Genomic DNA, 110937 nt, shown 5'->3' on the forward strand with positions numbered 1-110937 from the left:
AGTGGGTTTTGCCTGAAGTCGCCGGGAGCCACAGGCAGGCGCCTAGGGTAAGGCTCATGACTGGGGCTAAGTCGTAACAAGGTAACTGTACCGGAAGGTGCGGTTGGATCACCTCCTTTCTAAGGAGCACTTAGCTCGGCTGATCTTTCTTTGTTCAAGCTAGCGCCCTTCGGGGCGCTTTTTTTGTTCACCTAAGCACGGTAATCCATAATTTGATAGAGGATATGTCATATGTGCCTTTGTACACGACAAACACCTCGGTTCCGTGTACACTGTTGGTAGGTACCCATTGCTGGGTCATTGGGAAGTAGTTACAGTATGCGTTATTCAGTTGGTTCGCGCCGCCGTAGACCCAAGCGCGGCATGGCCGGGGGCAATGGGCCTCAGGCACTGCCGCAATCCCGCCGCCGTGTGACTTCGGCGGGGGGAGTAGTATTGCGCGAGAGGGCCGGAGGGAAGGGCCTCGAGGTTCTTCTAATCGCCATCAAGGACGGGCGGGTCTGGAGCCTGCCCAAAGGCCAGGTGGAGCCGGGGGAGCGCTTTTTTCAGACAGCCATCCGCGAAGTACGCGAAGAGACCGGCATCGAGGCCAAGGTGCTGGCGCCCCTGGGCAGCATCCGCTACCACTTCACGGTCAAGGACGACGGCATCCAGACCACTGTCACCAAGGAAGTCCACCACTTCTTGATGGGCTATGTGGGGGGGACACCCCGGCCCCAGAAAGAAGAGGTGGACGGGGTGGATTGGTTTCTGGTGCCCGAGGCCCTCAAGCGGCTCTCGCACCAGAACGAGCGTGACGCGGTGATCAGGGCATTGATGCACTGGGAAGCCAAAGCTATCGCTGGCACCCATGGCTAGGCGCGGCTTTCTGTGTCGAAGGTTCGATGTTGACGTCTAAAGCCAGCTCTTGTCGGCTCTTTTTCTTGAACACATCGGCAAAAGGGGCGGTGATGAGCAGTATCAGCACCAGCGGGCCAATGCCCACCACGCCGCCCAGAATCCATTCCATTGGAGTTACGCTCGAGAGCATCCACTCATCTCCATATCTCCACAAAGCAGAGCATACCCCCAATGGGTATTTGAAGATCGGCGTCTGGATTTAGCTCCAGGCCGGTCTTCGGGCCAGACGGAAGGTGGTCAGATCGAAGGGGGTTTGCCCGTGCAGGGCCAGCTCGGCCAGGGCCTCCCCCACTGCCGCCGAATGCTTGAAGCCATGCCCGGAGCAGGGCGAGGCCACCAGGATGCGCTCGGAGTCGGGGTGGTGGTCGAGAATGAAGTCGCCATCGGCGGTGGAGGTGTACAGACAGGTAGCGCTCTTGAGGCAGCCGGGGCCCAGCCCCTTCAGGCGGCCCTGCACGTAGCGCAGCATGGCCTGGGTTTCGGCTTGGGTTACCTGGCGCTGCACCTGGTCGGGGTGGGTGGGGGTGTGGGCCTGTTCGGTGGCCACCTTCACGCCCTGCGAAACCTGGGGGAAGCCGTAAAAGTGTTCTCCCTCGGCGCTGCCGAACATCCAGATAAAGATGGGAAAGCGCTCCGGCAGGTAGGCTTGGGGGTCGTGGGCCTCGAGCCAGAACAGCACCTGCCGGTAGACCCGCAGCACCCGCGCCAGGGGCTCCCCCAGCAGTTCGGCGGCCCAGGCCCCCGCACTGACCACCACCTGGGCGGCCTGGTAGCGGGCCTGGTCGGTTTCAATCTCTACCCCGTCTTTCAGGGGAACGATTCGCCGGACGGTTTCGCCGGTGTGTACGGCAGCACCCAGGCGCTGGGCCTGCTCGAGCTGCACCTGCACACAGCGCTCGGGGTAAACGAGCCCCGCCCCCGGCTCGTAGTAGCCGGTCTCGTCGCCCTTCAGGCTAAACTGTGGGAAGCGGGCTTCAATCTGGGCGGGGTTCAGCACCTCATGGGGAATGCCAAACTGCCGGGCGGCCTCCAGGGTGCGCTGCAAAAACTGCGGCTTGCCGTGGTGCAGGGCCTGGCCCACCGCACCACTCAGAATCAGGCCCCCGCAGGCCAAAAAAAGCGAGGCGCCGGTCTGGGCCTCGAGCTCCCGCCATATCTGGTGCGAACGCAGCACCAGCGGCACGTAAGCGGCCCCCTCGCCGATGGCCTGCCGGGTAATGCGGGTCTCGCCGTGGCTGGAGCCGTAGGTGTGCGGGGGCACGTGCCGGTCTATCCCAATTACCCTGGCCCCGCGCCGGGCCAGCTGGTACAGGCTAGCGCTGCCCATGGCACCCAGGCCCACCACGGCTACGTCGGCAGTTTTCATAAGCCACAGCATACTGCCACCCTCTGGCTGGGAGGGCTTGAACAAAGGATGGTAGGGTTCGGGTGCTCAAGGAAGAAAATTTGCCCCCTTCGCTCTTTCAGGGTTCCAGAATCACCTTGCCGGTATTCTTCCGACTCATCACGAATTCAAAAGCCAGAGCGGCCTCTTCCAGCTTGAACCGCTCGCCCACCACCGGCTTGACCTTACCGGAAGCCAGCAAAGGCATCAGGAAGGCGGTGGCCGCTTGCATCAGGGCGGGGTCGCTCAGGAAGGGGGTGAGCCAGACGCCAATCACGCTCTGGTTGCCCTTCATCAGACCCACCGGGTACATCTGGGCCATCTCGCGCGAGGCCGAACCAATCACCAGCAAGCGGCCCCGGTAAGCCAGCATCTTGAGGCTGTGGGCAAAGCCCGCACCCCCCACCACCTCCATCAGGATGTCCACTCCGTGGCCCTCGGTGGCGTTTTTGACGGCATCCACCAGGTTGTCCTGGGTGTTGAGCAGGGTCACGTCGGCCCCCAGACTACGGCACAGGGCCAGTTTTTCCTCGCTGCTGGCCAGGGCCACCACCCGCAGGCCCAGGGCCTTAGCAATCTGGATTGAGGCCGTGCCCAGCGCTCCGGCTGCCGCCTGAATCAAGACCCATTCCCCCGGCTGGGCTCTCGCCTGGGTTTGCAGGGCAAAGTAGGCGGTGAAGTAGGAAACCGGAAAAGCCGCTGCCTCGGCAGCGCTCATGCCTGGTGGAACCGGCAGTACTGAGCGGGCATGGACTACTGCATACTCGGCAAAAGCCCCGCTCCCCCCCAATGCCGCCACCCGTTGCCCCACCTGCAACCCCACTGCCCCCTCGCCGAGGGCTTCGATGACGCCTGCAAACTCCATACCCGGAACCGTGGGATAGCGGGTACGCACCAGGTACTCGCCCGCCACGTACAGGATGTCGGCAAAGTTGAGCCCTGCCGCCTCGACCCGGATGAGCACCTGTCCGGGGCCGGGGTTGGGTTTGGGCAGGTCGGTGAGTTGCAACACTTCGGGGCCGCCGGCGCGGTGTACCTGGATGGCTTTCATGTAGCACAGCATAAGGCCGATAGCAGATTGCGGATAGCCGATAGCCAGTACTCAGTACGAGACCTGTAATGCGCCAGAATGTAGCTCTACCGAAGAATGTTCCTGGCAGCCCGGAGTATCCTTGGCCCTGATATGGCGAAAACCGCAATTGTCATTGGTTCGGGGATTGGGGGCCTGGCGATGGGCCTGCGTTTGCAAAGCCTGGGCTTCGATACCACCATCGTGGAAAAACTGGACGGCCCCGGTGGGCGGGCCTATGTGCGCAAAGTGGACGGCTTCACCTTTGACATGGGGCCTACTGTCATCACGGTGCCACACTTTATCGAGGAGCTGTTCAGCCTCGAGCGGGGACAGTCCAACCTGCATCTACCCGACTTTCCCGCCGAGGTACTGGGGGATGACAAGCGCATCAAGGCGGGCCTTTCGGGCGGCCCCAACACCAGCAAGTACGTCCAGATTGTGCCCATCCTGCCCTTCTACCGTATTTATTTTGACGACGGTACCTTCTTCGACTACGACGGCGACCCCGAGAACACCCGCCACCAGGTAGCGGCCCTGGGCGAGCCGGGCGATCTGGAGGGCTACGAGCGCTTCCACGCCGATGCCAGAGCCATTTTTGAGCGGGGGTTCCTGGAACTCGGCTACACCCACTTTGGCGACCTGGGCACCATGCTGCGGGTGGTGCCCGACCTGCTGCGCCTGGACGCCGTGCGTACCCTGTTCAGCTTTGCCAGCAAGTATTTCAAGTCGCCCAAGCTGCGCCAGGTGTTCAGCTTCGAGACCCTGCTGGTGGGGGGCAACCCCCTGAGCGTGCCCGCCATCTACGCCATGATTCACTTTGTGGAGAAAACCTGGGGCATCCACTTTGCCCTGGGCGGCACCGGCGCCCTGGTGAACGCCTTCGTGCGGAGGTTCGAGGAGCTGGGCGGCACCATGCGCTATAACGCCGAGGTTCGGAAAATCAACGTGGTGCGCGAGGGCAGCAAAAAAATTGCCAGGGGCATCACCCTGGCGGACGGCACCGTGCTGCACGCCGACATCGTGGTCTCCAACGCCGACTACGCCAACACCTACCTGAAGCTCATTGAGCCGCAGTACCGCTTCTGGCAGTCGGATCTGGTGGTGAAGAACCGCCCGCAGAGCATGTCGCTGGTGGTGATTTACTTTGGCTTCCGGGCCGACGGCACCGAGGGCCAGAAGCTACGCCACCACAACATCATCCTGGGGCCGCGCTACGAGGAACTGCTACGGGACATCTTTGGACGCAAGGTGCTGGCCAGGGACTTCAGCCAGTACCTGCACATCCCCACCCTGACCGACCCCAGCCTGGCCCCGCCCGGCCACCACGCGGCCTACACCCTGATTCCCGTCCCCCACAACGGCAGCAAGCTGGACTGGGACTTGCTGGGCGAGCCGTTTGTGAACAAGGTACTCCGGTTCCTGGACGAGCGCGGCTACCTGCCGGGCCTGATGGAGCGTCTGGTACACAAGAGCTTCATCACCCCGGACTACTTCGAGCACACCCTGAACAGCTACCTGGGCAACGCCTTCGGGCCGGAGCCCATCCTGGCTCAGTCGGCCTTCTTCCGGCCCCACAACAGGAGCGAGGACATCGCTAACCTTTACCTGGTAGGGGCCGGGGTACAGCCCGGCGCAGGCACCCCCAGCGTGATGATGTCGGCCAAGATGACCGCGCGGCTCATCGCGCAGGACTTTGGGATTGTGGACAGGGCTGTGGATAATAAACCCTCAAAAGAGCCTGTAGGTGTTTAGTATTGGGTAGAAATGGATTTTTCAGATCTCTTGGAGTCTGCAAAAAGTGCCGCCGAAAAACTCGGGAAGTCTTGGGATATACGTCTCAATGTAATCTTGAGATATTGCTGGGATAGTCCCCAAAAAGGAGCGTTCCCTCAAATAGGGAGGCTAGTCATAGACGATACGGAGGGTCTAAGCGCTTACCGGAAGATTGGCAAAGATAAACAAAAAGTAGATGTTACAGATTACCTGATGCAATACCTTATTCGTTATTTTAATGCTAGAGAGAGCCAGTTAGCCTTGAAGGAGGTGCAAACCATTGCAGATCCCGCTGTGGACGTCATCCTGGAAGCATTCACTCAGCTAGAGGACTTACCTGCAGTTTCGGAAAACCATCGCATTTCCATGGCCGCTGAGAACCTACTAGGTGAGTTGCTGGAGCGCTACATAGCCAATCGCCTCGAGCCACATGGGTGGGTCTGGTGCGCGGGCAATGTTGTGCGGTCGGTTGATTTCCTTAGCCAAGACCTCAGTATTGCATTACAGATTAAGAACCGTGACAACAGTGAAAATAGCTCGTCCTCAGCTATTCGTGATGGAACGAACATCCAAAAGTGGTTTAGGATTTATTCAAGAACAGGTAGAACAAACTGGGAGAACTTCCCTCTTGAATGGGAGAACTTCCCTCTTAAATCGGGCCTCAGCGAGGACGATTTTCATAGGTATATCAAAGATTACGCGAAGGGCCTAAAATAAATGCATGCATCGCTTTTCACATATTTCTCTGTTCTCAGGAGCGATGGGTTTAGACTTGGGTTTGGAGCAAGCTGGTTTTGAAACGCTGGCCTTTGTCGAGCTCGATCCCATAGCACGCCAAACCATTCATATCAATCTAAGCCGCCTGGGCCGTAACGCAACTGTTTTTGAGGACGTGACACAAGTAACAGCTCAGGATTTGCTGGACGCAACCAATTTACGAGTTGGTGAGGTCACTTTAGTCTCGGGTGGGCCTCCTTGCCAACCTTTTAGCACAGCAGGCCGCAGAGCAGCTATACAAGACCCCAGAGGCAGTTTGTTCAGGGATTTCATCCGGCTTATTGAAGGTATCCGCCCCCGCTTTTTCGTGATGGAAAATGTGAGAGGTATACTTTCTGCTGCCATTCGCCATCGTCCTATTGCTGAACGCGGTAAAGAAGCGCGTCCACTTGAACCCGATGAATTACCCGGCTCAGCTTTTCAGGTAATCCTCGATGAGTTTACTCGCCTTGGCTATTCCTATGTCTATGGTCTCCTAAATGCTGCAAATTATGGGGTGCCGCAGATACGTGAGCGGGTAATTATTATTGGTAGTCGCGACCACGAACCAGTTGCTCTACCCCAACCAACTCACAGCCGGAGCGGAATAGGGCTTCCAAAGTGGCGAACCCTAAGAGAAGCACTCGCAAACCTAAGTGACCCCGAACCCCAATTCCCGCCATACCCCGATTCACGTTTGCGATTCCTCCAACTGATTCCCGAAGGTGGTAACTGGCGAAATTTGCCACGTGAACTGCTTCCTGAAGCCATGGGTGGAGCACTTAATTCCGGTGGAGGAAAAGTTGGCTTCTACCGTAGGCTAGCCTGGGATAAGCCGTCCCCAACAATTACTACCAGCCCCGCTCAAAAAGCCACCGATATGTGCCATCCTAGTGAATTACGACCTATTAGTGTCCGGGAAGCTGCACGTATTCAGGGGTTTCCTGACGACTGGATTTTTTATGGTTCGATGGCTGACCAGTACCGCCAGATAGGAAACGCGGTTCCTCCCCGTTTAGGAAAAGCCATTGGGGATTCTATAGTTGCCACCATCATGGGTGAGAAGAAAGCCACTGCTATTCAAACTAGGCTCTTTGAACTTGCAAGTTGAGCCCACGTCACACTCACCTTTACGCTTTTCCTTAAGAAAACCTAAGCACCCAGATGAATTATTGTGAGGTAAAAACGTGACTGGCACGTATTTCAGCTCGTATCCCATCTTAGACTTCTAACCCTGTAGGCCCAAAGAATGGGTTTTGCAGAAAGGGGTGCAAACCATGCGAAACCTGGGTTCAGCGAAATGGCTCTTGAGTGCGCTGGCAGGGGCGCTGCTACTCGCGGCTTGTGGTAGCCCCAGCAACTCCACGCCTTCCACACCGCCCGTCAGCGAAAGCATGTCGGTGGAGGAGGCCCGCGCCGCGAGCAACGACCTCGAGCTTCAGGGTCGGGCTCCTGAGCAGCAGGTGGTCTTCGACTTTAGCGGCAAGGTGGAGGAAGGCCCCAGCAAGGACACGGTGCTGGCGGGCAAGCTGACCCTCGAGCTCAAGCCGGTGGGGGGCGGCCACTTCGTGTTTATGGGCGCCCTGACCGGCACCAACCTGAATGTACCGGCCAAAGGGGTGCTGACCCGTGGAGGGCGCATCTACATCTTCTTCGAGGTGGACAAGGCCAACAACCTGCTGATCATCGGCACCGGCAAGCGCGAGGCGGGCGGGGTGTTCAAAGGCCCGTTTGTGGGGCCCGCCCCAGGGGATCGGAGCAGTTGGACGGCCACGCCCGTGTCGGGGCCGACCCCCATGCCCACCCCCACGCCACAAAAGCTCGCCTACAACTTCAGCGGGCTGGTGGAGGATGGCCCGGCTCAAGGGACGAAGCTCGAGGGCAGGCTCAACCTGGAAGTCCGGCTCAAGGAAGGCTACGGACGGCTGGAAGGCAAGCTGCTGCTGGCCAATGGCAGCGAAATTCCGGTAAAGGGCGCCCTGGCAGGCGACAAGAAGGTGTTTGTCATTTTTGACCTGGGCAAGGGCGGGCGCATTGTGGGCGAGGGCGACATTCAGACCGACAAGCGCATCCAGGGGCCTTTTATTCTGGTACAGCAGGAGAATGGACGCGCCAGCCTGAGCAAGGGCTCCTGGACGGCCACGCCGATTCCTTAGAGTGCTCCGCATACCAACTTTACTTGAGCGCCTTGGATAGCCAAGAAGGTGGGAGGTAGGAAGTAGAGTGTAGATTTTGAAAACTCACCGCCCACCTCCCACCCCCATCTCGCGCCTTGTCCTGAACCGAACCGTAGCCGCCTGGATGGGCTACCGGGGGGCGACGACCTCGAGCCTTACCGGCGAGACCACCAGGGTACAGGCCTTGATCAGCACCTTGTTGACCGCGCCCCCTCCACCAAAGTCCAGGCTCCGCTCGTTGCAGGCGCTGGCCCCAGCGTAGCCCTCGAGCGAACCCGCCACCCAGCCGCCCCCCGAGCCGGCCAGCGAGCCGTCGGGGGGAATCCGACGGGAAACGCTGCCGGGGTTGGCGATCAGGTGGGAGTAGGCGCTTAGAGCGGGGTTGGTGCGGCTGGGATAGAGCTTCAGCGAGCCGTACTGCGGGGCGCGGTCTATAGCGTAGGCCGGGGCCATCTCGAACGACCATTCCACCGCCCCGATGCGGAGGGGGTTGGGCAGGCTCAGGCGGTAGGGCGCGGGGTATTCTAGCGTCCAGCGGGGCTGGCTGTAGAGGTCATCGGCCGAAACGTACTGGGGAAACAGTTGAGGGTCAAAAAAGGCATACCAGTTGATCCAGGTCTCAAAGAGGGGTTCTGTGAGCATCTGCTTCAGAGCGTAGGAAGGGCCAAAGCGGTTGGAAAGCTCCTGGAGCGGCATCCCGTTGAAGGCAATGCGGCGGATGGGGTCAAGGCCGTTGCGCTCGCGGTCGTACCAGGCCGTAGCGAGGACGAAGTTGGGCCTGCGCCAGTCCGCGCTCTGGCCGGGGTTCACCACCCAGACCCGGGTGGACTGGAGCACCGCAATATAGGCCTGTCCCTCAATCACTGTGGGGTGGCTGCTGACCAGAAAATTGAGAATTCGATCCTGGTCGGTAAAAGGGGTGGTCTGTGCCAGGGCCAGGCTCACAAACAACAGGCTGCTTACCAGGGACTTTTGCATGGGCTAAGTACCTCCCGTCTACGTTTTGGATAATGACATGATCGAAAATCATTCGGTTATTGCGCCCCGAGCATGATTTTCTAGCGCAGCCTGGATTCATCTCTAGACCTTATACAGGCGCAACTTAACTGTACAGGATGGAGCGTCACTCCTGCGTCACCCCTAAAAAATAGCCCGCCCTCAGCCTGGCCACTCGCCCACGTTTTCGCGCTCGACGGCGTAGCCGGCATGCTCGAGGCCCGCTACCACCTCGTTTCCGTGCTGGGGGTCGCGCACCTCGAGCACCAGCTCCACCCCCACCTTGCCCAGGGGGGCCAGCCACAAGGCCCGGCGGTGAAAGATGTCAATGATGTTGGCCCCTGCCGCCGCCACGTGATCCACCACCCGCGCCAGCGCCCCCGGACGATCCACGATGGCCAGCTTGAGCAGCAGGTAGCGCCCCTGCCGCACCATGACCTGCTCAATCACGCGGGAGAGCAGGTTGCCGTCAATGTTGCCCCCGCAGAGCACGGTGGCCACGATCTGCCCGGCCTGGATAGGCACCTTACCGGCCAGGATGGCCCCCATCCCGGCGGCCCCGGCCCCCTCCACCACCAGCTTGAGGTTCTGGGCGCAGTGGGCAATTCCCCGGGCGATTTCGTCGTCGGTGACTTCGACCACCTGGTCCACGTACTGCCGGATCAGGGGCAGGGTCAGGTCGCCGGGGCGCTTGACCGCGATGCCATCGGCGATGGTCTGGGCCACCGGCACGCTGACCGGCGCCCCGGCCCGCAGCGAGAGGTTGACCGGCGCACAGCCCACCGCCTGCACGCCCACAATCCGGGCCTCTGGGCGCAGGCTCTTGACCGCTACGGCAATGCCCCCTATCAGGCCCCCGCCGCCAATGGGCACCACCAGCACATCCAGGCCGGGCAGGGCCTCGAGGAGCTCGAGGCCGATGCTGCCCTGCCCGGCGATGATTTTTTCATCGTTGAAGGCGTGGACGTAGGTGTAGCCGTGCTGTTGCTGGAGTTCGTGGGCGTGGGCCACTGCGTCGTCGAAACTGGCCCCGTGCAAGACCACCTCCGCCCCCAGGCGGCGGGTGGCCACAATCTTGGTAAGGGGCGCATGCTGGGGCATCACAATCACCGAGCGGATGCCCTGGAGCGAGGCCGCCAGCGCCACCCCCTGGGCGTGGTTGCCCGCTGAAGGGGCAATTACCCCTCTGGCTTTTTCTTCCGGGGTGAGCGAGGCTATTTTGTGATAGGCTCCGCGAATCTTGAAGGAACCGCTGCGCTGCAAACACTCGGCCTTGACAAAGATTTTGGCTCCGAGATCCTCGGAGGTGAGGGGGTCGGGCAGGGTGGGCGTCGGCGCAATGACCCCGCGAATCACCTCGCGGGCGGCCTGGATGTCCTCAAGTCGAATCGCCATGTGATGATTTTATTGCCTACAACAGCCGGGCTACCTCGCCAAAGGGAAACGAGGCCGAATCAAGCCCCCCGGGTGCTACCACCCACAGCGTGGGGAGCTGGGGGGCCTCGGCGGGGAAGTCGCCGTAGCCATCGGTCAGGTACACACACACCCCCTCGTGCGCCCCACGCGCCACCTCCTCAAAAAACGGCACAAAACTGGTGCCGCCACCCCCCTGGGGCGGGGGAATTTCGCTGTCGGCCTTTAGTTCGTGCGGGCCGTAGAGGGCGGCATCGGCGTAGTAGAGCCGGGCCTTGAGGTGCGGGTAGGCCCGCAGGATACCCTGCACCTCGCCCAAAAAGCGGCGAACCAGGGCATCGTCTACGGAGCCCGAGGTGTCCACGGCAATGTAGACCGTCAGGCTCTCGCCCTCGAGGGTCTCGATGTACAGGCCGCGCCCCAGGTGGCGGCGGTCGTAGCCCACAAAGTCGGTGGGGGTGCGCACCAGAAAGCGCCACAGCAGGGCTTTCCAGTCGAGCTCCGAGGGTTCCAGGAGGCCAAAAGCCCGCTCCAACCCCGCCGGCAGGCTGCCCTTGCCCAGGCCGCGAACCACCGCCTGGGCTTGCTGGACGGCTTTTTTCCAGTGCCTTTCGATGGCGGCCTTCTCGGCCTCGCCCAGCGCACCCCCTTCCACCCGCTTCCGGGCAGGCTTGCCCCTGCCCGGCAGTGGGCCCTTATCGGCTTCACCCTCCCGAGGCTCCGCTTCCAGCGCATCCTCGGGAGGGGCCTCGAGCAAATCAAGCTCCACCGACGCCTGGGGCTCCTGGGGCAGCAGGGCGTAGACCTCCTCCACCGCCAGGCGCTCGAGCTCGAAGTTGCGGACATGCCCCTCGGGCAGACTGAAGCCTTGCCCGACCAGGATACCGTTCACCACGACGTCGGCAGCGATGTTCCAGCGCTGGGGGTCGCGGTGCGAACGGCGGGTTACGTGCAGCAGGGCCGCATGCAAGACCTCGTGCAGCAGCACCCCGTCGAAATGGTCGTCGGAGAGGGCCGCCATGAACTGGGGGTTGTAGAAGACATCGCGCCCATCGGTGGCCGCCGTGGGAATGGCCAGGCTGGGCCGGTAGTGGGCAAACAGGGCCAGGGTGGCAAAAAAGGGTGAACGTCGTCGAAGGCGGAACAGGCTGGCGCTGATGCGGCGATCCAGCACCGGCACGGGGCTTTCCGGGCCGGGTTCTGGTTTTGGGGCCGTTTCGGACATTTCAAACCTCACACAAGCCATCTGGGTTACAAACCCCCGGCTCTCGACCCTAGGCTCTTTACAGCCCTGTTCCGCACCAGACGGTTGCCGTCCTGGGCCAGACGCTCCAGCACTTCCACCGGGGTATTGGGGTTCTGGGCCACCGCGTAGCGCACCAGCCACTCGGGGGCGGCCCAGTGGCGCACCTTGGCCAGCTCGAGCGGGGGGATTCCGGGCCAGGCCAGGGCCACCGCCCGGTTTAGGGCAAAGCGCGACCTCGAGGCCTGCAACCCCAGCCGCACCCGGTGCGCCGCCAGGGTTGTGGCCGGCAGGCTGGGGTTGCGGAGGGCGGCCAGCCGCACCTCTTCGTCGGGATCCTGTAGCAGCCCCTGCAGGGCCTCGGGAGGCGCGTGGGGGTGCTGGGCTACCGCCAGGCGCACGTCGCGGTCGGCGTCCTGGGCCATTTGGGTCAGCATCTCGGCTGGCAGTGCGGGGTTTCGAGCCAGGGCCTGCCGCACCGACCAGTCCTCGTCCTTTTGCAGCGCCTGGAGCACCTCGAGGGGGGTGGCCGGATGCTGCGCTGCCAGCGCCCGGCCCCAGGCCTGCTGTGCAGCCAGAAAGCGGAGGAAGGCCGTATCCAGTTGGGGGTCTAACGTTTCGGCCTGCCGGTACTGCTCGAGCCAGTCCGGAGGGGTGCGAGGGTTATTCCGGGCCGCCTGCCGAACCTCTTCATCGGGGTCGGCCATGAGCGCCCGCAGCGACGACAGGGGTGCCTGGGGGTGCCGGGCCACCAGCAGCCGGATGTCCTGCGGGTCCTCGGGGCGCACCTGCTCCAGCACCCTAGCCCCCGCCTGCGGGTGGGCATACGCCGCCCGCCGCACGTCCACATCGGAATCGGTTGCAAGCCGCACCAGCACTTCGGCAGGGAGGGCCGGGCGCTGGGCCACGGCCTGCCGCACCCGCCAGTCCTCGTCCTGCGCAAGGGCCAGGAGCGTTGAAGGCGGCGCTTCGGGGTGGGCGGCCACCAGCCTGCGGGCCCGCTCCGGGCCCCGCGCCAGCGTTTCCAGCCATTCCGGGGGCACCGGCTCCTGGCGGCGCACCCGTCGGTACAGCTCGCCCGGGCGGATGTCCAGGTTGGCCGGGAAAACCCATCCCGAAAAAAAGGCTTCCAGGGCTTCTTCGGGCGCGTTTGGATGGTCGGCTACGGCCTGCTGCACGTCGGTATCGGGGTCCTGGCCCAGCCGGCGGAGCGCCTCGGTCGGTGTGGAGGGGTTCTGGGCTACCGCCTGCCGCACCGGCCAGTGGTCGTCCTGGGCCAGGACTTGCAGCACTTCCCCTGGGGTGCGGGGGTTCTCGGCAACCCGCATCCGCACATCGGGCTGTTTGTCCTGGGCCAGCCGCTCCAGGCCGGGCAGGGGGGTCTGGGGGTGCGAAGCCACGGCCTGGCGCACTTCAGGGTCGGGGTCATGCGCCATCGCGGCCAGCACCCCGGGCGGGGTTTTGGGGTTCTGAGCGATGGCCAGGCGGGTGGCCGGGTCGGGGTGGGCGCGGTAGTCCTCCAGCATCTTGGTCGGCACGTGGGGGTGGGCCATCACCAGCCGACGGCAGTACGGGCCCTGGCGGGCCAGCAGATCCAGGTGCTCGGCATAAAGGCTGGGGCTTCGTTGCTCCAGAAGATCGAAGATATCCCAGAACCACGGGCTGTGGGGATTGTGGGTTGCAGCCTGGCGCACCTCCTCGTACTCGTCGGCCATGAGCTGCCCCAGGATCCGAGAGGTGGCGCGGGGGTTGGCGGCCACGGCCTCGCGCACCGCCCGGTCGCCATCGCGGGCGAGCGGCTCCAGCCAGGGTTTGGGGATACGGGGGTTGCTGGCTGCCGCGACCCGCACCTGCCAGTCGTCGTCGGCGATCAGGCGCTCCAGAAGGGGGCGCGGGGTCTGCGGATGCTTCGCCACCAGCGCCCGCACATAGGCCGAACCCTGCGCCAGGGCCTCGAAAGAAACCTCAACCGGCAGCCCCTGCTCCAGTTGCTCGATGAGCTGCAGCTGCTCGGCGGGGGCCTTCGGGTGAGCCCGGGCCGCCTGGCGCACCTCCTCTTCATCGTCGAAGAGGAGCTTTTGCAGCACAGTGGGGGGCAGGTCGGCTTGCTCGAGCAGGGCCAGGCGCAGCGCCGTATCGGACTCCTGGGCTATGCGCGAGGCCAGCCAGGGCGGGGCCATCCCCAACAGCACCAGCTGGCGTAGCTCGAAGTAGTCCATGTCGGCCTCGCACCACTCCAGGGCTGCCTCGAGGGGCTCGCTCTCGAAGCCCACATGCAGCCGGGCGGCTTCGGCCACGGCGGGCAGGGGGTGGTCGGCCAGGGCCTCCAGGAACTCGCCAGGCACCCTGGGGTTTTGCAGTACGCTCAAAAGCGACTGTGTATCGCCCTCCTTCAGCGCCCAGCGCAGCAGGTGGAGGGAAGCCTCGGGGCAGGCCAGCAAGCGCGAACGGGCATACCCCGGCATCTCCGCCAGCCAGTTGGCGTTTAGCAGCCAGAAGAGCTCCAGCACCGGGTTAGAAAGCACCGCCTCCGGAAAGTGCACCGCCAGCCGCCAGAGCACCTCCTCGGGGGTGTTGGGGTTGGCCGCCACCGCCCGGCGAACCTCGGCCTCGGGGCGCGAGGCCAGCGCCTTGAGCCGCTCGGGGGGGGTCTGGGGGTTCTGGGCTTCTTCGAGCAACACCTTCATTTTATTCTGCCGATGATCTGTAGCCTGCAGTCAATGGTCAGGGTAGCGGGGCCGAAGCGCCTCAGCCCAGCACCAGCTCCCGGTGCTCCGCCAGATAGGCCTGCAAGCGGGGTTCTTCTCGCACCAACATGGTAAAAACCCCCAGCCCTTGCTGTTTGAGCCGCGGATACAGGTCGGAGACCAGCAGCTGTACCCACTCGGAGGGGGCTACCTCCACCATCCAGCGGAAGGCGTTCAGGGCCTGACGGGCGTTCTCGGCGCGGAAGGCCAGCCCCAGGGTCAGGGCATAGCGGGCCGAGGTTTCCTCGGGGAACGGGGGGCCCTCCCGGCCCTCTAAAATTTCGTTAAGCGCCGGCAGCGCCTCGTAGACCTGCACGTAGGCGGCCAGCTCGGCAGCAGCCGCCTCGCCTACTACCGGCGCAATGTCCAGCCCGGCTTTTAGAAGGTGCGAGGCCATCTCCCAGCTCCGCGGGCTGGGCCAGGCCGGGCTCTTGGCGTCCATCTGGTGCAGCAGGGCCGGGCGGAAGGACAGAAAAGCCAGGATGCGCTCATGAATCCCGGCCTGCAGGCCATAAGCCTTGAAGCTGGCCAGATCCGGGGTGACCTCGAGGTGAATAAAGCGGTTGGCCAGCGGGGCCGGCATATCGAACACCGCCGCACGGTCTTCCTTGCGGTTGCCCGCCGCCCAGACAAACCAGCCCTCCGGCAGCTCGTATGAGCCCACCTTGCGATCCAGGATGAGTTGCTGGGCCATGCCCTGCATGGTGGGGGGGGCCATGTTCAGCTCGTCCAGGAACAGAATCCCCTCACCATCGCGGGGCAAAAACTCCGGCGGATACCACTTGGAGACCCCGTCCACCGGCACCGGCAGGCCGCGCAGGTCGGTAGGGGCCAGTTGCGAGAGCCGCACGTCAATAAAACCGAGGCCATACTTGCGGGCGGTCTGGGCCACGATGGAGGACTTCCCCACCCCCGGCGGGCCCCACAGCATGGTGGCGATTTTCAAGCGATGCTCAATCAGTCCGGATAGATACGTGGCGAGTTCGGTTGGGCTCACGCGAACAGTGTCGGTGATGCGCACGCGAATTTTGTAGGCAAATGAACATTCGTTCGTTGTTAAATTTGTGCTAAAGAGTTTTTGTACAGATACCGATAGCTGGAGGCAAAACGCTACCCGCCGAGCATCGCAGACCGGGTAGGCGCAAGTCCTCTACCCCTCCAAAGCTTGGCCCGCAACTTTCGGCATGCGACATTTACTCGAGGCCACCTGCCAAACCCGAAAACCGCGCTGCCCCTCTCGTGACAAACGATAAAAGCCTAGCCCCACCTCGAGAACGGGTGCTCCACCAGATTGGCATTGAGGTAGCGGGGGTCGTGGGTCACTTCCTCCCCTACCCAGTCGGGCAGCTCGAGGGGTTGGTCGGGTGACTCGAGCTCCACCTCGGCCACCACCAAGCCCTGGTTCTCGCCGGCAAACTCGTCCACCTCCCAGACCTGCCCCCGGTACCAGGTGCGGTAGCGGGTTTTCTCGATGAGGGGCCGGAGGCAAAGCTGCTCGAGCAGCTCCTGGGCATCGGCCAGCGGGAGAGGGTACTCGTACTCGAGGCGGGTCATCCCCTGGGTCTGGCCCTTGATGGTGAGATATGCCTTATCGCCCGCAATGCGTACCCGCACGGTGCGGGCCTCTTCGCGGCACAGGTAGCCCTGGCGGTACGTCACCCCCACCGCTCCCTGTTTCCAGCTCAAAGAACGGGTCAGGAACTTGCGTTCGGTCTCGGTGCCCATACCCGATTGTAGCTACTGCACCTTGAGGGTGTGCTGCAATGAGTTGTAGCCCGTGGTAGCCTCCCAGACATTCGGATTGGCCAGCCGGATGGCGTACTCGGGGCGGCCCGCGAGGTTGGGGGCTGGGTCGGGCAGGTGCAGCAACACCTCGTAGTCGCCGGGGGGCATATCGCCCGGCAGGGTAGCCTCGAGCATCAGGGCCTGGGTCTTCTCCGGCTCCCATTGGCGTGGGTCGGTGTTGAGGGGGAAGCCAAATATCTGTCCGGTGGTCTTATTGCGCAAGACGACTCGAACCGGGCGGGGCCGGATGGGGTTGGCAAAACCGTCGTTGGCGATTTCCAGGCCCATCTGGAAGCGCCCCCCTCTGCTCAGTTGCTCGGGAACGACCGCCCTCACCAGCCGGAAGCGATAGCCCAGGCGGCGGGCGATCTCGTCGTAGCATCCCTCGCTTTTCCAGCGATCCAGCACCGGCTTGTACCAGGTGCCGCTCAGCACCTGCCAGTTAAAGCGGCGCAGCTCGGCCAAAGCCACCGCACAGCTCTGGCGCTGCAGGCCGAAGTTAACCTGACAGGTCTCCCCCGCGACCGGCACAAAACGGGTGATCTTTTCCAGGTAGGCTTTTTGCCGATCCCACTGATTCCAGCTATACGTACCGGCGTCGTTCTCCCCTGCCAGGAAGCAGTCGTTGTGGTGGCCCAGGCGGGCTTGGTCGCTGCCGCTGAAGGCCTGGCTGGAGGAAAGGGGCTGGGGGTAGAGCCGCTCGATGTCCTCCAGGTAGCGCAGCTGCAAAGGGATGCTCTTGGGTAGAGCGGCCAGCAAGGCCCGTACCAGGCGGTCTTCGCTCTCAGGTTTGTCCAGGTTGTTGCTCGAGCTGTGCCACTCCCCCCATAGCCCGATAAACCCGGCCTGTACGGCCAGAATAATGTCTTGGTACTCAGCCCAGAGGGGCCTGAGCTGCTCGATGTGCTGGAGCATGCGCTCTAGAGGGGCGTCTTCGGAGCCGGTCTTACCGGGAAAGGCGTAGTAGTGCCGCAGGATCAGCTTGATGCCGGCCTGGCGGGCGTTCTCGAGGCGGCTCTTGAGGTGATCCAGATAGCTCTGCGGGATGGCGCTGTTGCGGTAATCGTACAGGCTCACGTACACGAACACCACGCTGGCGGGGAAGTTAAACCAGCCCCCCGAGCGCACCGTGCGGTAGTCGTTGTACTCCTGGAGCTGAAAAGCGATGTGAAAACCCCGTTCGGGGTTGAGGAAGTTTTCGTTGCTGGCTGTGTAGGTGAGGGTTTTTCCGGCTAGGGGGGGCAGCACCGGCCCACTGCCTCCGCCGGGGGGTGGGCTAACCTCGTCCAGCTGGCCGCAGCCCAGGAGCAATAGCCCCACCGTCAGCAGCAACCCCCAAGACCACAAACGAGCCCGGCACATCACCGGGATAGTCTAACGGGTCACAGCCCCCCTGTAGTGGTGAGGAAATCTTAAGGGCCACTTAAGATTTGCCGAGGCCCGCTCCCCCACCGTCGCCATAGCCGGTGCTCGGCTACGTAACACCCCCCATAACCCCCGTTTCTTTCTTCGGGACGGGCTTCCTTCCGGCCGCCCTACCCTGTGGGTGAGGGCTTTTACCTAGATGTAATGCCGGAGGTAACCCACCTTTCATGTAGCAAGCGGGATTTTGGCCTATACAGGAGGGGAGATGACCGGGCGATGGGTGGTTTTCCTCATACTGGGGGTGCTTCTGGTCGGCTGCAGCGAGCCTGAGGCGCAGGCTTCCGGCTCGGAGCTGGCCCTGACCCCCTCTGCCCTGGCCACCCTGGACGAGGCCCATACCGGCCTGGCCGCCTACTACTGCCGCCGGGTGGTCTGCGCCGGCGACGACGGCCAGAACCATACCGTACAGGGGTTCGTTGCCTTTGACCTGGGCCGTCTGCGAGAGCTTGGGAGCTTTCAAGCAAGCCTGCGCCTGTACCAAGGGGAGGCCTCTCGCGCCTATGCCCGGCTGGGGCGGCTTTTCATCGAACGCATACGGGTGGAGGGCCCGCAGGATCCCACCGCCCTCAAAGCGCCTGCTCTTTTTACCCTGAGCAACGCGGCTTCCGGCGAGGGGTACCTCGAGCTCGACGTCACCGCGGCCCTGCAGGAAGCCCTGGCTGAGGGGGAGGCTTCGCTCCAGTTCCGGCTTCGCTTCGAAAAACCCACCGACCGGAACCACCAGAGCGACCTGGCGCTCTTCGGTGCGACCGAGGGCCACTCCCCCCTTCTGATCATCCGCCCGGGCCCTTGACTTAGGGCACCCGCACCGTCTGGTTCAGCCGGTTATAGCCGGTGTGGGCCTCCCACACCCCGGGGTTGGCCAGGCGGATGGCGTACTCCGGACGCGCTGCCAGGCTCGGATGCCCGTCAGGCAGGTGCAGCAGCACCTCGTAGCTGCCCGCGGGTATTCCGGCGGGCAAGGGCTGGTCTACTTGAAGGGTCTGTTGGCTGCCAGCATACCAGCGACGGGGCTCGGCGTTGACGGGTATAGCGTACACCTGGCCGCTCTGCGGGTTGCGCAGCACGATGCGCACCGGGCGGGGGTTGTACGGCGCCGCCCAGCCCTCGTTACGCAGGGTGAGGCTCAGGCGCAGACGGCCCCCAGCGGCCACCTCTGGCACCACCGACTGCACCAGCGCAAGCCGGTAGCCCAGTTTGCGGGCGATGGTGTCGTAGATGCCCCACTGCCGCCAGCGTTCCACATTGCCAAAGTCGTTGGCGATGAAGCTCCAGTGGAAGCGGGCCAGTTCGGCCAGCTGGCCTTCTGGGGTACGGCGGTTATAGGGGTCGGAGCCGGCCTCGGGCACATCGCCGCACATCTCGCCGCCTACCGGCATGTACTTGCTGATCTCGGCCAGGTAGTTGCGGTCGGCGGTTCGCTGGGGGTCGTTCCAGGCGTAGGTACCGGCATCGCTTTGGTTCACCATGAAGCAGTCGTTGTGATGGCCCAGGCGGGAAGCGATCTGCTGGGCATCGAAGGCCTGGGCCTCGCTAAAGCCCTGGGGGGCGAACAGGCGGAGCGCTTCCACATACCGGAGCTGAATTTTGCGCTCCTGGGGCACCACGCGGGCCAGCGCCTGAAAGATCTCGCGCTTGTCCTGATCCGAAAGACCGCTGTGGGAATGCCACTCACCCCAAGCACCCACAAAGCCCGCCTGCATGACTGAGATCACGTCGGTGTTTTCCTTCAAGAGGGGGCCGAGCTGCTCGATGTGCTGGAGAATGCGGCTTTTGGGTACTGTGGCGGTACCCCCCCAGGCATACCAGAAACGCACCGAGGCTTTGACGCCGGCCTGGCGCATCTGTGCAAAACGTTGGCGTAGCTGGGCCAGGTAGTCCTCGGCTATGGGTCCGTTCTGAAAGGGCTCGAGGCTGATATAGGCGTGGATCATGCTGTAACCCCGCCCGCGCATTCCAGACAGATCGAGCCCGGTCATGCTCCGCGAACCGATACCGTAGCCAAACTGCACCCCGATCCTGAAGCCCCGCTCGGGGTTGAGAAAGACCTCATCGCTGCTCGCATAGGTCACGGTCTTACCACTTAGGGGCGAGGGGTTAGGATTGGAGTTCCCCGAGGAATCGCCCTGGGTCTGGGTTCCACAGGCGGTAAGCCAAACTATCAGTAACAAGCTAAACCATATGTAGGCGCGCGTTGCTATTTTCACGCCGAAAGCCTACGGGGTAACTTTTGGCGTGACGTTAGTCAAATATTAAGTCACGTTAAGACCCCTGGGCACGACTACGTTTAGATTCAGCCCATAATAATGGGATTTTCCTCGAATGCGTTGCATGAAAACACGTAACGCCACCGCCAGTCCGGCCTTTGGGCCGGACGCCCCGCGCTCCTAGTTGCTCAGCGCCGCACCAAGGCCCCCTCGAGGGTCTTCTCGTAGACCTCCAGGTAGCGGGGCAGCACCACCTCGGGCCGGAAGCGCTCGATGGCCCGGGTACGGGCAGCCTCGCCCATGTTGCGGCGACGGGTACGATTGGAAAGGATCTCCAGGCTGGCCTCGAGCATCCCCTGCACGTCGCCCATCGGGCGCAAAAAGCCGGTTCGGCCCTCTTCGATGAGTTCGGGCAGCCCCCCCACCCGGCTCGCCACCACCGGCACCCCGCTGGCCATGGCTTCCAGGGCCACCAGCCCGAAGGACTCCTGCTCGGAGGGTAGCAGGAACAAATCGGCCACGCTCATGAACTTCTCGATGCTGGGGGTGGACTCCAGAAACTGCACCCGCCCGGCAATCTCGAGGTCGTGGGCCAGCTCGATGGCTTCCTGGCGCAAGGGCCCCTCCCCAATCATGAGCATCCGTGCAGGCATCCGCTCCACAATGCCCGCAAATATCCGCAAGGCATCCAGCGGGCGCTTGACCGCGCGGAAGTTGGAAACGTGCATTACAATGGCCTCTTCCGGCTGGGCAAAGCGGGCCCGGTACGAGGGGTCGCGGTTGGGCTTGAAGCGCTCGGGGTCAACCCAGTTGTAGATCACCTCAATCTCGCGCTCCACCCCCAGCTTTTGGCGGGCATCCTGGGCCAGCGAGTTAGAGACCGCCGTCACCGCGTCCGAGGTGCGCACGGCGTGCTGGGTGGTCTTGGCGAAGGCTGGTTCCCGCCCGACCAGGGTCACGTCGGTGCCGTGCAGGGTGGTCACGACCTTGATATCCAGCCCCATGTCGCGGGCCAAGATGGCGCTGGTAGCATGGGGAATAGCGTAGTGGGCATGCACCAGTTCAATCTTGAAGCGCTCGATGAGCTCGGCGATGGAATTGGCCGCCGTAAGCGGGGTCAGGGGCTCCTGAAACAGGGGATAATCGGCGCTCAAAATTTGGTGAAAATGCAGCGAACCCGCCCGCAGGGGTCTCTTGAGCAGCCCCAGCCAACGGGCCACGCTCTGTTTGGAGGCCTGGAATATCCGGCCCAGCCCACCTACCGGATCCTGTCCCATCGAGATGGGGCTTGCACCCAGCAGATTACTGCTCAGGCCCAGCTGGCTCAGCCTCTCTTCGGTCAGACGAAAGGGCCGCTCGGTGGCCACCACATGCACCCGGTGCCCCAGCCCCGCCAGGGCCAGCGCCAGCTCGGTAGCCACCACCCCCGAACCCCCTGCACTGGCATGGCAAAGAATCGCTATGTTCATGCAACCTCCCTTCGAGCGGTCTTTGAGATCAGAGCGACAATAGACGATGCCTGTTAGCCCCGAAGCCTTGTTTTCATACTGCGCGTGTCAGGTCAGCACAGCTTCAGGTTTTCCGATCGGCTCCGGAGGCGTGTTCAGGCTAATGCATAAAGGTGAGAAATGGGCTAAGGCCCGGTTCAAGAAAACTCAAAGACCGGCCTTCATGAAAACAGGTCGCTACCCATCATCGGCGTGTGCCCGAGAAATGGACGGATAATCCTTTTGGTTGACTGAAAATTCGATGTTTGGATCGAAGTTGATTCGTTCAAATTGTCAAATTATACCGTTGGTATTGCACAATTTGCCGCACTTGAGGTTAGAATTGTCGTAGTGGTCAAATATATCGGCTCCAAACGTGCGCTTTTACCCTGGATTACCGGGGTGGTGGAGCAGATTGATGCCATTAGCCCCCTCAAGCACGCTGTGGATCTGTTCTCGGGCAGCGCCCGCGTGGGCCATGCGCTCAAGAAGATGGGGCTTTTCGTCACCGCCAACGACCTCCACACCTATGCCCTGGTGCTGGCCCAGACGCTGGTGCAGGCCAACCGAACCCAGTACCCTCCCGAGCGCATAGAGCCCATCCTGAAGCGGCTGCAGCGGCTCAAGGGCAAGAGCGGCTGGTTTACCCGCACCTACTGCCAGGAGTCGCGCTTTATCCAGCCCCATAACGGCGCCCGCATCGAGGCCATCCGCGAGCGTATTGAACGGGAAGCTGCCGGCGATGAAATCCTGCGGGCCATTTTGCTCTACAGCCTGATGATTGCCGCCGACAAGGTAGACTCCACCACCGGCATCCAGATGGCCTATTTGAAGCGCTGGGCGCCGCGCTCCTTCAACGAGTTGCGGCTCGAGTACCCGCCCCTGCTCCCCGGCGAGGGGCAGGCCCTGCAGGCCGACGCCCTGGAAATTGCCCCCCAACTACAGGCCGACCTCTTCTACCTGGATCCCCCCTACAACCAGCACTCCTACCTGGGCAACTACCACCTGTGGGAAACCCTGGTGCGCTGGGACAACCCCCCGACCTACGGCATCGCCCGCAAGCGTACCGAAGTACAGGAACGCAAAAGCCCCTTCAACTCCAAGCGCGAAGCCGCAGGCGCCATGGCCAAACTGCTCTCTGGCCTGCGGGCCAAACACCTGGTGCTCTCCTTCAACAACGAAGGCTTCTTCCGCACCCAGGCCATTGAGGCCCTGCTAAAGGAGTGGGGCTACGTGGTGCGCCTGAGCCAGCCCCACCGCCGCTACGTGGGGGCCCGCATCGGCATTTATAACCCCCAGGGCCAGAAGGTGGGGCAGGTCTCTCATACCGAAAACGAGGAGTACCTGTTTGTGGCCACCCACAGTAAAAAGGTCTACCACGCTCTGCGCCCCTGGGCTTCGGGCAGGTTGGCGGGCTAGGGTTTGGGATACAGGGCCAGCCCACTCACCACCGGACGAGCCCCCAGCAGGCCTCCGTTGGGGTTCTTGAGCTGTCCCCTGACCCATAGCTGGGCCGAGCCGCCGCCATCCATGCGAATGGCCCCCCAGAAGCCCAGTGCCTGCAAAGTGCGGGCCAGTGCCTCGGGGCGCATGGGCTCGGTCACGATGAAGTAAAGCGCACCCTCCTGCGTCCAGGCCACCGCCGACTGTGCGGCCAGCGCCTCCACCGGGGCGCGGTCGCGGAAGGGTTCGGCGTTGGGGCTAAAGACGTTGGCCCCGCTCTGGATGAGCAGGGGGCCCGCTTCCAGGGCATGGCTCACGGGGGGCTCGAGGCCCACCAACAGCCGCAGGGTTTCGCCGGTGCGGGCCAGGGGCTCTTCGGCGGGAAAGCTGAGCGCCCAGAAGCCCTCGGGCAGTTCGTAGGGTGCGGGATGGGTGGCGATAATCTGCTCGCCCTGCACCAGGTGAACGTGCTCGCCCGCCCGCCCCACCGGCCCCGGCAGGGTGTGCACGGTATAGCGGGCCCGGGCCAGGTTCAGCCCCACCCGCAACGTGCGCCCATCGGCCAACTGCACCGAGGCATTGAAGCGGGGCAGGCCTGCGAACACCGTATCGTCTTGCCAGAACAGGGCGCTGCGCCCAAAGGGAAAACTGAGGGGCACCCCGCCGCGCACCCACAGGCCGATGGGGGTGCCGGTGCGGCCATCAAAATAGCCCCCGTTCAAGAGGGCCAGCGCCCCAGGGGCCATCTCCGGCAGCACCCGGCGCTCGCCGGGGCGGCCTACGGGCTCCATGCGCCAGCGGCCCGGCTGGGCCTCGAGCCAGTACATCCGCACCGGCTCGGGCGTCCAGGCCCACAGCTCGCGGTAGCGGAAGCCTGGCTCTACGGCCTCCTCGCGCTCGGGCTCGAGGTAGTACACGTCCAGCACATAGCGGCGGGGGTTATCGAGCAAAAAGCTGCGGTAGCGGTAAAGGCGGCCCGGCGGGGCCTGGAGCGCCAGCAGGGTGCTCTGCGCCTCGTAGCGGGCTGCCACCGCTACTCCCGCAGGCCGTAGCCCCTCGAGGCCCGGCACAAAGTAGGGCAGGCTCAGCTCCAGCCGCCCCGGATAGGGGGCCAGGTCGGTGGGCGCGGGCTGCACCCCGTCGCCCTCGGGCAGATCCAGCACCAGGCGCAGCCGGCTGGTCTCGGCGGAAAAGCGCACCCGAGCCTCCGGGGCAGTTACCAGGCCCACCGCGCGGAGAACAGCCGCAGGCAAGAGCGTCCCCTGCGGCGGGGGCAGGGTTGCGTCCAGGGGTGGGGCCCAGCCAATTCCTTCCACGTAGGTGAACTCGAGGCCATTCTTGCGGAAGGTAATGGCCCCATTCTCCTGCACCACCTCGAGGCCCAGCCGGTGGGCGGGGAGAGGCTGGGCCTGGGCCGAAGCGAATCCAAGACACATCAATAGGAGCAGCCCACGCAGCATCGCCCTATTGCACGAAATAATGGATGAGTTTTCAAGCCGCCGGGCTAATGCACCACCGTGCCCCGCCCCGCTAAAGCCGCCTGGATGGGCGCCTCGATGCGGGCATCGCCAAAGACCACCCGGCCCACCCCTCCCTGCACCGCTTCCACCGCACCCAGCACCTTTTTCTTCATGCGCCCCTGGGCCACGCTCATGTACTGCGGGTCGTTCACCCGGGCCGCCGGAATTTCGCGGATCAGGCTCGACTCATTCGGGAAGTTGGCCAGCAGGCCCGGAATGTTGGACAAAAGCAGCAAGGCTTCGGCTTTGAAGGCCGTCGCCAGCATGGCCGCCGCGGTGTCGCCGTCGGTGTTGATGGCCTCGCCCTGGTAGGAGACCGCCGGCGGCGTGAGCACCGGCATATACCCGGCCTCCAGGAGCAGGGTCAGCAAAGCGGTGTTCACCTTTTCCACCGAACCCGTGTAGTCGCCCCGGTGAATCTTGATTTTGCCGTTCTCGAGGTACTTGACCGCATCCTTGCGCTTGCCCTCGAAGATGCGCCCATCCAGCCCGCTCAGGCCCACCGCGTTCACGCCCTCCCGCTGCAACAGCTCTACCATGCGCTTGTTCACCAGGCCGCAGTAAACCATCTCGAAGATTTCCAGGGTCTTGCGGTCGGTGAGGCGGCTGGTCATGCCACCCGGGTGGGTGAGGAACTGCGGCGGGTGGCCGAGGGCCTCGGCCAGTTTATTGGTCTCGCTGCTACCGCCGTGGACAAGAATCAGCTTCTGGCCTGCTTTCCAGAGCTGAGCTGCGTCCTTGGCTACGGCCTCGTAGTTGATGCCTTCCGAACCCCCTACTTTTACCACAATCATCGGCCAACCTCTAGCCAGCCATCATACAGATTTTTTGTACACATCGGGAAAATGCCGCTCCATGAAGCGCTCGGGGGCCGCCAGGGGACGGAAGCCAAAGCGGGCATACAGGCTGTGGGTGTCGCGGGTAGCCAGCATCCAGCGTCGCAAGCCCTGGAGTTCGGGGTGGGCCAGGATCACTTCCATCAGCCACTTACCCAGCCCAGCTCCCCGGTGGGCTTCCAGAATGTACACATCGGCCAGATAGGCAAAGGTGGCCCGGTCGGTAACCAGCCGCGCCCAGCCTACCTGTTCCTCGCCCCGGTAGATTCCAAAAGCCAGCGAGTTCTGGAAGGCTCTGGCTACCACTTCCAAGGAAATCCCCGGCGACCAGTACGCCTCGTGGGAAAGATGGTGATGCATTAGGGCCAGATCAAGCCTGGCAAAAGCGGTGCTGATGGTGTACTCGCCTTTTTGCCACTCCACCTTTCTACTCTAGCGGATAGAGTTCCGGGCGCAAGAAAGGGGGCAGGGCCAGCTCTATAGTGTGCCGCCAGAACTCCACCCGCTCGATGCGGGAAAGGGTCAGGATGCCAACTGCCCCGCTGCCCTTTTTGGTATCCTTCTGGCCCATCAGGTCGTCCATCACCAGGCCCAGTTCCTCACCCTTTCGCACCCGTTCCGCCACGATGGGGGGCAAGAGCACCGAGCCGCCTCGCGAGACACCCCTTCGACCATCGGCCCGTAAGATAACCGCCACGTTAAATAGCCACACACCCTCGAGGTTCAGCTCCACACCGGCCTCGAGACCTACCCCCAGTGCTGCCCCAGGAAAGGCCAGGGCCGCTTGTGCTCGGTTTTGTGCGCCCATCAAGGTTTCGTCATAGCCAACAGGCTGGGCCGACACCCCGCTCTCGACCTCAACCCCCCGCACCGCTACCCCCGGAAAGACTTCGGCAAAGACCAGGCGGGCCGGCTCTAGCTTGGCGGGGTTGGTACTTCCAACGATGATCATACCCTCAGCAGGCATTAGGGGTGAAGACCGGGGAACTCGAGGCCCAGGGTCTCCGGCCAGCCCATCCGCACGTTCAGGCTCTGGATGGCGTGCCCCGCCGTGCCCTTGACCAGGTTGTCAATGGCCGAGATAACCACCAGCCGCCCGGTGTCCTCTTCCAGCTCGAAGCCTACATCGCAGTAGTTGGTGCCCTCCACCACGTTGGGGTCGGGGTAGCGGTGGATGCCCTTCTTGAGCTTCACCAGGCGAATGAAGGGCTCCGCACCGTAGACCTTGCGGTAGGCGCTCCACACGTCCTTCTCGGTGAGGCCCGCACGCAAAAAGGTCTGGGCGGTCATCAGGATGCCGCGCACCCGGTCGGTGGCCACGGCGGTGAGGTGGACTTCGGGCTGGCCCGGCAGGTTCTCGCGAATTTCCGCGGTGTGGCGGTGCCCGGTGGGCTTGTAGGCCCGGATGCTGCCCGAGCGCTCGGGGTGGTGCGAGGCCAGGCTGGGTTCGGCCCCCGCCGCACTGGTGGAAATCATCACGGTGGCAAAAATGGGCCCCGCCGCCAGCAGACCCTCCTTAACGAGCGGGTAGAGGCCCAGAATGGTGGCGGTGGCGTTGCAGCCGCAGCAGGCGATATGGTTGGCGGTTTGGAGCGCCTCGCGGTAGAGTTCGGGGTTGCCGTAGACCCACTGGTTCAGCAGGTCGGGGCGGGGGTGGTCTTCGCCGTAGTATTTTTTGTACAGATCCGGGTTTTTCAGGCGGAAGTCCGCTGAGAGGTCGAGGATGATGGGGGCCAGGCCCTGGTACTTCTCGAGCTCCTTGGCGGCCACGCCGTGGGGCATGGAAAGCACCAGGATATCGCAGGGCTCGAGTTGGGCGGGATCCGTAAACTTCAGGTTGGTGCGGCCCCGCAGATTGGGGTGTACCAGGTTCACGGGGTCGCCAAGGTAGCGGCGGCTGGTTACTTGCTTTACCTCGAGGTTAGGGTGCCCCAGGGCCAGCCGCAGAAACTCCCCGCCCGCGTAGCCCGAGCCCCCCACAATCGAAACGGTCTTCTTCTCGCTCATACAATCAACGCACTAGAATACCCGATAAGCACCCCTATGAAAACCGGCGGATTCTCCCACGTGATCGGCTTTGACGACTTTCCCTTCGAGCGGCATCACCGGGGCGACGTGCGGGTGGTGGGGGTGGTGTACAACGGGCTGCGGCTGGAAGGGGTGTTGAGCGGCCAGATTCGGCGCGACGGGCGCAACAGCACCCGCATTCTGACCAGGCTCATCCAGCACTCCAAGTTCTACCCCAGCCTGCAACTGGTGCTGCTGCAAGGCATTGCCCTGGGCGGGTTCAACGTGGTGGACATCCGAGCACTTTCGCAAAACCTGGGCCTGCCGGTGCTGGTGGTCTCGAGGCGCAAACCCAATCTTGCAGCCATTGAAGCCGCCCTCCGCAAGGTGCGCGGTGGCAAGCAGAAATGGGCGCTGATTCAGAAAGCCGGGGCCATCGAGCATGTGGCTGGCGTCTACGTGCAACGTGCCGGGCTGACCCTGGGGCAGGCCGAGCAGGTCATCCTGCGCCTGGCGGTACACTCCCACATTCCCGAGCCCCTGCGGGCGGCTCATCTGATTGCAGGTGGCATCGCCACCGGGCAGAGCCGGGCGCGGCCCTGAGCTACCGGCACTTCTACTGAAGCCGCAGGCTCCAAGCGTATTCCAGAATCTTGCGGGGAATATCCACGCCAGTCGTGCTGACCGAGTTCTTGAACTCCATGGTGTGGTTGACCTCGTTGACCAACAAACCCCTGGGCGACTCGAACAGGTCAATGGCCACCACCCCACCCCCCACGGCTTTGGCCGCACGCACGGCCAGGTCGGCCAGCTCGGGCGTGACGGGGCAGTTCGAGGCCTTGCCGCCACGGGCGGTGTTGGTAATCCAGTGGGCCGAGGTGCGGTAGATGGCCCCGATGCAGGTGTCGCCCACTACAAAGGCCCGGATGTCGCGGCCCCCTTTCTCTACCAGCTCCTGCACGTAGTAGAGCTGGTGCTGGTAGCCCCCCAGCACTTCCTTGTGCTCCAGCACCGTTTCGGCAGCGTCGCGGTCGCGGATGAGCGAGAGCAGGCGGCCCCAGCTGCCCACCACCGGCTTCATCACCACCGGGTAGCCCATCTCTTCGATGAGCTTCAGGGCCTCCTCGGCCTCGGTGGCCAGGGCGGTTTTGGGCTGGGGCACCTCATGGGCCTCGAGGGCGCAACTCGTGGCCCACTTGTCGCCGCAGACCTCGATGACCTCCGGCGCGTTCACCACCGGAATCCCCAGGCTCTTGAGGTAGCGCGAGACCGCCAGCCCCTTGCTCTGCGAGACCAGGCGCTCCACCGCGCAGGTAACGCCCTCGAGCTCCGGGGGCCGCGCCCCCAGCTTCATGGGCAGTTGCTTGGCGTAGATTTTCTTGAAAGGAATGCCCAGCCCCTCGGCGGCCTTGAAGAGCATCTCCTCGTCGGGGCGGATGCGGTCGTAGAGAATCGCTAGCATAGTGGTCTCAGGTCGCAAGACGCTGGTCACAGGTCAACCGCATGGCAGTTTGAAACCTGTGCCCCACAGGGCAGCGCTACTCGCCCCAGTCCTCGGCCTCTTCGGGGGCGGCTTGTAGCTTGAGGGGATCCAGACCCACTACCTCGAGTTCGGCCCCGCAGGTATCGCAGACCACCAGCTCCCCCAGCTCGGGGTTCTCCAGTTCAATCGGGCTTCCACACTCCACACATTCGGCTGTCATGGTTTCTCCTTAGGTTGGTTGATTGCTACGCCTAAAGCACCTGGCTTTCGGCTATCAGCCTAGTATCGTTCGGCGTCTTCTTCGTCCTCGTCCAGCTCCGACCAGTCGGGCGCGAAGCGATGCCCACACTCCGGGCAGACCGCCTCTTCCTCATCTTCCCCCACCTCAAAGGTCAGGCCGCACTCGGGGCAGTCCACAAAAAGCCCCTCTTCGCCGTCTTCGATGACCACCACTTCCAGGGGGTCGGTGGAGAGCACCTGCAAAAAGGCCCCGCAGGACTCGCACTCAAAGTAGTCGTCGGGGGTCAGCTCCTCCAGGTCTTCGGCAGGGAGGTAGTTGGGCTCGCTGCATACCGGGCAGATCACTTCCAGGTCTTCCATAAAACCCTCAACCCCCCCAGTCTACCCTTCGGCGCTTTCGCCGGGAAACCGCCCGTACTTGCGGTAGTACTCCAGAATGCTCCCTTCCTTCAGGGCTTCCAGCAAAAAAGTGGGCGGCGGCCTCAGGCGGAAGGTCTCGGTTCCGCGCCTCAGCAGGCCCTGCTCAAAATCGAGCTCTACCAGGTCGCCATCCTGAAGGGCGTCCACCACCTCCGGGGCCTCGAAGGGCATGATGCCCAGGTTGACCAGGTTGCGGTAAAAGATGCGGGCATAGCTCTTGGCCACAATGGCCTTCAGACCCAGTTTGCGCAAGGCTTCCGGGGCGTACTCGCGGGAAGAGCCCAGGCCGGTATTTTTGCCGCAAACCAGGATGTCGCCGGGTCGGTAGTTCGGTGCAAAATCGGGGCGAAAGTGCGCAAAGGCATAGGTGTGAAACCTGTCCTCCCCCACCATGAAGGGCGCGTACTTTCCGGGGAGGATGTCGTCGGTGTTGATGGAGTCGCCAAACTTCCAGACCCTGGGCATTATTTCCACTTCCTTTCGTTCCAGTAATCGGGGTGGTCTACCGCAAACACATCGGGCGGCAGGTAGCCAAGCTGACGGGCCAGGGCGTATAGCTGTCCCCGGTGGTGTACCTCGTCCTGATAGGCGTGCTGCAAGAGCAGCCAGCCGCGCATCCCTTCGTGCCAGGGGTTATCGGTAGCGAAGTCGGTCAGGCGAGATTCCACCGCTTCCTGGGCCCAGGTTCGCGTTTGCTGCTGAACCCTTTCCAACCAGTGATGGAGTGTTTCGGTCTTGTAAACGGTAAGGTGCTTGTGCAAGTCCCAGTCGGCGTCGGGGCTCTCTTCCAGGGTTCCTTTGGGCTCCCACTGGCCCAGAAAGAGCCCCCGGCAGGCATAGAACTGGTGCGCTCCGATGTGGTGGAACATCTCGCCTACCGTCCTCGAGCCCGGCCACAGGGTGCGCCGCAAATCCGCTTCCGAGAAGCAGCCGAGCAGCTTCAGTGTGACCATCCGCACCCCGTCCCAGTGGTCGAGGAAGCGCCCCAGGGTGGTGTAAGCAGTTGCTACGCCGGTCATCCTGCCCCCCGAGCCTAACCCCCCAGCAGTTCCTCCGGGGTAGTGATGTACCCCGCGATGGCCGTGGCCGCCGCCACCCGGGGCGAAGCCAGATAGATTTCGGCATCCGCCGCACCCATGCGCCCTTTGAAGTTGCGGTTGGAGGTGCTCACGCACACCTCGCCGGGAGCCAGCACCCCCTGGTGCCGCCCCATGCAGGGCCCGCAGCCGGGGGTGCCCAGGGTTGCGCCCGCTTGCAGCAGGGTCAGCAGGGTGCCGTCGGCGGTGGCCGCCTCGAGCACCTCCGACGAGGCCGGGATCACCAGCATCCGCACCCCCGGCGCCACCTTGCGGCCCTTAAGGATGGCGGCGACCTCGTGCAGGTCATCGAGCCGCCCGTTGGTGCAGGTGCCCACAAACACCTGGTCTACCTTCTTGCCCTTTACTTGCGTCACCTCTTCCACGTTGTCCACGTAGAAGGGCACCGAGACCCGGGGGGTGAGGCTCGCGAGGTCAATTTCGACTTCCTTAGCGTAGACCGCTCCCTTATCGGGGTAGAGCCAGTCGGGCACCTCGTAGAGTTCTAAAATCTCGCCACTGGGCACCACCAGCCCGCACTTGGCCCCGGCCTCCACGGTCAGGTTGGCCAGGGTCAGGCGCTGGCTGCGGGTTAGGGATTCGGCCCCGTCCACCAGGTGCATCTCGATGCTCATGTAGGTAGCCCCGTCGGCGGTGAGGACGCGGATCATCTCGAGGGCCGCGTCCTTGGCCGTGGTGCCGGGGGCCAGCGAACCCCGGAAGGTCACCTTGACCGTCTCGGGCACCCGCAGCCAGGTGCGCCCCGAAGCCGCCGCCAGGGCGATGTCGGTGGCCCCCATCCCGCTCCCAAAGCAGGCAATCCCGCCGTAGGTGGTGGAGTGCGAGTCCGAGCCCAGCACAATGCCCCCCGGCAGGGCCAGCCGCTCTTCAATCAAAACCTGGTGGCAGATACCCCGCCCCACATCAAACACCCGGCAGCCGTGGCGGTTGCCCCATTCGCGGATTTCCTTCTGGGCCCTGGCCACCTCCACATTGGCCGCCGGGGCCACGTGGTCTATTACAATCGAGACCTTCTCGGGGAAGCGCGGGGTGGCCTGGAGCTGCTCCAGCCGCTTGAAGAAGCTCCCGGCGATGGAGTCCACCACCATCACCTGGTCCACCTCCACCACCACCAGTTCGCCCGCCCGTACCTCGCGGCCCGTCCGTTTGGAAAGGATTTTTTCAGCTAAAGTCAGGCCCATCGCAACCCTCTATAATGATTGTATGAAACTGCGCTACCGCGTCGAAGTCTTCGAAGACCCCGAAGAACCTGGGGTCTGGCTGGCCCGGGTGCCATCGGTCGCGGGTGTCTTTTCGGACGGAGATAGCCGCGAAGAAGCGCTGGCGAATGTGCAGGAGGCTCTGGAAGGGATGCTCGAGGCCATGCGCCAGTGGGGCGAGCCCATTCCACCCAGCGACTTTGAGGACTTTGTAGAGCTCGAGATTCCCGAACCCCATGCCGCCTAAACCCGATGAGGTGGTTCGTAAACTCAAACGCCTGGGGTTCGAAGAGGCTGAAGCCAAGGGCAGCCACCGGTTTTTTCGACATCCAGACGGCAGAAGAACGGTGGTCGCCTTTCACCGAAAAGAGCTCAAAAAAGGCACCTGGAAAGCCATTCTGAAGCAAATCGGCTTGACTGAGGAAGAGTTCAACCAGCTTTAGCATAGCTTAGTCCAGGTTCTCCAACCGGGCGGTGGGCACTTCCTCGGGCAGGGTATGGCGGGAAAGGCCGTGGGCCTCGGCAACCTCGAGCAACAGTTCTTCGGGCTTCTTGCTGCGGCCAATCTCGGCAGTGCGGGCTTTGAACTCCTGGGCAATCAGCCTGGCCTGTTCCTTGCTGATTACAAAGTTCTCCACTTCCTTCAAGTAGTAGTAGATCAGATGCCAGCCTGAAAGCGGGCCCAAGAGAAGCTGGTTTTTGTCCACCCCAAAGTCGTGCAGGTTGTGGGCCTCGTAGACCTTTTTCTCGTTCAGCACAGCCTTCTGGTGTACTCCAGCGGTATGGGTGCGGTTGGTCAGGGAAACGGGCTCGGTGTAGGGCACCAGGGTGCCCAGGATGGAGGCCATCAGCACGTTCAGGGGGTAGCACTGGCTCAGGTTGTACTGCGCGGCAATTTCGGGGTAGCGCTTGGACAGGTTGAACAGCACCCCCGTGACCGAAGGAATCCCGGAGCGCTCGGCTAAACCCCAGATGGAGGCATCCACGTAGCGCACCCCAGCCCGCACGGCGGCATTCACATTCGCTAAGGCCAGGCCCCGGTCGTTGTGGAAGTGGCACTCCAGCCGGGCGTTGGGATAGCGCTGGCGCAACTGAGCCACCACCGCCGTCACATCCTCGGGCTCGGCGATGCCCACCGTGTCGGGCATGCCCAGGGTGTTCACGTAGGGGTACACCGCATCGTAAAGGTAAAAAACGTCCTCGAGCGGGGTGCGAAAAGCATCCTCGGCGCTAAAGCGAATGTACAGGTCGGGGTGGGCCTTTCGGGTGGCCCGGATCACCTCCCGGGCCAGTGCCACCGATTCTTCCAGGCTTTTCTGCGCGTTGTGCTGCTGGGCCAGGGGCGAAACACCCAGGTACAGGTTCAGCCCGTTGCAACCGGCCTCCAGCGCTTTTTCGATGTCCAGCGGATTGGTGCGGCAGTGACCCAGGAAGTATAGCGGCTTTTGGGTGAGGGTTTGGGCGTAGGCGATGAGCTCGCGCACGTCCTCCGCCTCGGCCTCCCCCACCACCGGCGAGAAGAACTCGAAGTGCGTCACGCCCAGCTCAATCAGGCCGGCCAGCAGTTGCTTTTTCTCCTCGAGGGTAAAGCGGTACTTCTCGGTGTCGAACAAAAGGGGTGACTGCTGACCATCGCGGAAGGTGGTGTCCACGATTTCGATACGGGAGTGGGTAGGCTCTGGCATAACGTCCTTCACAAAAAAAATCGCCCGCAAGCGGGTGCGGGCCGGGGTACGCAGCTGCGCGGACTAGTTCAGACTAGCCCCCCGGCGCTGGATTTTTTTGCACTTAAGATCATCCTGGCAGAAGTGTACGGGTGGTATACCGTGCTTGTCAAGGTTGGCCTGGTTTGCTGGTTTGCCGTCCAGTAGCAGGTATCCCTGTCCCGATTAAGTCGGGGTGGCTACTACGCGAGCCTCCCCCGCCTGTTGCAGGGTACAGGTACAGCCACCCACAGGATTCCGGGCAAACCTCCAGTACCTTGTCTGCCCGGTTGAACCCCCCGCATTCGGGAATGCCTCTTTGGGCGCACAAATCGAAAAGCGGCGTCTGGTCGCCGACCCGTGGGTAGGAACCGCGATAGAGTAAGGGCATGACCCAACCCGAAATTGACCTGTTGCAGCATCAGGATTCCTGGCGGTTATGGCGCATCATGGCCGAAATTGTGGAAGGTTTTGAAGTGTTGGGGGAGCTGGGGGTACCGCTCGTAACGGTGTTTGGTTCGGCTCGCCTCGGTTCGGAAAGCCCCTACTACGCCCAGGCGCTGTTGCTTGGGCAACGGCTGGCCGAGGCAGGTTTTGGCGTGGTGACGGGCGGTGGGCCGGGGCTGATGGAGGCCGCCAACCGGGGGGCTTACAATGCGGGGGGCATCTCGGTGGGGCTCAACATCCAGTTACCCCACGAACAAAGGGCCAATCCCTTCCAGACCCATAGCTTGAGCTTTCGCTATTTTTTTGCCCGCAAACTGATGTTGGTGCGCTACGCCCAGGCTTTTGTGGTGATGCCGGGAGGCTTCGGCAGCCTGGATGAGCTGACCGAGGTACTGGTGCTGGTGCAGACCGGAAAGGTACATCCGTTCCCCATTTTTGCACTGGATAAGGCCTACTGGAGGGGATTGCTGGACTGGATGAAAGGCACCATGATTCCCGCCGGGGTTGTGGATGCCAGGGATCTGGAGCTCATCACCCTGGTAGACACGCCTGAGGAAGTGCTCGAAGTGCTGACCGGCACCAACAGGAATGACCCATAACGTTATATGTGCACGGTGCGGTGCGAATCGCCCGTAGCCGTAAACGCCGACCAGAAGTAGGGGTTGGGATGCTCCCGGCGCAAGGCCAGTTGGGCCTCGCGCATGGCCGTAGCCACCGACATCCCCGCCCGCAGGTTGGTGTAGAAGGTGGTCATGAACTTGGCGGTAGCGTCGTCGCGTACCGGCCACAAGCTGGCAATCAGACAGGGCGCACCTGCATAAAGGAAGCCCCTTGCCAGGCCCATCAGTTCGTCGCCGCTGGTTTGCTTGGCCAGACCCGTCTCGCAGGCCGAGAGCACCACCAACTCGGCCCCCAGGCGCAGGTTATAGAGGTCGCGGGCCGCCAGCCAGCCGTCTGCCATGCGCAGCCCGGAAAACATGGGGTTGTCAGGGCGGAAAGCCCCGTGGGTGGCAATGTGCAAGACCTCGGCCTGGGGCGCAGCCGCAAAGAAGTTTTGCAGCGTGGCCTGCTCTCCCACAAACTTGTGGGGGGCCCGGGCAATCTGGCTAATCTGCTCTACTTCCAGGGTGGCCTGGGGAATGTTCTCGAGGGGCACCCCAAAGGCTACCAGGGAGCCGGGGTCGTGTCGAACACGTTTACGGCACAGGGCATACACCGCCGCACTGGGCGAAAGGGAAAGCTCTGCACGGTCGAGCAGATATTGTTCGCCATCATACAAGGCTGCAAAGGGCACCGCGTGGAGCACCCCGTGCGGGACGATAATGAGGGGCTGGCCGGAGAGTTTGAGCGAGAGGGGCTCGATGAGCAACCGGTAGAGGGCCTGGAGCTGATCGTCTACCGAACGCTTGAGGGCTTCCTCACCATAAATCTTCAGCATTATGCCGCCTTGGGCGACCCGGCTGAGAAAGAACTCGAGCTGTTCGACGTGCTGCTGGACTTGCTCGAGGGAGCCCAGCTCGCGTACCGCCTCGACGCGTTCCCCCTCCACCACAAAGGCCATCAAGCCCTTGCGGGTGTGGAAGTACTCGAGCAGGATGGTGCCTGGCTCGAGGGTTTGCTGCAGCTCGTGCAGGCGGAGCTCCTGCACCTGTTCGGTCATGACGGTTTCGGGCTGGAGGCGCTCGAGCTCGCGGATAAGCTGGGTGACCCGCTCCTCCAGAGCCACCATTTTTTCCCAGTTGCTGCCACGGGTTCCCGCTGCTGATTCGGCTTCTACCGCCAGAAAGTGCTGGTTGAGCTCCTGGCGCGCCTCAGCAAGTTCCTGCCGCAAGCGCTCGACCTCGGGGTCGGCTGACCTGCGGGGGCTTTCGCCGCCACGGGCCAGCAGATCTACCAGGGCCCGCGACTTGGCGCGTTCGGCATATTCAAAGGCTTCACGGGGGCGCTGGGTATCCAGCAACAAGTCTACCAGGTCGCCGTAGACCTCGAGCTTATCGCCCAGGTACGCCGACTTGAACTCGTCCACGCTGAGGCTGGCCCGCACCGCCTCGAGGCGCTCAATGGCGCGTTTGAAGTGCAGTTCGGCGGCCTGGGTGCGATTCTCCAGCAGGGCCACCTGACCCCGCAGGCGTTCAATGCGGATGGTGAGATCGGGAATGCCCAGCCCTACGGCCAGGGAGGCGGCTTCTTCCAGGTAGCGCTTGGCTTCCGGGCGGTTGCCCAGATCCAACAAGGCTTCGGCCATCACGCTCAGACCCAGGGCCTTGGCCGAGGGCACCTCGCTCAGGGCCTCAATGGCCCGACCCGCTACCAGCACGGCCTGCTCGAGGGCGGCTATCTGGCCCTGGCGCCCCGACTCCAAAAATAAGGAAGCCACCGAGACCTCCACCAGCGCCGCCTGGATGGCGTTTTGCAGAGACAACCAGCCCTCCCGTGCGCGTTCCAGGGTCTGGCGGGCCTCCTCGAGTTTGCCCTGCTTGGCCAGGGCGCTGCCCAGGGTGGTCAGGGCCTCGGCCTGCTCCATCTGCATACCCCGCGCCGCAAAAACCTCCACCAGTTCCTGGGAGAGCTTGTGGGCTTCCGACAGCAGGTTGAGATCGAGGTGGATGCGGGCCTCCTCGAGCTGGGCAAAGGCCGCGTTGGGGTTGCCATCGAGCTTGCCATACATGGCCCGCACCCGGCTCAACAGGTCGAGGGCCTGGTTCAGCCGGCCTTCCTTGCGATACAGCAGGGCCAGGTTCACGCTGTTGCCGATAAAGTCTTCGGTCAGGTTGTGGGCGCGAAAAATGTCCAGGGCGGTCTGGTAGTGCGTTACTGCCTCGCGGTAGCGATCCTGGGCCTCGTAAATCAGGGCCAGGTTGCCGTGGGCCTTGCCCTGGCCTACCACATCCCCTACCCTCGAGAGTTGCTCGAGGGCATACTTGACGGCGCCCTCGGCCTCGAGCATCCGGCCTGCCCGGTAGTGAATAATGCCGATGTTGACGCTCACCAGGGCGGCATCACGAAACAACCCCAGTTCCATGAAGACCTCGCGGGCTTCTTCCGCCAGGGCCAGAGCCCCCTTCATATCTCCCATCATGGCCAGGGCCTGGATCTGCCGCATACCCGCACGGGTCGCGTCTTCCTGGTATCCCAGGTTTTGCAGCCCCTTGCGGGCCTCTTCAAAGACGGGTATGGCTTCGGCAAAATTGCCGCGTACCGTCAGACCTACGGCATAGGCCCACAGGGCCAGCGGGCGGGCCTTGGCGTCCTGAACATGGGCTGCAGCCTCTACAGCCCGTTCCCCTGCCAGCAGGGCCCTGGCCGTATCCACGTCTTTTTGATGGTCTACTTCTGCCTTGAGAATCTCGATTAATTCAATCGTTGGCACGATTTGCTGTAAACGCGCCAGCCTCTTGGCCGGATCAGGCTCGTCCATCAAATACTGGGCCAGGTCGGTAATATTCATAGCCGCAACGACTCAATCCTATCGGAAATTGGTAAATAAACACAGTTTTGGGTTTTAAGCGCAGGTTCAAGCGGCTGAATCCTCGCTCAGGCTACCCCGAAGAGAGTGCAAGGCTTCTACCACGGTTGGGTCGAATCGTTGATGGGCTTGTCTGGCAATGGCTTCCAATGCTTCCTCAATGCTGAATGCGGGCCGTCCTTCCACAGGCTGTATGGCGGCTATAAACTGCCGGGCCACCTGCAGCACCCGGGCAGCCCGGGGAATGGGCTCACCCATCAAGTCCAGCGGTTGATCCCTCCCGTCCCAGTGGCTTTGAAAAAACATCAGCACCCGTGCGGCTTCGCGCAGCAATACGTCGGGTAACTGCACATCCGGGGAGCTTTCTATTTCGCCCAGGGCCAGTTGCAGCAGATAACAACTCGCTTGCAAAACCTGTTGTTCGCCCGGCTCCAGTTTCAACACCTGGGCCAGCCGGTTGGCAAGGCGGAACAGAGGCGTGTTGAGTTGAATGGGCTGCTCGAGCCCCTGGGTAAACAGTGGGGTACGGCCCTTGCGCAGGGCTTTGTCCCTGTACATCTGGTCATCGGCAATGCGCCACAGGCTCTGGATATCCGCTACATCGGTAGGATAAACCGCATAGCCCAGACTGACCTTCAGGAAAGTACTATCGGAGACGCGGATTTCCTCCAACAGCGCACGGTAGCGCTCTGCCGTGCGGAGCGGATTGAGGGTACTGGAACCCTCGATGATCAGGGCAAATTCATCACCCCCCAGGCGGTAGGCCCGATCCCCGGCCCTGGCCCTGGAGCGTAGCACCCCGCCCAGCCGCACCAGTACGTGATCGGCATGTACGTGACCGTAGGTATCGTTGATGGCCTTGAATCCATCCAGGTCGAGCAGCACCAGCACCACCACACGGCCATTGGCCCGCTGGGTGAGCTTTTCCAGGTCGCGCTCAAAGGCCCGGCGGTTGCCCAGCCCGGTCAGGGGGTCGGTGTAGGCGGCCCAGGCCAGCTCCCGCCGCAAAGTCCACTCCACCCGCACCACCCCAATGGCTGCCGCCATATCGCTCAGGAGTTCCTGGGTCTGGGCATCGGGAAGCCAGTGTTGCTGGGTACTGAAGAGCAGCAAGGCACTGGCTTCGCTGCTCTGCCGCAGAATGGGCAGGATAAACAAACTACGGAGCCCGGCCTCCACCAGCTCGAGGCGATGAGCGGGATACAGGTCGTAGCGGGGAATACCCACCTGCTGTCCGCTGCGCAAGCGCTCACCCAACTGGCGGGTAATGGCTGCTTCCACGGGCAGCCCCGAACCCCAGCCGGCCTGGGCAATGGTGCGAATAGCGTGCCCTTCGAAGGTAATCAGGCGAGCCCCTTCGGCCCCCGAGAGGCGGGTGGCTTCCTCGAGGGCATCCTGTAACCCCAGCTCGAGCGGCTGCTCGTGCGAGACCCGTAGCAAGGCGTTAATCGCCGATAACCACAGCGACTGTCGCTCCGCCGCTTCGCGCAAATACACCTCGCGCAGGATGGGCGCCACCCCTGCCATGTACTGGCTTACCCAGTCTGCTTCCGCCTGGCCCAGGAATCGGGCCGGCGCATGCAGGTGCAGTACGGCCCACACCTGCCGATTAGCCAGGAGCGGCAGGGTGAGGTTATGAGCAGGCTCCTGGGTTGAGGCTTCCAGCTTGCCGGAGAGTGTGTTAAGCACCCGGCGCAGGAAATGCTCCTCGCCATCGAGGTGCGCCCTCCCGGCCAGCCAGCCTTCCGGCGAACCCAGATAGGCCATCCTGAGCGAGGACTCCAGTACCGCTTCGACCCCCTCGAGGGCGGCTTGAGGCACCCCCCGAAAAGCCTGCAAGCTAAAGCGGTTTTGTCCATCCCGCACCCACAAAAAAGCCTGTTCAACCCCTGGCAGTTCGCGCAGCAGTTCCTCCAATCCCAGCTCGAATGCCTGGGTAGCACCCCCCGCCAGCAAGCGGTCAATCAGTTGGGTAGAGACTGCTTGCAGTACCGACCGGCTCGGTTTGGATTCCGAGGGTACTCGAGCTAAACGTAGGCGACGGGGAAGGCGATCTTGAGACATGTCAGGACTCTCTACAATACGTCTTGCTATCTGCCAACAAAATCCGGCATCAGTACACGTCCACCGAGCGCACCACAAACTGCTGCTCACCCAGGTTCATCTCGAGGTGATATACCCCCGTGGTAGGCACCGGCAGGCGAAACATGCCCGAGGCACCAAGCTCCACTTCCTGCAATAAACCCCCATCAGAGGCCATTAAGCGGGCCAGGCCGCTACTCAGCGTAGGAGTTACCAGCTTGCCAATCAAGATCGGTTCGGTTCCCTCGAGCTTGAGGCTCAGGTCAAGGTAGTGGTTGTCCACCCTGTACAGCCTGCTCCACGATCCGCCCAGGCCATGGTTGCGCACAGCGCTCAGAGCATTGCGCGAATCCATGACCAGGATGGCTTCGCGGCGGGTAGGTGTTTTATCGGTAATCACGGTATTTTCTCCTTGTATGACTGCGCCAAGTACCTAGACTCCACGATAGGAAAACTTTCTAGCCCTGGGGGTGTAAATGACCGTTACGTGGGGCAAAATTGCTTAATCCAACCCCCCTATTCGTTACGTTTTTTATGCAGTGACAGGCCACCGACAAGCCAACTATTCCGTGCCTGTCACATCTTTATATTTAACGCCTTTTACAGTGCGCATTTTTTGAAACTGAATTCCGGGCCTGGCAGTCATGTGTTGCTGGCTAACCTCGAGCCACCCCTGCTCCTGGACTGCCAACAGACTAGCGACCAACCCCCCAGGTCAGGTGCAAATTTGGCCGTTACGTCCTTCACACCTCTACAGAATTAACGAATTTTCTCTTTGCTTCTGGACAAAAAGGTGGTTAATTCAAGAGCGGCCCCTCGAGGGGCCGCTCTTCCAAGCATTAGCTTATACCTCCAACCAAACCTGCCCCTCTTCGAGCTTGACCCTGTAGGCCTTCACCGGGCGTGGGGCAGGCAGGGTGGCCTTGCCGGTGCGCAGGTTAAACCGGGCCCCGTGGCGGGTGCACTGGATGGTATCGCCCTCTACCGGGCCATCGGAGAGGGGGTTTTTGTCGTGGGTGCAGATGTCCGCAATGGCAAAAACTTCCTCGCCGGTATGGAGCAACAGCACCGGGGTTTTTTCGCCCTCAACCCTGACCACCAGACGGCCATTCTGGAACTGCTCGAGCTTTGCGACTGGAATCCACATAAGCAAGCCGAAGGCCGAAGGCCAAAAGTATTGGGCTTATGCTTTCGGCCTTCAGCGCTGAGCTATACCCTTACTTTTTCCTCAATAATGCGCTCGATATGCTGGCGCAGCGGCTCGATGGGGATGCGGGTCAGCACGTCAGTCATATGGCCCTTTACCAGAATTTGCTGGGCCATGTGGCGCGGCAATCCGCGGCTCATCAGGTAGAACAGCTCCTCCGGGGCTACCGGCGCGGTGGAAGAGCCGTGGGAGCACTTAACGTCGTTGGCCCCGATCTCGAGCTGCGGCACGCTGTCGCTACGGGCATCTTCGGACAGGAGCAGGTTGCGGTTGGTCTGGTAGGCATCGGTTTTCTGGGCGCCCCGCTCGACCTTGATGAGCCCCGCGTACACCGTGCGGCTCTGATCCTTGGCCGCGCCCTTGTAAAGCACGTCGGAGTAGGCATGGTCGGCCACGTGGTGTTGCAGGGTATAGTGGTCTACATGCTCGTGCCCGGTGGTGAAGTACAGGCCTAGCATCTCGGAGGAAGAGCCCGGCCCCAGCATCTCCGACTGCACCTCGGCCCGGCTGATGGTCGCCCCCATGTTCACCACCAGGTCGTTGAGGGCAGCATCACGCTGGAGGTGCGCCCGCTGGCGGTGGAAGTGGTAGAAACCCTGGCCCAGCAGCTGGATGTGCGCGTGGCGCACCTTGGCTCCGTTGCCCACGATGATTTCGGTGGAGGAGGTGTTCACCGAGGCGGCCACCTTAGAGGGCGAAATGTACTCCTCGATGTAGACCGCCTGGCTGTTCACGTCACCCACAATCAGGGTACGCGAGCCCGAGAGCTTGCCGCCTTCCAGGTACTTAAACACCCCGATAGGCTTGCTGAACTCTACGTTTTTGGGGATGTAAAGGAACACCCCGTGGGTGAAGAGGGCCGCGTTCAGGGCGGGAATCTTGGAGTTCTCGGGGCGGTTTTGCTGGGTGCCCACCAGGTCAGACCAGTTGACCGCTTTGAAGAGGTTCTCCTCGACCAGCCTGGGGTGCTGGGCAAGGGCCTCGTGCAGGCTACAGAAGATGACGCCCTGCTGACGGTACTCCTCGGGCAGCAGGGCGTGTACCAGATCCGCCCCCACGAACACGGCGTAGCCCGATAGCTGGGCCTGGGCCAGACGCTCCTGTACCGCCTGGGGAATGGCCGAGGGCTTTCCGGTGGGGAGCTCGAGGGAGAGTTCCTCGAAGGGCACCTCGGTGATGTCGGTGTACTTCCACTCCTCGGTGCGGGTGGTGGGGTAGGGCAGCCTGGCAAAGGTCTCCCAGGCCAATAGGCGCTTGGCCCGGAGCCAGTCGGGCTCGTTCAGCAAGCTGGAAACCTGCAATACCAGGTCGCGGGAGAGGGTTGAGGTCAGCTCCATGTTAGCCCACCGACCCTTCCATCTCGAGCTCAATCAGTCGGTTTAGCTCGACGGCGTACTCGAGGGGCAGCTCCTTGGCTACCGGCTCGATAAAGCCTCGCACAATCAGCGCTGCGGCTTCGTCCTCGGGCAGCCCCCGGCTTTGCAGGTAGAAGATCTGCTCGTCGTTGAGGCGGCTCACGGTGGCCTCGTGGCCCACGGTGGCGGTGTCGTCCTCGATCTCCATGTAGGGGTAGGTGTCGGTGCGGGACTCCTCGTTGATCAGGAGCGCATCGCACTCCACGTTCACCTTGACGTGCTTGGCCCCTTCGTACACCTTAATCAGCCCCCGGTAGCTGCTGCGGCCCGAGCCCTTGGAGATGCTCTTGGACACGATGCTGCCGCCCGTGTTGGAGGCCGCAAAAATCAGCTTGCCGCCGGCGTCCTGGTGCTGGCCGGTGTTAGCAAAGGCAATTGAGAGGATGTCCGAGCGGGCCCCCTCCTCGACCAGGTAGCTGCTGGGGTACTTCATGGTCACCTTGGAGCCCAGGTTGCCATCCAGCCACATGTGGTAGGCATCTTTCTTGACCAGGGCTCGCTGGGTCACCAGGTTGTACATGTTGTGCGACCAGTTCTGGATGGTGGTGTAGCGGCTGCGGGCGCCCTGGTTCACCACAATCTCGATCACCCCGGAGTGGAAGGAGTCGGTGGTGTAGGTGGGGGCGGTGCAGCCCTCGATGTAGTGCATATCGGCGCCCTCGTCCACCACGATGATGGTGCGCTCGAACTGGCCCAGCTCGGCGGTATTGACCCGGAAGTAAGCCTGCAAGGGCAGGTCTACCTTAACCCCCTTGGGCACATACACAAAGCTCCCGCCCGACCAGACCGCCGAGTTGAGCGCGGCGTACTTGTTGTCCTCGGGGGGAATCACGGTAGCAAAGTACTCGCGGAAGAGGTCTTCGTGGTGCTTGAGCCCTTCCTCGATGGAGACGAAGATCACCCCCAGGCGGGCCAGCTCTTCCTTGACCTGATGGTAGACCATCTCCGAGTCGTACTGCGCGCCCACCCCGGCCAGCACCTTGCGCTCGGCCTCTGGGATACCCAGCTTCTCATAGGTGCGGCGAATCTCCTCAGGCACCTCGTCCCAGCTTCTGGCATCGCGCTTTTCGGTGGGCTTAGCGTAGAAGTAGATCTCGTCCATGTTGAGCCCGGAGAGATCAGCCCCCCAGGTCGGCACTGGCTTGGACTGGTAGATTTCCAGGGCCTTCAGGCGGAACTGTAGCATCCAGGCCGGCTCGTCCTTGTGGTAGCTGATAGCCTCCACCACGCGCCGCGAGAGACCCTTCTCAGCCTTCCAGACCGGCTTTACTTCGTCCACAAAGCCGTACTTGTATTCATTGCCGATGTTCTCGACGACAACGTTATCTGACATTTGCGCTCCCTTCAGTCGCGCCGATAGCCTATAGCTGATAGCTGATGGCCAATGGCTATGCGCTATCGGCTATTAGCTTGTTACTGCCAATTCCTTCACCCACTCGTAACCCTGCTCCTCGAGCTTCAGCGCCAGCTCGGGGCCGCCCGAGGTCACGATGCGGCCATCAATCATCACGTGAACCGCATCCGGCACAATGTAGTTGAGCAGACGCTGGTAGTGGGTGATCAACAGGGCGCCAAAGTTGGGGCCCCGCATGGCGTTCACGCCTCTGGCCACCACCTTCAAGGCGTCAATGTCCAGGCCGGAATCGGTCTCGTCCATGATGGCGTAGGTGGGTTCCAGCACCATCATGTGCATGATCTCGTTGCGCTTCTTCTCGCCCCCGGAGAAGCCATCGTTGAGGTAGCGGGTCAGAATGCTCTCGTCCCACTCGAGGGTCTGCAAGGCCTTTTGCAGTTTGCCGTAGAACTCCATCATGTCCACTTCGCCGCCCTTTTTGGCCTGCAGGGCCAAGCGCAGGAAGTTGGCGTTGGACACCCCCGGCACCTCTACGGGGTACTGGAAAGCCAGGAACAGCCCCTTGCGGGCCCGTTCGTCGGCTTCCATCTCGAGGATGCTCTCCCCATCCATCAGGATGTCGCCCCTGGTGATCTCGTAGCTGGGGTCACCGGCGATAATCTTCCCCAGGGTGCTCTTGCCCGCCCCGTTGGGCCCCATGACAGCATGGATCTGGCCTTTGGGCACGATCAGGTTGACTCCGTTCAGAATGGTCTCGCCATCCACGATTTTGGCGTGCAGGTTGCGGATTTCCAGTTGATTGACCATGCTTTTCCCCTTTTGGTGTGGTGATCCCAACTCTTACTGCGAATCACTCGCAATAAGAGTATAGGTTCTGCTGAGTAGAATGTATAGTAGTTCAGTCGGGATTCTTCAGACCCGGCTCACAATCCAAACAAAAATCAGGCAAAGCGCCGCTGTAAACCCGCCGACTGCACGATGTTGGCGGCAATTTCTTCGATGGAGGCGCTGGTGGTATCGAAGTAACGAACCCCCAGCCGCCTGAACAGCTGCTCGGCCCGGCGCACCTCGTACTCGCACTGTTCCAGCGAAGCGTAGCGACTGCCCGGCTTCCGCTGGGTGCGAATCTGGTGCAGCCGAGCAGGATGAATGGTCAGGCCAAAGATTTTGTCTTTGTGGGCCTTGATGGGTTCGGGCAGGGTCTCCCGCTCGAAGTCGTCCTCGGCCAGGGGGTAGTTGGAGGCTCGCAGGCCGTACTGCATACCAAGGAAGAGGCAGGTCGGGGTCTTGCCGGCCCGACTGACCCCCACCAGGATCACGTCGGCCATCTGGTAGTAGCGCTCGCCCAGGCCATCGTCGGTGGCTAGGGCGAAGTCCACTGCATCAATGCGGGTGAAGTAGGTGTTGTCGCTAATGCTGTGAAGTCGCCCGACCCGGCCTGTAGGGGGCTGCCCCAGTTCACGCTCCAGCTCCCCCAGGTAGCTGCGAAACAGGTCAAAGTGCAGGGCTGGAGCCGTTTTGAGTTGGTCATTTAACGCCGGATTGGCCAGGGTCGAAAACACGATGGGCCGCAGCCGATCGCGCTCGTAAATCGCGTTTATTTCGTACACAAGGCTATAAACCTCTTCTTCGGTGTTGGTGAAGGGCCGCGTTACGTACCGAAACTGCACGGCCTCAAACTGGGCCAGAAGACTCCGTGCAACCGACTCTGCGGTCAGGCCCGTATGGTCTGAGACAATAAAAACCGTTCGCTCCATAGCGTCCTCTGTCATAACAGTGTAGTTTATGTGTGTAGCTCCAATTACACAGGGCTTCAGGCTATAGCTACACCAAACCTGACCTCTCCTCTTTACTGCTCCCCCAAACTACCATCAACTGCAACGAGGTGCGGCTATGAGCTATATTCGCTGGTTCGAGACGCTGGGCATGAAAGACCTGGAAGTTGTAGGGGGCAAGAACGCCTCCATCGGCGAGATGATCAGCAACCTCTCCCAGGCTGGGGTGCGGGTTCCGGGGGGGTTTGCCACCACGGCAGCGGCCTTCCGCGAGTTCTTGCAGCATAACCACCTGGTCGAACGCATCAACACCGCCCTAGGCCAGCTAGACACCAACGATGTGGACGAGCTGGCCCGCGTAGGGGCTGAAATTCGAAGCTGGGTCGAGGGCGCCGAGCTACCCAAGGCGCTAGAGGTAGCCATTGTAGATGCCTACATTCGCCTCGAGTCCGCCTCTAAGGGCGGGCTTTCTGTTGCGGTGCGCTCGAGCGCCACCGCCGAAGACCTGCCCGAGGCCAGCTTTGCGGGGCAACAAGAAACCTTCCTGAACGTTAAGGGCATCGAAAGTGTGCTTTTGCACATCAAAAAGGTCTTTGCCTCGCTCTACAACGACCGGGCCATTGCCTACCGCGTCCACCACGGGTTTGCCCACGAGGAGGTGGCCCTCTCGGCAGGGGTTCAGCGCATGGTGCGGAGCGACCTGGGGGCCAGTGGGGTGGCCTTCACCCTGGATACCGAATCGGGCTTCCGCGATGCGATCTTCATCACCTCGAGCTATGGGCTGGGCGAGCTGCTGGTGCAGGGCGCGGTAAACCCGGACGAGTTTTACGTTTACAAAAAAGGGCTGGCCGAGGGGCGCAACACCATTCTGCAGCGCACCCTGGGCAGCAAACTCCAGAAAATGATCTACGCCGGCGAGGGTCAGGGCGTTCAGGCCATCGAGACCACGGCTGCCGAACGCGCTAGCTTTTCCATTACCGATGCGGATGTGCTCGAGCTGGCCAAACAAGCCCTACTGATTGAACAGCACTACGGCAGACCCATGGACATCGAGTGGGCTAAAGACGGACTGGATGGGCAAATTTACATTTTGCAGGCCCGCCCCGAGACCGTGCAGAGCCGGGTGAACCGGGTTATTGAACGTTTTGAGATGAAGGAACGGGGTACGGTTCTGGTCACAGGCCGGGCGGTTGGTCAGCGGATTGGGGCCGGCCCGGTGCGGGTCATTCAGCACCCCCGCGAGATGAACCGGGTGCAGGAGGGCGATGTGCTGGTCGCCGACATGACCGACCCCGACTGGGAGCCGGTGATGAAAAAGGCCGCAGCCATCGTGACCAACCGGGGCGGGCGCACCTGCCACGCGGCCATTGTGGCCCGGGAGCTGGGCATTCCGGCGGTGGTGGGAGCCGCCGGGGCTACCGAGGTACTCCAGGATGGGCAGACCGTCACGGTCTCCTGCGCCGAGGGGGACGTGGGCCGGGTTTACACGGGCAGCCCGCGCTTTGAAGTGCAGCGCATCGAGCTCGACAAGATGCCCCCCATCCCCACCAAAATCATGATGAACGTGGCCTCGCCCGAGCGGGCTTTCAGCTTTGCCAACCTGCCCAACGCGGGGGTGGGGCTGGCCCGGCTCGAGTTCATCATCAACAACACCATCGGCATCCACCCCAAAGCGCTTTTGGAGTTCGACCGGCTTCCGGAGAACCTGAAAACGGAGATTGCCCGCCGAACCGCAGGTTACGAAAGCCCGGTGGCCTTCTACCGCGAAAAGCTCGCCGAGGGAATCAGCATGATTGCGGCGGCCTTTGCGCCTAACCCGGTGATCGTGCGGCTCTCGGACTTCAAGTCCAACGAGTACGCCCACCTGCTGGGCGGCACCCGCTACGAGCCCAAAGAGGAAAACCCCATGATCGGCTTCCGGGGAGCTTCGCGCTACCGCTCGCCCGAGTTCGCCGAGGCCTTTGCCCTGGAGTGCCAGGCCATCCGCGAGGTGCGTGAGGCCAAGGGCCTCCAGAACGTGTGGGTCATGGTGCCTTTCGTGCGCACCGTCAAGGAGGCCCAGGCCGTGCTGGAAATCCTCGAGAATAACGGCCTCGAGCGGGGCAAGGACGGGCTCAAAATTGTCATGATGTGTGAAGTGCCGTCGAACGCCATTCTGGCCGAGCAGTTCCTGGAGCTCTTCGACGGCTTCTCGATTGGCTCCAACGACCTCACCCAGCTTACCCTGGCCCTGGACCGCGACTCGGGGCTGGTGGCCGACCTCTTCAACGAGCAGGACGAGGCCGTCAAGTTTCTGCTCTCGCGAGCCATCCAGACTGCCAAGCGCATGGACAAGTACATCGGCATCTGCGGGCAGGGCCCCTCCGACCACCCGGAGCTGGCCCTCTGGCTGGTGCAACAGGGTATCGAGAGCATCTCACTCAACCCCGACAGCGTGCTCGAGACCTGGCTTTTCCTGGCCGAAGAGACCCAGACCCTGGCCGGGGGCTAGCCCGCTCGGGCTACGCCGGAAGGCCCTTCCGGCAGGGCCCTGTAGCAGGCGTGGCCGTGGCGCTCGAGTTCGGCCATGAACTCCGGGGGAGCCCCGGTGTCGGTGATGAGCAGGCCTACCTCCGACAGGGCTGCAAAGCTTGCCAGGGTGGCCCGGCCCAGCTTGCTGCTGTCTACCAGGGCGATGGCGGTATCGGCAGCTTTGAGCATGGCCTGTTTGGTCTGGGCCTCGTAGGGGTTGGGGGTGGTGTAGCCCTTGCCGATGGAGACCCCGGTAGCGCACATGAAGGCCTTGTCCGCGTGGTAGGCCTCGAGGATCCGAACTGCCGCCGGGCCTATGAGGGCCATGCTGTGGTGACGCAACTGCCCGCCGGTGAGCAGAATTTCCCACTGGGTGTCGGCCAGCTCGCTGGCGATGGGAATAGAGTTGGTGATGATGTAAAGCGAGCGAAAGTGTCGCTTCAGCAGCCGAGCCAGCAGCAGGGTGGTGCTGCCGGAATCCAAAATCAGGGTGTCGGCCTCCTCGATGTACGCCAGAGCCGCCTGCACGATGGCCTGCTTCTCGGCCTGCTGGAGGTTGACCTTCTCGCGGAAGGAGGGGTTAAACAGGCTTTTATGGGTGTATGTAGCCCCACCGTGGGTGCGGTGCAGCAGGCCGCGGGCCTCGAGCTCGGTCAAGTCTTTGCGGATGGTCACGTGGCTCACCCCAAACCGCTCGACCAGGTCGTCTACCAGCACCGAGCCTTTTTGCTCCAGCAGGGTGATGATCTGACTGCGGCGCTGCTCAGCCTTCATCGGCTACTTAGCTTACCAAAAGGTATTGCCAAGGGCTGGCCCGCCCAGTCCTGGCGCATCCAGGCCCAGGCAGGGTCATCTACCGGGGGGGTAGCGCGGGCCTCGAAGCAGGCTTCTCCGGCCATGTAGTTAAGGTAGTAGACGTTGGAGCCGGGGGCCGCCGCTACAGGGTGGTAGCCTCTGGGGGCCAGGATCAAGTCACCGTCCTGGGCCAGTAAAAGCTCGTCCAGGCCGTCCTCGGGGCTGTAGTTGCGGTGGATAGCGAAGCCGTTAGAGGGCTTGATTTTGTAGTAGTAGGTCTCTTCGATGTAGAGCGAGCCCATGCGCCCGTCGTGCCGGTGGGGCGGCCAGCCCGACCAGAACCCCGAAGGCGTGTAGACCTCATACAGAATCAGTCGCTCGGCGGGCAGGTGGGATCCCAGGATGTGGTTCACCTGGCGCAGGGCGTTGGCCCCGCCACGCATTTCTACCTTCATTTCCTCAGGGCGAAACAGGCGCATTGGGTAGCGTCCCTCCGCAGGGGCTCCTCCCAGGGCCAGTTCGGCCTGGCTCTGGGCGGTCAGTCGGTAAGCCGTACCGGGCGGCAGGTAAAGCACGCTGGGCAGCTCGCTGAACACATCTTTGCGGCCCATCTCGAATACCTGCCCCCCAGCCTCCACCTGTATCCGGCCCGAGAGCGGTACCAGGGCCACCTCCTGTCCTTCGGTGTGGCCAGCTTCCTGTTCGCCCACCCCCAGGGCCAACGCCCGAAAAAAGAGATATTTCCAGTCCGGGTGCGGCCCCACTTCCACCAAAACCTGCCCAGATTGGGGTTTATAGTGGTTCATACCACCTCCTGAAGCAGTACAATGCGGTTTTCTTTGAGGCTTCGGGAGGCCGCCAGCGCAATGCGGAGCGACTCGAGGGCATCCTTGGGCCCTGGGCTAGGAGAGCGCCCTTCAGCAAGGGCCTGGAAAAAAGCGGTGAGCTCGAGGCGGTAGGCTTCTTTGAAGCGATCCATAAAGAAGTGGTAGTGGTCGGCCTGCACACCCGCCTGGTAGCGCCACAGGGGGGTTTTGGGAGTGGCGTCCATCACCAGCTTACCCTCAGCACCAAACACCTCCGTACGCACGTCGTAGCCGTAGACCGCCCGTCTGGAGTTCTGGATGACCCCCAAAGCCCCGTTGGTAAAGCGCAGGGAGAGGTTGGTGGTGTCCACGTCGCCAATTTCGCCAATCCGGGGGTCTACCCGCACGGCCCCCCAGGCATGCACGGCTTCTACTTCGCCCACCAGGTAGCGGGCGCAATCAATGTCGTGAATGGACTGGTCTACGAAGATGCCACCGGAGGTTTTGAGGTAGTCCAGTGGAGCCGGGGCCGGGTCGCGCATGACCGAGATAAACTGCTCCACCGGCCCAATCTCGCCCGCCTCAATGCGGCGCCTGGCCTCCAGGTAGGGGGGGTCGTAGCGACGCTGGAAGCCAATCTGGAAGGGCACGCCCCTTTCCTCTACCAGTTGCATAACCCGTCGGGTCTCGGCCAGGTCTTTGGCCACCGGCTTCTCGCAGAAGATGGCCTTGCCCACCAGGGCCGCCGCTTCGATGCAGCGGGCGTGAGTGTCGGTCGGAGTGACGATCACCACCGCCTCCACGCCCGGGTGCTGGATGGCTTCCAGAGGTTCCGCGTAGACTTTCTCGGCCCTCAGCAGCGCGCGAGCCACCTCCGCTGCTTCCAGATTGGGATCAGCTACCGCCAGCACCCGGGCCTCGGGCAGGGCCATCAGGGTACGGGCGTGTTCCATGCCCATCCGACCAGCGCCCAGCAGGGCCACACCAAACGATTTGTTCACACTTCCTCCTTGGCTCGAGGTTCCTTCTCTTGGGCAGCGCATCCTAGAACCCCCCCCTGTCCTCAATAAACCGCATCACCTCGTCGAGGTAGGGTGTGAAGTCAGCGCAACCGATACGGGTCACCACAATGGCCCCGCAAGCGTTGCCTATGCGCGCGCATCTGTACCAGTCCCAGGCCTGCAGATACCCGTAGATGAACCCGGCAGCAAAGGCGTCGCCGGCTCCCAGGATGCTCACCGCCTCCACCGGAAAGCCGGGAACCGGAATGACTTCTCCCGAGGGCAGGTGAACCTCCGAACCCTTAGCCCCCCGTTTCACTACGAGCGCCCTAACACCTCGCTCGAGCAAGGCCCGGATGCTGGCCTGCAAATCGCCCCGGATTTCTGGCGCAGTAATCTGCGAGTGGCGGATGGTGAGATCTTCCTGGCGGCGCAGCATGGCCGCGTTGACCTCCTCCTCGGTGCCGATGGCAATGTCCACCAGGGGCAGCAAAGCCCGCACCATCAGGCCGTAGGCTCGGGGGTCGTGCCAGGCATCAGCGCGAAAGTCTAGGTCCAGAAAAACCGTCAGGCCCAGGGCTCTAGCCTGTTCGGCAGCGTAAAAAGTGGCACTGCGGCTCGGCTCCTTGGCTAGCGCTGCGCCCGAGAGCTGCACCGCACGAGCCTCGGAGAGCGGCAGAGCCACCACATCGTCAATGGTGAGCTGTATGTCGGCGGCATTCTCGCGGTAGAAGGTGATGGGGAAGCGGCCTGGGGGCTCGATGCCCAGCAGCACCGCCGGGGTACGGGTGCCTTGCTTGATCGGGATAAAGCGGGTCTCCACCCCTTCTCGCCGCAGCCGCTCCACCACAAACTCCCCCACCTTATCGGGGCCCACAGCTGTCAGCAAGGCCGTACGCAGGCCTAACCGGCGCGCTCCCACCGCAATGTTCAGCGGGCTACCGCCGATGTATGCGCCAAAACGCTGGATGTCGGGGAAGGCCATTCCCAGGTCGAGGGAATACAGGTCAATGGAGCAGCGGCCCATGGTGATAAGGTCAAAATCTGATTTCACGCCCACACCTCTAAAAACTGGTGACCGCCTGCAGATATTCCCGGTTGCGCCTGGCGCTCTCCTTGGGTTCGCCCATGCCGGGCAGCACGTCCTGCTCCACCGTAATCCAGCCATCGTAGCCTAGCGACGTCAGCTTTCTGGTCACCGCGCCAAAGTCGATCTGGCCCTTGCCCAGCTCGCAGAACACGCCCTTGCCGACGGCCTCCTTGTAGTTCCAGCCCTTCTCGCGGGCCTCGGCGGCGATACCGGGGTGGCAGTCCTTGTAGTGGACGTACCAGATTCGTTCACGGAAGCGCTCGAGGCCCTCCAGCACTTCAGAGGGCTCGTTGGCGCCTGTCCCGTAGAGGTAGTGGCCCGTGTCGAACACCAGCCCAATGATTGTGCCGTCGGTGTGCTCGAGGAAGGCTTCGATCTCCCAGGGGGCCTCGACGTACCCCGCGCAGTGGTGGTGGAACACCGTGCGCAGGCCGGTCTCGTCGTGGACGGCCCTGGCGATGCGCTCCGCCCCCGAGGCGAAGACCTTCCACTGCTGGGCGCTGGGGCTCATCTCGGGCCGGACGCGCCCGGCGTTCTCGAAGCGCACCCTGTCGCGGCTGTGCTCGTCGGCCAGCACCACGAAGGGCTGCCAGCCGTCGCCCACGTCTGCCACGCTCTTCAACAGGCGGGCCGTGCGCAGCACCCGCTGCTCGCCTGCGGCATGAAGGGCGGGCTCGAGCAGGTAGACCCCCTCGTAGGCCCCCAGCATGGTCAGGCCGCGCGAGGTGAGCTCGAACCGCAACCGCTCGGGGTCGGTGGGCATGTAGCCCCAGTCGCCCAGCTCGGTCCCGTCATAGCCGGTGGCCTTGAGTTCGTCGAGCATCTGGCTATAGCCGATGCCCTGCCCCCACCCCTCGATGGTGCCCCAACTGCACGGTGCGTTGCCAAAACGGATTGCCATCATTCAGTGTTCCTTTCGCATGAGTGCCGGCGCCTTCACCAAGGGCTCAGGTCATAAGCGTTTGGTATCTAGCTTCTCCTCAGAAATAGCGCCGCTGCTTCTTCAGGTAGGCTTCGTACTCCTCGCGGGCCTTCCTGACCTCCGGCTGGCCCGATACCTCGGCCACCGGCACGTCCCACCAGCTCTCAAAGGCCGGAACGCGGTCGTCTATGCTCACCGGAACCACAATCACCCTCACGCCCCTGGCTTTGCGGGCCTGTTTGAGGGCTTCTTCCAGCTCGCGGTAGTTTTTGGGGCTCCACACGCTGGCCCCCATAGCCCTGGCGTGGGCGGCGAAGTCCACCTCGAGCGGTGCCCCGTCGGTGCGGCCCGTCCTATCGTCGCGCCGTCGCAGCTCGTTGTTGAACGAAGGCGAGCCCAGCGACATCTGCAGGCCACGAATCGAACCGAAGGCCTTGTTGTCGATCAGCATCACCGTGAAGCCCAACCCCTCAGCCACTGCCGTGACGATCTCCGAGTTCATCATCAAGTAGGTGCCGTCCCCCACGAAGACCACCACCTCGCGCCCCGGCTCGGCCATCGCCACCCCCAGCCCGGCGGGAATCTCGTAGCCCATGCAGGAGAAGCCGTACTCGAGGTGATAGGCCTTGGGGTCTTCGCAGCGCCAGAGCTTGAGCAAATCGCCCGGCAGGCTCCCCGCCGCGCAGATCACGGTGACCTTGCCGCCGAAGGTTTCGTTGGTCAGGCCGATGACCTCAGCCTGAGCCATCTCCTTTTTCTCGGGCTTGGGCGTGCGGTAGCCCTGGACCAACTCGTCCCACTCCTTCTTGAGCCGGGCAACCTCTTCGCGGTAGGAGGGCGCAGTGCCCACGAAGCCCTTCAGGGCCTGGTCGAGCGCTTCCAGGGCCCGCCGGGCATCGGCCACCAGCGACAGGCCATTCAGCTTGGCCGCGTCGAAGGGGAGCACGTTCACCCCGACAAACTTCACCTGCGGGTTCTGAAAGGCGGTCTTGGAGGCGGTGACGAAGTCGCCCAGCCGGGTGCCGATGGCGAGGACCAGATCGGCCTCTTTGGCCAACCGGTTGGCGGCGGTTCCCCCGTTCGAACCCACCGCGCCCACGCACATGGGGTGATCCCAGGGCAAGGCCCCCTTGCCCCCCTGCGACTCGGCCACCGGAATGCCATAGGTCTGGGCGAAAGCGGCGAGCTGGGCGTGGGCTTCGGAGTAGAGCGTGCCGCCCCCGGTCACGATCAGCGGGCGCTTGGCCTCCTTGATGAGCTCGGCCACCTGCCCCACCACTTCCGGCTCGGGCGCGGGGCGGCGGATGCGCCACACCCTGGGGGCGAAGAAGCCCTCGGGCCAGTCGTAAGCTTCGGTCTGCACGTCCTCCGGCAGACAGATGGTGACCGCTCCGGTCTCGGCGGGGTCGGTGAGCACGCGCATGGCCTCGGGCAGCGTGCTGAGGAGCTGAGAGGGCCGGGTGATACGGGTGAAGAAACGGCTCACCGGGCGGAAGGCGTCGTTGACGCTCACGTCGTGCTCGAGGGGGTGCTCGAGCTGTTGCAGGACGGGGTCTGGCAGGCGGTTGGCGAAGTAGTCCGAGGGCAAGAGCAGCACCGGCAGGCGGTTGATGGTCGCGCCCGCCGCGGCGGTGATCATGTTGAGTGAGCCGGGGCCCACCGAAGCCGTGCAGGCGAAGGTGCTCATGCGGCTCGTGTGCTTGGCGTAGGCCGCTGCCGTATGCACCATGGCCTGCTCGTTCTGCGGGCGGTAGGTGGGCAGACCCACCTCGTCGCCGTACTCTTCCAGGGCTTGCCCCAGGCCGGATACGTTGCCGTGGCCGAATATGGCCCACACCCCCGCGATCAGGCGCATCCGCCTGCCATCGCGCTCGGAGTGCTGGGCGGCCAGGAACTTTACGAGGGCCTGGGCCACGGTCAGTCGTTGGGTGCTCAAATGTGAACCTCCTTTGGCCTCATGTCTCAGGTCGCGGCTCTAAAAAAGTCGAGGGCTGTTAGCCATCAGCCTTCCTCACAACTCCCCCCCAAACTCTTTCACCCCTACCACCTGCCCTGTCTCGAGGGCGTGCTGGGCCGCCTTGGCCAGCCGCAGCGAGTACCAGGCGTCACGCACGCCAGGCTCCAGGGGCTTACCCGCGTGCAGGTTGCGGGCGAAGGCCACCATTTCAGCCGCGTAGGCTTCGGGGAAGCGTTGCTCGAAGTTGCGGGGGCGGTCGAAGTTCCCTCCGCGCTCGTCATAGAACGTCAGGTCGGGGCGGCGGTCGCGCTCGATGTGGATGCGGCCCTTTTCCCCCAGCACCTCGCAGCGGATGTCATAACCGTAGGCAGTGCGCAAGGCCACCTCCAGCGTCCCCACCGCGCCGCTTTCGAAACGTAAGGTGGCCACGGCGGTGTCGAACAGGCCGTATTGCTTCAGCTCTGGCTCGGCCAGCGCGCCCCCGACGGCGTAGACCTCGGCCACCTCGCCCACCAGGAAGCGGGCACTGTCCAGGTCGTGAATGCCCATGTCCACCAGCAGGCCACCGCTGGTCTTGAGGAAGTCGAGCTTGGGAAGGTAGGGGTCGCGCCCCACCAGCCGGATGCCCTCGAGCCTCCCCAATTCCCCCCGCTCGATCATCTCCTTGGCCCGCACATAGGCCGGGTCGTAGCGGCGCTGGAAGCCCACCTGACAGGGCACGCCGGTTCGCTCCACCGCCGCCACCACCCGCCGACCGGCTTCCAGGCTCTCGGCGATGGGCTTTTCTACGAAGATGGCCTTGCCCGCCCTCGCGGCTGCCTCCACCACCTCGGCATGGGTGGGGGTGGGAGTGGTGATGATAACTGCGTCTACGTCGGGCTGGAAGGCGTCCTCGAGGTGCGTGGAAGCCTTGGCCCCCAGCTCCACCGCTACCCGCTCGGCGTTCTGGGCTAGGGTATCCACCACCCGCACCACCCGGCACTCGGCCAGCCCCGAGAGCACCCGGGCGTGGGCCAGGCCCATCCGGCCCGCGCCGATCATGGCCATGTTGAGGGTCTTCATGAAGTTCTCCAGGTCATCACAGGGTCTGGGTTCGTACAGCTTTCAGCCCTCAATTCGGCTTATGCAGTTCCTCCGCCGCCTTGTGCTCGATCTGGGCGGCAGTGGTGGGGTCTTTCTTGGCAATGAGGTCGAGTTCCACCGCCAGCGCCTCGAGTTCCTCCCCCCCGGCCATCATCTGCAAGAGTTGCTCACGGGTGGTTTCCTCCTTCTTGAAGGTGCCGTAGCTCCTGCCCCGGTTCAGCACCGTAAAGGTGTCGCCCACCGCCCAGGCGTGATGGACGTTGTGGGTGATGAAGATCACCCCCAAACCGCGCAACTTGGCCTGCACGATGTATTTGAGCACCACCGCCGACTCCTTGACCCCAAGGGCTGAGGTAGGCTCGTCAAGGATGAGCACCTTGGCCCCGAAGTAGACCGCCCTGGCGATGGCCACCGACTGCCGCTCACCCCCCGACAGGGTGCCCACCGGCTGGTCGGGGTCGCGAATGTCAATACCGATTTTTTTCATCTCCTCGCGGGCCACCTGAGCAGCAAAGGCGGCGTCGTAGAGGGTGAAGGGGCCTACCTTTTTTTTGGGCTCGCGCCCGAGGAAAAAGTTGCGGCTGATGCTCATCAGCGGCAGCATGGCCAGGTCCTGGTAGACCGTGGCGATGCCTTTGTCCAGGGCGTCTCGAGGCGAGTTGAAGACCACGGGCTGCCCCTCCATGTAGATCTGGCCTTCCGAGGGTTGGTGCACCCCCGAAAGGGCCTTGATCAGGGTGCTCTTGCCCGCGCCGTTGTCGCCCAGCAGGCAGTGGACTTCGCCCGCGTACACCCGCATGTCGATGTCCTTGAGCGAGATCACCGGCCCGAAGTACTTGCTCACCTTGCGCAGCTCGATCAGTGGCGTCATGGCCTCACCTCCGCACCTGCATGGAGAGCTTGCGCAGGTAGTTGTTCAGGATCACCGCGCCCAGGATCATGCCCCCCACCATCACCTTGAACCAGTCCAGGTCGATGTTGGTGTACACGATGCCCTGCTGCACGATGGCCAGGATGAGGGCCCCTATCCCAGCTCCGATTACCGAGCCATATCCGCCCGTAAGCAGGCAACCCCCAATTACCGAGGCGGCAATCGCCTCTAGCTCTTTACCCTGCCCCTGGAGCACGTTGGCCGAGCCCAGGCCCATCACCTGGATGGTCGCCAGCAGGGTGGCCATGGCTGCGGTAAGCATGAAGAGGGTAATCTTGACTCGGCTCACCGGCACCCCCACGTTGCGGGCCGCGTTGGCGTCGCCCCCAGCACCAAAAATCCAGTTACCAAAGGGGGTGTGCAGCAACACGTAGCTCAGCACCACCGTAACCCCCAGCCACCACCAGACCGCAGCAGGCAAACCCAGAAGCTCACCGGTGAAGAGCCGGGCAATGGGGTCGGCTGCGATTTTATCGTTGAGTCCGGAGACGATGGTCAGCTTGGTGATGAGCTTGGTAAAGCCGATGTTGGCCCCCGCCAGGATGAACATCATGGCCAGAGTGACGATGAAGCTGGGCAGACCCGTGCGCAGCACCAAGTAACCGTTGAGGTAGCCGATCCCAAGAGCAAAAAACAGGGTAATCAGGATGGCCAGCCCCAAAGACAGATTGCCGTAGCTGGGGTTGGCCAGAATGGCCATGCTGATGGCCGCCACACCAATCATCGAACTGACCGAAAGGTCGAACTCCCCGGCAATCATCAGGAGGGCTACTGCCGAGGCCAGAATGCCAAGCTGTGCAGCGACCTCGAGGTAGTTACGCGTACCCGCCCAGGTCAGGAAGCCGCTATTTCCTGCCACAATCGCAAAAAACCCGAACACCACAATAAGACCGGCGATGGAACCAAGCTCCGGGCGAAGCAAGAGCCGCCGCCACAGACCCACGGGCTGCAATCGCTCGTCCTGCACTTTGATCGCCATACCTCCTCCTAAAATTGGTGACTCCCGGTGCAAGTCCTCCGGGAGTCCCAAGGGTATGCTCAAGGTCGTCTGGAAATCGCTGGAAGATGCGTTAGCGAATGCCCTTCTTGGAGAGATCCACCACCTGCGCAGCGTTCTCCGGGGTGACGAAGCCCGGCCCGGTCATGACCACTTTGTTGGCTGGCAGAAGCCCATATTTGACGTAGTTGTTGAGGATAATGATAGGCAGATAGCCCTGTAACCATTGCTGTTGGTCAATGGCGAAAGCCATTCTCTTTTGCGAAAGTGCAGTCAGTACCGCGGGGGAGAGGTCGAAGGTGCCGAATGTGATCCCCCGGCGGCCTTCCAATGCCTGCAGCACCGGCTCGGCGGCGGTCGGGCCCAGGGTTAGTACTCCATCAATGCTGGGGTCTTTTTGCAATGCAGCGGCCACTGCATTGCGGATGCCTGTGGGGTCGCCGATCTTGACCGGGATCACGTTGGCCTTGATGCCGAGCCCATCGAAGAAGCCCTTGCAGCGCAGGTCGAGGGCCACATTACCCACTTCCTGGTTGATGCAGATGGCATTCTTTACCCCGGCGGCCTTCATGCGCTGGCCCGCGCCTAGTCCGGCCTCATACTCGGTCTGGCCCACATGCACCAGCACCCCCAGGCTCTCAGCCACATCCGAGCCGGAGTTCATGGAAACCACTGGAATACCCGCCCGCACGGCGGCCCGAATGGAGCGCTCGAGGGCCTTCCCATCGGGAATCGAGACCACGATGGCGTTGGGCCTCGAGGCTACCGCCGCATCAATGAGCTGAGACATCCGCACCATGTCGAAGGTCTCGGGGGCACGGTATTCCACTCGAGCGCCAGTTTCCCTAGCCGCCGCGTCCACCCCGTTCTTCACCACCGACCAGAAGGGGTCGGACGCCTGCCCATGGGAAACCACCACGATTCGCACCTGTTGGGCCAGAGCCAGGCCCATACCCATTAACAACAGAAACGCCAGCCAGAGCTTCTTCATGTCTAGCACCTCCTCTGCCGTTTTGGTCCATCTGCAAGCCCCTGGCCTCAAATGGCGCTCTTCGGCAGCGACCTTGGTTCTTAGGTCGCGGGTATTCTATGACCTATTACTTTCGTTTGTCAAGTATTTGCATTCTTAACGAAAGATATACGAAATAAATAGTCTTTCGATTTACAAGAAAGGCCTGTAGGGTGGTTTGCAGTTTGATGCGATGGATAGAGGATGGTAAACCGCGTCCCAAAAGACCTTCCCACACGTTTTACCCCAAGGTTATTTCCCGAAATCGCCCTAAATGGGCTGGTTCGCCGTTGCTCTAACCCCCATCCAACCTGGCACAGCAGGCTTTGGAGCGAAGGGTGCTGGGGGACGCTCGAGGCAACTCGAAAAATTGCCCATTCTTTGAGTGATTACAAGCAGGCCGGAAGCCCACAAGACAGTCCCGATCACAGATGAAGCACAAACGATATTCTCTAACACCTTCGCAACAAGCGCCCAAACGTCAAACCTTTCGTCAGGCTCAACTAGGCGCCTTTGGCCGTTGGCCTCGGATAGGCATCAGAGTATGGGCCTTTCTACCACGGAGTAGCCAGCACACCTCACTCGGACTTTGTCTCACGTCCCATCAAACGTGACAACTCTTGCATTGGGTCGGCCCCCTCGAAAACCACCCGATACACAGCCTCAGTGATGGGCAGGTCGGCCCCGGTTTCCTGATCCCAGGCATGGAGGGCCTTAACCGTGTAGATGCCTTCGACCACCGATTTTTGCGCTTCCAGGTGGGCCATGGTCTCGCCTTTGACGATGCGTTCCCCTGCGCTGCGGTTGCGCGAGAGGGGGCTGCTGGCAGTCGCGATCAGGTCGCCCAAGCCCGACAAACCCATGAAAGTGGCCTCGCTGGCTCCTTGGGCCACTCCGAACTTGATGATTTCGCGCAAGCCGCGGGTGATGAGGGCGGCCTTGGCATTATCGCCCAGCTTCAAGCCATCCACCATGCCCGCAGCCAGGGCTATTACGTTTTTGAGGGCTCCCCCCAGTTCTACCCCCACCACATCCGAGGAGGTGTAGACCCGAAAGCTGGCTCCAGAGAATACCTGCTGCACCTCTAAGGCCAGCTCAGGGTCGCGGGAAGCCACCACGGCTGCAGCGGGCAGGAAGCGGGCGATTTCATCGGCCAGATTGGGCCCCGAGAGCACTGCAATCTGGCCCACCCCGGTAATTTCTTCAATAACCTGGCTCATGCGCAGGAGGTGATGGTCGGCAAACTGCAGGCCTTTGGTAACCGAAACATAAGCAGGAGCCTCGGGCAGCAAAGCCAGTGTTTCCCGAAAAGCCTTGGAGGGAACCGCCACCACCGCGAAGCGGGCTTTTTGCAGGGCTTCTTCGGCGTCGGCGGTGGGATGGAGGCTTTCGGGGAAGAGCACTCCCGGCAGGTATTCACGGTTTTGCCGCTCCTCTTGCATGGCCTGGGCGTGCTGGGCCCGCCTTGCCCACAGATAAACCGGAATGCCTTTGGAGGAAGCCAGCAGGGCCAGCGCCGTACCCCACGCCCCCGCGCCGATTACCGCGATGGGCTCGAGGGAACCTTCCCCGGTTTTGGACGACTCGAGCTTTGGAAGGATTACCGAGCTGGGCATAACGCAGACCCTACCACTCTAACGCAGACCTGCTTACTACCGTAGGAGTTATTCGCCTGCCAACTTCGGGCAATCCAAAACAGTCCTCAAGGGCGCATCAAGACCAGAATCGAGAAGGCTTCGTACCAGGCGCCAACCAGCAGGAAAAATGCCCCCAAATAGACCATCCGGCCCAGCGCCCGCAGGCCGGCCCGGTAGCCTTCGGCCCGAAGGGTTTTGAGCATCAAGACCATGCCACCAAAGGTTGCCAGGATGTAGGCCTGCAACTCCACCACAATGGTAGGGAGGTGCAGCAGGTAGTTGGCCAGGGGCAGGGCCACCGGGCTCAGGGCGAACCCCAGTATGAAGTACCGAAAGGCGTTGAACAGCAAAGCCGGAATACCCAGGAAAAGCCCCGGCACGGCCGTGGTCAGGACGAGGCCGTTGGTGAAGTTCCAGTAGAAAATCACAATGGCCAGACCCAGCACCCCCCCGCCCAGAGCGCCGCCGATGCCAATCTGCTCGAGGGCTCCCCCCACCACCTCCTGCATGAGCTTGACAAGCTGGGGGTTGGCATACGCCAGCAGGCCACCCAGGGCAAAGAGTCCGTAGAGGGCGATGTTCAAACCCACATACAATCCCCGATACTGCCGCACCAGATCCCAGCCCTCACGCCACCAGCGGGCCAGCACATTCTCCCCCCGCAGGGCCACCAGCCAGCCCAGCGAAAGCGCCACGAAAAGCGCCCAGGCGAACGGGCTTTTGACCCAGGCTGGCAGCAGGCCACCCTCGGGCGCGAAGCCAATGCGGGTCACCTCGCCCCCCCGGATGGTCACCCGTACCTCGCCGCCCCGGCCCGAGACGGTAGCCGGGAACTGCACGATGACCCCCCGGGGGGTTTGTTCCTCTTGCGGCTCATCCAGATTAATCAGGAGTCCCCTGGGAGGCGGGGCAAAGGCAAGGCTGCGCTCGAGCAGTCGCACCGCCTCTTCGGTAGGTTTGCCTATCGCCTGCGCGGGGTCTACCGTGTATTTTCCGGCTTGCCAGTCCTGAACCGCCTGCCGGGCGATCTCAACGTTGCTCTGGGCAAGGGCAGCAGGAAGGCACAGGACTACCAACCAGAGCAAAAGGGCCCAGCTCGCTCGTAGCTTGTGGCTATCAGACCTCAACATGCCCTTAGCCTACCGCCTCGAGGCTAAACTTCCTGTAAGGGTACACCCCGTTGGCACAGAGGGCAGGACTCGGGGGCGTAGGTCGGAAAGTCGAGTTGGGTGAGGGCGCGGAAGGGCACCCCGAACTCGCTGCGGCCTGCGCTCCGATCCACAATAGCGCCCACCGCCACACACCGGGCTCCCCTGGCCTCGGCGGCCTGGATGGCCTTCTGCACCGAACCTCCGGTGGTGACCACATCCTCCACGGCCAAAAAGCGCTCGCCGGGGTGGATGGTAAGCCCTTCGCGTACCCACATGCCCCCCTGGCCATCTTTCTCGGCAAAGAGGGCCCGCACCCCCAGGGCCTTGGCCGTCACGAAGGCGAGTACCACGCCCCCCATGGCCGGGCCAATCACAAACTGGATCTCCAGATCGTCGAACAGCTCCCCCAGGGCTTGCCCCACGGCTTCCGCGTAAAGCGGGTGTTGCAACAGGGTGGTGGATTGCAGAAACTTGGGCGAGTGACGGCCTGAACGCAGTAAAAAATGCCCTTCCAGCAGGGCGCCGGTCTTTTTGTAGAGCTCGAGGATATCCACAGCCTCTATGCTACTGGGTACGCCTATACGGCAAGCCATTTATTTTTTGCGCTCAGGCCCCTATGCTGCAAACCAATGAGCGTAGCCGAGCGAATCAAGGGAGGCCTGGTCGGGCTGCTCGTGGGTGACGCGCTGGGGGTGCCCTACGAGTTCCACGCCGCCGAGAAGATTCCACCCCTCGAGCAGATTGAAATGGAGCCCCCACCTGGCTTTGCGCGAACGCACGCCAGGGTGCCCGCAGGCACCTGGTCCGACGACGGGGCACAAGCCCTGGCGCTCCTGGCCTCTTTGCTCGAGCAGGGCCGTCTGGATCTGGCGGATTTTGCCCAGAAGCTCCTGGCCTGGTGGGCGCAGGGCTACATGGCGGTGGACTCGAGGGTGTTCGATGTGGGCATCCAGACCAGCCAAGCACTCCGGGCGCTGGCGCAGGGGGTGCCCCCCACCGAGGCCGGCCCCAGCGAAGAGCGGGCCAACGGCAATGGTTCTTTGATGCGGGTACTCCCCCTGGCCCTGTGGCACCGGGGTTCCGACGAGGCGCTGGTGCAGGATGCCATGCTGCAGTCCAGCCTGACCCACGGCCACCCCCGCTCGCGGGTCTGCTGTGCCCTCTACTGCCTGTGGGCCCGGTACGAACTTTGGGGCCGGGACGAGGCCTGGGAAGAGGCGGTGCGTGCCCTCGAGGCCATGTTTGCCCCATCATCTGCCGAACGCACCGAGCTGGACACGCACATCCGCCCCAGGGAGCCCTACCCGGTGCGCGGCAGCGGCTACGTGGTGGACTGCCTGCACTCGGCCCGCTGGGCCCTGGAGCGGGGCTCCAGCTACGAACAGGTGGTTCGGCTGGCGGTCTCGCTGGGGAACGACACCGATACCACCGCTTGCGTGGCCGGGGGCATCGCCGGCATCCGCTACGGCTTGAGCGGCATACCTGCCCGCTGGCGGGAAGCCTTGCGCGGCCAGGCGCTCTATCAGCATTTGCTGGAGCAGCTTGTGGGTGCCGCCACCTGAACCACGCCATATCCCGCGTGGCCTGTCTACTCGGGGAGAAAAGCCCCCTACAATAAGCAGCATGGTTCATTCGCTCTATCTGCCTGGTGAACCCGCACCCCCCCAGGCCCAGCCGCTATCCGAGCTGCCCCTCCTGATCCTGGTGGGCCTGACCGGCGTGGGCAAAACCAGCCTCATCCAGGCCCTGAACTACCCCACCCTGCCCGACCGACGGGAGCTGGTAGACCGCTACGTCTTCCCCCTGTACGGCTACGCCCAGCAGCCCCTGGATCGCAGCGAACGGTTTGCCCTTACGCGGCGCTTCCGGCAGGAGCACCCCGGCGGGGTGGCGGAGATTCTGGCCCAGAGCCGCGCCGTACCCACCTGGCCCCTGCTGTTCGATGGCCTGCGCGGAGCGGACGAGGTGCGCTTTGCCCTGGAACACCTACCCAACAGTCGCTTTGTGGTGCTGGAGGCCCGCGACCTGACCCGCCTCTCCCGCCTGCTCCAGCGAGGCGACGCCTTCGACCGGGTGCGCCTCGAGCAAACTGACCTGGCCACCCTGCGCGAGCTGGCCCAGGGGGTCTTGAGCGAAGCAGAGCTCCAGGAAGCCCTGGGCTGGAAGGTGCCCATCCAGGAGCTCACCGCCAAGCTTAAGATTGTGGCCGAAGAGCGCAAAAACTACGACCCCTCCGGCAGCCAACAGGTGCTGGCGGGCCACCCCAGGGCGTTGTTCCTGGACACCGAGACCCTGAGCCTGGCAGCAGAAGCCGCCGCCATCCGGGCCTTTGTGGAGCGGGTTCATGCCTAGCATCAAGCGCATTACGCCCCGTCCATTCCGGCTGCCGCTAAAGGGGACGCTGCGCTGGGGCCGGGCCTCGGAGCTTGCCGCCCTGGAGCACGTGCTATTGGAGGTCGAGCTTTCCGATGGCGCGGTAGGCCGCGCCGAGATTCCCCCCCGCCCCACCATCTACGGTGAAACGATAAGCACCGTGCAGGCCGCGCTGGACTACCTGACCCCGCAGTTGCTCGGTCTGGAGGCCGAGGATACCGAGGCCATTCAGCAGGTGCTGAACCAGTTTCCGGGCCACCTTACCACCAAAGGCGGGCTGGATATTGCCCTGTGGGATGCCTGGGCCCAAAGCGAAGGCCAGACCCTCTGGCAGATCCTGGAGCCACACCATTCCCGGGTGCAGGTCAGCTACATCCTGGGCATTGCCGACGAGGCCGAGATGCTGGCCGATGCACAGGCCGTCTACCAGGCCGGGGTGCGGGTGCTCAAGGTGAAGGTAGGTCGCGACCTGAAGGGCGACCTGGCACGGATTGCCGCGCTCAGGGAACACTTTCCAGATATCAAACTGTATGCCGACGCCAACGAGACCCTCCCCCCCGAGGAGGCCGAAACCTACCTGCGCCTCTGGGCCGAGGCCGGGCTTCTGTACGTGGAGGAGCCCCTGCCCATTGCCGAGGTGCTGGCCCGCAAACGCCTGCGCAAGGCGGCCATCCTCCCCCTCATTGCCGACGACTCGGCCTTTACCCTGCGCGACCTGTGGCGCGAGGCCCAGCTCGACACCTACGATATCCTGAACCTCAAACCGGCCCGCACCGGCTACACCCAGACCCTACAGATGCTGGCCCTGAACCGCGCCGAGGGCAAAAGGGCCATGGTGGGGTCGCAGGCTTTGTCCAGCTTCGGGGCCTACCAGACCGCGTTAATGGCCTTTCAGGAAGGGGTGAGTGAGCCCTGTGAGCTGGCTTTTCACCTCAAGACCGAAGGGGGATTTTGCAATTTCCCCCCCCTTAAGGACGGGTGGCTATACTGGGAAGACCTGGCCTCCTGCCATTTCGACCCCCAGGCTTTTGAGCCCTACACCCTGAGCTAGCGGTTTTTATGACGCCCCTCCTGCTACCCGAACGGATTGTCCAGGTGTTGCGGGTAATCTGCCCCATCCTGAACGATGCCCGGGTGGAATGGGCGGTGAGCGGCAGCCTGGCCCTGGCGCTGCACGGATTGCCGGTGGTGCCCAAAGACATCGACCTTCAGACTGACCGCGTGGGGGCCGAGCAGATGGCTCAGTTACTGGCCGAGTACTTGGTCTATCACCCCGGAATGCACCTGGGGATCCGGCTGGTGCGCTCGTATCTGGCTCAGTTCAAAATACAGGGCATTGTGGTGGAGGCCATGGGCAACACCGAGTTCCAGAGCCAGAGTGGCCGCTGGAACCCTGCCCCGGACTTCCGGCACAAAAGGACTGCGGTGGATTATCTGGGCCTGAGCATCCCGGTGGTTTCGCTCGAGTTCCTGCTGGCTTTCTACACCCAGCTCGAGCGTCCGGGCCGGGTCGCCCTGATCGAGGCCAGACTCAAAGCCCTGGAGGGCAGTCAGGGTTCGTAACAGAAGCCCACTACCCACCTACTATCACCCGCTCTCACCCTGTGTATGATTGAAACTTACAGGTAAAGTTGGTCTCAGAAAAGCTCGAGCGCATAGGTCACCACGGCGCTGCTCTCCTTGAAGCCCAGGCGTTTGTAGAGGGCCTGGGCGGCCTTTTCGTGATCGTGGGCGCGAACCTGCAAGCTCTGGATTTGCGGATTGCTAAAGGCCCACTCGGCGGCTGCGCCTAAAAGCGCCCGGCCCAGACCCTTCCCCCGGGCTTCCGGCACCACTCCAATATAGGCAATCTCGGCCTGGGTGTCGTCGAGCTCGAGCTCGGCCATGCCTACCGGCACCTGGCCCTGTTCGGCATAGGCCATGAAAAGCGCAACTTCCGCGCCCAGGAAGTGCTGGCGCAGCTCTTCGTCGGTCCAGTGCAGGCGCAGGCTCCAGCCATCGTCGGCCCGGCTGTACAGGTCGCGGTAGACCTGGGGGTCGCAGGGTTCGGCCAGCTCGATCCTGTAGCCGGGGGGCGCCGGATACGACAGGTCTGTGCGGCCTATGGTGTAAAAGTAGGTGGTGTGTTCGGCAGAAAAGCCCACCTGCTCCAGCAGGTCTCGAGCGTAGCGGTTACGGGCCTCGGGAAAAGCGTACAGGGTGGGATACCCCTCCTGGCGGGCTTTTTTGACCAGGTGTTCCAGAAGCGCCTTTCCATCACCCGCACGGATGATGGGGCCCTCGAGGGCCGCCCCTTCCCAGAAGGGCACTAAGGCCCCATACCCCTGCACCCGGCCCGCCTCGAGCCAGACCCAGGCTTTTTCGTCCTCCCCGGCCAGCACCTCCCACCAGAGTCCCTCGGGGGTACGCGCCTCGGGCGCCAGCGAACGCCGCTCCGGGACTTCATCCATCCAGGCTAACAACTCCGCCAGCTGGGAAAGGTGGGCTTGAGCGATGGGCCGGTTCATGGCAATCCTTCGGAAACACGACCGGTGGGGTTCGATCGCAACATGTGCAATAGCGACCCACACGTCAGAAAGGCGGTTTTCCAAACATTCCGGGAGCGTAAATGAAAACCACCCTGGATAGCCGTATTGTACAACGCCGGTTTCTGTTAGAATCTCCTGACACACAATGAGCAGCCATACCACCTTTGTCATCAACCCGGCGGCAGGGCGTGGGCGGGTGGGCCAGATGTTGCGGCAGCTCGAGGCCGCCATCCGCCAGTACGCGGGGTCTTCCAGCATTGAAATCACCATCACCCAGGCCCCAGGACACGGCATCGAGATTGCCCAAAGGGCCCCTGCGGGCAGCCGGGTAGTTGCGGTAGGGGGCGACGGAACCGTGCACGAGGTGGTGCGCGGAATCGCTGGCTCGGACAAGGCAGTTGGGGTTATCCCGATTGGGAGCGGCAACGACTTTGCCCGCATGGTGGGCCTGCACCGGCAAAGCCTGGGGGCAGCGCTGCATACGGCCCTGCAAGGAACCGTCCGGGCCATAGACCTGGGTATGGTCAACAACCAGCCCTACGGGGCCAGCCTGGGCATCGGCTTCGATGCGGCGGTGGCCCGAAAGGCCCTCACGGCCCCCACCTTTCTGCGGGGCATGCCCCGTTACCTGTACTCGATTTTTGGCGTGCTCAAGGAGCTGGAGCTGCCCACCCTCGAGCTCATCCAACACGGCCAGACCGTCTACCAGGGCCCTAGCTTGCTGGTAGCCCTGATGAACGCCTCGACCTATGGAGGGGGTATTCCCATCGTACCCGACGCGGTGCCCACCGATGGCCTCATTTCGGTGGCGGTGGCCGGCGAGTTCAGCCGCCTGGGGGTGGTGGGGATTCTGCCCCGACTGCTCCTGGGCCAACACGTCCACCACCCCCGGCTGCACTTCTTCCGGGGTGCTGCGTTCACGGCCCGCTTCGACCGCCCCGTCCCGGCCCATTCCGACGGCGAGCTTCTTGAACCTTCCACCGAGTACTGCGTCCGCATGGTTCCAGGAGGCTTGAGGGTGATCCAGCCGTAGTGCTGTGGGGTTTCTGTGTTTGAATGCCGCCAGGTGACGTATAACCAATCCACCACAGCGGCCCCTGGTACATTGGAAGCATATAGGGCTTGAAGCCTTTCATGAAAGGACTGGACATTCGGTGAATGAGGTTAGCTGGAAGCTATTTGCGCCGCTCTCGATTGAAGGGGCCACGCTCTTGATCGAACATCAGGATTTGCCCTCGGGCATGGCCGTGCGCCTGGGAGGGGCTGGGGGCGTGGTGCTCAAACCCCAGGAAGCCCAGGAGCTCTTGCTCAACCTGCTTACCGGCGAATCCTGGGTGAGCAGCCGCCTGGTCTGGGCGGCCCCCCGGCTGCACATCGGGCAAAGAGGCTACAATCTGAGCGAACGGGCCAAGCTGGCCCTGATCGAAGCCTTGCAGTCGCTGTTGGTGGAATCCCAGGGGGTGGCAGTCAACCCCATGCCCAAGGAAACCTGGCAGCGCTCACTCCTGGAGATCACCCAGCAGCGCTTTGCCAGCGTAGAGGAAGCCCTGCCCAAGCTGGGGGAGGTTCTGATTTCCCTGGGCTTCAAGGGCATCTGCTTGTGGCTACGCGACAGCAACGAGCGCACCCTGAAACTGGTCGGCCAGTACCCCGAAGCCTCCCCGCCCGAAGACCTCCTGCCCGAGCGACACGTTGTATATTTCCAGGTGCTGGAGCGCAACCTGCTCATTGCCGCCGACGATGCCCGTCAGGACGCCCGCATGACCGAACTGCGCGACATCCTGATCAGCCGTGGGCTGGGCGCGGTCTTGCAGGTGGTCTTCCACGGCGAAAGCGGTCTGCGGGGGGTGATGTGGATCGAGAGCATCCAACCCCGCAAATGGAGCAACGCCGACGAGACCCTGGCCCTGGCCATGGCCCAGGTCATCGAGCGCATTCTGCGTCCCCTCAAGGACGACCTCAAAATCCAGACCCCCGAGCGCAAGTCGCTGGCGGTCAAGCGCAGCGAGTTTGAAATCAACCTGGCCCAGGCCCTCTCGCTGGCCCAGCGGCACGGGCGTTCGCTGGCCCTGATGCGCATCCGGGTCGAGGGGATGAACAAGGCCCAGACCGAGCAGGCCGCCCGCGAGATTGCCTACACCCTGCGCCAGAGCGACTCACTTGCGTACCTGGGCGACCAGGGCTTTGCCCTGCTGCTTTCCGAGGTGCGCTGGACGGCAGGGGCCAGCCGGGTAGCCCACCGCTTGCTGGGCCGTCTGCGGGCCGCGCTGGCAGGGCTCAAGGTGGGCATTGGCATTGCCATGTATCCCCAGGACGCCACCTCGATGGAGGGGCTTTGGGATCAGGCTGAGCAAGCCTGCCAGAAGGCCCTCGAGACCGGCGGCGGCATCCGCCTCCTGACCCCCGGCGCGTCCGAGTTGCAAGAGGCCCTCTCGCAAGACGGTCTGACCCTGCACTTCCAGCCAATCTTCAACCTGAGCGACCTCGAGCTCGTAGCGGTCGAGGCCCTGGTTCGCTGGCCCAAACCCAAGGGGCTGCACCAGGCCGGGGAGTTTCTGCCCCTGGCCGAACAGGTCGGCCTGATGAGCGTCCAGGATCGCTGGGCCCTCGACAAAGTGCTCGACCAGGCCGCTCTCTGGAAGCCCTCCGGGGTCAACGCCCGCTTTAGCGTGAACATCTCCTCCGAAACCCTGGTAGACCCCAACTTCCCCACCGTCTTGCAGGAGATGTTCTCGGCCAAGCGCCTGCCCACCGACATCATCATCATCGAGCTGCGTGAGGAGGCCATCCTGAGCGACCTCGAGACCGCCAGCCGTAGCCTCGAGATCCTCAAGCACCTGGGGGTCTCCATCGCCCTCGACAACTTTGGCACCAACCCCCTCCCGCTCACCCAGCTCAAACGCCTGCCGCTCGACTGGATCAAACTCAACCCGGCCCTCTCCTCCTCCGAGAACGCCTCCTTGGCCAAAGCGGCCATAGACATGGTGCACGCCGTCGGCACCAAAGCGGTGGCCAAGGGCCTGGAAGAGCAGTCCCAGCTCACCCGCATGAAGGAACTGGGCGCCGACTACGGCCAGGGCCACATCCTGGGCTGGCCCGTCCCCGCCGAGGATCTGGGGGCCCTGCTGGTGTGGGGCATCGGCACCTGAACATCTGCTACCATTGACCCTGTGACCGAAGGTGCCGTGCTGGTGCTGCGGCTGCTGCTGTGGCTGCTGCCCGGCCTCTTGATGTTTCTGGCTGTGCGTGGTTTTCTGGCCGGGCGCTTCCGCGTGGCTTTGGGCCTGTTGATAGGCGGGGTGCTGGCCGCCCTGCTGGTCAAGCCCTTTCCGGTGGGTTTTGCCTTCTGGCTGATTGGCGGGCTGGCCGGACTGGGCGGGGGGCGCAACCCCAGGTATGCCCGTGAGCTGCGCGAGCGTATCGAAGAACAGCAAAGGCGTTAGCGTTCTAAACCCGGCTTTTCTGGCCCCGATTAATCTTGCCAAAAACCCAAGGCCAAAGCACCCCCCATTGCTCCGTCGCCCAAAGGTGACCCGGCGCCCGACCCGGGCATGGGAGCTCGCTATACTGAAGCGTTATGGCACTGCAAGACAAAACCTCGCTGCTATCCCTGCCTCTCGAGGCACTCCCGGGCGAGGGCTACCGCGCGCGACAACTGGCGGGCTGGCTCTACCAGAAGGGAGCCCGGCAGTGGGATGAGATGACCGACCTGCCCAAAGCCCTCCGCAGCGAGTGGGCCGAGCGCTTCCGCATCTCGGAGGTGGCCGAGGTAATGCCCTACCCAAGCCAGGACGGCTCGGTAAAGTACCTCTATACCCTGCTCGACGGCCAGAAAACCGAGGCCGTGTACATGCCCTACCTCAACCGCAAAACCATTTGTATCTCCAGCATGGTGGGCTGCCCGGCAGGCTGCACCTTCTGCGCGACCGGAAGGATGGGCTTTGGACGCAACCTCACGGCGGCGGAGATTCTGGATCAGATTCTGTGGGCTGCCCACCATCAGGGGCACGCCCCCCGCGAGATTCGCAATGTGGTGCTGATGGGCATGGGCGAGCCGCTTTTGAATGTGGAGAACGTATTTGCGGCCATCGAGCGGATGCTGCACCCCCAGGGGCTGGCCATGAGCCCGCGCCGCATTACCCTTTCCACCGTGGGGATTCCACGGGGTATCTACAGACTGGCCGAGTCGGGGCTGGGGGTGCGCCTGGCCCTCTCGCTCCACGCCCCCGACGACGAAACCCGTCAGCAGATCATCCCCACCGCCCACCGCTACCGCATTGGCGAAATTATGGAAGCCGTGCGGCACTACTACGCCCAGACGGGGCGCCGGGTCACGCTGGAATACACCCTGCTGCGGGGCGTCAACGACCATGACTGGCAGGCCCGTGCGCTGGCCGGGCTCTTCAAGGGCCTCAGCGTCCACATGAACCTGATTCCCTGGAACCCCTGGGAGGGCGCCCCCCACCAGGGCACCCCCAAAGCGCAGATTCTCAAGTTTGCGGCTACCCTCGAGCAGCAGGGCATCCCTACTTCGGTGCGCTGGAGCCGGGGGCGGGATGTGGGGGCCGCCTGTGGGCAGCTCGCCCTAAAGCAACCCGCTTGAAAAAGGTTGTATGTCCCAGGCCCGCCTACTTCGAGCTTTATGGCACCTCGAGGGCAGCTTCAAAAGAGCCAGCCCGGGTTTACTCCCCTAACGGCTTTCATGCAAAACCCATACAATGGGCGGCGGTATGAACCGGAATCTCATTCTCATTGTCGCTGCTGTGTTGGCTCTACTGGGCATAGGTGCCTATTTGCTATTGGGGCAACGCTCCGGCGGTCAGGCCAGCGTGGGCAGCGGAACCCTTTGCGCCAACCAGCCCCCAGCCGCCACCGGCCTCTCCAACGAGGGCGTTACCTCCCTCCGCATTGAAGACCTCAAGGAAGGCAGCGGCCCCCAGGCCATCACCTCCAACACCGTGCGAATGCAGTACATTGGGCGTTTGGTGGACGGCAAGCAGTTCGACACCTCCTGCCAGCCGGGCCGCACCCCCTTCGAGTTCACCCTGGGGGCCGGTCAGGTAATCCCCGGCTGGGACTCGGGCATCGTGGGGATGCGCGTTGGCGGTCAGCGCCGCCTGATTATCCCCGCCAACCTGGCCTATGGCGACCGCAGCCCCAGCCCGGACATTCCCCCCAACTCGGCGCTGATATTTGATGTGGAACTCCTGGAAATCCGCAATTAATCGCAAGTCCACATAGAGCGGTTTTTTTGAAAGAATACCGCAGCCCTTTGGAACCGTTTCGCAATGCCCTCTGTGAGGAGCAGCGCACTGATGGCTCGTGGGTGCCGCCAAAAGCCCACAGGTTTTTGGCCATCGGCCCTGGGCTTTCGGCCGAAAAAGTGAACATTGCGCCACCCGACCCGCAGGTATACTGATCAGGTGAGCTTGCCTGGGTCTTGGGCAAACCCTGTTTCCAATCTCAAGCAACGAACCTTAATGTGGAGAGGCCGATGCGGTTTGTGGTGCTAAGTGGACAGAGCGGCGCCGGGCTCACCTCGGCGCGGATGGCCCTGGAAGACCTGGGCTACTTTTCCGTAGACAATATTCCGCCCCAGCTCTGGGGCGACCTGCTCAAAACCGTGGAGGCTCGAGACATCCACAAGGTGGTGGTGGTACTGGACATCCGGGCCCGCGATCTGTTGGGTGATGTGGAAACAATACTGAGCCAGCTTAAGCCTTTCATCATCTACCTCGAGGCCAAATCGGACATCCTGCTCAAGCGCTACAACCTTTCGCGCCGCCTCCACCCCCTGGGCATGGGCAACCTGCTACGTGAAATTGAAGAAGAACGCCTGGCCCTGGCCCCCCTGCGCGACCGGGCCGACCTGGTGATTGACACCTCCGAGCGCACCCCCCGCCAGCTCAAAGAGGCCCTCGAGGCCGCCCTGGGCGAAGAAGAGGGCTTCCTGCTGCGGATTTTCTCCTTCGGCTTCAAGTGGGGCCCCCCACAGGACGCCGACCTGGTACTGGATGTACGCTCGCTGCCCAACCCGCACTACGACCCCGTTCTTAAATCGCGTCCCGGTACCGATCCCGAGGTGGCCGCTTATGTCTTCGCCGATAAAAAGAACGAGCCCTTCTACCGCACCCTGCTGGCTACCATCGGGCTTTCGGCGGAAGGCGCCCGCGCAACCGGGCGGGCCGCATACACGGTAGCCATCGGCTGTACAGGAGGGCAGCACCGCAGCGTAGCGGTTGCCGAGCGGCTAGCCCAGGAGCTCTCCGGGCGTTTTCGGGTGGAGCTGGAGCACCGCGACTTGGAAAAGGCCATGGTTGCCTGAGCGAGGCCACCGAACATGATCTGGAACAAGGCCAAACGACCCAGTCTCCGTACGCTCGCCCAGGGGCTGCGAACCAACCCTGCCGATGACCGTTTCCTCAGCACCCTGCGCTGGCTGCTGCCGGGTATGCGGGTTAAGCGGTATGCCCTGCTGGCCGCCCTGGGAATGCTGTGCATGTTTACCGGGGTGGTGCATCTCTCCTGGCAAACCACGCTCCTGCCCTGGTTTTTGCAGACCACCCGCTGGGCTGGTTACTTCTCCATCCCGCTGTGGGTCTCGGGGGGGCTTTGGCTCCTGGGGGGGCTCATTCTTTTCCTGCTGGGTTTGCGCTGGATGAACCGCAGCATGCTCTCGGCCATCACCGACCCCGGCTCGGTCTCCAAGCAGGTTTACATCCGCCGGAAGCTCGAGGCCGGCCCGCGCATTGTGGCGCTTGGCGGGGGCACGGGGCTTTCCAGGGTACTGCGCGGCCTCAAGATGGAAACCGCCAACCTCACAGCGGTTGTGGCGGTTACCGACGACGGCGGCTCCACGGGGCGGCTACGGGTTTCCTTTGGGGTTCCGGCGGTAGGCGACCTGGTAGACTGCCTGGCCGCCCTTTCCGACGCCGAGGGCCTGCCCGACCTGATGGAGTACCGCTTTGAACGTGGTGACGAACTCAAGGGCCACACCTTCGGCAACCTGATGCTGGTCTCGCTCTCCGAACTCAACAACGACTTCGCCAAGGCTATGCGTCAGGCCAACCAGGTGCTAAGACTCCGCGGAGCGGTCTGGCCCGCGACCTTTGAGGCCGCCCGGCTCTGGGCCGAGCGCGAGGATGGCACTCGGGTCCAGGGGGAAACCGCCCTGCGCGAAAAATCCGGGCGCATCCGCAAGGTCGGGCTGGCCCCCATTGGGGTAGCGGCCATGCCCGAAGCCGTCCATGCCCTGCAAAAAGCCGAGATGATCGTGTTGGGGCCGGGTAGCCTCTACTCCAGCGTCATCCCTAGCTTGCTGCCCAAGGGCATCCAGGTAGCCATCCAGCAGTCCCCGGCCAGGCTGGTTTACATCGTCAACATCATGAGCGAGCGGGGCGAGACCGAAGGCATGGATGCCTACGACCATTTTCAGGCCGTAGCACAGCACCTGGGCCGCCAACCCAACGTGGTGCTGGTTAACAATGCCCGCATTCCCGAGGATCTGCTCAAGCGCTACCGGGCCGAGGGCCAGACGCCGGTACGCTTCAACCCCAAGCGCTTCGAGGGCCTGGGGGTGCAGATTGTGGCCGGAGACTTTTTGGAGCCCGGTTTTGCCCAGCACGACCCCATCCGCCTGGTGAAGGCCCTGATGTCCTTGCGGTAAAAACCCCTTGATGTAGCGCCCCAGACAGGGTAGGGTGTGGGCTTGTGGGCCGCCAGGCGCTTCGGTAGGCTTATTACAAGCAGTTAGTCAAGCATGTGGGTGCATCCTGTTTGAAACAGCTTTGAAGACGGGCCTTGGGGGTATGACCAAACTCGAGGCGCATCTTAGTGGCCCGCCCAATCTCTACATTTCAAGTTCATACATCGCTGGCACTGTTGGGTATTGCAGGGAAACCCATCCGCCATGATCCCTCTTCTCTTCTCCGATCCGGTAGGCGACGACTACGGCCTGGGCTATGCCTACCCGCGTACCGCCCTGTTTACTGAGGCTGGCTTTGCCGACCTGACCGGCTTTGAAGCCCTTCGCAAGGGGGAACAGGTGGTTTTACGGGTCAGGCTCCATCGCTATCCCAACCCTGGCAACGCTCCCCATGGCTTTTCTCTGGCTACCATAGGCATATATGTCCACACCGAAGCGGGAGGCAACGAGGAACTCCCCGGTGCAGGCTTCAAAACCCCCCCAGGACAGGGTTGGAACTGGGCCTACCTGCTCACCGGTTGGAAAGCCGAAGAATACCGTCCAGATGGAACCGTGCAGGCGGTATCGGTTGCCAGGAATGGCGATTGGCTCGAGCTCTCCCCTAGTCTGCCTCCGGGGGATTATGGCTACTACGTAGCAGTAGGGCTCTACGACCCCTTCACCCCCTGGCACTTTCGCCCGGTACGCCCCGGCGGTGGCACATGGACGATTGATGGCCCGGCAGGCGCGCCCGCTGCGGTGGATGTACTTTCGCAAAGCCAGATCCAGGCTTATCAAAGTAGCCTCTTACCGCCCGTGCATGCTATCCAGAACCGTATTCCCTGGGCCATTCTGAGCGCTGCTCTGGGTGTGCTTTTTATTTTGCTGGCCTTTCGCTTCCCACGAAGATGAGGCCAGGGTCAGGGGGTCAATGGTCTAGAGCCGATGGTCGAGTGTCTGTGGTCGATAGTCCATTGCCGATAGCCAGCATCTCTGTCGCACCTCCACCAAAACAGCACACGATGAGGGCGTGGCTTGCACAATGGCAAAGCCGCTTCACAAATGCCCCCAAAGAGCAGTCAGTACAGCCTCATCACGAAAACCATAGCCCTTACCCAGACATCCCAAAGAGGTGTACCCTGAGCTATGCGCGACCTCCTGCTGCGCTTGGTGCTCAATACCCTGGCTTTGTGGATCGTGACCCAGCTCTACGGTGGCATCTATTTTGCCAGAGGCAGTGGTCTGGGCGATTATCTGCTGTCTGGGCTGATTTTTGGCCTGGCCAATGCCCTGCTTAAGCCCGTGCTGTTGCTGCTTACCCTGCCATTCAACATTCTGACCCTGGGGTTATTTACCCTGGTCGTCAACGCCGTGATTTTGTCAATCGTGGCCAGTCTAACCCCCCTGGATGTGCGAGGGTTTGGCGGCGCTTTGATTGGAGCCCTCCTGCTCTCAGTTATCAGCTTTGGGCTCAACCTGCTCATTGGGCCTTCAGAGGGGCACAGGGCAAGGTGAGCTGGAAGCGCAAAAAAGGAGGCTGGGCCTTTGCTTGGCTTTCACTCCAACACCTCAGCGTGAGCCGGTGATGTAGCTTTCCAACTCGGCAATCATGAACTCCTGCTGGGTCATGATGGCTTTCACCACGTCGCCAATGGAAATAACACCAACTAGCCTACCGTCCTCTATCACCGGTAGATGGCGTACCCGGTTGCCGGTCATCAGGTTCATACAATCGGCTACGGTGGCATCGGGCGTAATGGTGATGAGGTCGTCGGTCATGACCTCACCCACCAGGGTATCTTTGGAAATGCGACCCATCAGAACAATCTTGCGGGCGTAATCGCGCTCGGAGAAGATACCTACCAGTTGGTTGCCGTTCATCACCATGAGGGCTCCCACGTCGTAAGCAGCCATGCGCTCGAGCGCCTCAAAAACCGTAGCGTCCGCCGAAATCGCATGAACCATACTGCCCTTGGCCTGGAGCAATTGCCGTACCGTGCTGGTCATCCCACACCTCCCAAAAGCTGTTTTTACAGACTGGGCCTCGAGGCCCAAGTCGGGTTCAGCAGGGCAAAAACCACCCTATCCGCCCTATCAGCTCTGAACGTACTGACTATTTTAGCTTGTTTAGCCCACAATCGAAATAGCCACCTACGAATTCCCCCTCACCGCCCTATCCAGGTCGGGCTGGGCTTCGCGCACCGCCAGCGACAGGGTCAGGGCGGGTATCAGCAACAATCCCAGCACGCTCAAGCTCTCCAGCACCCCAAAGCGCTCGATGATGGGCCCCACCGCCCCGTAGAGCAGCCCGGCAAACCCCCAGGTGAAGCCCATCAAAAGCCCCGAGACCGTGGCCATCTGGCGCGGTTCATGCTCCTGGGCCATCGTGACCGCCACCGGCACGCCCGCGTTCATCAGGGCGCCCGTAACGGCCAGCAAGGCCGCGTAAAACCAGTTTTCTGGGGGCACTACCAGCAAGGCGATGTAAAGGGGAATTGCAAAGAGCATGGTGCCCACCAGCACGTTGCGTCGCCCCAGCCGATCCGACAGGGTTCCGCCCAAAAAAGCGCCAACGGTAGCCGAAATGCTGTAGATAGAAAGCGTCAGGGCCACCTGAGCATCAGAAATGCCGCGCTGGGCAAACCAGAAGGGGATGGTGGTCGAGAAGCTCATAAACACAATGCTGCGGAGGGTCGAGACGGCCCACAAACGGGCCACATGTCCGCGAAACACCCGCTGCAAGTCCCTAAAAGACGAGGGTTTGGTTTGCAGTCGGGTGGGGGGAGCCTGGCGTAGCAGCAAAAAAGCAGGCACCAGGGCCAGGGGAATGAACCAGGCCAGGGTTTGCAATCCCCCCTGGTTTACTGCGGTGAGCGAGACGATGGGGCCCAGCGAGAGGCCCACGTAGCCCCCCGTGCCAAAGAAGCTCATCCAGAAGCCGCGCCGGGCCGGGTCGGCATACTGCCCCACCAGGGCGGCCCCCGCCGAGTGAAACAGCGCCGAACCCAGCCCCGACAAAGCCAGTACCACCCCCGCCACCCAGAGGTTGGGGAAAAACCCCAGCAGGCCACCCCCCAAAGCCATCAACAGCGGTCCCATTGCAGCCAAAACGCGGCGATCATACCGGTCAGCCACCAGCCCGGCCAGCGGTTGCAGTAAGCTGCCGGTGAGGGATTGCAAGGCCACCAAGAGCGAAACCGCCCCGTAGCTCACGCCAAAAGCCGTCTGGAGTTTGGGTAGCAAGGGGGTCAGAAATGCACCGAATAAGTCGTTGGTGGCGTGAAGCCAGGAGAGCAAGAAGGGCAGCACCCCAAGAGCATACGCTGACCGGCGGGTCAGGAAAAGCGACCTGAGAATCAAAGACCTCCAGGTGTATTGTCACGGGTCGGAAGTCCCAGGTCTCAGGTGGAAAGTCTGCCCAGGGGCTGAGCTCCGTAAGTTGCAACAAGTGTCGAGCTGCTCGTTTCGCTATGTGGCGGGTTGGGCCTACAGCAAATTTGCTTATGGGTTATAGATCACATCATCTGCTTGGAGCTTTGTGCTTTCGGCTTTTGGCTATCGTCCATTGACCATGAGCTATCGACCTGTTTTCAAGTTGCCTGTCTCAGATTGTCCAGCACCTCCCAGTCACCCGGCTCCACCCCGTACAGCAGGGCCAGATAGTAGCTGGCCCAGGCCATGCGGTACCAGTAGCAAAGGGCTTTGGCCAGGGTGCCTTCGGCTTCGGGCTCGGGGAGTTCGATCAGGGTATCTACGCGGTTTTCCAAAATTTCCTGGGCGTAGCGCTTGCGCTCGTCGTCGCCTACCAGCACCGCAGCAATGGGGTCGCCTTGCTCGTGACGGGCCTCGAGGCCTGTCACAAAGAACTCCAGCGCCGAGGGGGGAGGGGTAAAAGAGAGGCTCTTACCAATACGGCCAAAGATTTGTTGCAGGGCCTGGCCCAGGCCCGGATAGTGCTCGGGAACCACCCACATGGGGGTACGCTCCAGCAGCGAGTAGGCCAGAAACTTGGCCGGGTTTTTGCTCAGGCCCACCTCGGGGCGCAGCCGCTCACGCTCCAGGAGCAACGCCTGGTCTATGCGGGCCATCTCAGCTTGCTGACCCGTGGCCAGCAACAAAAAACGCAAATAGCGGTAGGTGGAAAGGGGGTGAGCCAGCACCTCCACCTCAACGTTTTCTCTAAAACCCAGCCGAACAATTTCCGCGCCGCTCACCGAAGCATAGAGTCCGGCTCCGGCAGCGCCGCCGAAATCGTAGCCTCCCTCGAGCACAAACTGTGTACCGGTAGCGGTAAGCTCCTGGGCAAAGTCACGGGCAAGCTGCGCCGCCCACCACCCCTCCCCAAACCCCACCACCCCATAAGGCGGCGCGTAGCGAGCCTGGGGCACCGGCCCGCTGCCCACCAAATCGCGCAAATCGAAGGCCAGGCCCAGGCGGTCGGCCAGGTAGGTTTCCTGTGAGTCGAGGTCGCGCATTCATCCCAGTTTACTGGCCTGCCAGCCCCCAAAAGAGTCTTTAGGGCTTGACCAGCCGGTTCCAACCGATCCGCGCCTTTACAACCCTCGTACCGCACAGGTGGCCTGCATGTGGTTTCAGGATTTCGCGCCTGATGAGTAAATACGGTAGCCTAAGCCTCGCATGTCGCCCTGGTCTGTCCTCACCGCCGCCATGACTGCCGGAACTGCCGTTTCGCTTATCGGGCAGGCCTACCCCACGCTGGCCCCTTTTATCCGTGCCGATCTGGGGCTTTCCCTGGCAGCAGTGGGCCTGCTCAATACCTTTATCTACATCGGCACCATGCTGGGCTCGCTGCCTTCGGGCTGGCTCACCGACAAGCTCGGCAGCCGCACGGTAATGATTGTCGGAACCCTCGCAGGAGCGAGCTTGGCGGTTGCCATTGCGCTACTGGCCCAATCCCAGTGGATGTTTATTCCGCTTTTGTTCCTGGTTGGGTTGGTGGTCGCCTCGGCCACCCCGGCGGGCGCACAGGCAGTCGCCCAATCGTTTCCACCCGAACGGCGCGGGCTGGTGATTGGGTTGCGCCAGATGGCGGTTCCCCTGGGGGGTGCACTGGCAGCGGCCATTCTGCCCGCCGTGGCCCATTTCGCTGGCTGGCGCTGGGCTTCGGTGGTTGCAGCCCTCATCGCGGTAGTGGCGGCCCTGGTAGCAGCCCGGCTCTACTACGAAAGCCTACCCTCCAAAGCCGCGCCCAGGGGTGCCCATCCAGCGCTCACCCAGGTGCTACGCGAACGCAACATCCTGCTGGCAGCCATCGCGGGGGTCACCTTGCCCACCGGGCAGTTTGTGATGATCACCTACCTGATTCTGTTCCTCAAAGAGCGGTATGGGGTTCCCGAACTCACCGGAGCCGCCCTCCTGACCGCAGCCCAGTTTGCCGGGGCTTTTAGCCGGGTGTTCTGGTCGTGGTTATCGGACCAAATGGGCGGACAGCGCAAGCCCTTGTTGGTGATGATGGTGGGGCTGGCCGGGTTAAGCGCGCTGGTGCTGGCCTGGCTTCCATCCGGCACACCCCTGTTGCTCAAGGCTTTGATCGTGGTGCTGTACGGAGCCACCGCCCTGGGCTGGCAAGGACTGCATTTTTCACTCTTGACCGAACTCTCTCCCCCTGGCTGGGAAGGCCGGGTAGTAGGGTTCGGCCTGCTTTTTACTTCGATTGGCATCGCCTCTGCACCCCCCCTGTTTGGCTTGCTGGTAGATTTCAGCAACAACTACGCCCTGGGCTGGATTGCCCAGGCAGCCGTTTTTGGGATTGGGGCTTTGTTGCTCTCCAACGTCGTAGAGCGGCCCCGCAACCAGGTTTAGAAGAGGTCGCGGAAAGCACCTGACAGTGCTCACCCTGGCTTCAGCCGAATACTCGTTGTTCAGCAATGCACGAGATGGGAGTGGTTGACAGTAGGTAGGTTACGGATTTCAAACGCCTTGCCCTACCCTCTAACCCCTGTCCCCTACTCCACCGTGCCCACGATATGCAAAAGGCTCAGAAAAAATGGTCTAAATCTACCGAACCTTCAGCAACTCGGCCAGTTGAGCGTACAAGCGCTCTTCTTCGGGGCTTGGACTGGTCGGAATGGTGATGCGAATTTCGGCGTACTGGTCTCCCCGGCTCTTGTCCTTGCGGGGCCAGCCCTTACCCGCCAGGCGCAGCTTACGCCCAGCCTGGGTACGTTTGGGAATGGTCATTTCGACGGGGCCATCGAGGGTTTGCACCCGCACCTTGCCGCCCACCACGGCAATGGGCGCGGGCACCTCCACCACGGTGTGGAGGTCGTCGCCTTCCAAGCGCATCTCGGGCCGGGATTGCAGCCTGATGTGCAGGTACAGGTCGCCCCCGGCGCGGCCCTTTCCGGCCAGGCGAATTTTCTGGCCCTCCCGCACCCCCGGCGGAATCCGCACGGTAATACGCTCGGGGCCAATAGAGATGGTTTTTTCGCCACCCCGGTAGGCTTCCTCCAGGGCCAGGGGGAGTTCGGCTTCCAGATCGCCTGCTACCCGGCCTGGCACCGCCTCGAATAAGTCGCCAAACCCTCCGAAACCACCCCGACCCCCCAGGTTGCCGAAGAGTTGTTGGAAGAAGTCTGAAAAATCGCCCACATTGCCGCTAAAACCACCGAACCCACCCTGCCCCGGTGGGGGGCCCTGCCAGTGTCCGCTTCCGGCTGCCGAGCCGTAGGTATCGTAGAACCTGCGCTTTTCCGGGTCGGACAAAACCGTGTAGGCTTCGTTGATTTCTTTGAACTTGTCCTCGGCCCCCGGCTCTTTGCTAACGTCGGGGTGGTACTTGCGGGCCAGCTTCTTGAACGCCTTCTTGATTTCGTCCTCAGAGGCGTTTTTAGAGACCCCGAGAATTTTGTAATAGTCCTTGTAGGCCATAGCTAGCTGAGAGCCGAGCCCAGAGGGCAGAGGGTCTTAGTTCTTCTCGCTCTTTGCGCTCTGCTCGCTCTCTGCCTCCTTTACACCATTTCCTACTACCACCCGCGCGGGCCGCACCAGCAGGTCGCCATACCTGAAGCCCTGCTGATACACATGCATCACCTTGCCTTCATCGCCTTCGACTGCACCGATGGCCTCGTGGTAGCGTGGGTCAAAATCGGAACCCACCCCCGGCACACCCTCCACCCCCAGGCTTTTCAGGTTGCGGGTGAAGTTTTCCAGAACGGTCTTGACCCCGGGGATCAGGTCTTCTGGCTTAACGCTGGCAAAGCCCAGGGCCCGCTCGAGGTCGTCCAGCGTCCCCAGTAGCGAGCGCACCGCCTCGAATTTGCCATTGCGCTGGGCGGCTTCCAGCTCGTGAGCCATGCGCTTCTTGTAGTTTTCGAAGTCGGCATAAAGGCGCAGGAACTTGTTTTTGGAAGCCTCGAGCTCGGCCTTCAAAAACTCCACCTCGCCTTTAAGCTGATCCAGCTCGGAGGGTTCCACCGGTGTTGGCTCCACAGTGGATTCGGTTGTGTTTTTTTCGTTTTCCATCGTCAAACCTCGGCAGAACCGGGGAAAACCAGGGCAGGAAATGCGAGCATTCCCCACCCTGCCTAAAGAACTTTAGTCGGCTGGTTTGTAGTCCGCATCAATCACATCGTCGGACTTCTGCGCACTGCTCTGGGCTCCACTTGCGCCGGCGCTCGAGGTCGCCCCCTGCTCGTAGGCCTGCAAGGCTGCCAGCAGTTCCTCGGTGGCGCTGCGCAAATCGGCATCCGAACCATCGGTATCTACCAGGGTCTTGGCCTTGCTCACCGCAGCTTCCAGACGGCTCCTGGCCTCGGGGGTGCTTTGCTTTTCGTTCATCACCCGCTCGGCCTGGATGCGGGCGGTGTCGAGGTTGTTCTTGAGGTCGGCGTGTTCCTTGCGCTTGCGGTCGGCCTCGGCGTTGGCCTCGGCTTCCTTCACCATGCGCTCAATCTCCTGCTCGGAGAGGGTGGTGGTGTTCTGGATGGTAATGGAGGCTTCCTTGCCGGTGGATTTCTCCCTGGCGGTAGCGTGCAGGATGCCGTTGGCGTCAATATCGAAGGTGACCTCGATCTGGGGCGTCCCCGCAGGCATGGGCGGGATGCCATCCAGGCGGAAGCGGCCCAGGCTCTTGTTATCGGCAGCCATGGGGCGCTCTCCTTGTAGCACGTGAATCTCTACCGAGGGCTGGTTGTGTTCGGCAGTGGTGAAGATCTCCGACTTGCGGGTCGGTACGGTGGTGTTGCGCGGAATCAAGACCGTGCAAACCCCACCTTTGGTCTCCACCCCCAGCGAGAGCGGGGTTACGTCAAGCAGCACCACGTCTTCCACATGCCCGGTCAGCACCCCGGCCTGCACGGCAGCCCCCAGGGCCACCACCTCGTCGGGGTTCACGCTACGGTTAGGCTCTTTGCCCAGCATCTCCTTCACAATCTGCTGCACCGCCGGGACGCGGGTCGAGCCCCCCACCAGGAGCACCTCGTCAATCTGGCTGGCATTCAAACCCGCATCGCGCAGGGCCTGCTCGACCGGGCCGCGAATCTTCTTGAGAAGGGGCTGAATGAGCTCTTCGAACTTGGCTCGGGTGAGCTTGCGCTCAAGGTGTAAGGGGGTTTTACTAACCGGATCCAGCCCAATGAAGGGCAGGCTGATGGTGGTCTCGGTGACCGCCGATAGCTCAATTTTGGCCTTCTCGGCGGCCTCAATCAGGCGTTGCAGAGCCTGCCGGTCGGCTTTCAGGTCTACCCCGCCGGACTCTTTCTTAAACTCCTCTACCAGCCAGTTTACAATGGCGTGGTCAAAGTCGGAGCCGCCCAGGTGGGTGTCACCGGCGGTGGACTTCACCTCGAAGACCCCCTCGCCAATCTCGAGCACCGTCACGTCGAAAGTGCCCCCGCCCAGGTCAAAGACCAGCACGGTTTCGTGGCCCTTCTTGTCCAGACCATAAGCCAGCGCGGCGGCAGTGGGCTCGTTGACGATACGCAAGACCTCGAGGCCCGCGATTTTCCCGGCGTTGGCCGTAGCTTCGCGCTGGGAGTTGTTGAAGTAGGCCGGTACGGTGATGACGGCCTTGGTAATCTTCTCACCCAGCTTCTTGCTAGCATCGTCTACCAGCTTGCGCAGCACCATGGCCGAGATTTCCTCAGGGGTGTAGAGCTTGCCCTGAATATCTACCCGCACCCCGCCATCGGGGCCCTTGACGACCTTGTAGGGCACGCGTTTGACCTCGTCCTGCACCTCATCCCAGCTACGCCCGATAAAGCGCTTGATTTCGAATACGGTGCCCTCGGCGTTCAGCACAGCTTGCCGCCGCGCTACCCGGCCTACGAGCTGGTCGCTGCCCTTGTACGCCACCACACTGGGAGTGGTGCGCTCGCCTTCAGCGTTCTCCAGCACCACCGGGCTGCCCCCCTCCATGATGGCGATGACACTGTTGGTGGTTCCTAAGTCAATTCCTACGGCTTTTGCCATATATCCTCCGCTGGCCGCACTAAGCACGGCTCACTGATCTATAGGATAGCTTTTGTCAATCATATAGTCAATAGAGTTGAGTGTAGTTATATCAAGTTCTCGGCTTTTTCAGCCTGGGCCTGGCCATCTCGAGGCCAAGCATCACCATTGGGAATGCCGGTACAGATGTGTCCATTGTGGTTGGGTTACGCAGCTAGGCCACGACCTATGTCGAGCAGAAGCCGTAGCAAACGCCTTTTCGTTCCTCCCTTACGCTGTAGGGGAGGTTAGGTGGGGTTGCTGAGCAGCGTCTTCGTGTAGTCGAGCGGTTGAGGAACCCTCCCCGCCCTCCCTACGCGGTAGGGAGGGAACCAGGGGTCAATCCCTCCGAGAAACCTGGAGGTGTAGGGACATCTCTACGACGGTGCAATACGGTTCTTTTGGCTACCTTTGAATAGGCAATTGGTTGTACGCTAGAAAAACAATGAACCGCCTGCCGTTCAACCTTTGGTTTGTCTTGCTCGTTGCCATTCTGGTGGCCTGGGCCTTTAGCCTGACCGCCCATCAGCAGCCCACCAATCAGGTGGCCTACACCACCTTCCTCAACGAAATTGATCAGGGCCGTGTCGCCAAAATTGCGGTAGATGGACGGCAGCTCAATGTAACCCGACGGGATGACGGCGACCAGTATGTGACGTTCGCCCCTGGCTCAATAGACACCACCACCATCCGCGAGTGGGGCAACAAAAAAATTCAGGTAGAAATTGCCCCACCCCGGCGGGATAATCCTTTGCTGGGCTTTCTGATCCCGATGCTCCTGATTGGCCTGCTGGTAGCCATCTTTTTCTTTTTCTCCCGCAACCGGGGCCCCTCGGGCGACAATGCCTTCAGCTTTACCAAAAGCCGCGCCAAAGTGTTGACCGAAGCCCCCAAAACCAACTTCAAGGACGTGGCGGGCTGCGAGGAAGCCAAGGAAGAACTCAAGGAGATCGTGGAGTTTCTCAAGTCGCCGGCCCGTTTTCACGAGATGGGCGCCCGCATTCCCAAAGGGGTGCTGCTGGTGGGGCCGCCCGGCTCGGGCAAGACCCATATTGCGCGGGCTGTGGCGGGCGAGGCCAAGGTGCCCTTTATTGCTGCTTCGGGCTCGGACTTCGTGGAGATGTTCGTGGGGGTAGGGGCGGCCCGGGTACGCGACCTGTTCGAGACCGCCAAGCGCCACGCCCCTTGCATCATCTTCATTGACGAGATTGACGCCGTGGGCCGCCGCCGCGGCGGCGGGGTGGGGGGTGGCAACGACGAGCGGGAGCAAACCCTCAACCAGCTCCTGGTGGAGCTCGACGGCTTCGAAAAGGAAACCAGCATCATCATTATGGCGGCCACCAATCGCCCCGATGTGCTCGACCCAGCCCTGTTGCGCCCGGGCCGTTTTGACCGGCAGGTAGCCATTGATGCGCCGGACGTAAAGGGGCGTGAACAGATTCTTAAAATTCACGCCAAGGGCAAGCCCCTGGCCGAGGATGTAGACCTGGCCCTACTGGCCAAGCGCACCCCTGGGTTTGTGGGCGCCGATTTGGAAAACCTGCTCAACGAGGCCGCGCTGCTGGCTGCCCGTGATAGCCGCAAGAAAATCACCATGAAAGACCTGGAAGAAGCCGCCGACCGGGTAATCATGGGGCCCGCCAAAAAGAGCATGGTGCTGACGCAAAAAGACCGCGAGGTAACCGCCTACCACGAGGCCGGGCACGCGCTGGCCGCACACTTCCTGGAGCATGCCGATAACGTGCATAAGGTGACCATTGTGCCGCGCGGGCGGGCCATGGGCTTTATGATGCCCAACCGCCAGGACACCCTGCACTGGAGCAAGAAGCGTCTGACCGACCAGATTGCCGTGGCGCTGGCGGGCCGCGCTGCCGAAGAGCTGGTGTTTGACGATGTGACCACCGGGGCCGAGAACGACTTTCGCCAGGCTACTGACTTAGCCCGGCGCATGATTACCGAGTGGGGTATGCACCCCGACTTTGGCATGGTGGCCTATCAGGTGCGCGAGGACACCTATCTGGGCGGCTATGACACCCGCCAGTACTCCGAAGAGACCGCCAAGCGCATTGACGAAGCGGTGCAGAAGTTACTGCAAGAACAACACGACAAGGTGTTTCAGCTACTGACCGAGAAGAGAGATGTACTCGAGCGCGTTACCCAGGCGCTCCTCGAGCGCGAAACCCTGAACGCCGAGGAGTTTGTGCGGGTGGTGGAGGGCAAGACTCTGGAGAGCCTCGAGCCCCCCAGCGAACCGCCCAAGGACAAGGAAGAAAAAGAGCCCCCGCGTATCGTGCCCAAGATTAAGCCCAACCTGGGCGGGGCTTAGGGCACTTGCATGGTTTGCCAAAGCCCTGGGTACTTCAGAAAACCAATCGGCCCCAATAAAAGCCTTTTGCGGAAAGTCTGAAAGAATGCGGCTGTACTGGGAACAACCCTATGCCAGCGAGTTCGAGGCCCGGGTAGTACGGGCCTGGAGCGAGGGCACAAAGCACTATGCAGTGCTGGATCAGACCCTCTTCTACCCCACCGCTGGGGGCCAGGCCTGCGATACCGGCACCCTAAACGGGGTGGCAGTGGTGGAGGTGCTCGAGGATGCCAAGGCCACCGGCAGCGTGATTCACCGGCTGGAAGGCCCCCTCTCCGAAGGACAAAACGTAGTGGGAAAGCTCAACTGGACGCGCCGCTACCGACACATGCAGCGCCACACCGCCGAGCACATGCTGGGGCAGGCATTTTTGCGGGCCGCAGGCTGGAATGTGGTGGCGGTCAACATGGGCAGCCCCGTCTGCACCATGGACTTCGACGGCGAACCCGCCGAGGAAACCGTTCGCCAGGCTGAGGCCCTGGCCAACTGGGCGGTGTATGCCAACACCCCGGTACGCACCTACTTTATTGACCACACCGAGGCCGAGGCCCACGGCCTGCGTCGTTCGCCCAAGGTAACGGGCACCATCCGGGTGGTGGAAATTGAACACTGGGACAAGGTGGCCTGCGGGGGCCTGCACGTGGCCCACACCGGCGAGGCGGGCCCCATCAAAATCACCAAATTCGAGCGCTACAAGGGCGGTACGCGCATCTACTTTGTGGCAGGCTGGGAGGCTCTGGAGCTTTTCGACCAGGAGCACCGCCTGCTCACGCGGCTGGGTGAGCGGTTTAGCTCGGGTCTGCTGGAACTGGAAAAGCCCATCGAGAATATGCGCGGCGAGTGGTACCGGGTACGGGCCGAAAATGCCGCCCTCAAAGACGAGCTGGCCGAGCGCCTCATGCGCGAACTGCTCACCGAGTTCCCCGGTCTGACCATCGGGGCCCTGGTTCCAAACGCCGTGCTGGACATGGTGGGCAAGCGGCTGGCGGAGTGGCCTGGGGTGCTGGCCCTGCTCCTCGCCCAGGCCGAGGACAAAGCCCGTTATGTGCTGCTCAAGCATCCGAGCCGCCACGAAGACTTGCAGGCCCTCTGGGACGCCGTGCTGAAGCCGCTGGGGGCCAGAGGTGGGGGGGCTTTGGTCAAGCTGGGGGTGCTGCCCCTGGCGGCCCTACACCCCGCCCTGGAAGGCTTCCAAAAATACCTGTCCAGCCATTCGTGAACTACGATTCCAGGCTCATCTTGGGCATCATCCGGCGGAGCGACTCCGGCAGCCACCAGTTCCACCGGCCCGCGAGTACCAGCACCGCGGGCACCAGCACCAACCGCACCAGGGTCGCATCCAGCAAGACCGCCACCGCCAGACCCAGTCCGATGGTCTTGTTGGCCACCACCTGCCCAAAGACGAAGGCCGAGAAGACAATAATCATGATCAGGGCCGCACTGGTGATTACCCCGGCGGTGCGCTCGAGGGCATACCGCACCGCCTGGGGGGTATCCAGCCCGGCCAGATGGGCCTCCTGAACGCGGGAGAGCAAAAAGATTTCATAGTCCATCGAGAGGCCAAAAATTACGGCAAAGAGCAGGATGGGGAGCGAGCTATCTATGCCGCCCACATCGGTAGGTGCCCCCACCAGTCCGGCGCCCAGGCCCTCCTGGAAAATGAGGGTAATAACCCCATAAGCCGCCCCCACCGTAAGGGTGTTCATCAAAATGGACTTGAGGGGAATCAAGAGGCTGCGGAAGGCCACCGCCAGCAAAAGAAAAGTGGCCACAAAGACCGTCCCGATGGCTGCTGGCGTGGCCCCCACCAGGGCCTGGGTAAACTCCATGGAGCCCACCGGCGCACCGCCCAGCAGCACCCGCTCGAAGCCCGCGTTCCGGGCTTCCTGCTTGAGCCTGGCATACCACTCGGGAATACGGGGGGCCTGTACGGCATCGCGGGGAATCACCGTCAGGCGCAGGTAGCGGCGGTTCTGGCTCACGTACTGGCTGGAGAGGCCCACCAGCTCGGCAAACCCACCCTGGCTCGAGAGCCGCCCGGCCAGGAAGGGCGAGACCACCAGCCGCACCTCGGGCCAGGCCGAAAGGCGCTGCTCGAGGTCGCGCCAGCGGGCCCGGTTCTCGGGGGTGAAGCCTTCTTCACCCAGATCCAGGAGGATTTCAAAGGCATCCAGGGTGCCCCCCAGCCCCATCTGCCGGATCAGCTCGAGGCCCTTGCGCGACTCCACATTCGGGCCCAACCCAAAAGCCCCGGTATAGCCCAGCTTCATCTGGGTGGCCGGCCAGGCTAGGGCTAAGAGCAGCCCCACCACGGCAAACGCCCACATCCAGGGACGCCGCATCACCACCCCGGCCCAGCGGCCCCAGAAGGGGCTCACCTGCCCACTGCTGGTGGGTTTGAAGGCCAGGCGACGCGGGGAGTTCACCCGCTCGCCCAGCATCGTGAGGATGGCCGGGAGCAAGGTAATCGAGGCCAGCACCGTCAGGGTAATGGACATCACCCCGCCCACCCCCATCGAGCGGATGAAGGTCAGGTCGGGCACCAGCATGGCCCCCATCGCGATGGCCACCACCAGTCCGCTCGAGGCCACCGTCCGCCCGGCGGTCTGGGTAGTGATGGCCGCCGCCGCCTGCGCCGAGCGCCCCGAGGCCAGCTCTTCGCGGAAGCGGTTGACCATCAGCAAGGCGTAGTCAATGCCCGCCCCCAGCGAAAGCATGGTGATCACCGAAAGGGCAAAGCTGCTCACTTCGCCCAAATACGTGAGGAAAAACAAGCAGGCCAGGCCGGTGGTGATGGCCACCACCCCCACCATCAGGGGCAGCCCGGTGGCTACCAGCGCCCCAAAGGCCAGCAAGAGCACCAGCCCGGTCAGGGGCAGGGCCATCAGTTCGCTGCGCTTGACATCGGCTTCCAGCAGGTGCAAGAAGTCCTTGGTGACGGCAGTGGCCCCGGTCACGTAAAAGCGAATCTCGGGGGTCTGGGCTGCCCTGGCCTCGCGCCGCAGGGCCTCGATTACGGCCTCGCCGTTCTCGAGGCGGGTGTCCAGCAAGGTAGCGGTAATCTTGCCGTCGGGGCTTTGTTGTTGCAAGGGGCTCTCCGCATCATAGCGGCTCAGGCGCACCACCCCCTCGAGGCCCTGGATTCGGGCGATTAGCTGGTTGTAAACCGCTCGAAACCGGGGGTCGCTTTCGGGCAGGCTGGACTCGCTCACCAGCACCGTACGGTCTACCGATATTTGGGCAAAATGTTCGGTATAGATTTGCGTGACCTTTTGGGCCTCGCTGTTTTTCACATCACTCGCGTTTGCCGCCAGACGCCCGGGAGCCATGCGAGCCGCCGGAATGGCCAGCAGGACCACCAGGATCCAAACGACAATAACCTGTAGCGGATACCGGGTCACGAAGCGGGCAAGGCGGGCAAACATAGAGCACAACCCCAAACCTGCTCAATATGCTCCTTCCTTCACAAGAAGACAAGAGCAGATGCCGCAATTGGGCCGTCCAACAGCCGGAATACCTAACGATTGGCGTCAAAGCCACTCCCGTTGTTGTGTCTTCCAATCAACGGTCTCAAAGCGGATTCTTGAGATACCCGAAAGAGGCTTGTGCTATGCTCCTGGGCCGATAAGCAAGCGTACAATCGTCGGGATGGACGTTCTGATTGCCGCACTCTTACTCGGCCTGGTGGTTTATTTCCTCTTTCGGGTGCTGCGGGGGGTATTGCCCGCTCGTCTGTGGGCCCGCTTCCGCCCCCTGGGTATGCGCCCAGTGCCCCGCAAGGCCACCGAGAAATGCACGGTCTGCAAGGAGGTACTCAACCCGGCTGAAGTGGCCGCCCTGCGCCAGGGCAGGCGCAAATGCCCTGAAATGGCCCGCTGCCCTTATCAGCGCAGCCGGTGGCTGAACTAGCTGCGACGAACTTTGCAGAAGCACGATCGGTATTTTTTGAAAAAATAGTATGGTCAATAAAACAGGTCTTGCCCACCTGATTTCCGTTACTCCCTTCACAGACGTGACCGCCCCGATGGGCGGCCACTTTGTTGTCCAGGACAAAGGACTCATAGTCCCGGATGCTCGGTTTTTGTGAGAAGACCTCTATTCTTGCCCTACGAAACCGGGGTGACGGCTGCGGTATCCTCCTCGCCGGTGCGGATACGGTACACCTTCTCCACCGGCAGCACGAAAATTTTGCCGTCCCCTACCTCGCCGGTGCGGGCACCCGCCAGAATGGCCCGCACAGTGGGCTCGACAAAGTGGTCGGAGACGCCGATTTCCAGGCGCACCTTTTCCGAGAGCTCCATCTTAACGGTGGTGCCCCGGTAGGTCTCGACCCGCTCGGTCTCGCCGCCGTGACCCTGTACCCGGCTGATCGAAAGGCCCCGCACCTCGGCCTTGAAAAGAGCTTCCAACACATCGTTGAGCTTCTCAGTCCGAACGATGGCCACAATCAGTTTCATCGCAATTCTCCTTAATCGGTGCCACCTACAGGCTTGGTTCTGGCCACTGGCATGGGGGCTTCGCTCCTAACCAGGATGGCACCCTCGCCACTGGTGTAGGCTTCTTCGCCGTGCTGGGTGATGTCCATACCCACCCCTTCATCCTTGATCGATGCTTTGAGCGGCGTGATAGCCCCCACCAGCTTCAGCAGCACGAAGGTGATGGCGCCGCTATAGACCACCGCAATCAGCACCGCAAAGGCTTGAATCAGCACCTGGGCCGGGTTGCCCGCAATAAGTCCGTCGAACAAACCGTTAACCGACTTCTGGGCAAACACCCCGGTCAGAATAGCGCCGGTAATACCGCCCACCCCGTGCGCAGCAAACACATCGAGCGAGTCGTCCATACCGCTCCTGGCCCGCCACAGCAGCACGTAATAGCTCGGGAAGGCCCCGACTGCGCCCATCACCAGGGCAAAGAAGGGCGAGACAAACGCGGCGGCTGGGGTAATCACCACCAGACCCACCACAATGGCCGTGGCCAGCCCCACCGCGGTTACCCGGCCCGTCCGCGTCAGGTCAATCAGCGACCAGACCACAATGGTGGCCGCCGGAGCCAGGATGGTGTTGACCAGGGCCAGCCCTGCGGTTGAACTAGCCGCCCAGGCGCTTCCGGCGTTGAAACCAAACCATCCGAACCAGAGCAGGGCCGCCCCCAGCAGCACAAAGGGCACATTATGGGGCAGGATGGCCTGCCGCCCGAAATCCTTACGCGCCCCCAGTACCAGGGCCGCTACCACCGCGGCAATGCCGGAGTTGATGTGCACCACCGTGCCGCCGGCGAAGTCCCAGGCCCCCAGGTCGGCCAGGAAGCCGCCGCCCCAGACCCACTTGGCCAGGGGCGCATAGACAAAGAGGCTCCAGAGCGTGATGAAGAGCAAAAAGGCCGGGAAGCGCATCCGCTCCACCACTGCGCCCGAGACCAGCGCGGCAGTAATGATGGCAAAGGTGCCCTGGAAGATCATCCAGAGCATGTGGGGAATGGTGATGGACGCGATGGCCCCCTTGTTCTCCATACCCACGTTGTTCAGGAACAGGTAGCGCAGGTCGCCGATAAAGTTGCCGTCGCCCGAAAGCGCCAGGGTGTATCCCAGCAAGGCCCAGGCCACCGCCACAAAGCCCAGCGCCGAGAAGCTCATCATCATGGTGTTGAGGGCGTTTTTGGAGCGCACCAGCCCCCCATAGAAGAAGGCCAGGGCCGGGGTCATCAGCAGCACCAGACCCGTGGCCACCAGCATCCAAGCGGTGTCGGCTGCACTGAACTCAGGGTCTTCGGCAAGAGCCAGGCCCAGCAGCATGGCCCCCAGGAATATCGGTAGTCGAAGGTTTTTCATCAACCTTTCACCTCCTGGGCATGAGACTACCTAAGGTTTTGCATATTGTCAATCGTTTTAGTGACAAATGTACATAAATTTGATGACGTTTTTCACAAACACGCGGAAAAATGTCGAATAATTGGGCGCTATTTTGCATTTTGTGCTGCTTCAACGCAGTACAACTTGATTAGGTTCTGGCCGAACATTTGGCAGATGGTATGTTTTAGACCTTCGTTACGAACTTGCGCAGCAGGGATGGCGTGGCATTGCGAATTGCCCCACAATGCAACCCGCCATACCACAGACGACCGGTTTGGTTCTAAACTGAAGGTTGAACATGACCGAGCGGCAACGACGCATTCTGCATCTGCTGGTGGATAGCTATATCCAGACCCAGACTCCGGTACCCTCGAGCGTACTGGCGGAGCAGCTGTCGTTGTCGCCCGCTACCATCCGGTACGAGCTGATTGAACTCGAGCAACAAGGGCTGATCGGCAAACCCCATACCTCGGCAGGTCGCATCCCCACGCGAACCGGGTTCCAGCACTACGCCCTGTCCAAGCTGCCGCCCAACCCCCTACCCCAGGCCACACTGGACAAGCTGGCCCAGGTACTGGAAGACGCGGGCTCGAGGCGTGAAGCCTTGCTGGTGCAGGTGTCTTCAAGGCTTTCTGGCTATCCGGCCATGCTGCGGCTCAAGTCCCAGCGCGCCCCCAAACTGTTGCAGGTGCACCTTTCCAATCTGACACCGGGCAAGGTGCTGGCGGTAGCGGTTCTGGAGGGTGGGCGGGTGCGCGAGGCCCGTCTCGACCTCTCCTTCACCCCCACAGAAGCCCAGCTGAGTGAAGCAGAACAGCGCTTGTTCAGAGCAACCCAGCCCGTGACGGCCAGCACACCTGCCATGATGGAGCTGTACGAATCCATTCGCAGAGCGTTTGCACAGGGCAGCCAGGAGGAATACCGCGAAGGAATGGGGTTGTTGCTGAGCGAGCCGGAGGCCCAGAACCCCCTGTTTTTACGCCAGGCTTTAGCAGTTTTTGAGGCCCCCAGCGACTCTATCCTCACCCCTCCCGGCGGTGTGAACGTCCGGGTCGGCGAGGACGAAGGGCTCTCACTGGTACAGGCTGGAATCCAGGCAAACGACCGGGTCGGTGAACTGACCCTTCTGGGCCCGCTGCGTATGCGCTACGAGAGGGCCCTCTCGGTAGCCTTCACCATGAGCCAGGCCTACATGGGGAAGTGAGCCGCATCAGCGATTCGAGTTTTGGACTAGACACTAGGAGCCAGAGCCTGGACAATCAAAACTATGCGTGTTCAGGTGTTGCTATTTGCCCTTTTCCGTGAGCAGGCCGGGCAGGCCCGGCTCGAGCTCGACCTCCCTGCCGGTTCGACGGTGGCCGATGCCAAAGCCCTGCTGGAGCAGCAGTACTCCCTGCAACTCTCGGGGGGGCTGGCGGCCATCAACGAACGGCTGGCCCAGCCCGGCGACCCCCTCCAGGAAGGGGATGAGCTGGCCTTTTTGCCACCCATATCGGGCGGTTCCTCGGCTTCTCTTCTAGCAAGCAGCGTGCAGGGCAACGACAGTTTTGGCCTGACCCACGAAGTTCTGGCCGTGCAACCCTGGGTGGACTGGGCTTCGGATGACCCCTATGGGGCCGTGGTCAGTTTTCTGGGCACCACCCGCAGCCCCAACAAGGGCCTTGCCGTGACCCATCTGGAGTACGAGGCCTATCCGGCCATGGCCGAGAGGGTCATGCAACAAATCATCGCCGAGATGCGCGAGCGCTGGGTGCTGGGCCGGGTGGCCCTGTGGCACCGTTTGGGCCGGGTGATACCTGGCGAAGGCTCTATTCTGATTGTGGTCTCGGCTCCCCACCGCCCTGAAGCCTTCGAGGCCTGCCGCTACGCCATTGAGCGGGTCAAGCAAATTTTGCCGGTGTGGAAGAAGGAATTCCTGCCCGATGGATCACACTGGGTGGAGGGGCATGCGCCTGAGGGACACAAGCTCTAGCACGGTAGCGGATAGCCAAACGCTGATAGCTGAAAAAACCCACGGTTCATAGCCGGTCAGCCATCAACGCCATGGCCCATGACGTGCCCTCAACAAACTTTCAACCTGTGACTTTTGTCAGCCGAATGAAGTATGAGAAACTGCGCCCTGGACTGAGTATCTGTACGAGTTCAATTGGGTTAGACCGTGTTGGACAAACCCAGAAACCTGTGCTATAACTAACAGGTATGTCTCAGCTTAGGGTTTAAGACCCCTGGGGAGGCAACCCGTCGCGCAGACCATCTCCAAACCAAACCCAGAGCAATCTGGGCGGAAATTTTGGCGCGATAGAAGGTAAAGGCAGAGAGGAAACAGGCGAATGGAAGACCAAGCTACCCAGACTCCAGTGGAAACTGGAAAAGAGCCCCAAGTTTTTAGCATGGAGCAGGCCCTGCAAGACGCAGAGGCTCGCCTCGAGAAGACCGTGCAGCGCGGCCAGGTCATCACCGGTACGGTGGTGCTCATCACCAACGACGGTGTAATGGTAGACATTGGCGCGCGCACCGAAGCCATCATCCCCTTTAATCAGCTCACCGAGGAGCCGCTCTCCGAAGAAGAGCTGAAGAACCTGCTCAAGCCCGGCGATAGCGTGACCGCCTATGTGGTGCGGGCCGACCTCGAGAACGGCCAGGTGGTGCTTTCCAAGAAGCGGGCCGAGGCCGACCAGAGCTGGGTCAAGGTGCAGGCCCTGTTCGACCAGGGCGAGCCGGTGATGGTGGAGGTGAAAGAAAAGGTCAAGGGGGGTCTGGTCGCTACGGTCGAAGGCATTCGCGCCTTCCTGCCTGCCAGCCAGGTAGACCTCAAGCGCACCCCGGAGCTCGACGAGTATGTCGGTCAGAGCTTCCTGGTCAAAATTATCGAACTCAATCGCAAGAAGGGCCGGATCATCCTGTCGCGCCGCACCGTGCTGGAAACCGAGCAAAAAGCCGCTCGTCAGCAGATATTATCCAGCTTGAAAGAAGGCGACATTGTGGAGGGCCAGGTGGTCGAAGTCACCGAGTTTGGCGTGTTCGTGGCCCTGGGCGGCGTGGATGGCCTGGTACACCGCAGCGAGATTACCTGGGGCCGCTTCAACCACCCCAAGGACGTGGTGCACAAAGGCCAGACCGTGAAGGCCAAGGTGCTCTCGGTGGACACCGAGCGCGAGCGGGTCAACCTCTCCATGAAGGCCTTGACCCAAGACCCCTGGCTGACCGTTTCGGAGCGCTACCCCATCGGCTCCAAGCTAACCGGCAAGGTGGTGGGCCTGACCCAGTTCGGGGCTTTTGTGGAGGTAGAGCCGGGCCTCGAGGGCCTCATCCACATCTCCGAGCTGTCCTGGACCAAGCGCCCCAAGCACCCCAGCGAAATCCTGAAAGAAGGCCAGGAGGTCGAAGCCCAGGTGTTGCGCATTGACCCCGCCGAGCGCCGCCTCTCGCTGGGTCTGAAGCAAACCCAGCCCGACCCCTGGAAGAGCCTGCCCGACCGCTTCCCGCCCGGTACCCCGGTCAAGGGCAAGGTCACGGGCCTGACCGACTTTGGGGTGTTTGTGGAGATCGAGCCGGGCATCGAAGGGCTCATTCACGTCTCCGAGCTGGCCTATGAACGCGTCGAGAAACCCTCCGAGCTATTCAAGAAGGGCGACGAAGTCGAGGCCGCCATTCTTCAGATTGACCCCGTGGAGCAGCGCATCAGCCTCTCGCGCAAGCGCCTCCTGACCCCACCCCCTCAGGCGGTCAGCATCCCCGGCGACGAGGAGGGCGAAGGCCGCAAGGGCCGCCGTGAAGGCAAGGGGGGCGAACGTCCCAAGCGTCCCAAGGGCAAGGGTGGCTCGCGTGAAGGGCGTGGCCGCGAGCGCGATTTCGACTACGGGGGTTCCGCTGGCGCAGCCGCCTACACCAACTACGACCCCAACGTGGTTGCGGCCTCCAACACCAACGTTAAGCTCGGCGACGTGTTCGGCGACCTGCTGAGCCAGCTCAGCCTGGAAGAAGACAAGGACAAAGAAAAGGCCTGAACTCGAGCCTCACACCAAAAGCCGCCTGAGAACGGGCGGCTTTTTTTTAGCTTCTGGGAGGAATACAGCCCAAATGCGCCGATTGAACCGCAACCCTCACAAACCCACAAACTGCCCCTTTTCTTGCAGCACCTTGCCATCGGCCAGTATCCGACCCCCCTGGCGTAAATCCAGAATCAAGTCCCAGTGGATCGAGGAGGTGTTGGTGCCGCCGGTCTCGGGGTAGCTTTGCCCCAGGGCCAGATGCACCGTGCCACCGATTTTTTCGTCGTAGAGGATCAGGCCGGTGGGTTGGTTGATGCCAAAGTTGGCGCCAATGCCCAGCTCGCCCAGGTAGCGCGCGCCGGGGTCGGCCTCGAGCATCTTATGCAAATACGCCTCCCCTGCTCGAGCGCTGGCCTCGACTACCTTCCCTTCCCGAAAGCGCAGGCGCACCCCCTCCACCCGTTGCCCCGAAACCACTACCGGCAGGTTGAAGCTTACCTGGCCTTCGGCAGAGGTCTCGAGGGGGCCGGTAAAAACCTCTCCACTGGGCATGTTGCGTCTGCCATCGGAGTTGATCCAGCTGCGCCCTTCTACCGATAGCCGCAGGTCGGTTCCCTCGGCCTGGATGCGGATTTCCTTGACCTTTTGTAAGCGCTCGATAAGGGCTGCCTGGAAGACCGACAACTCACGCCAGGCCGCAACCGGGTCGGGGCGGTCGAGGTACATGGCCCGCTCCACAAAGGCCCGAAAGCCCGCCGTGGACATACTCGCCTGCTGGGCATAACCGGCCGTAGGGTAGAGGGTCAGGCACCAGCGCTTGCGGGCTCGCATCTGCTGGTAGGGCCGCCAGCCGGCCCGAAACTGGGCCAGCCGCGCCGGGGGCACCTCAGAGAGCTCGAGGGGGTTCTGGGCGCTCTCGATGCGCAGGCTGGCATCTACGTGCTCCATCAGGCGCATCTGTGGGAGCGGGGGCTGGTTCAACCACTCACCTCCATGCAGGAAAAAGGGCCTCGAGGTGGCCGCCGGAAAGAGCTGCACAATGGGGTAAGCGCCGCGCTGCAAGACGACCTCCTGCAGGGCCTCGAGCAGAGGCAACGCGGCCGGTTCGGCTTCAATCAGAAGCGTCTGGCCGGGCTGCAAGTCCAGGCAGTACTCGGTCAACAGGGCTGCAAAACGGGTTTCCATACCCTTCAGTTATACCTGCCGGCCCGGAAAACCATACCCCTCTGGAGAATCCGTAACGCCTAATTTGAACGATAAAATCAAGCAATTTGGCCTATAGTATTGCTTCTTTGCGCGCATGCACGTGAAACTCGCCACTTCTGCGCTATGATGTAGAAAGCATGAGCGAAGTCAAAATCACCCCGCTGGCCCGTCGTCTGGCGGAAGAAAACGGCATAGATTGGCGTCAGATTAAGGGCACCGGCCCCGATGGTACGGTGGTCGAGCGAGATATTCTGGCCTTTTTGGCAAGGGTGATGGCGGGTGAAGTCAACCTACCCCCGGCCCCCGAAGAAATGGCCCCCCCACCGGGCGCCATCCCCGATATGGCCCAGGCCCAGGCGGCCTTGCAGAAGGAGGGGGTACAGCTAGGTGACCTGGTGCCCCCACCACCGGCCACCACACCACCTGCTTCCTCTCCCCCACCGCCTACGTCTCCCCTATCGGGGGCGCCCACCATGGACGATATCGAGTTTGACCTCGATCTCGACCTGGACACCCCACCCCCCCCGGTACCCCCTGCCGCCGAAGCCTTTGAGGAAGCACCCACGCTAGCCCCTGAGCCCTCCCTGGTTCCGGACTTCGACGAGCCCGAGCCGCTGGTTGCTACCGAGCCCCTGCCCACGCTGCAATGGGAGGAGCCAGAACCCCTCCCAACGGTTGCTCCCGTGCCCGAGGTTAACCCCGAGCTGGCAGGCCTGCCGCCTCTCCCCACCGAGACCGAGCTCGAGCCCCCCAGCACCGCCCCCAAGCTTATTTGGGAAACCCAGGAGGTCGTGACCACCCCCGAGGTGCCCACCCCACCCCCCAGCCCCTTGCAGGCGGGGATGAGCTTCAGCAACACCCCCGAACCGGTGGTTCCCCCGGCCCCCGCGTATCAGCCGCCAGTGGAAGCCCCTCCGGCTGCTCCCACAGAGCAGGTAGCTCCACCCGCAGCGCAGGAGATGCCCCAGATGCCTCTGGAGCAAGAACCGGCGCCGCCTCCCTCGGCAGGGCCTTTGACTCCCCCCGCGCCCGAACCCGCAGTGCCCCCGGCACCCACTCCCACCACTACCAGCGCTGCCGTTGCCCCTGCCGAAGCCACCCCCGGCCCCAAAATGCTGCGGGTACAGGCCTGGCAGCGCCTGGTGGAGATTGGCCCTGCCCAGAACGCCGCCCAGACCCTGAGCGAGGCCTGGCGGATGGAGGTGGGGCTCTACCCCTTGCTCTACCGCGCGGTGGACAAAGCCCTGGCCGACACCCAAACCCCCCTGCGCCCCACCAAAGGCAGCCTCGAGGGCGACGAACTCAAGAGCCTGCGGGTAGCCCCCTCTCAGTCGCTGCGGGGGGCGCTGGACTCCTTGCGCATGGCCTCCGACCCCGCCGAGGGCCTGGTGGTGCTCTCACTGGTGGATAGTGCGTTCGACCAGGTGATCTTCCCCGGTACCGCTGCCCTTACCCTGGGCCGGGCCAGCGGGGGCCATGCCCTGCTCTCGCTTTCGGGCCCAATGGATGCCGACCACGCCGGGAAGCTCCTGGAGCGGGTGGCGTACTACCTCGAGCGGCCCATCCTGCTGGCCTGAAGCTCAGTGGCCTGCTTTACCCACTGGGGCAGGCAGCTGCATCTTAAAAAACTGCATCACCAAACCTCGAGCCCCAACAAAAGGGGCTCAGTTTTGTGGCCTGCAACCGGTACGAACCGTCACCCCTCGAGCAACGAAAGACCCCACCCCACCACCAAAACGCCAGGTGTAGGTGTTGTTGCTATAAACCAGTTCGGGTGTGGTTTGCACCAGGCCTAAAGTCTGGAAGTCGTTGTCGTAGAAAACCTGCACCTGATTGCCACTAACCCAGTTAACGACCAGTCGGCCTCCCTCACATACGTAAGTGATCCGTCCGGTAGGCACCGGTGGTACAGGTACTACGATGGGCGGCTGTGGTTGGGGCGGCGTGAAGGCTACCAAACTGGCAAAAACGTTGGTCACCCGACCCGCCTGCACCACTACCGAGGTGCGGAAGTCCTGGTAATCCCTGAGCCGCAGCACAACGGTGTAGCGCCCAGGCCGCAGGGTGAGGTTGAGGGGGGTATTGCCCACCACCCGGCCATCTATCAAGACCTGGGCCCCGCTGGGATTGGAGCTGATGGCCAGGGTGCCGGTGGTGGGGGCCTCGGGTTGCAAGTTGGCAAATACCCGGAAGGTGCCTGCACCGGGGATGTTGATACTGGTTCGGTAAGGCTGGTAGCCTAAGCGGCGCAGCTCAATGGTATAGTTGCCGGGGTTCAGACTAAAGGTGGCCGGGGTGCGGCCCCGCAACAGGCCGTTGATAAGGATGTCGGCCCCACTGGGCATGGAGTCTACCACCAGCGTACCCAGGGCCGGAGGCGGGGGTGGAGGAGGAGGCACCACTTGCTGCGCTATGTAGTACGCTTCGTCGCTTACCCAATCCAGTTGGGGAATGGGCGTGACCACGATAGACAAAGAGCGAGCCAGGTTATCTATGCCCTGGATGCGGGCCCGTCCGGTCTGGATGTCGATAATTTCAGAAACATCAAGGGGCCGGCGGCTGGCAACCGCTAGCACCCTGTCCTGACCTGCCGGGGGTTCTACAGTGAAGCTGTAGCGTGCGCCGGGGCTGGGGAAGCTGCGAACTTCGCCCGCGGCCAAAAAGTTGTTTTGCTCGAAAGCGTTGGGCAGTATGCCGCTGATCTGACCCAGGGAGTTGACGCTAAACAAGTAGACGTAAGCAGGCTGGGTGACCGATACGCTGATGACGATGGGCTCGCCGAACTGGTACACCGGGTTGCTGGTCTTGGCGGGATCTTTGTCGACCCAGACCCGCACCTGGAGGTCGGTGGGGGGGTTGGGGTTGACGATAATAGACTGTGGACGAAGCTGGGCCATCGCAACGCTGGTTACAAGGGCCAATATCAGCAGTAAAGTTCGGTTCATGTTTCACCTCAGAGTTCTCTTGAGACTAGGCTATGTCTTTTTGCCAGTTCAGTCTATCCACAGACTCTTAATGTCGAGAAGGCCGTCTTTAGCATTGCTTGAACTTTCTAGCAGCGGGACATAAAAACCAAGCCTGTGTGGTACTCTGGAACTATGAGACACAAGCGGCTTTTTTATTTATTGGCGGCCCTGGTGCTTACATTTGGACTCTCAAGCTGCATCATGGTTGTCGGTGGGCTTCAGGTAACCAATGCAAGTTATGCCACCAGCTACTGGAACGGAAATCCAAGCAACCCCGTTTATTATGTCTGTGACAACAAAACGACCCTGATTGGCTACACCTTCCGCTACAACGACCCGAACTTGCTGGAGGGTTGGGACTCTTACCTCAAGGGTTTCGCCAGCAGAGATACAGCCGGTTTAGTGTCATTCGATGCCAGCGACCCCCGCAACGATACAACAACCCGTACCGTCACCGTGACCTACAATGTACCGGCTAATACCGCCCCGCTTAGCGTGACCCCTCAGACTATCATCGTCAACCCCACACCAGTAACAACCCCTTCTATCATCGGTAGAACCTACGTGGAGATCAGGGTACGCCCGACCATTGGCACTCCCCGCATCATCACCCTCGGCCCCGCTTTTGTGATAGATAACTGCCCCTAGGAGAAACATGCTTCGCACCCTTTCACTGTTAGGTCTTTTGCTGGCCCTTTCTTCATGCATTCTTCTGGTAGAAGACGAGCCCGGGCCAATCACCGTGACCGACCCTCAGCCTATAATCATTACCCCTCCCAGGCCCGACACTTACACCTATAGCTGCAATGGCGGGCGTTTGGTAGTCAACTACGTCGATAACAACACTGTTCGGGTGTTCTACGACAACGCCTTCCAGACCCTGGCCCTAACCCGAACATCTCCGGTGCGGACGTACGCGGGTGGGCCGTATGTCTGGGAGTTGGATCGAAGTGGCCTGGGTAGCTTCCGCGTGGGGGGTACGCTGGTTCGTACCAGTTGCCGTTTTTAGGACTCTCGCCTCGAGCCTCCCCAACGGGGCTCGAGGTTCTTTTTTGCAAAATTACCGCGCTTTTCAGTCCAACATTCCGCACCCCTCCCATGTGCACGGGCGGGGATCAAAGGACAGGGAGCCATCCGCCTGGTGCGAGGGTACAGCCGGGATCACCACCCAAACCTGAGGCAGTGGGTGATGGGGCTGGCGCTGCTGGTCTATGCCCTGGTGGAGTGGGAACTGAGGCAGCGGCTGGCGGAGGTGGGTGAGGGGTGCCAAACCAGAAGGAGAAGCTCACGACCAGTCCCACCCTGTGCGTGGGCTTCAAAAACGTAGTCGCCCATTCGGGCGGCTACTGCTTTGTCAGGGCAAAGCTTCTCGAAGTCAAATGCCTTAAAATATGCGAAGAGCGCTCTATGGCCCACTGGCTGCCCGCACCAGGCCGGTAAAGTCCTGTCCTGCTGCCACCGAAAAGGCTGCCAGGGCTCTCCAGTAGCTACCCTGGGCCTGCACCAGGCTGTACTCCGCGCCGCGCAGCGAGACCTGGTCGGTTTGCAGTTGCAGGGCCGAGATGGTGCCGGCCCGCAGGGCGGCCTGGCTCTGCTCCACCACCCGCTGGGCGTTGGTGACGTTGGCCTGGGCCAGGGCGATGTTGCGGTAGGCGTTCAGGGCGGCCTGGTAGGCGTTGGTCAGGCTGGTCTGGGCGTTTTGCTGGGCGGTTTGCAGGGAGCGCTGGTTGTTCTCCAGGCTGGTTTTGGCGCTTGTGAGCTGGACGGCGGGGGTGTAGTCGTTGTCGGCCAGCTTGACGTTCAGTTCGGAGAGCTCCACCGCCTGCTGGGCTTGCAGCACGCTGGGCAGCCGGGTAAAGAGGTCGCGGCTCAGGGCCTGGAGGTCGGCTTGCAGCACGGGGGGGGCCGGAGGGGCGGCCACCGTGACGTTGCCCAGGTCGCTCAGGCCCAGCAGGGTGGCGAGCTGGGCGGCCAGCACCGGAAGCTGGGACTGGGCGTTGGTGAGGGACTGCCTCGAGCTGTCCAGGGTGGTCTGGGCCCGCGCCACATCCAGCGCGGTGGCATTGCCAGCGGCCTGCCGGGCCTTGGCCACGTCCAGGTTGCGCTGGTTCAGGGCCACCTGGGCCTGGAACAGCCCCACATTTTGCTGGGCTTCGTAGAGGCCTACATACGCGTTCACCACGCTCTGCATAACCGAAAGCCGGGTGGCCTCGAGGTTCACCTCGGCCAGCCGGGCGTTCTGCTCGGCCTGGGTGCGGGCCACCACCAGGGTGCTGGGGTCGGCGCTAAGGGCGCTCAGCTGCAAGCGGGCGTTTTGCAGGGTGGCCTGGGCGCTTTGCAGCGAGGGGCCCCGGCTGTAAGCCTGCGAGAGGGCTTGGACCAGGGTAAGGGTGTTCTGGGCCAACCCCAAAGAGCAAACCGGCAGCAGCGCCAGCAAAAGCAAGGGCTTCGATAGAAGATTGGGAACACGGTGCGTCATGGACTCCCTCCGAGGGTGGCGGTAAGATCTTGGCCAAGGGCGTTTTGCAGGGCCAGGGCGGCCAGTTGGGCCTGGGTCAGGGCGGCCTCGAGGTTGCGCTGGGCCTGGAGCTGGCCAAGCTGGGCGGCCTGCACATCCACGCCGGTACCGGTGCCCGCTTGCAGCCGGGCCTGGGCGGTGCGCAGGCTCTGGTTGGCCGCATTCAGACCGGCCCGGGCTGCGGCGATGGCCGCTTTGGCGGTCTGGAGGTTCTGGTACTTTTGCCGCACGTCCAGCTCGGCGGCCTTGCGGGTGGTTTCCAGCGCCTGGCGGGCGGCTTGCAGCGCGGTCTGGGCCGTGCGGATGCGGCTGTCGCTCACGGGGTCGAAAATGGGCACGCTGAGCGAGAGCCCCACGCTCCAGCCCTGGGGCTGAATGGCCCCGCTGCTGCCCTGCACCAGCGGCACCGCCCCCGAGAGCGAGGCCACCCCGCTCTTGAAGTTCAGGCCCGCCGAGACCGAGGTGGCGTTGCTGCCCCCGCTGCTGTAGCCCGCGCTCAGGGCGGCGTTGGGAATCAGCCGGTCGCGCTCTGCGCTGGCCAGGTTTTCTTCTGCATCACGCAGTTGGGACAGGGTTCGCAGCACATCCGAGCGGTTTGTCAGCGCCCTTTGCAGCAAGGCTTCCAGGCCCTCGCCGGGCAGGCTGGGTTCCTCGGGCGGGGTAGTGGGGTTGCCGAGCTGCTGGGGGCCCAGGCCCAGGGTGCTGGCCAGGGTCAGGCGGGCCAGCTCGAGGGCGCCCTGGGCGCTCACCAGCCCCGAGCGGGCGGTGTCCAGGTTCTGCTGGGCGGTGAGCAGATCGCTCAGGGTGGCGGTACCGGCCTGGTTCTGGGCGGTGACAATCTGCAACTGGCGTTCGCGCAGGGCCAGGCTGGCCTGGGCGATGGTCAGGTCGGTTTGGGCCTGGCGCAGGCCATAGTACTGGTTGTGCAGGGCGAGGTAGAGGGTGTTGCGGGCATCGCGGCGGGTCAGGGTGGCCCGCTCCAGCGCCCGCTCGGCGCTACGCACGGCGTCGGCGCTCGTAGACCAGGGCAGCACCCCCATGCTGGCCGTGCTGGAAAGGCTCAGGTTGCTGCCGCTCTCGCGCAGGGTGTAGTCGGCCCCGCCCGATAACTTGAAGCCCAGGGCAGCTTGGGCGGCTTCCAACTGCCGCACCGCGCTTTCGTAGTTCAGGTCGGCGCTTTTCCAGTCCAGGGTACTGGGCAGGGCTCGTAGGGCATCGGCCAGTTCCAGGGAGCCCTGGGCCAGAACCGGAGGTGCCAGGGCGAGCAAGGTGGCGATGGTGGGAAAGAGTCTCTTCACGTTACCTCCGCGACAGCCATGTTCTGGGATCCTTGTGTATGGGTGCAGTACGGGATATGTAGGTTTGGTGAAGGCGAGCGGGGAAACCTCGAAGTTAAGACCTCAAATTGGGAGAGGGCCTGAACCAGCTGCTCACGGTGCTGGCCGGTCAGCAAGACCAGGGGCTCGAGGCCCGGCTGGGCCTTGAGGGCATGATAGACCGGAGCCATTTTGGTGGCCTCAGGACGGGTTCCAAAGGCCAGGATGACACGCTTCATACCCCCACACTACTATGGCCCCGGCTACCTTTTGCAATCAGGCCAAAAAGGCCTTCCCATCAGGGAAGGCCTCGGCAAAGGGGGTAGCGCTGGAGTGAAAACCGGCGGGAACCGCTCTAATTGAGCCGGAACGAATAGTAGGTGCACCGGCCGCTCCAGACCGTGAAGGGGCCCTTGCTACGGCTGGGGTCGGGCGCATTGACCTTTACGGTGACCCGGCAGTTGTCGGTGCCAAGCCCCGCGTTGTAGACGTTGTAGAGGTCAAAGACGTTGCTGCTCGAGGCCGTATCGGCGCGAAGGACTTTGTCAAATCCTGGGCCACTGACATAGAGCTTCCAGTCGTAGGTCAGGGTCTCGTTGCTGGGGTTTTCCACGGTTATACCGCCGTAGTAGCGGGTAGGAGCAGGCCCGATGCGCAGGGTGCAACCGAGATCGCTCAGGATGATGGTGCTGCCCCCTGCAACCTTCACGCTCCCGCAAAAGCGGAACTGTCCGCTGCCGGTGAACTCCCTCGAGTACACCCCGTAATCGGTAACCGTTGGGTAAGGGTTTACGGGCGGGGGCAGTACGTTCAGGGTCGCGGTCTGCGAGGCGGTGACCCCGTCACTGTCGGTGGTGCTCACCCGCACCTGCCTAAAGCCCGTCGTGCCGAACGTGACCTGAACCTGGCAGCCCGTCGAGGCCGAAAGCGTGTCGGGCGCGTCCACTGCCCAAGTGGTGTTGGCGCAGAGCTTGGTGACGTCGGGCTCGTTGGGGTCGGTGATCAGAGCGGTGATGGGATACGCCACGCCCTGGTTGGCATCCCCGCCGTATTGCAGGGTGATGGTGGGCGGGGTGTTGATCACGTTGACGACAAAGCTCGAAGTGGCCTGGCTGCTGCCGTATTTGGCCAGGAGGGTCAGGGTGCGGCTGCCTTGGGTGGCGAAGGTGCGCTTCAGCTCGGGACCAAACAGGCTGTTGGGATCGGTACTCCAGCTCCCGTTGTAAAGGTTGCCGTCCTGGCTCGAGGTCACGGTCAGGTTGACGCTTTTGGCCACGGGGTGGGTGATTTGGAAGAACTGGGCCAGGTTGGTCTCGACCCGTAGCTGCACGGTAGCGGGGTTGGTCTTGAGGGTAATCTTGGGCGCCTCCGAGCCGCCCGGCGCGGCCTGTTCCTGTTGCCAGGCCTGGCTGCGGCGGCCATCAAAGTTCAGCACGCTCAAGGAGTTGAAGAGGCCGCTCACGTAATCCGCAGGAACATAGTAAAACCCACCGTCGCCCGCGCCGCAGCCCCAGGAGTTCTTGATGATGAAGTATCCGCCCCCGCCAATGTTGGGGGTTTGGCCGAACTGGGTCATGTCCTCGTTGGAGAGGAACCCCACGATCTGCACCGCGTGACCGCCATAGGAGCCGCTGACCTCTTTGCCCTTGTCATCGAGCCTGGTTTTGGCGTAGTTGCTGACCACCCCGTCGTTTTTCACGTCGTCCATGAAGCCCTTGTACACCGGGAACGAGGCCAGCAGCACGTAGCCCTGCGAGAGGTAGTTGCGCAAGAGGTTGAGCTTGAAGGTTTCGCCGTTTTTCCAGACCTGGATGGTGCGGCTCGAGGCCACCCCCGGCCCGCCAAAGGTCACCTTGGCGTAGCTGCAGAAGGTGAAGATGAAGGTGGTGCAGACCCGGCGGCTCTCGTGGGCGGTGTCCGAGCAGGTGCCGGTGTAGCCGTTGCAACTGTTGGCATAGGAGCTGCTATCGCCGTCCTTGACGCTGGGCCGGGAGCTGGCCTGGTTGTAGGTCCAGGCCCCCTCCGAGGGGAAGCTCTGGCCCTTGTCTACCGCGGTCTCGAGGGCCTTCTCCGACCAGTAGCCATCGGTGTAGTCGCTGGAGTCCCAGTCCTGCTTGACCTTGTTGACCAAAAACTGCTCGGAAAGGTCTACGGGGTTGTTGTTTTGCACCCGTTCGCGGCTCTCAAGGGCCCCGATCGCGGTGAAGGCCCAGCAGGTGCCGCGCTTGGCCTGGTTTTTGACCGGGCTGATGAAGTTCTTGAGGGGGAACCAGAAGCGCTTGACCAGGTTGCTGGGGGTGCAGGGCCCGTTGTTGTCGGTGCCGTTGCCGGGGTTGATGGCCTGGGGGCGGATACCGCCGCCGGGCTCGAGCCGGGCGGTGCGCAGGCTGGCGGGCTTGCTCCCCAGCAGGTCGTTGAGCTGTTGAAGGGCTGCCTTAACCTCGGCCAGCGATTTCCCCTGGAGGCTACCGGGGGTGGGGGCTTGGGGCTTGAGGTCGTCGGGCAGGAGCGAGTAGCTCAGGCCGTAGTCGGCCAGAGCATTGTCCAGGCTCTGCGCGCGCTGTTGGGTCTCGGCAGCGTTGTGGAGCTGGGTTCCCAGGCCAAAGAGCACCACCGGCTCCCCGCCCGGCCCGCTGACCGGGCGGTCGCCCTCAAAGCTAGGGCTGCCGGCGGCCTCGGCCAGCAGGGCGGCGGTGTTGGGATCTGGGCTGGGGTTGCTGGCCAGGAAAGCCTTATCGCTCTGGTACTGGGTTTCCCGGGCCTGTTTGGCCGCGGCCACCGAGGCGGTGCTGGTGAGCACCAGCTCACCCGAGGCGATGCCCTTCTGGAACTCCTGGGGGCTCACCACCTGGGCATCCGCCGGGAGGCCCTCCTTCCAGGCGTTGCCCTCGCTGAACAGGTTGGGATCCGGCTTGCTCCCGCCAGACGTACAAGCCACCAATAGGCCAACCAGAATCCCTGCGACAATCAGCCACTTGAATGTATTCATCTACCTACTCCTCCCTTCTCTTCGGGAACCTTGCTGAGCTCGAGCCCGCAAACCCCGCAAAACCTGGCGTAGGGCGAGGTAAACCGAGCCCCACAGCGGGGGCAGGCCTCGAGCAGCCGCTCGCCGTCGTTGAGACAGTAGTGCTCCTGTGAGTGGGCTGGGACGGCGCGGGAGCAGCGCGGGCAGATGTGATAAAAAAGGCCGGGTTCTCCTTCCACATGGTCACCTCCGTTATGGCCTGGTGTCTTACTTCTGGCAGTCGAGCCGCACCCGCAGGCTGGGGGTTGGAGTGGTGTAACTGGCCCCACTGGCCCGGATGGTGTTCTCGAAGCCCGTGGGATTGATCTCCAGGAGCAGCTTGGTGGGGGTTTTGATCTGGTCTTTGGGGGTGTCGTAGCGGTACCAGAACTTGAGCTGGTGGGTCAGCACGCCCCCCGGCGGGAGGTTGGCATAGGTGAGCTTCTGCACGTCCAGCACGTCGGTGGTCAGGGTTTGGGCGTCGTCGAAGGCGACCTGGATGCCCCCGTCGCGCATCCCGGTAAAAACCGGCTGCACCATGGCCTTGGCGCCACTGCGCAGTTCTACCGTCACGCCCCAGCCCTGGGTCTCGAGGGGGGTTCCCGCGTCCTTCACGATGGGCTCGAGCCGGGTCGCCCGGAAGCGCCAGATGCCGTTGAAGAGGGTCTCGCCCAGGCAGCCTTCCAGCGAGGCCCGCTGGTTGGCCCCACCGGGGGTCTGGTTGGCGGGGGCCGAGCCGCCCAGGGTCAGGGTGGTTCCCCTGAGGCTGTAAGGGATTCCTAGCTCCTTCAGCACCGAGAGGGGTAGATAGGTTTTGCCGTTCACCACGATGGCTTTGTCCGGTGCCACCTGGCCGCCCACCACGATGCTGTAGGTGGTGCCCGCCGCCAGCGCCATACCGGTGGCCAAGAGTACGGCCAGGGTGCGCAATCTAGGGTCGAACATGGTTGCTCCTTTCGACCCCCAGGGTGCCGCAGGGCCGGTCAGAAGTGGGTCAGAATTGCAGGGGGTTTTGCCGAACAACATGCGAGCCCCCCACCCTTTGCGGGGGGCCTGTGCGCTTCGTAAGGTTGAGCCATTCGGGACTCAAAATTCTTTGCCCAAATTGGGCAGTTACCGCCTGGGCTGACAGCCCCATCAGGGGGGGCGCTGGGTGGCTCAGGCCGTGAGGAAGCCCTGCCAGCGCTCCGGCAAGGTCTCGCCCACCTCGAGCATCCATTCCCTGGCCTCCTCGTAGAGCCGACCCAGGCTCTTGTGGTTCCCCGAGCGGCGCAGGGCCCCCAGGGTCAGGCGCAAAGCCTCGAGGTCGTAGGGATCGGCCTCCAGCAGGATTCTTCCCAGCCGGGCGGCCTCCCTGGGGTCGGCTTCGAGCAAGGCCTGGGCGCGGGTATGCAGGGCCAGATGCACCGACTCGCGCACGGTCTCGTGGAGGGACGAGAGACCCCCCAGGTAAGCCCCCCGCCACAAGCGGGCCTCGCCGGTGCGTAAAAACTCTTCCAGGTCGGAGCCGACCGCCGCGCCCAGGGCATATCCGGAGGGGGTGGTAGCCACGACGTGAGCCCCCAGGTTCGTTCTCACCGTGTGGATCAGCTCCTTGAGCGAAGAAGCTGCTTTTTCCTCGTCTTCGCCGGGGTAGAGGCCGTCCAGCAAATCGAGCTTGCCCACCCCGCCCCGTCCGGCCACCCGGGCCTCGAGCAAGGCCGCCAGCAACTCCTTGCGCTTTTGCCCACGCACCGCCTGACCCCCCAGTTGCATGGGGCCCAGCACTTCCAGGCGGAGGGGGGCCTGAGGAGAGGAATTAGCGGAGATGGGCAGCTGGTTCAATGCGGGAAAGTAGCGGCGGGCCAGGTGGGCTCCGTTCAGCAGGCCGCGCTCCTCGAACCAACGCAAACGCGCGCGGGCGCCCTCGAGGTTCTCAGTGATGCGATCGAGCTCGAGGCCGATGCGCTCGGCGTACACCTGCCAGTCTGAACCCGAAGCCAGTTGATAGGCAGCGTGCAGGCAGGCACGGGCCGCCTCGGCCTGACCCAGTTCGGCCAGGGCCAGCCCTTGGGCCGTCAGGGCCTGGTATTGCGGTTGTTTGATGCCAAACCTCTGGGCCATCGTCAGGCACTCCTGGGCTATTTGCAAGCCGCGTGTGGCCCGTCCCGAACAGGTTTCTACCCTGGATAGCTGGCAGAGGGCCATGAACAATTTGCTACCGCCGAAAGGCTTTGCCAGCTCCACGGCGCTTTCGGCATGTTTGCGGGCCAGGGTGTGGCCATAGATAGGCTGCCAGTCCAGGTAGAGGTCGCTGAGCTGGGCTTCACAGGTGATCAGGAAACTCGAGGCATCGCTTTGCTGCAAGATCTCCCGGCTTTCGCGGAAGACTTCCTCGGCCCGCTCGTACTGGCCCATCTCGTGCAGAATGCGGGCTTTCTTGGTCAGGGTGCTGGCGTAGTGGCGGCTGATGCCGGCCTCGGCATACAGACGCAGGGCTTCCTCGGTATCGGCCAGCATCTCGGCTTCGCGGCTGAGTTCCTCCAGCACCATGGCCCGGTTGTGCAAGGTGGAGGCGGTGTAGGCCGGCTGGCCTGCGCTGCGGGCGGCCTCCACGGCCTGGTTGAAAAGGGAAAGGGCGGCCTCGAGGTCATCCTGATAAAAACGCGCCAGCCCACAAACCGTCAGCAACCGCGCCCGATCCAGCAGGGAGCAAGGTTGATTCAAGGCCGTTCTGGCAATGGCTTCGGCGCCCGCGTGGTCGCCCTGGAGGGTGCGGGCAAAGCCGATGTTGTAGGCCAGCATGGGAGTGGGTTCGTGGTGCAGCGCCGGGTGAGCTTCCCAGTGTTGCAGTACACTCTTGTAGTCCCCCAGGGCAAATTGCAGGGCAATCCGACGCTTGATCCAGTCGGGCTGGGCTTTTTCGTGGTCAGAGAAGCGCCCCATCAGCCGCTCGACCTCGCGTGAATCGCCCAGGTCGGCGTAGCAGCCTGCCAGCAGGTAAAGGGCTTCGGGGTGATCGGGCCGGTCTTCCAGCACCCACCGCAGCAGCCGCATGGCCTCGGGGCGGTCGGCTTTTTCCAAAACCCTGGCTGCGGCAAAGGCCAGCTCGCCGCGCTGGGGGGCGGGTGCATGGGTTGCTGCCCTGGCCCACAACCGGGCGGCTTGCAGCTCATCCCCTTGCTGCTGGGCGGCCTCGGCAGCGCCTTGCAGGCGGGCCAGGATTTGTTCGCTTTGTAACCCGGCTTCCTCGAGGTAGCGTGCGGCGGCCAGCGGCTGATCGGCCAGGGCCTCGAGGGCCCTTTGGGCATACCCACGGCGCGCTTCTGGCAGCAGGCCGCGCAGGATGACTTCCTGATAGAGCGGATGGGCCAATTCCCCGGCCCGAACCAGGCCATGCCGCTCTAAAGCTACCTGGGCTGCGCTCAATTCCGGGGGGGAAAGCCCGGCTACTTTGGCCCACACCGCAGGGTTGGCCCCCAGCCCCAGCAGGGCCTTGCTTTCCAGGGTCTGGCGCAGGGCGGGGGAGTGGGCTGCCTCGCGAATCCACTGCTCCAGGAGTGCCTCTACCGTCAGGGGCAGGGTGACCGCCTGCGGAGGCCGCCAGTGCCACTGCCGCCCATCGCTCCACAAAAAGCCCTGCCGGGCCAGGTAGCGCAGATACTCCAGGCTGAACAGGGGGTTGCCCTGGGCATGCTCATAAATCCAGGCCAGGGCGCCTTCGGGCAGGTGGCTTCCCATCTCGGCCTCGAGCAGGGCTTGAGAGGCTTCGGGGGAGAGGGGCGCTACGCGATAGGCCTCAAAGGGTTCGGGGAGGATGTTGCGGCTGGTGACCAGCAGCGCTACGCCCCTGGTTCGCAAAGCAGTGGTGGCCAGGGCCTGGATCCACTCGAGGCCCTCCAGGCTTGCCTCGTGGATGTCCTCGAGGTGCAACACCACCGGGGCCAGCGCAGAGAGCAGGGCCCCCAATGCCTCCGCTGTTCGTTTACTATCCGGGGCCTCGCCTTTTTGTAGCTTGAGCAGCAGGGGTTCGGCCCAGGCCGGCAGCCTGTCGGGCCGAGGAATGCCCCGTACCAAAGCACCCGGCGGCACCAGGGCAGGAAAGCTAAAACTGCGACAAGAGGTCTCGCGCAGGAGCTGCCGAACCGTGTGACTCTTGCCGACCCCCGGCTCGCCCCACAGGGCCAGGGCCAGCCCAACTCGCTTGAGCACCACCCCCTTGAGGCGTGGCTGTAGTAAGGCTGTTGGCTCCACCCCGGTTTCCGTACCCTCCAGTCTAACCATGATGAGAACCACAGCCTAGTTGAGCCCACGTTATATCAGCGTTACGCGCAGGTCTGGAAGCGCTGCACGCCGCTCCTGCGGTAAGCTGGTCAAATATTCGCAGCAGACACCAACTCCCTCCCTACGCTGTAGGGAGGGTGGGGGAGGGTATTGAGCAAGGCCCTGAATAAGGGGAGCGCAGTTCAGCTTAAAAAGCCCTTTGCAAGCGCAAAGGGCCAGTCAAGTTGCGCCTGTATAGGGTTTAGAGATGAATCCAGGCCACGCTAGAAAATCATTCACCGGGCGCAATACCCGAATGATTTTCGATCATGCCATTATCCAATAACATAGGCGGGAGGTACTTAATCACTGGTGCTAGTCACAAAACGATGTCAGCTATACACAGGTCTGGGGAAGCAGCGATGAGGTTCAGGGCGATGATGAGGTAAGCCCACCAAGCGGTAAAGCCAAGTTCAGTACGGTGATGGCG

Annotated in this window: 97 protein-coding genes, 1 rRNA gene and 1 pseudogene; 36 read left to right on the forward strand and 63 right to left on the reverse strand. The window is 62.6% G+C overall.

Annotation, left to right across the window (positions count from 1 at the left end):
- A 16S ribosomal RNA gene (locus J3L12_RS06965) occupies positions 1–119 on the forward strand; the annotation flags it as partial.
- 244 nt (positions 120–363) lie between these two features.
- Entirely contained in the window at positions 364–858 is a 495-nt protein-coding gene (locus J3L12_RS06970) for an NUDIX hydrolase (protein ID WP_208014418.1), read from the forward strand.
- On the opposite strand, the gene J3L12_RS06975 is transcribed toward J3L12_RS06970, so the two are convergent.
- The 3 genes from J3L12_RS06975 to J3L12_RS06985 form a co-directional block, all read right to left on the reverse strand.
- Positions 836–1009, reverse strand: coding sequence for a hypothetical protein (locus J3L12_RS06975; protein ID WP_208014327.1), 174 nt, complete (start codon positions 1007–1009; stop codon positions 836–838). The genes J3L12_RS06970 and J3L12_RS06975 overlap by 23 nt on opposite strands.
- A 90-nt stretch (positions 1010–1099) precedes the next feature.
- On the reverse strand, positions 1100–2266 hold the full coding sequence (gene solA, locus J3L12_RS06980) for an N-methyl-L-tryptophan oxidase (protein ID WP_208014328.1): 1167 nt from the start codon (positions 2264–2266) through the stop codon (positions 1100–1102).
- A gap of 97 nt (positions 2267–2363) precedes the next feature.
- The gene (locus J3L12_RS06985) at positions 2364–3335 is read right to left on the reverse strand and encodes an NADPH:quinone oxidoreductase family protein (RefSeq protein ID WP_208014329.1); all 972 of its coding nucleotides are present in this window, start codon (positions 3333–3335) and stop codon (positions 2364–2366) included.
- A gap of 132 nt (positions 3336–3467) precedes the next feature.
- On the opposite strand from J3L12_RS06985, the gene crtI reads away from it, so the two are divergent.
- The 4 genes from crtI to J3L12_RS07005 all read left to right on the forward strand — a co-directional run bounded on the left by crtI (position 3468) and on the right by J3L12_RS07005 (position 8041).
- Positions 3468–5108 (forward strand): phytoene desaturase family protein, encoded by a 1641-nt coding sequence (gene crtI, locus J3L12_RS06990; protein ID WP_208014330.1) that lies wholly within the window; start codon positions 3468–3470, stop codon positions 5106–5108.
- A gap of 12 nt (positions 5109–5120) precedes the next feature.
- Entirely contained in the window at positions 5121–5846 is a 726-nt protein-coding gene (locus J3L12_RS06995) for a SinI family restriction endonuclease (protein ID WP_208014331.1), read from the forward strand.
- Positions 5847–5850: 4 nt separating this feature from the next.
- Positions 5851–6996 carry a DNA cytosine methyltransferase gene (locus J3L12_RS07000; protein ID WP_208014332.1) on the forward strand — a complete coding sequence of 382 codons (1146 nt, stop codon included), beginning with the start codon at positions 5851–5853 and terminating at the stop codon, positions 6994–6996.
- A gap of 166 nt (positions 6997–7162) precedes the next feature.
- Entirely contained in the window at positions 7163–8041 is an 879-nt protein-coding gene (locus tag J3L12_RS07005; protein ID WP_208014333.1) for a hypothetical protein, read from the forward strand.
- A gap of 150 nt (positions 8042–8191) precedes the next feature.
- On the opposite strand, the gene J3L12_RS07010 is transcribed toward J3L12_RS07005, so the two are convergent.
- From J3L12_RS07010 to J3L12_RS07040, 7 genes are all read right to left on the reverse strand, one after another.
- Positions 8192–9040 (reverse strand): hypothetical protein, encoded by an 849-nt coding sequence (locus J3L12_RS07010; protein WP_208014334.1) that lies wholly within the window; start codon positions 9038–9040, stop codon positions 8192–8194.
- 180 nt (positions 9041–9220) lie between these two features.
- Complete coding sequence (gene ilvA / locus J3L12_RS07015; RefSeq protein ID WP_208014335.1) at positions 9221–10453, reverse strand: threonine ammonia-lyase; 1233 nt, start codon at positions 10451–10453, stop codon at positions 9221–9223.
- 16 nt (positions 10454–10469) lie between these two features.
- Positions 10470–11696: a VWA-like domain-containing protein gene (locus J3L12_RS07020; protein WP_208014336.1), complete on the reverse strand. Its 1227-nt coding sequence runs from the start codon at positions 11694–11696 to the stop codon at positions 10470–10472.
- A gap of 26 nt (positions 11697–11722) precedes the next feature.
- Positions 11723–14401, reverse strand: coding sequence for a hypothetical protein (locus J3L12_RS07025; protein WP_208014337.1), 2679 nt, complete (start codon positions 14399–14401; stop codon positions 11723–11725).
- Positions 14402–14462: 61 nt separating this feature from the next.
- Positions 14463–15458 carry a MoxR family ATPase gene (locus J3L12_RS07030; protein WP_208014338.1) on the reverse strand — a complete coding sequence of 332 codons (996 nt, stop codon included), beginning with the start codon at positions 15456–15458 and terminating at the stop codon, positions 14463–14465.
- A gap of 260 nt (positions 15459–15718) precedes the next feature.
- Positions 15719–16186: a CYTH domain-containing protein gene (locus tag J3L12_RS07035; protein WP_208014339.1), complete on the reverse strand. Its 468-nt coding sequence runs from the start codon at positions 16184–16186 to the stop codon at positions 15719–15721.
- Positions 16187–16198: 12 nt separating this feature from the next.
- On the reverse strand, positions 16199–17566 hold the full coding sequence (locus J3L12_RS07040) for a DUF4832 domain-containing protein (protein WP_208014340.1): 1368 nt from the start codon (positions 17564–17566) through the stop codon (positions 16199–16201).
- Positions 17567–17876: 310 nt separating this feature from the next.
- Here J3L12_RS07040 and J3L12_RS07045 point away from each other — a divergent pair, with 310 nt between their 5' ends.
- The gene (locus tag J3L12_RS07045) at positions 17877–18464 is read left to right on the forward strand and encodes a hypothetical protein (protein WP_208014341.1); all 588 of its coding nucleotides are present in this window, start codon (positions 17877–17879) and stop codon (positions 18462–18464) included.
- A 1-nt stretch (position 18465) separates the two neighbouring features.
- On the opposite strand, the gene J3L12_RS07050 is transcribed toward J3L12_RS07045, so the two are convergent.
- Complete coding sequence (locus J3L12_RS07050; RefSeq protein WP_208014342.1) at positions 18466–19878, reverse strand: DUF4832 domain-containing protein; 1413 nt, start codon at positions 19876–19878, stop codon at positions 18466–18468.
- 188 nt (positions 19879–20066) lie between these two features.
- A complete protein-coding gene (gene bshA / locus J3L12_RS07055) occupies positions 20067–21347 on the reverse strand; it encodes an N-acetyl-alpha-D-glucosaminyl L-malate synthase BshA (protein WP_208014343.1) in 1281 nt (426 codons plus the stop codon).
- Between the two features lie 369 nt (positions 21348–21716).
- On the opposite strand from bshA, the gene J3L12_RS07060 reads away from it, so the two are divergent.
- Entirely contained in the window at positions 21717–22784 is a 1068-nt protein-coding gene (locus J3L12_RS07060) for a DNA adenine methylase (RefSeq protein WP_208014344.1), read from the forward strand.
- Here the strand turns inward: J3L12_RS07060 and J3L12_RS07065 are convergent.
- The 5 genes from J3L12_RS07065 to argC form a co-directional block, all read right to left on the reverse strand.
- Positions 22781–24244: a phosphodiester glycosidase family protein gene (locus J3L12_RS07065; RefSeq protein WP_243455029.1), complete on the reverse strand. Its 1464-nt coding sequence runs from the start codon at positions 24242–24244 to the stop codon at positions 22781–22783. The two genes, J3L12_RS07060 and J3L12_RS07065, sit on opposite strands and share 4 nt — an antisense overlap.
- 68 nt (positions 24245–24312) lie before the next feature.
- Positions 24313–25122 carry a [LysW]-aminoadipate kinase gene (locus J3L12_RS07070; RefSeq protein ID WP_208014346.1) on the reverse strand — a complete coding sequence of 270 codons (810 nt, stop codon included), beginning with the start codon at positions 25120–25122 and terminating at the stop codon, positions 24313–24315.
- Positions 25123–25143: 21 nt separating this feature from the next.
- Positions 25144–25587, reverse strand: a complete 444-nt coding sequence (locus tag J3L12_RS07075; protein ID WP_208014347.1) for a GNAT family N-acetyltransferase — start codon at positions 25585–25587, stop codon at positions 25144–25146.
- Between the two features lie 4 nt (positions 25588–25591).
- Positions 25592–26116, reverse strand: a complete 525-nt coding sequence (gene yjjX / locus J3L12_RS07080; protein ID WP_208014348.1) for an inosine/xanthosine triphosphatase — start codon at positions 26114–26116, stop codon at positions 25592–25594.
- A gap of 14 nt (positions 26117–26130) precedes the next feature.
- A complete protein-coding gene (gene argC, locus J3L12_RS07085; RefSeq protein ID WP_208014349.1) occupies positions 26131–27171 on the reverse strand; it encodes an N-acetyl-gamma-glutamyl-phosphate reductase in 1041 nt (346 codons plus the stop codon).
- A 36-nt stretch (positions 27172–27207) separates the two neighbouring features.
- Between argC and J3L12_RS07090 the strand changes: the two genes are divergently transcribed.
- Positions 27208–27774: a DUF99 family protein gene (locus J3L12_RS07090; protein WP_208014350.1), complete on the forward strand. Its 567-nt coding sequence runs from the start codon at positions 27208–27210 to the stop codon at positions 27772–27774.
- Between the two features lie 13 nt (positions 27775–27787).
- Here J3L12_RS07090 and lysX read toward each other — a convergent pair whose 3' ends face one another.
- The 6 genes from lysX to J3L12_RS07120 form a co-directional block, all read right to left on the reverse strand.
- Positions 27788–28633: a lysine biosynthesis protein LysX gene (gene lysX, locus J3L12_RS07095; protein WP_208014351.1), complete on the reverse strand. Its 846-nt coding sequence runs from the start codon at positions 28631–28633 to the stop codon at positions 27788–27790.
- Positions 28634–28709: 76 nt separating this feature from the next.
- Complete coding sequence (gene lysW, locus J3L12_RS07100) at positions 28710–28874, reverse strand: lysine biosynthesis protein LysW (RefSeq protein ID WP_208014352.1); 165 nt, start codon at positions 28872–28874, stop codon at positions 28710–28712.
- A gap of 59 nt (positions 28875–28933) precedes the next feature.
- Positions 28934–29254, reverse strand: a complete 321-nt coding sequence (locus tag J3L12_RS07105; RefSeq protein WP_208014353.1) for a paraquat-inducible protein A — start codon at positions 29252–29254, stop codon at positions 28934–28936.
- Between the two features lie 21 nt (positions 29255–29275).
- Complete coding sequence (locus J3L12_RS07110; RefSeq protein WP_208014354.1) at positions 29276–29779, reverse strand: homoaconitate hydratase; 504 nt, start codon at positions 29777–29779, stop codon at positions 29276–29278.
- Positions 29779–30333, reverse strand: coding sequence for a DinB family protein (locus J3L12_RS07115; RefSeq protein ID WP_208014355.1), 555 nt, complete (start codon positions 30331–30333; stop codon positions 29779–29781). Before J3L12_RS07115 ends, J3L12_RS07110 begins: the two co-directional genes overlap by 1 nt.
- 14 nt (positions 30334–30347) lie before the next feature.
- On the reverse strand, positions 30348–31592 hold the full coding sequence (locus J3L12_RS07120) for a 3-isopropylmalate dehydratase large subunit (RefSeq protein WP_208014356.1): 1245 nt from the start codon (positions 31590–31592) through the stop codon (positions 30348–30350).
- A 22-nt stretch (positions 31593–31614) separates the two neighbouring features.
- Between J3L12_RS07120 and J3L12_RS07125 the strand changes: the two genes are divergently transcribed.
- Together J3L12_RS07125 and J3L12_RS07130 are read left to right on the forward strand one after the other, a co-directional pair.
- Positions 31615–31857 carry a type II toxin-antitoxin system HicB family antitoxin gene (locus J3L12_RS07125; RefSeq protein WP_208014357.1) on the forward strand — a complete coding sequence of 81 codons (243 nt, stop codon included), beginning with the start codon at positions 31615–31617 and terminating at the stop codon, positions 31855–31857.
- Entirely contained in the window at positions 31847–32053 is a 207-nt protein-coding gene (locus J3L12_RS07130; RefSeq protein ID WP_208014358.1) for a type II toxin-antitoxin system HicA family toxin, read from the forward strand. Before J3L12_RS07125 ends, J3L12_RS07130 begins: the two co-directional genes overlap by 11 nt.
- A 6-nt stretch (positions 32054–32059) precedes the next feature.
- On the opposite strand, the gene J3L12_RS07135 is transcribed toward J3L12_RS07130, so the two are convergent.
- On the reverse strand, positions 32060–33295 hold the full coding sequence (locus J3L12_RS07135; RefSeq protein WP_208014359.1) for a LeuA family protein: 1236 nt from the start codon (positions 33293–33295) through the stop codon (positions 32060–32062).
- Positions 33296–33702: 407 nt separating this feature from the next.
- Here J3L12_RS07135 and J3L12_RS07140 point away from each other — a divergent pair, with 407 nt between their 5' ends.
- A complete protein-coding gene (locus J3L12_RS07140) occupies positions 33703–34359 on the forward strand; it encodes a TIGR00730 family Rossman fold protein (RefSeq protein ID WP_208014360.1) in 657 nt (218 codons plus the stop codon).
- A 2-nt stretch (positions 34360–34361) separates the two neighbouring features.
- Here the strand turns inward: J3L12_RS07140 and J3L12_RS07145 are convergent, their stop codons facing one another.
- From J3L12_RS07145 to J3L12_RS07180, 8 genes are all read right to left on the reverse strand, one after another.
- Positions 34362–37208 carry a CHAT domain-containing protein gene (locus tag J3L12_RS07145; protein ID WP_208014361.1) on the reverse strand — a complete coding sequence of 949 codons (2847 nt, stop codon included), beginning with the start codon at positions 37206–37208 and terminating at the stop codon, positions 34362–34364.
- 66 nt (positions 37209–37274) lie between these two features.
- Positions 37275–39290 (reverse strand): GGDEF domain-containing protein, encoded by a 2016-nt coding sequence (locus tag J3L12_RS07150; RefSeq protein WP_208014362.1) that lies wholly within the window; start codon positions 39288–39290, stop codon positions 37275–37277.
- Between the two features lie 49 nt (positions 39291–39339).
- Positions 39340–39708: a hypothetical protein gene (locus J3L12_RS07155; RefSeq protein ID WP_208014363.1), complete on the reverse strand. Its 369-nt coding sequence runs from the start codon at positions 39706–39708 to the stop codon at positions 39340–39342.
- A gap of 444 nt (positions 39709–40152) precedes the next feature.
- Positions 40153–40455, reverse strand: coding sequence for a non-heme iron oxygenase ferredoxin subunit (locus tag J3L12_RS07160; RefSeq protein ID WP_208014364.1), 303 nt, complete (start codon positions 40453–40455; stop codon positions 40153–40155).
- A gap of 62 nt (positions 40456–40517) precedes the next feature.
- Positions 40518–41852, reverse strand: coding sequence for a Fe-S cluster assembly protein SufD (gene sufD / locus J3L12_RS07165; RefSeq protein WP_208014365.1), 1335 nt, complete (start codon positions 41850–41852; stop codon positions 40518–40520).
- A 1-nt stretch (position 41853) separates the two neighbouring features.
- A complete protein-coding gene (gene sufB / locus J3L12_RS07170; RefSeq protein WP_208014366.1) occupies positions 41854–43263 on the reverse strand; it encodes a Fe-S cluster assembly protein SufB in 1410 nt (469 codons plus the stop codon).
- A 72-nt stretch (positions 43264–43335) separates the two neighbouring features.
- A complete protein-coding gene (sufC, locus tag J3L12_RS07175) occupies positions 43336–44091 on the reverse strand; it encodes a Fe-S cluster assembly ATPase SufC (RefSeq protein ID WP_208014367.1) in 756 nt (251 codons plus the stop codon).
- A gap of 134 nt (positions 44092–44225) precedes the next feature.
- Positions 44226–45041, reverse strand: a complete 816-nt coding sequence (locus J3L12_RS07180; protein WP_208014368.1) for a pyruvate, water dikinase regulatory protein — start codon at positions 45039–45041, stop codon at positions 44226–44228.
- A gap of 136 nt (positions 45042–45177) precedes the next feature.
- Here J3L12_RS07180 and ppsA point away from each other — a divergent pair, with 136 nt between their 5' ends.
- Entirely contained in the window at positions 45178–47550 is a 2373-nt protein-coding gene (gene ppsA / locus J3L12_RS07185) for a phosphoenolpyruvate synthase (protein ID WP_208014369.1), read from the forward strand.
- On the opposite strand, the gene J3L12_RS07190 is transcribed toward ppsA, so the two are convergent.
- The 13 genes from J3L12_RS07190 to pyrE form a co-directional block, all read right to left on the reverse strand.
- Positions 47547–48344, reverse strand: a complete 798-nt coding sequence (locus J3L12_RS07190; protein WP_208014370.1) for a DeoR/GlpR family DNA-binding transcription regulator — start codon at positions 48342–48344, stop codon at positions 47547–47549. The two genes, ppsA and J3L12_RS07190, sit on opposite strands and share 4 nt — an antisense overlap.
- Positions 48341–49171, reverse strand: a complete 831-nt coding sequence (gene iolB / locus J3L12_RS07195; protein ID WP_208014371.1) for a 5-deoxy-glucuronate isomerase — start codon at positions 49169–49171, stop codon at positions 48341–48343. Before iolB ends, J3L12_RS07190 begins: the two co-directional genes overlap by 4 nt.
- Complete coding sequence (gene iolG, locus J3L12_RS07200; RefSeq protein WP_347708857.1) at positions 49168–50172, reverse strand: inositol 2-dehydrogenase; 1005 nt, start codon at positions 50170–50172, stop codon at positions 49168–49170. The genes iolB and iolG overlap by 4 nt, the downstream gene beginning before the upstream one ends.
- 43 nt (positions 50173–50215) lie before the next feature.
- Positions 50216–51226, reverse strand: coding sequence for a 5-dehydro-2-deoxygluconokinase (gene iolC, locus J3L12_RS07205; protein ID WP_208014373.1), 1011 nt, complete (start codon positions 51224–51226; stop codon positions 50216–50218).
- 10 nt (positions 51227–51236) lie between these two features.
- Positions 51237–52166 carry a TIM barrel protein gene (locus J3L12_RS07210; RefSeq protein ID WP_243455030.1) on the reverse strand — a complete coding sequence of 310 codons (930 nt, stop codon included), beginning with the start codon at positions 52164–52166 and terminating at the stop codon, positions 51237–51239.
- Between the two features lie 76 nt (positions 52167–52242).
- The gene (gene iolD / locus J3L12_RS07215; protein ID WP_208014374.1) at positions 52243–54120 is read right to left on the reverse strand and encodes a 3D-(3,5/4)-trihydroxycyclohexane-1,2-dione acylhydrolase (decyclizing); all 1878 of its coding nucleotides are present in this window, start codon (positions 54118–54120) and stop codon (positions 52243–52245) included.
- A 75-nt stretch (positions 54121–54195) separates the two neighbouring features.
- A complete protein-coding gene (locus J3L12_RS07220) occupies positions 54196–55203 on the reverse strand; it encodes a Gfo/Idh/MocA family oxidoreductase (RefSeq protein WP_243455031.1) in 1008 nt (335 codons plus the stop codon).
- A 49-nt stretch (positions 55204–55252) separates the two neighbouring features.
- A complete protein-coding gene (locus J3L12_RS07225; RefSeq protein WP_208014375.1) occupies positions 55253–56095 on the reverse strand; it encodes an ATP-binding cassette domain-containing protein in 843 nt (280 codons plus the stop codon).
- Positions 56096–56099: 4 nt separating this feature from the next.
- Complete coding sequence (locus tag J3L12_RS07230) at positions 56100–57134, reverse strand: ABC transporter permease (RefSeq protein ID WP_208014376.1); 1035 nt, start codon at positions 57132–57134, stop codon at positions 56100–56102.
- 91 nt (positions 57135–57225) lie between these two features.
- Positions 57226–58143: a sugar ABC transporter substrate-binding protein gene (locus J3L12_RS07235; RefSeq protein ID WP_208014377.1), complete on the reverse strand. Its 918-nt coding sequence runs from the start codon at positions 58141–58143 to the stop codon at positions 57226–57228.
- A gap of 596 nt (positions 58144–58739) precedes the next feature.
- Positions 58740–59777 (reverse strand): NAD(P)H-dependent glycerol-3-phosphate dehydrogenase, encoded by a 1038-nt coding sequence (locus J3L12_RS07240; RefSeq protein ID WP_208014378.1) that lies wholly within the window; start codon positions 59775–59777, stop codon positions 58740–58742.
- Positions 59778–59863: 86 nt separating this feature from the next.
- Positions 59864–60928 carry a stage II sporulation protein M gene (locus tag J3L12_RS07245; RefSeq protein WP_208014379.1) on the reverse strand — a complete coding sequence of 355 codons (1065 nt, stop codon included), beginning with the start codon at positions 60926–60928 and terminating at the stop codon, positions 59864–59866.
- 23 nt (positions 60929–60951) lie between these two features.
- Positions 60952–61503 (reverse strand): orotate phosphoribosyltransferase, encoded by a 552-nt coding sequence (gene pyrE, locus J3L12_RS07250; RefSeq protein WP_208014380.1) that lies wholly within the window; start codon positions 61501–61503, stop codon positions 60952–60954.
- A gap of 75 nt (positions 61504–61578) precedes the next feature.
- On the opposite strand from pyrE, the gene J3L12_RS07255 reads away from it, so the two are divergent.
- The 4 genes from J3L12_RS07255 (at position 61579) to J3L12_RS07270 (ending at position 64885) form a co-directional block, all read left to right on the forward strand.
- Positions 61579–62511 carry an ADP-ribosylglycohydrolase family protein gene (locus J3L12_RS07255; protein ID WP_208014381.1) on the forward strand — a complete coding sequence of 311 codons (933 nt, stop codon included), beginning with the start codon at positions 61579–61581 and terminating at the stop codon, positions 62509–62511.
- 61 nt (positions 62512–62572) lie between these two features.
- On the forward strand, positions 62573–63301 hold the full coding sequence (locus tag J3L12_RS07260) for a hypothetical protein (RefSeq protein WP_208014382.1): 729 nt from the start codon (positions 62573–62575) through the stop codon (positions 63299–63301).
- Positions 63294–64373 carry an enolase C-terminal domain-like protein gene (locus J3L12_RS07265; RefSeq protein ID WP_208014383.1) on the forward strand — a complete coding sequence of 360 codons (1080 nt, stop codon included), beginning with the start codon at positions 63294–63296 and terminating at the stop codon, positions 64371–64373. Before J3L12_RS07260 ends, J3L12_RS07265 begins: the two co-directional genes overlap by 8 nt.
- Positions 64374–64381: 8 nt before the next feature.
- Positions 64382–64885, forward strand: a complete 504-nt coding sequence (locus J3L12_RS07270) for a hypothetical protein (protein WP_243455033.1) — start codon at positions 64382–64384, stop codon at positions 64883–64885.
- A 74-nt stretch (positions 64886–64959) separates the two neighbouring features.
- Here J3L12_RS07270 and J3L12_RS07275 read toward each other — a convergent pair whose 3' ends face one another.
- Positions 64960–65829, reverse strand: coding sequence for a GNAT family N-acetyltransferase (locus tag J3L12_RS07275; RefSeq protein WP_208014384.1), 870 nt, complete (start codon positions 65827–65829; stop codon positions 64960–64962).
- Positions 65830–65995: 166 nt separating this feature from the next.
- On the opposite strand from J3L12_RS07275, the gene J3L12_RS07280 reads away from it, so the two are divergent.
- The 9 genes from J3L12_RS07280 to J3L12_RS07320 all read left to right on the forward strand — a co-directional run bounded on the left by J3L12_RS07280 (position 65996) and on the right by J3L12_RS07320 (position 75049).
- Entirely contained in the window at positions 65996–66883 is an 888-nt protein-coding gene (locus tag J3L12_RS07280) for a diacylglycerol kinase family protein (RefSeq protein ID WP_208014385.1), read from the forward strand.
- A gap of 121 nt (positions 66884–67004) precedes the next feature.
- The gene (locus J3L12_RS07285; protein WP_208014386.1) at positions 67005–68999 is read left to right on the forward strand and encodes a GGDEF domain-containing phosphodiesterase; all 1995 of its coding nucleotides are present in this window, start codon (positions 67005–67007) and stop codon (positions 68997–68999) included.
- Between the two features lie 21 nt (positions 69000–69020).
- Complete coding sequence (locus J3L12_RS07290; protein WP_208014387.1) at positions 69021–69293, forward strand: hypothetical protein; 273 nt, start codon at positions 69021–69023, stop codon at positions 69291–69293.
- Positions 69294–69427: 134 nt separating this feature from the next.
- Positions 69428–70453, forward strand: a complete 1026-nt coding sequence (rlmN, locus tag J3L12_RS07295; protein ID WP_208014388.1) for a 23S rRNA (adenine(2503)-C(2))-methyltransferase RlmN — start codon at positions 69428–69430, stop codon at positions 70451–70453.
- 127 nt (positions 70454–70580) lie between these two features.
- On the forward strand, positions 70581–71075 hold the full coding sequence (locus J3L12_RS07300) for an FKBP-type peptidyl-prolyl cis-trans isomerase (protein WP_208014389.1): 495 nt from the start codon (positions 70581–70583) through the stop codon (positions 71073–71075).
- A gap of 269 nt (positions 71076–71344) precedes the next feature.
- Positions 71345–72175, forward strand: coding sequence for an RNase adapter RapZ (rapZ, locus tag J3L12_RS07305; RefSeq protein ID WP_208014390.1), 831 nt, complete (start codon positions 71345–71347; stop codon positions 72173–72175).
- Positions 72176–72190: 15 nt separating this feature from the next.
- Positions 72191–73516, forward strand: a complete 1326-nt coding sequence (locus J3L12_RS07310) for a gluconeogenesis factor YvcK family protein (protein ID WP_208014391.1) — start codon at positions 72191–72193, stop codon at positions 73514–73516.
- A 243-nt stretch (positions 73517–73759) separates the two neighbouring features.
- Positions 73760–74446 (forward strand): glucodextranase DOMON-like domain-containing protein, encoded by a 687-nt coding sequence (locus J3L12_RS07315; RefSeq protein WP_208014392.1) that lies wholly within the window; start codon positions 73760–73762, stop codon positions 74444–74446.
- A 234-nt stretch (positions 74447–74680) separates the two neighbouring features.
- Positions 74681–75049, forward strand: a complete 369-nt coding sequence (locus J3L12_RS07320; RefSeq protein WP_208014393.1) for a phage holin family protein — start codon at positions 74681–74683, stop codon at positions 75047–75049.
- Between the two features lie 54 nt (positions 75050–75103).
- Here the strand turns inward: J3L12_RS07320 and J3L12_RS07325 are convergent, their stop codons facing one another.
- The 3 genes from J3L12_RS07325 to J3L12_RS07335 form a co-directional block, all read right to left on the reverse strand.
- Positions 75104–75541, reverse strand: coding sequence for a CBS domain-containing protein (locus J3L12_RS07325; RefSeq protein WP_208014394.1), 438 nt, complete (start codon positions 75539–75541; stop codon positions 75104–75106).
- 144 nt (positions 75542–75685) lie between these two features.
- Positions 75686–76843, reverse strand: a complete 1158-nt coding sequence (locus J3L12_RS07330; RefSeq protein WP_208014420.1) for an MFS transporter — start codon at positions 76841–76843, stop codon at positions 75686–75688.
- A 281-nt stretch (positions 76844–77124) separates the two neighbouring features.
- Positions 77125–78009, reverse strand: a complete 885-nt coding sequence (locus J3L12_RS07335; protein WP_208014395.1) for an SIS domain-containing protein — start codon at positions 78007–78009, stop codon at positions 77125–77127.
- 163 nt (positions 78010–78172) lie between these two features.
- Between J3L12_RS07335 and J3L12_RS07340 the strand changes: the two genes are divergently transcribed.
- A complete protein-coding gene (locus J3L12_RS07340) occupies positions 78173–79357 on the forward strand; it encodes an MFS transporter (protein ID WP_208014396.1) in 1185 nt (394 codons plus the stop codon).
- 195 nt (positions 79358–79552) lie between these two features.
- Here the strand turns inward: J3L12_RS07340 and J3L12_RS07345 are convergent, their stop codons facing one another.
- The 3 genes from J3L12_RS07345 to dnaK form a co-directional block, all read right to left on the reverse strand.
- Entirely contained in the window at positions 79553–80425 is an 873-nt protein-coding gene (locus tag J3L12_RS07345) for a DnaJ C-terminal domain-containing protein (RefSeq protein ID WP_208014397.1), read from the reverse strand.
- A gap of 36 nt (positions 80426–80461) precedes the next feature.
- On the reverse strand, positions 80462–80971 hold the full coding sequence (locus J3L12_RS07350; protein ID WP_347708858.1) for a nucleotide exchange factor GrpE: 510 nt from the start codon (positions 80969–80971) through the stop codon (positions 80462–80464).
- 120 nt (positions 80972–81091) lie between these two features.
- Positions 81092–82966, reverse strand: a complete 1875-nt coding sequence (gene dnaK, locus J3L12_RS07355; protein WP_208014399.1) for a molecular chaperone DnaK — start codon at positions 82964–82966, stop codon at positions 81092–81094.
- A 463-nt stretch (positions 82967–83429) separates the two neighbouring features.
- Here dnaK and ftsH point away from each other — a divergent pair, with 463 nt between their 5' ends.
- Positions 83430–85310, forward strand: coding sequence for an ATP-dependent zinc metalloprotease FtsH (ftsH, locus tag J3L12_RS07360; protein WP_208014400.1), 1881 nt, complete (start codon positions 83430–83432; stop codon positions 85308–85310).
- An 85-nt stretch (positions 85311–85395) separates the two neighbouring features.
- Positions 85396–86568, forward strand: a complete 1173-nt coding sequence (locus tag J3L12_RS07365) for an alanyl-tRNA editing protein (protein WP_208014401.1) — start codon at positions 85396–85398, stop codon at positions 86566–86568.
- A 1-nt stretch (position 86569) separates the two neighbouring features.
- On the opposite strand, the gene J3L12_RS07370 is transcribed toward J3L12_RS07365, so the two are convergent.
- Positions 86570–88774, reverse strand: coding sequence for an MMPL family transporter (locus tag J3L12_RS07370; RefSeq protein WP_208014402.1), 2205 nt, complete (start codon positions 88772–88774; stop codon positions 86570–86572).
- 223 nt (positions 88775–88997) lie between these two features.
- Between J3L12_RS07370 and J3L12_RS07375 the strand changes: the two genes are divergently transcribed.
- Entirely contained in the window at positions 88998–89258 is a 261-nt protein-coding gene (locus J3L12_RS07375; RefSeq protein ID WP_208014403.1) for a hypothetical protein, read from the forward strand.
- 197 nt (positions 89259–89455) lie between these two features.
- On the opposite strand, the gene J3L12_RS07380 is transcribed toward J3L12_RS07375, so the two are convergent.
- Complete coding sequence (locus tag J3L12_RS07380) at positions 89456–89806, reverse strand: P-II family nitrogen regulator (protein WP_119342316.1); 351 nt, start codon at positions 89804–89806, stop codon at positions 89456–89458.
- A gap of 11 nt (positions 89807–89817) precedes the next feature.
- Positions 89818–91179 carry an ammonium transporter gene (locus tag J3L12_RS07385; RefSeq protein WP_208014404.1) on the reverse strand — a complete coding sequence of 454 codons (1362 nt, stop codon included), beginning with the start codon at positions 91177–91179 and terminating at the stop codon, positions 89818–89820.
- Between the two features lie 319 nt (positions 91180–91498).
- On the opposite strand from J3L12_RS07385, the gene J3L12_RS07390 reads away from it, so the two are divergent.
- The 3 genes from J3L12_RS07390 (at position 91499) to J3L12_RS07400 (ending at position 95207) form a co-directional block, all read left to right on the forward strand.
- Positions 91499–92404 carry a DeoR family transcriptional regulator gene (locus J3L12_RS07390; protein ID WP_208014405.1) on the forward strand — a complete coding sequence of 302 codons (906 nt, stop codon included), beginning with the start codon at positions 91499–91501 and terminating at the stop codon, positions 92402–92404.
- A 63-nt stretch (positions 92405–92467) separates the two neighbouring features.
- Positions 92468–93172, forward strand: a complete 705-nt coding sequence (locus J3L12_RS07395) for a molybdenum cofactor biosynthesis protein MoaE (RefSeq protein WP_208014406.1) — start codon at positions 92468–92470, stop codon at positions 93170–93172.
- Positions 93173–93530: 358 nt separating this feature from the next.
- Complete coding sequence (locus J3L12_RS07400; RefSeq protein WP_208014407.1) at positions 93531–95207, forward strand: 30S ribosomal protein S1; 1677 nt, start codon at positions 93531–93533, stop codon at positions 95205–95207.
- 96 nt (positions 95208–95303) lie between these two features.
- Here J3L12_RS07400 and J3L12_RS07405 read toward each other — a convergent pair whose 3' ends face one another.
- Positions 95304–96377 (reverse strand): aminopeptidase, encoded by a 1074-nt coding sequence (locus J3L12_RS07405; protein ID WP_208014408.1) that lies wholly within the window; start codon positions 96375–96377, stop codon positions 95304–95306.
- A 158-nt stretch (positions 96378–96535) separates the two neighbouring features.
- Between J3L12_RS07405 and J3L12_RS07410 the strand changes: the two genes are divergently transcribed.
- A complete protein-coding gene (locus J3L12_RS07410) occupies positions 96536–97975 on the forward strand; it encodes an E3 binding domain-containing protein (RefSeq protein WP_208014409.1) in 1440 nt (479 codons plus the stop codon).
- 87 nt (positions 97976–98062) lie between these two features.
- On the opposite strand, the gene J3L12_RS07415 is transcribed toward J3L12_RS07410, so the two are convergent.
- Positions 98063–99343: a PEGA domain-containing protein gene (locus J3L12_RS07415; protein WP_243455035.1), complete on the reverse strand. Its 1281-nt coding sequence runs from the start codon at positions 99341–99343 to the stop codon at positions 98063–98065.
- A 153-nt stretch (positions 99344–99496) separates the two neighbouring features.
- Here J3L12_RS07415 and J3L12_RS07420 point away from each other — a divergent pair, with 153 nt between their 5' ends.
- Both J3L12_RS07420 and J3L12_RS07425 read left to right on the forward strand, forming a co-directional pair.
- Positions 99497–100012 (forward strand): hypothetical protein, encoded by a 516-nt coding sequence (locus J3L12_RS07420; protein WP_208014410.1) that lies wholly within the window; start codon positions 99497–99499, stop codon positions 100010–100012.
- Positions 100013–100019: 7 nt separating this feature from the next.
- Entirely contained in the window at positions 100020–100373 is a 354-nt protein-coding gene (locus J3L12_RS07425) for a hypothetical protein (RefSeq protein ID WP_208014411.1), read from the forward strand.
- Between the two features lie 396 nt (positions 100374–100769).
- Here the strand turns inward: J3L12_RS07425 and J3L12_RS07430 are convergent, their stop codons facing one another.
- From J3L12_RS07430 to J3L12_RS07460, 6 genes and pseudogenes are all read right to left on the reverse strand, one after another.
- Complete coding sequence (locus J3L12_RS07430) at positions 100770–101843, reverse strand: TolC family protein (protein WP_208014412.1); 1074 nt, start codon at positions 101841–101843, stop codon at positions 100770–100772.
- A complete protein-coding gene (locus tag J3L12_RS07435) occupies positions 101840–103180 on the reverse strand; it encodes a TolC family protein (RefSeq protein ID WP_208014413.1) in 1341 nt (446 codons plus the stop codon). Before J3L12_RS07435 ends, J3L12_RS07430 begins: the two co-directional genes overlap by 4 nt.
- 98 nt (positions 103181–103278) lie before the next feature.
- Positions 103279–103437, reverse strand: a pseudogene (locus J3L12_RS07440) (UDP-N-acetylglucosamine 2-epimerase (non-hydrolyzing)); the annotation flags it as partial.
- A gap of 116 nt (positions 103438–103553) precedes the next feature.
- Entirely contained in the window at positions 103554–106187 is a 2634-nt protein-coding gene (locus J3L12_RS07445; RefSeq protein WP_208014414.1) for a C1 family peptidase, read from the reverse strand.
- Positions 106188–106433: 246 nt separating this feature from the next.
- Positions 106434–107150 (reverse strand): hypothetical protein, encoded by a 717-nt coding sequence (locus J3L12_RS07455; RefSeq protein WP_208014416.1) that lies wholly within the window; start codon positions 107148–107150, stop codon positions 106434–106436.
- Between the two features lie 213 nt (positions 107151–107363).
- Positions 107364–110468 (reverse strand): tetratricopeptide repeat protein, encoded by a 3105-nt coding sequence (locus J3L12_RS07460; protein WP_208014417.1) that lies wholly within the window; start codon positions 110466–110468, stop codon positions 107364–107366.
- Between the last annotated feature and the right edge of the window lie 469 nt (positions 110469–110937).

It is taken from the genome of Meiothermus sp. CFH 77666 (assembly GCF_017497985.1).
Lineage (GTDB): Bacteria > Deinococcota > Deinococci > Deinococcales > Thermaceae > Meiothermus.

Excerpts from the sequence above, each read along its gene's own strand:
- sufC (WP_208014367.1), bottom strand. The coding sequence starts at position 44,091 with ATGGTCAATCAACTGGAAATCCGCAACCTGCACGCCAAAATCGTGGAT.
- J3L12_RS07385 (WP_208014404.1), bottom strand. The coding sequence starts at position 91,179 with ATGAAAAACCTTCGACTACCGATATTCCTGGGGGCCATGCTGCTGGGC.
- J3L12_RS07135 (WP_208014359.1), bottom strand. The coding sequence starts at position 33,295 with ATGCCAGAGCCTACCCACTCCCGTATCGAAATCGTGGACACCACCTTC.
- J3L12_RS07115 (WP_208014355.1), bottom strand. The coding sequence starts at position 30,333 with ATGACCGGCGTAGCAACTGCTTACACCACCCTGGGGCGCTTCCTCGAC.
- J3L12_RS07005 (WP_208014333.1), top strand. The coding sequence starts at position 7,163 with ATGCGAAACCTGGGTTCAGCGAAATGGCTCTTGAGTGCGCTGGCAGGG.
- J3L12_RS07110 (WP_208014354.1), bottom strand. The coding sequence starts at position 29,779 with ATGCCCAGGGTCTGGAAGTTTGGCGACTCCATCAACACCGACGACATC.
- J3L12_RS07105 (WP_208014353.1), bottom strand. The coding sequence starts at position 29,254 with ATGGAAGACCTGGAAGTGATCTGCCCGGTATGCAGCGAGCCCAACTAC.
- J3L12_RS07320 (WP_208014393.1), top strand. The coding sequence starts at position 74,681 with ATGCGCGACCTCCTGCTGCGCTTGGTGCTCAATACCCTGGCTTTGTGG.
- J3L12_RS07025 (WP_208014337.1), bottom strand. The coding sequence starts at position 14,401 with ATGAAGGTGTTGCTCGAAGAAGCCCAGAACCCCCAGACCCCCCCCGAG.
- J3L12_RS07420 (WP_208014410.1), top strand. The coding sequence starts at position 99,497 with ATGAGACACAAGCGGCTTTTTTATTTATTGGCGGCCCTGGTGCTTACA.
- J3L12_RS07010 (WP_208014334.1), bottom strand. The coding sequence starts at position 9,040 with ATGCAAAAGTCCCTGGTAAGCAGCCTGTTGTTTGTGAGCCTGGCCCTG.
- J3L12_RS07045 (WP_208014341.1), top strand. The coding sequence starts at position 17,877 with ATGACCGGGCGATGGGTGGTTTTCCTCATACTGGGGGTGCTTCTGGTC.
- J3L12_RS07300 (WP_208014389.1), top strand. The coding sequence starts at position 70,581 with ATGAACCGGAATCTCATTCTCATTGTCGCTGCTGTGTTGGCTCTACTG.
- rapZ (WP_208014390.1), top strand. The coding sequence starts at position 71,345 with ATGCGGTTTGTGGTGCTAAGTGGACAGAGCGGCGCCGGGCTCACCTCG.
- argC (WP_208014349.1), bottom strand. The coding sequence starts at position 27,171 with ATGAGCGAGAAGAAGACCGTTTCGATTGTGGGGGGCTCGGGCTACGCG.
- J3L12_RS06985 (WP_208014329.1), bottom strand. The coding sequence starts at position 3,335 with ATGAAAGCCATCCAGGTACACCGCGCCGGCGGCCCCGAAGTGTTGCAA.
- ilvA (WP_208014335.1), bottom strand. The coding sequence starts at position 10,453 with ATGGCGATTCGACTTGAGGACATCCAGGCCGCCCGCGAGGTGATTCGC.
- J3L12_RS07315 (WP_208014392.1), top strand. The coding sequence starts at position 73,760 with ATGATCCCTCTTCTCTTCTCCGATCCGGTAGGCGACGACTACGGCCTG.
- J3L12_RS07445 (WP_208014414.1), bottom strand. The coding sequence starts at position 106,187 with ATGAATACATTCAAGTGGCTGATTGTCGCAGGGATTCTGGTTGGCCTA.
- J3L12_RS07065 (WP_243455029.1), bottom strand. The coding sequence starts at position 24,244 with ATGTGTCTTGGATTCGCTTCGGCCCAGGCCCAGCCTCTCCCCGCCCAC.
- J3L12_RS07375 (WP_208014403.1), top strand. The coding sequence starts at position 88,998 with ATGGACGTTCTGATTGCCGCACTCTTACTCGGCCTGGTGGTTTATTTC.
- J3L12_RS07180 (WP_208014368.1), bottom strand. The coding sequence starts at position 45,041 with ATGGAGCGAACGGTTTTTATTGTCTCAGACCATACGGGCCTGACCGCA.
- J3L12_RS07020 (WP_208014336.1), bottom strand. The coding sequence starts at position 11,696 with ATGTCCGAAACGGCCCCAAAACCAGAACCCGGCCCGGAAAGCCCCGTG.
- J3L12_RS07260 (WP_208014382.1), top strand. The coding sequence starts at position 62,573 with ATGGTTCATTCGCTCTATCTGCCTGGTGAACCCGCACCCCCCCAGGCC.
- J3L12_RS07230 (WP_208014376.1), bottom strand. The coding sequence starts at position 57,134 with ATGGCGATCAAAGTGCAGGACGAGCGATTGCAGCCCGTGGGTCTGTGG.
- J3L12_RS07130 (WP_208014358.1), top strand. The coding sequence starts at position 31,847 with ATGCCGCCTAAACCCGATGAGGTGGTTCGTAAACTCAAACGCCTGGGG.
- J3L12_RS07160 (WP_208014364.1), bottom strand. The coding sequence starts at position 40,455 with ATGTGGATTCCAGTCGCAAAGCTCGAGCAGTTCCAGAATGGCCGTCTG.
- J3L12_RS07345 (WP_208014397.1), bottom strand. The coding sequence starts at position 80,425 with ATGGCCTACAAGGACTATTACAAAATTCTCGGGGTCTCTAAAAACGCC.
- J3L12_RS07140 (WP_208014360.1), top strand. The coding sequence starts at position 33,703 with ATGACCCAACCCGAAATTGACCTGTTGCAGCATCAGGATTCCTGGCGG.
- J3L12_RS07240 (WP_208014378.1), bottom strand. The coding sequence starts at position 59,777 with ATGCCCAGCTCGGTAATCCTTCCAAAGCTCGAGTCGTCCAAAACCGGG.
- J3L12_RS07120 (WP_208014356.1), bottom strand. The coding sequence starts at position 31,592 with ATGGGCCTGACTTTAGCTGAAAAAATCCTTTCCAAACGGACGGGCCGC.
- yjjX (WP_208014348.1), bottom strand. The coding sequence starts at position 26,116 with ATGATCATCGTTGGAAGTACCAACCCCGCCAAGCTAGAGCCGGCCCGC.
- J3L12_RS06975 (WP_208014327.1), bottom strand. The coding sequence starts at position 1,009 with ATGGAATGGATTCTGGGCGGCGTGGTGGGCATTGGCCCGCTGGTGCTG.
- J3L12_RS07310 (WP_208014391.1), top strand. The coding sequence starts at position 72,191 with ATGATCTGGAACAAGGCCAAACGACCCAGTCTCCGTACGCTCGCCCAG.
- J3L12_RS07335 (WP_208014395.1), bottom strand. The coding sequence starts at position 78,009 with ATGCGCGACCTCGACTCACAGGAAACCTACCTGGCCGACCGCCTGGGC.
- J3L12_RS07070 (WP_208014346.1), bottom strand. The coding sequence starts at position 25,122 with ATGATTGTGGTAAAAGTAGGGGGTTCGGAAGGCATCAACTACGAGGCC.
- lysX (WP_208014351.1), bottom strand. The coding sequence starts at position 28,633 with ATGCTAGCGATTCTCTACGACCGCATCCGCCCCGACGAGGAGATGCTC.
- J3L12_RS07270 (WP_243455033.1), top strand. The coding sequence starts at position 64,382 with ATGACGCCCCTCCTGCTACCCGAACGGATTGTCCAGGTGTTGCGGGTA.
- J3L12_RS07340 (WP_208014396.1), top strand. The coding sequence starts at position 78,173 with ATGTCGCCCTGGTCTGTCCTCACCGCCGCCATGACTGCCGGAACTGCC.
- J3L12_RS07150 (WP_208014362.1), bottom strand. The coding sequence starts at position 39,290 with ATGTCTCAAGATCGCCTTCCCCGTCGCCTACGTTTAGCTCGAGTACCC.
- J3L12_RS07145 (WP_208014361.1), bottom strand. The coding sequence starts at position 37,208 with ATGAATATTACCGACCTGGCCCAGTATTTGATGGACGAGCCTGATCCG.
- ftsH (WP_208014400.1), top strand. The coding sequence starts at position 83,430 with ATGAACCGCCTGCCGTTCAACCTTTGGTTTGTCTTGCTCGTTGCCATT.
- J3L12_RS07210 (WP_243455030.1), bottom strand. The coding sequence starts at position 52,166 with ATGATGGCAATCCGTTTTGGCAACGCACCGTGCAGTTGGGGCACCATC.
- J3L12_RS07455 (WP_208014416.1), bottom strand. The coding sequence starts at position 107,150 with ATGTTCGACCCTAGATTGCGCACCCTGGCCGTACTCTTGGCCACCGGT.
- J3L12_RS07395 (WP_208014406.1), top strand. The coding sequence starts at position 92,468 with ATGCGTGTTCAGGTGTTGCTATTTGCCCTTTTCCGTGAGCAGGCCGGG.
- iolB (WP_208014371.1), bottom strand. The coding sequence starts at position 49,171 with ATGAACCACTATAAACCCCAATCTGGGCAGGTTTTGGTGGAAGTGGGG.
- J3L12_RS07430 (WP_208014412.1), bottom strand. The coding sequence starts at position 101,843 with ATGACGCACCGTGTTCCCAATCTTCTATCGAAGCCCTTGCTTTTGCTG.
- J3L12_RS07280 (WP_208014385.1), top strand. The coding sequence starts at position 65,996 with ATGAGCAGCCATACCACCTTTGTCATCAACCCGGCGGCAGGGCGTGGG.
- J3L12_RS07365 (WP_208014401.1), top strand. The coding sequence starts at position 85,396 with ATGCGGCTGTACTGGGAACAACCCTATGCCAGCGAGTTCGAGGCCCGG.
- J3L12_RS07275 (WP_208014384.1), bottom strand. The coding sequence starts at position 65,829 with ATGAACCGGCCCATCGCTCAAGCCCACCTTTCCCAGCTGGCGGAGTTG.
- J3L12_RS07125 (WP_208014357.1), top strand. The coding sequence starts at position 31,615 with ATGAAACTGCGCTACCGCGTCGAAGTCTTCGAAGACCCCGAAGAACCT.
- J3L12_RS07220 (WP_243455031.1), bottom strand. The coding sequence starts at position 55,203 with ATGAAGACCCTCAACATGGCCATGATCGGCGCGGGCCGGATGGGCCTG.
- crtI (WP_208014330.1), top strand. The coding sequence starts at position 3,468 with ATGGCGAAAACCGCAATTGTCATTGGTTCGGGGATTGGGGGCCTGGCG.
- J3L12_RS07000 (WP_208014332.1), top strand. The coding sequence starts at position 5,851 with ATGCATCGCTTTTCACATATTTCTCTGTTCTCAGGAGCGATGGGTTTA.
- lysW (WP_208014352.1), bottom strand. The coding sequence starts at position 28,874 with ATGACAGCCGAATGTGTGGAGTGTGGAAGCCCGATTGAACTGGAGAAC.
- dnaK (WP_208014399.1), bottom strand. The coding sequence starts at position 82,966 with ATGGCAAAAGCCGTAGGAATTGACTTAGGAACCACCAACAGTGTCATC.
- J3L12_RS07425 (WP_208014411.1), top strand. The coding sequence starts at position 100,020 with ATGCTTCGCACCCTTTCACTGTTAGGTCTTTTGCTGGCCCTTTCTTCA.
- J3L12_RS07415 (WP_243455035.1), bottom strand. The coding sequence starts at position 99,343 with ATGAACCGAACTTTACTGCTGATATTGGCCCTTGTAACCAGCGTTGCG.
- J3L12_RS07235 (WP_208014377.1), bottom strand. The coding sequence starts at position 58,143 with ATGAAGAAGCTCTGGCTGGCGTTTCTGTTGTTAATGGGTATGGGCCTG.
- J3L12_RS07190 (WP_208014370.1), bottom strand. The coding sequence starts at position 48,344 with ATGAAGGCTGAGCAGCGCCGCAGTCAGATCATCACCCTGCTGGAGCAA.
- J3L12_RS07265 (WP_208014383.1), top strand. The coding sequence starts at position 63,294 with ATGCCTAGCATCAAGCGCATTACGCCCCGTCCATTCCGGCTGCCGCTA.
- sufD (WP_208014365.1), bottom strand. The coding sequence starts at position 41,852 with ATGGAGCTGACCTCAACCCTCTCCCGCGACCTGGTATTGCAGGTTTCC.
- J3L12_RS07410 (WP_208014409.1), top strand. The coding sequence starts at position 96,536 with ATGAGCGAAGTCAAAATCACCCCGCTGGCCCGTCGTCTGGCGGAAGAA.
- rlmN (WP_208014388.1), top strand. The coding sequence starts at position 69,428 with ATGGCACTGCAAGACAAAACCTCGCTGCTATCCCTGCCTCTCGAGGCA.
- J3L12_RS07460 (WP_208014417.1), bottom strand. The coding sequence starts at position 110,468 with ATGGTTAGACTGGAGGGTACGGAAACCGGGGTGGAGCCAACAGCCTTA.
- J3L12_RS07035 (WP_208014339.1), bottom strand. The coding sequence starts at position 16,186 with ATGGGCACCGAGACCGAACGCAAGTTCCTGACCCGTTCTTTGAGCTGG.
- J3L12_RS07245 (WP_208014379.1), bottom strand. The coding sequence starts at position 60,928 with ATGTTGAGGTCTGATAGCCACAAGCTACGAGCGAGCTGGGCCCTTTTG.
- J3L12_RS07255 (WP_208014381.1), top strand. The coding sequence starts at position 61,579 with ATGAGCGTAGCCGAGCGAATCAAGGGAGGCCTGGTCGGGCTGCTCGTG.
- J3L12_RS07390 (WP_208014405.1), top strand. The coding sequence starts at position 91,499 with ATGACCGAGCGGCAACGACGCATTCTGCATCTGCTGGTGGATAGCTAT.
- J3L12_RS07090 (WP_208014350.1), top strand. The coding sequence starts at position 27,208 with ATGAAAACCGGCGGATTCTCCCACGTGATCGGCTTTGACGACTTTCCC.
- J3L12_RS06970 (WP_208014418.1), top strand. The coding sequence starts at position 364 with ATGGCCGGGGGCAATGGGCCTCAGGCACTGCCGCAATCCCGCCGCCGT.
- J3L12_RS07380 (WP_119342316.1), bottom strand. The coding sequence starts at position 89,806 with ATGAAACTGATTGTGGCCATCGTTCGGACTGAGAAGCTCAACGATGTG.
- J3L12_RS07225 (WP_208014375.1), bottom strand. The coding sequence starts at position 56,095 with ATGACGCCACTGATCGAGCTGCGCAAGGTGAGCAAGTACTTCGGGCCG.
- solA (WP_208014328.1), bottom strand. The coding sequence starts at position 2,266 with ATGAAAACTGCCGACGTAGCCGTGGTGGGCCTGGGTGCCATGGGCAGC.
- sufB (WP_208014366.1), bottom strand. The coding sequence starts at position 43,263 with ATGTCAGATAACGTTGTCGTCGAGAACATCGGCAATGAATACAAGTAC.
- J3L12_RS07325 (WP_208014394.1), bottom strand. The coding sequence starts at position 75,541 with ATGACCAGCACGGTACGGCAATTGCTCCAGGCCAAGGGCAGTATGGTT.
- bshA (WP_208014343.1), bottom strand. The coding sequence starts at position 21,347 with ATGAACATAGCGATTCTTTGCCATGCCAGTGCAGGGGGTTCGGGGGTG.
- J3L12_RS07400 (WP_208014407.1), top strand. The coding sequence starts at position 93,531 with ATGGAAGACCAAGCTACCCAGACTCCAGTGGAAACTGGAAAAGAGCCC.
- ppsA (WP_208014369.1), top strand. The coding sequence starts at position 45,178 with ATGAGCTATATTCGCTGGTTCGAGACGCTGGGCATGAAAGACCTGGAA.
- J3L12_RS06995 (WP_208014331.1), top strand. The coding sequence starts at position 5,121 with ATGGATTTTTCAGATCTCTTGGAGTCTGCAAAAAGTGCCGCCGAAAAA.
- J3L12_RS07405 (WP_208014408.1), bottom strand. The coding sequence starts at position 96,377 with ATGGAAACCCGTTTTGCAGCCCTGTTGACCGAGTACTGCCTGGACTTG.
- J3L12_RS07370 (WP_208014402.1), bottom strand. The coding sequence starts at position 88,774 with ATGTTTGCCCGCCTTGCCCGCTTCGTGACCCGGTATCCGCTACAGGTT.